Raw genomic sequence first — 115,343 nt, 5'->3', positions numbered from 1 at the left:
TGATAGAAGTGGCGGTCTTCGGTTGCCACCAGCGTGTCCACCAGCAGATCCGGGAAACCGGCACGCGGCACAAACAGGCGCTGCTCGCCGTTCGGCGATTGCAGCATGGTGATCAGGCGTGGATCGAGACGGAAGAAGCCAAAATCACGGCCACTTTCGAGGTTTTTGATCTCGCTCAGGCGATCGTTGCTGAAACTAAGGCGTGCGTGTATTTGTCCCTCTTTACTGTCAGGGAAATCAAACGGACGGCGGATCATCTCAATGCTGTTGGCCTGCACGGTAAATTCACCGGGGCGCGTCATGCGCGTCACTTGGCGATACTGTGTGCCCTCCAGCAGCGCGATCGTCTCTTTTTTGTTATAGGACATGCCCGGCTCAAGACTGACCATGCGCCCATACACCGTGGCCGGCAGCTGCCAGACTTTACCGTCGATACGGCTGCGGATCTGGCCGTCAAGCCAGAAGCCATAGGCCGCCATCGCCATAACGAAAATCAGAAAAAGTTTAATGAACAGGCCTAACCAGCCTCTTTTTTTACGCGCCGGGCGTGCTTTTGCTTTACGTGGCACCGGGGTTATCTCCTCGTCATCCAGGTCATCATCCCGATCGTCATAATCATCATACTGCGGTTCCCTGCGGCGACCTCGCCCCGCTTTGTTACGCGGTGGCTGGGGCTGCTTTCCTTTGCGCCCGATAGGTTCGCGATCGTCAGACATGTGTTTCATTTCTCCAGGGGCTGGCGTCGGCCGGGCCGACTACTCTCTTCTCACAACGGCCTTTGCGGAAGCAGAACCTTCTGAATCATCAGGCTGCTGCGTGATATCCGTCAGAGTTGCGCAAGTTTACGGCGTGGAAAACTTTTTCACCCGCCGTGTGGGTAAGGTATTGGCCGGGTCATCAGGCCACAGATGCTTAGGATAGCGCCCTTTCATCTCTTTCTGTACTTCGCGCCAGGCACCGGCCCAGAATCCGGCCAGATCGCGCGTTATCTGCAGCGGGCGCTGCGCCGGGGACAACAGCTCCAGCACCAGCGCCACGCGCCCCTGTGCGATGCACGGATTTTGCGCCTCACCGTACATCTCCTGCAGGCGTACCGCCAGCGTCGGGGGCTTATCCTGATAATAGTGGATCGGCAAGCGGCTTCCGGTCGGCACAGTGTAATGAGTTGGCAGCGCACTATCCAGCTGCTGACGCTGCGCCCATGTCAGTAATGATAATAATGCGCTGGCGATATCCACCTGGCGCAGCCCTTTTGCATCACGCACGCCACGCATCACCGGCAGCAGCCACTGTTCCAGCGAAGCCAGCAGCGCGCTCTCGTCGGCGGCTGGCCAGTCGCCCTCTGGCAGCCACTGCGCGGCACACAGCAGCCGCAGCCGCAGCTGTTCGGCCTGCGGCGTCCAGTTAAGCACCGATAATCCTCTCTGCCTTACCCAGCGCAGTATCGCCGCGTGCAGCTCGTCTTCGTCAGGTTTCGCCAGCGGCTGTGACCTCAGTACCAGCTGGCCAATTTGCTCACGTCGCCAGGCGCGCAGCGTGCCTTTTTCCTCGTCCCACTCCACCTCGGTTTGCTGCTGTACCAGCGCAGGGCACTGGCGGATCAGCAGGTCGATATCCAACGGCAGCGCTTGCAAAATGCGCGCATCCGGCTGGGCATTGCCCTGTAACAGAGCGGGCGCAATCAGCCATTCATAACGTGTCAGGCCATCTTCGCGATCAAGCACAGCACCGCTGCCGTTAGCCAACTGATAGCGCCCTTCCGCGCCGCGCCGCCGGGCGATGCGGTCAGGAAAGGCAGCGGCCAACAGCGCGGGCAGATGTTCTTCATCCGCCCTGCCGCCGCTGATATTCAGGCGCTGACGAAGCTGGTGCGCACGCCGCTGCCACTGCGGCAATTGGCGCTGGAAACCGTCACGCAAGTCGACCGATCCCCGCACCGGATCCTCCAACATTGCCACCAGCTGCGCCGCCGTGGCGACCGCGTCCGCATTATCTCCGGCGGCAATCAGCAGGGCGGCATAACGCGGCTCGCTGCCGATCGCCGCCATGTTGCGCCCGCTGGCCGTCAGCCTGCCGTCGCTGTCGGTTGCCCCCAGCTGTAAAAGCAGCCGTTGGGCGGCGGCAATGGCGGCTGGCGGCGGCACATCCAGCCAGTTTAGCTGGCTGACATCGTGGCAGCCCCACTGCAACAGATCCAGCCACAGCGCCGAGAGATCGCTGTTAAGTATTTCAGGTTCGCTATGCGCCGCCGCACGCTCCGCCTGTTCTTGCGCCAGCAGGTGCAGGCAGATGCCCGGCTCCAGTCGCCCGGCGCGCCCCGCGCGCTGGGTCATTGAGGCCTGGCTGACGCGCTGGGTTTGCAGGCGGGTGAGTCCGCTGCGCACGTCAAACTGCGCGCTGCGCTCCAGCGCACTGTCCACTACCAGACGGATGCCCTCAATGGTCAGGCTGGTTTCAGCAATGTTGGTTGCCAGCACTACTTTACGCCTCCCCGCCGGAGACGGCAGGATAGCCCGGCGCTGTTCCGCCAGCGACAGCGCGCCATACAGCGGGCAGAGATCGACATCGCTGGCGATCGGTCCGGCCAGCTGGGCCTGCACGCGCTGAATTTCCGCCACGCCGGGCAGAAACAGCAGCAGCGATCCCGGCTCTTCGCGCAGTAGCTGGCTGGTCTGACGAGCCACCGCTTCTTCAAAACGCAGACTGCCGTTCAACGGCAGATAACGGCGTTCAACCGGCCAGCTGCGCCCGGCCGAGGCGATCAGCGGGGCATTGGGCAACCAGGCGCTTAAGCGCGAATTATCCAGCGTCGCCGACATAATCAGCACGCGCAGATCGTCGCGCAGCGCGGTCTGCACGTCGAGCAGCAGGCTCAGCGCCAGGTCGCCCTGCAGGCTGCGCTCGTGGAATTCGTCGAGGATAACCAGTGACACCCCTTCCAGCATCGGGTCCCGCTGCAGCATGCGCGTCAGTATCCCTTCCGTCACCACCTCCAGCCGGGTATTGGCTCCGCTACGGCTTTCGCCGCGCATGCGATAGCCAATGATGCCCCCCGGCTCTTCGCCCAGCTGTTCCGCCAGCCGCTGGGCGACATTGCGCGCCGCCAGCCTGCGCGGTTCCAGCAGCAGAATACGCCCCTTAAAACCGGCCAGTTGCAGGATTTGTAATGGTAGCCAGGTCGATTTACCCGCCCCGGTCGGGGCCGCCAGCAGGATCTGGGGTGAAGATTGCAGCGCGGTTAACAGCTCGGGTAATACGGCGCTGACCGGTAATGAACTCACGTTTTGGCTCCATAACGACATGGTCTTAATCTGCTGCGCATTGTAGCATTGGCGCGTTTGATTTACCGGAGGAGCGGATGGGCGAAGTAAAACGGCTGTTTTTTGGTCTGCAACTGCCGGATGCGTGTAAACAGAGCATTATCCGCTGGCGTGCAGAAACCTTCCCGGCGGAAGCCGGACGCCCGGTGGCGGCCGGTGCGCTACATTTAACGCTGGCATTCCTTGGTGAAGTCAGTGATGAAAAAGCACGGGCGCTGATGCAGCTGGCCGGGCGCATTCAGCAGCCCTCTTTTTCCCTGACGCTGGATGATGCCGGACACTGGCCACGATCCGGCGTGGTCTGGCTGGGGCCGCGCCAGGCGCCGCGCGGGCTGCTGCAGCTGGCACAGTTATTACGCTCACAGGCAGCGCGCAGCGGCTGTGCGCAAACTGCGCAGCCGTTTCATCCCCATGTCACCTTACTGCGCCACGCTACCCAGCCGCTGGCGCTGCCGGCGCGCAACTTCCGCTGGTCGCTGGCCGTAGAGCGTTTTGTGCTGTTTCAGTCGCAGTTCGCCGCCGGGCGTACCCGCTATAAAGAAGTTGCCGCATGGCCACTATTTTAAGGAATGCTTATGGATTTTAGCCCCGCTCTCCGCCCGGCGCGGCTGGTGCAACGCTACAAACGCTTTCTGGCGGACGTGATAACTCCCGAGGGAGAAGCGCTGACCATTCATTGCGCCAACACCGGGGCGATGACCGGATGCGCCACGCCGGGCGATACCGTCTGGTACTCCACTTCGGCCAGCCTGACGCGCAAATATCCGCACAGCTGGGAGCTGACCGAGACGCAAGAGGGCCACTGGATTTGCGTCAATACCCTGCGCGCCAACGCATTGGTACGTGAAGCACTGAACGCCGGGCAGATAGCGGAGCTGGCAGGTTACCAGACGCTGCAGCCTGAAGTGAAATACGGCAGCGAAAACAGCCGGATTGACTTTCTCTTACGGGCAGACAGTCGCCGCAACTGCTATATTGAAGTCAAATCGGTCACGCTGTTGCAGCAGGGTCAGGGCTATTTCCCGGATGCGGTCACCACGCGTGGACAAAAGCATCTGCGCGAACTCAGTCATATCGCCCAGTCAGGCCAGCGAGCGGTGCTGTTTTTCGCCGTGCTGCATTCGGGTATTAACGACGTTTTACCGGCGCATCATATTGACGCGCATTACGCCGAATTGCTGGAACAGGCGCGGCAAAGCGGTGTCGAAGTTGTGTGCTATAAAGCGCAGTTATCCCCGCTGGGGCTAAAGCTGCGGGGCAGCCTGAAAGGGGAGTTGTAAAATGCAGCGCGATTTGCTTTTATACGGCGCTTCTGACTCTGCCGTTTACCGACTGCTTACAACTAAAGGGTGTAGCGGTGGTTTGCAGGTGGACAGCAAGTCGCCAGATACGCTTTTCCTCACATGCCTGTCAAGACACGTTCAGGAATAATTGCTAACCTTGTCCGCTTCTGTTATTTATAGCGGCCTGTTTTTTTCCCCCTAGTGGGATCGATACCCGAGTATTTCGGCGTGCAGCAAAGGGCTTACGCCCCTGCCCCCTGAATAATGAAGGGTGTATAGTGCGTGTTATCCAGGAGACACAACATGCAAGAAGGGCAAAACCGTAAAACATCGTCACTGAGTATTCTCGCCATCGCTGGGGTGGAGCCGTATCAAGAGAAGCCTGGCGAAGAGTATATGAATGAGGCCCAGCTGGAGCACTTCAAGAAAATTCTTGAAGCGTGGCGTAATCAGCTTCGGGATGAAGTCGATCGTACGGTCACACATATGCAGGACGAAGCGGCTAACTTCCCGGATCCGGTCGACCGTGCCGCCCAGGAAGAAGAGTTCAGTCTTGAACTGCGTAACCGCGACCGCGAACGCAAGCTGATTAAGAAGATTGAAAAAACCCTGAAAAAGGTTGAAGACGACGATTTTGGCTACTGTGAATCCTGTGGCGTTGAAATTGGTATCCGTCGTCTTGAAGCGCGTCCTACCGCCGATCTGTGCATCGACTGTAAAACGCTGGCGGAAATCCGCGAAAAACAGATGGCCGGCTAACGGCCTGTAGATTGTGCAGTGAAGCAAGAGACGGCTTCCGTTTGCGCTTCACTGCCCATCTTTTCTCAACATGTCATCATCCTATATTGGGCGTTTCGCCCCATCCCCCTCCGGCGATCTGCATTTTGGCTCCCTGATTGCGGCCTTAGGCAGTTATCTACAGGCGCGCGCGCAGCACGGCGCCTGGCGAGTACGTATCGAAGATATTGACCCGCCGCGTGAAGTGCCCGGTGCGGCAGCGCGTATCCTGCAACAGCTGGAAGACCACGGTCTGCAATGGGACGGCGAAGTACTGTGGCAGTCGCAGCGCCATGAGGCTTACCGCGCAGCGCTTGACCATCTTCAGCAGCAGGGGCTGAGCTACTACTGCACCTGTAGCCGCAGGCGCATTCAGCAATGCGAAGGGCTGTATGACAGCCACTGCCGAAATCTGCACCACGGCTCTGAACATGCCGCTATACGTCTGAAAGTGGACTACCCGGTACTGTCCTTTCACGACAGGCTGCGCGGCTGCATCCAGGCGGAGGCGAAACTGGCGCAGGAAGACTTTATTATTCATCGCCGGGATGGGCTGTTTGCGTACAATCTGGCGGTGGTGGTGGACGATCGCTTTCAGGGCATCACCGAGGTGGTACGCGGCGCGGATTTGATTGAGCCAACGGTGCGGCAAATCACGTTATTTCAGCAGTTTGGCTGGCCTGCCCCGCGCTATTTACATCTGCCGCTGGCGATCAATCACGATGGCAATAAGCTTTCCAAGCAGAATCATGCGCCGCCATTGCCGGCGGGCGATCCGCGTCCGTCACTGGTGCAGGCTCTGCGTTTTCTCGGCCAGACGGTGAACGATGACTGGCGGGATATCACCGTCGCCACGTTGCTAAAACAGGCAACGAGCGGTTGGAAGCAGGCTTATATTCCCAGAAACGATGCCATGCTGACGCATACGGCGACTTCGGCATTCTCAAACGGTTCACTCTGAGCTATGATTAGCCGCTATTTTTATCGATTAGATTTTTTTGTCACTATCGAGGTGTCCCATTTTTACCCGAGTTGCTAATTTTTGCCGGAAAGTCCTCAGTCGCGAAGAAGTGGCTCCCGCTGAGATCGCACAGGTGCGTCAGATGGCGATCGTCCCACGCGACGCTCATAACATCTCGCGCAAGGACATCAGTGAAAATGCCCTCAAGGTGCTGTATCGCCTGAATAAGGCCGGATATGAAGCCTACCTGGTTGGCGGCGGCGTGCGCGATTTGCTGCTGGGTACAAAGCCGAAAGACTTCGATGTGACCACCAATGCCACGCCGGATCAGATGCGTAAGCTGTTCCGCAACTGCCGTCTGGTCGGTCGCCGTTTCCGCCTTGCCCATGTGATGTTTGGCCCGGAAATTATCGAGGTTGCCACCTTCCGTGGGCACCACGAAGCCGAACAGCAGGTGGTTGAAGACCGTAACAGCTCACAGCGTGACCAAAATGGCATGCTGCTGCGCGACAATATTTTTGGCTCGATTGAAGATGATGCGCAGCGCCGCGATCTGACGATTAACAGTCTTTATTACAACGTTGCCGATTTCACGGTGCGTGATTATGTCGGTGGGCTGAGCGATTTGCAGCAGGGCATCATCCGTATGATTGGTGACCCGGAAACCCGCTACCGCGAAGATCCGGTGCGCATGCTACGCGTGGTGCGCTTTGCCGCCAAACTGGATATGAGCATCGCCGCTGAGACCGCTGAACCGATCCCGCGCCTGGCCACCTTGCTGCACGATATCCCCCCGGCGCGCCTGTTCGAAGAGACGCTGAAGCTGCTACAGGCCGGTTATGGGCACAGCACTTATCTTAAGCTGCTGGAATACCAGCTGTTCCAGCCGCTGTTCCCGATTATCACCCGCTGCTTCACCGAACAGGGTGACAGCAATATGGAGCGGATGATCCTGCTGGTACTGAAAAATACCGATACGCGCATCCATAATCAGATGCGCGTTAATCCGGCCTTCCTGTTTGCCGCGATGTTCTGGTATCCCCAGCTGGAAATGGCACAGAAAATTGCTCAGGAGAGCGGCCTCGCCTATTACGACGCCTTCGCGCTGGCGATGAATGAGGTGCTGGATGAAACCTGCCGCTCACTGGCTGTCCCCAAACGTATTACCACGCTGGTGCGCGATATTTGGCAGCTGCAGCTGCGCCTGTCACGCCGCCACGGTAAACGCGCGTGGAAGCTGATGGAACATCCTAAGTTCCGTGCCGCCTACGATCTGCTGGCGCTGCGCGCCGAAGTGGAAAATAACCATGAGTTGCAGCGTCTGACCACCTGGTGGAGCGAGTTCCAGGTTTCCGCACCGCCGCAGCAGAAGACGATGATGAACACCCTCGGGGACGATCCGATTCCGCGCCATCGCACCCGCCGTCCACGCAAACGCGCCCCCGGCAACGCACGTCGCGATAGCAGCAACAGCAATCGCCAGCAATGACCCGCGTTTATCTGGCGCTGGGCAGTAATCTGGCCGACCCGCTGCATCAGGTGCAATCCGCGCTTGATGCGCTGGCGGCTATCCCTGATTGTCAGCTGGTGGCTACCTCTTCTCTGTACCGCACGCCACCTTATGGTCCCCCGGACCAGCCCGATTTCCTCAACGCGGCGGTGGCGCTCGATACCCGGCTTGATGCTGAAACACTGCTCGACCATACCCAACGTATTGAGCGGGAACAGGGGCGCGTACGCAAGGCGCACCGCTGGGGACCACGCACGCTTGACCTTGATATGATGCTGTTCGGCGATCGGACGCTAAACACGCCTCGCCTGACGGTGCCGCATTACGATATGCATAACCGTGCCTTTATGCTGGTGCCGCTGCTGGAGATCGCGCCCGCACTCTGCCTGCCGAACGGCAGGCAGCTGGCTAATATATTGGCTACCCTCGACAGCAGTGCCATTCGCCCCTGGTGAGCAGCTTGTCCATCGGCTATGCACCCCAATTTCATTGCTTTAAAATACGCCAAACAGAAGATTCGTGATGAGGATATAATGAAACCGACTACCGTCTCGACGTTACGCCAGTGGAAGCAGCAGGGGCATAAATTCGCCACCCTCACCGCTTATGATTTCAGCTTTGCCCGCCTGTTTGCCGACGAAGGCATTCAGGTGCTGCTGGTCGGCGACTCGCTGGGCATGGTGGTACAGGGCCAGCAGTCGACGCTGCCGGTGACCGTTGCCGATATTGTTTACCATACCCAGGCGGTGCGCCGTGGGGCGCCCGCAGCGCTGCTGCTCGCCGATCTGCCGTTTATGAGCTACGCCACGCCGGAGCAAACCTTTGACAGCGCGGCGCAGCTGATGCGCGCCGGGGCGAATATGGTCAAACTGGAAGGCGGAAAATGGCTGGCGGAAACGGTTGAACAGCTTACCGAGCGTGCCGTTCCGGTCTGTGGCCATCTTGGCCTGACGCCGCAGTCGGTGAATATCTTTGGTGGTTACAAAGTGCAGGGGCGTGATGCTGAAGCCGCCGATCGCCTGTTGGAGGATGCGCTGGCGCTGGAAGCAGCAGGTATGCAGCTGCTGGTCCTGGAGTGCGTACCGGTGGCGCTGGCGAAACGCGTGACCGAAGCGCTGGCCGTGCCGGTTATCGGCATTGGTGCTGGTAATGCCACCGACGGTCAGATCCTGGTGATGCACGACGCCTTTGGAATTACCGGCGGCCATATTCCTAAGTTTGCCAAAAACTTCCTCGCCGAAACCGGAGACATTCGTGCCGCCGTGCGTCAGTATGTGGCAGAAGTCGAAGCCGGTCGCTACCCGGCTGAACAACACAGCTTTCAGTAACCAAGGAGCAACAGCGTGCTGATAATTGAAACCCTGCCGATGCTGCGCCGTGAAGTGCGGCGCTGGCGCCAGGACGGCAAACGTATTGCGCTGGTCCCTACCATGGGCAACCTGCATGACGGGCATATGACGCTGGTCGATGAAGCGCGTGAGCGTGCGGATATTGTGATCGTGTCGATCTTTGTTAATCCGATGCAGTTTGAACGTGCTGAAGATTTGGCGCACTACCCGCGTACCCTGCAGGAAGACTGCGAGCAGCTGAACCGCCGTGGCGTTGATCTGGTGTTCTCCCCGGCTCCCGCTGATATCTACCCTCACGGGCTGGATGGACAGACCTTCGTTGATGTTCCCGGCCTGTCCACCCTGTTAGAAGGTGCCAGTCGCCCCGGTCATTTTCGCGGCGTATCCACCCTCGTCAGCAAGTTGTTTAACCTGGTGCAGCCGGATCTCGCCTGTTTCGGTGAAAAAGATTACCAGCAGCTGGCGCTGATCCGCAAAATGGTGGCGGATATGGACTACGATATTGAGATTGTCGGCGTGCCCACCGTACGTGCCAAAGATGGCCTGGCGCTCAGTTCGCGCAACGGTTATCTGACGGCGGACGAGCGTAAAATCGCCCCCGGGCTAAGTAACGTGATGCAGCAAATCGCTGAACGGCTCGGTCAGGGAGAGCGCCATATTGAAGAGATGATCGCTAATGCCGAAAGCGCGCTGGCTGAAAAGGGCTTACGGGCCGATGGCTTGGCGATAGTCGATGCCGACACGCTGCTGCCGCTGAATGTCGACAGCCAGCGGGCGGTGATTTTAATGGCGGCATGGCTCGGTAAAGCACGCCTGATTGATAATCAGCAGGTTGATCTCACGCAGTAGACAGCAGCGCCTGTTCAGATAATACTGGCGTCCGTTTTTGAATTGATTGCAGAGTAATGAATGATGAATCGTACTATGTTGCAGGGCAAACTCCACCGGGTGAAAGTCACCCAGGCAGACCTGAATTACGAAGGCTCCTGCGCCATCGACCAGGATTTTCTCGACGCTTGTGGCATCCTGCAATATGAAGCTATCGATATTTATAACGTCAATAACGGCCAGCGCTTCTCTACCTACGCCATCGCCGCTGAACGTGGTTCAAAAATCATCTCGGTGAACGGCGCGGCAGCGCGCTGTGCCTGTGTGGGCGACCTGCTGATTATCTGTTCTTACGTGCAGATGCCGGACGAGCAGGCGCGGGAATGGCAGCCTGAAGTGGCCTATTTCGAAGGTGACAACCAAATGAAGCGCGTGGCGAAGGCGGTACCGGTTCAGGTCGCGTAGTTTAGCGCGGCAGGTTTGCTGCCAGACAGGGGCCGTACGGTGATGCCGTTCGGCCCTTTTTCATATCATCAGGTGCGCAGCCCGCTTCCGCGCTGGATCAAAAACCATACCAGCACATAAAACACCAGGATAAACACCACCAGTACGCCGAGGGTAAACGCCAGCGGCACATCGTTTATTCCAAGAAATCCGTAACGGAAGCCGCTGATCATGTAGACGATCGGGTTCAGCTTCGACACCATCTGCCATACCGGTGGCAGCAGCGTCAGCGAGTAAAACACGCCGCCAAGATAGGTTAGCGGCGTCAACACAAAGGTCGGGATCAGGCTGATATCATCAAAGGTGCGGGCAAACACCGCGTTCAGCAGGCCCGCCAGCGAGAACAGTATCGCCGTCAGCAGCAGCGTGACCGCCACCATCAGCCAGGAGTGAACGTGAAACGGCACGAAAAACAGCGAGATGGCCGTAACCAGTACGCCCACGCAGATCCCACGCGCCACGCCGCCGCCAACATAGCCGGCAATGATCACATGCGTTGGCACCGGAGCCACCAGCAGCTCCTCGATGTTGCGCTGGAATTTGGCGCTGAAAAATGAAGAGACCACGTTGGCATAGGCGTTGGTGATCACCGCCATCATAATCAGGCCCGGCACGATAAACTGCATATAGCTAAAGCCGTGCATTTCACCGATACGTGAACCGATCAGATTGCCAAAAATAATGAAATAGAGCGTCATGGTGATAACCGGCGGCACCAGCGTCTGGATCCAGATACGTGCAAAACGGTCAACCTCTTTACCCCAGATACTCTTCAGGGCCACCCAGTACAAATGTGTCATGCTTTGTCTCCACTGCGACCGTTTACCAGGTCAACGAACAGCTCCTCAAGGCGGTTTGCCTTGTTGCGCATACTTAAAACCTGCACGCCCTGGTGGCTTAACTGGCTGAATACGCTGTTCAACCCCTGCTCGCGCAGCACTTCCACTTCCAGGGTTGAGGTATCGGTCAGGCGATACTGGAAACCTTCCAGCTGCGGCAGCGGGCTTTTCGCCGCTAAATCCAAAATAAAGGTTTCCGATTTCTGCTTAGCCAGCAGCGCCTTCATCGAGGTATTTTCTACTAATTCACCGTGCTGGATGATGCCGATATTGCGGCACAGCATTTCAGCTTCTTCCAGATAGTGCGTGGTCATAATGATGGTGGTTCCTTGCGCATTTAACTGCTGCAGAAAGGTCCACATCGAGCGACGCAGCTCAATATCAACCCCGGCGGTCGGTTCATCCAGGATCAGCAGCTTCGGTTCATGCATCAGGGCGCGGGCGATCATCAGGCGGCGTTTCATGCCGCCCGACAGCATACGCGCTCGCTCGTTACGTTTGCCCCACAGATCCAGCTGCGTCAGGTATTTTTCTGCCCGTTTCAGCGCGACCGTTTTTTCCACGCCGTATAACCCGGCCTGGCTAACCACAATCTGCAATACCGTTTCAAACTGGTTAAAGTTGAACTCCTGCGGCACCAGCCCCAGCTGCCGTTTCGCGTTAACCACGTCCTTTTGCAGGTCATAGCCGAACACCCGCACCTTACCTGCGGTTTTATTCACCAGCGAGCTGATAATGCCAATGGTGGTCGATTTACCCGCGCCGTTGGGGCCGAGCAGAGCATAGAAGTCGCCGGCTTCGACGGCAAGGTCGATGCCCCGTAGCGCCTGAACCCCGCCCTGATAGGTTTTGGTCAGCTTTTCAAGTTCCAGTGCATAAGTCATAAGTTAAAAAGTGCCCTGTTATGTATCCGCGACATTTTCAGCGGCTTTTGCCTTAGCAACGGTGATTGATCTCAATTATTGACTGTAGTCAGTTTATCGGGATTCAGCACCTGCCACTTTTATGCCACTCAAATTATTACCGCTATCGGTTTCTTGTTAGTCGTTTTCAATTACGCTGCGCTGGCCTATATTACTGCCACGCATTTTGAGCTATTGGTCGCCCCCATAATGAAAGACATTAATACCCTTATACGCAACAATCGCCGGTGGTCCAGGCTGCTCAAAGAGGAAGATCCCGGCTTTTTCGAGCGCCTCTCTCTGGCGCAAAAACCCCGTTTTCTCTGGATTGGCTGTTCAGACAGCCGCGTACCCGCCGAGCGTCTGACCGGGCTGGAGCCGGGCGAACTGTTCGTTCACCGCAACGTCGCCAACCTGGTTGTCCACACTGATTTAAACTGCCTTTCAGTGGTGCAGTACGCGGTCGAAGTGCTGGAAGTGGAACACATTATTATCTGCGGTCACTACGGCTGCGGCGGCGTTCAGGCCGCGCTGGAAAACCCGGAATTGGGCCTGATTGACAACTGGCTGCTGCATATCCGCGATCTCTGGTACAAGCATAGCGCGCTGTTGGGAGAACTGCCGCCAGAGAAACGCGTCGATAAGCTGTGTGAAATTAATGTTATTGAGCAAGTCTATAATCTGGGTCACTCCACCATTATGCAGTCAGCTTGGAAGCGTGGTCAGAACGTCAACATTCATGGCTGGGTGTACGGCATTCAGGACGGGTATCTGCGCGACCTGGAAGTCACGGCCACCAACCGCGAAATACTGGAACAGCGTTACCGCCAGGGCATTGCCAATCTGCTCAACGATCCCGATCTCAACCCGTAAGACCGCCGGTTCCCCGGGCGTTTGCCACCGCCGCAGATGATATAACAGGCCGGAAGCTCCGGCCTTGGTTGATTGTGCTGTTGCACAGGCTTGCGGGAATTATTCGTCCAGCAACACCACTTTGCCGACGTACGGCAAATGGCGATAGCGCTGGGCGTAATCAATACCGTAACCGACGACGAATTCGTCAGGGATGGCAAAGCCAACATACTCTACCGGCACAGCCACTTCGCGCCTTGAAGGTTTATCCAGCAGGGTACAAATCGCCATCGATTTCGGTCCGCGCAGGCTAAGGATCTCACGCACTTTGCTCAGCGTATTACCTGAATCAATAATATCCTCAACGATCAGCACATCCTTATCGCGAATATCTTCATCCAAATCTTTGAGGATTTTGACATCGCGGTTGCTGGTGGTGCCATTGCCGTAGCTTGAAGCGGTCATAAAATCGACTTCGTGTGAAACATCAATAGCGCGGCAAAGATCCGCCATAAACATAAACGAGCCACGCAGCAGGCCAACCAGCACCATATCACTGCCGCTGTTGCGGTAATGTTCGCTGATTTGCTTGCCCAGCTCGGTAATTCGGGAGGCGATCTCCGCTTCGGAGATCATAACTTCAACAGTGTGTTTCATAAGTAGCAGTTCGTCGATTGCTCAAGGAAAGCGAGGAAGTTTATCACACTTAGCGGCCTTTACCCCCATCGTTGCGCAACGCAGCAGATCCATGCACCATGACAGACATGCAGACTGCTATATGTAAATTCATCCATATTTCATATCGAAAATTGTTTTAACCTTAGAGTAATTATTCATTTACCGCCGTACCTGGCCACATGTTAGCCTGGCAGCCATAATGATAAAATACCCCGCTATGGCAGGAGATCAGATGTCTTCCTCACATTCAAAAAAAACCCATATTGGCCAGCGCGAACTTCAGCCTGAAACCCAGATGCTGAATTACGGCTATGACCCGGCGTTATCCGAAGGCGCGGTTAAACCGCCGGTATTTCTGACTTCAACTTTCGTATTCAACAGTGCTGAAGAAGGGCGCGATTTCTTTGACTATGTGTCCGGAAGACGTGAACCGCCTGCCGGAGAGGGCAACGGGCTGGTCTATTCGCGTTTTAATCATCCCAACAGCGAAATTGTTGAGGACCGGCTGGCTATCTATGAACGCAGCGAAAGCGCGGCGCTGTTCTCGTCCGGCATGTCCGCTATCGCCACTACGTTATTAACTTTTGTCCGGCCCGGTGACGCCATCCTGCATTCGCAGCCGCTGTACGGGGGTAGCGAGACGCTGCTCGGTAAAACCTTCGGCAACCTCGGCGTTGCCGCCGTCGGCTTTGCCGACGGAATCGATGAAGCTTCAGTGCAGGCTGCGGCAGATAAAGCGCTGGCAAAGGGGCGCGTATCGGCGATCCTGATTGAGTCCCCTGCTAATCCGACCAACAGCCTGGTGGATATCGCCTTAATGAAGCGCGTGGCCGATCGTATTGAACGGCAGCAGCAGCACCGTCCGGTGATCGCCTGCGATAATACCCTGCTCGGCCCGCTATTCTCTCGCCCGCTGGAACACGGCGCGGATATCTCGCTCTACTCGCTGACCAAGTATGTGGGTGGCCACTCGGATCTGATTGCCGGGGCGGCGATGGGCAATCAGGCGTTGATCCGTCAGGTGAAGGCACTGCGCAGCGCTATCGGTACGCAGCTCGACCCGCACTCCAGCTGGATGATTGGACGCTCGCTGGAAACCCTGGCGCTGCGCATGGAGCGCGCTGGCGACAATGCTGCTGCGGTGGCGGAGTTCCTGCGTAGCCATCCTCAGGTCGAACAGATCCACTATCTGCCGTTCCTCTGTCCAGACTCTGCGGCAGGTAAAATTTACAGCGCCCAGTGCAGCGGTGCCGGGTCGACTTTTTCTTTTGATATCTGCGGCGGTCAGGATGCAGCATTCCGCTTCCTCAACGGCCTGCAGCTTTTTAAGCTGGCCGTCAGTCTGGGTGGCACCGAGTCCCTTGCCAGCCACCCCGCCAGCACGACCCATTCGGGGGTAGATGCGGCGGTGCGTGAACGAATTGGTATTAAAGCCTCCACCATTCGTTTGTCGATTGGCATTGAGAATAAGGATGATTTAATCGAGGATCTGCGGCTGGCGCTGAATAAGTAAGGGCGATGGGCAAATCTTTCGTCGTCGGGCGCTACCCTCACCAGCAAAAGTGCAGCAGGCATTAACACGACCGGCAAATCCGGGCTCAGAGACGCCCGGCGGATAGCCATATCCGCCGGGTTGCACGCCAATCGAGTGAAGAAGCTGCATTTATCGCATAGTTTGTCAGGCTTATTTTCTTCAATGGGCCATTTGCTCCTTTAGCGGGCGACTGGCGCATCGTTCGCTTGCGTGTAAGCTGGTGAGTGCATATTTTGGCTCAAGCCTGTTATACCAGACCCTTCTCAATTGAAATTTTCTTTTCCGTTAAAAATTTATTGAGACACGGAAAACCCCTCTCCAGAGAGACTATTTCTGCGTGGGCTTAACAAGAACTTGAGATCCCTGTAGAACGGCCTGCCCAGTAGAAAGAAATGAGAAATATTCTTGCAACCTACTTTAGACAAGGCTGATAATTTATGAGCACTGACTGTTTTTTGACAAATATTTAGCTGCATACTAATTTCATCTTCTTTACCGCCCCTGAAAAGCTCAAGAATAATATTCATTTCCCTGTTTGTCAGGCCACGTTTCTTTGCAAAAGCAGGGCACCACCTGGCAGAATTCCTTCTGATTTTATTTGCAGACAATTCTGAGAAAAATGACAGACTCAACTTCCTGTCAACTTTGCATAAACCGGGATAAAGCATGTCTGTTATGACCTCCTGGAAGATATTTGACGTCAGCATAACCACATCTTCAGGTTTTTTATTTTTTATCATTTTTTCATAAAAAGACGTTTCATTGCTTGGTTTGAAAAAAGCCCATGAGAGCATATCTACTACTACCAGTGCATCTGCACTGACGCTTTCATCCATGAACCTGTCAAACCCCAGAGCTGTTATTGCCAAATTACTCATGCTGGCGGACTTAATGCCTAAATAAAAATAGCGATCGTCCGTTACTAAAACGACCTTTTTTCGCGAAGACAACTTTTGAGTGTAAATATTCATGACTCCCTCTCAAATACCAATTTGTATCATTCCCTTACGACCCATATCAAAACCTAAAAACAGATCAATTTCAATACCATAGATCCAACTCAATCGGGCTGCACAAGTAGGTTGAATCATTCAAATTTAAATTTATGTTAATGTCCCCCCCTGATTTACTGGAAAGGATATCTGTAAATGTTAGGAATTATATCAATACTTATTCTGCTTTTTGTTAGCGTATTTAGTTTAACTTTGCATTTCATTCAAATCAAAAAACGGCAATTGCACTACCGGCGAAGCTACTATCGAAGAAAAAGAAGAAAAAAAAATGGCCAACTCCAAGTGAAAATTCCGGAAATTATTGATCGAAAAAATCTAAAAACAACCTCAACACCGAAATGATGAGCACAAAATATATATAAGATTATTCTTAATGAGTTGTAAAAAAACCGTGAAAAAACCCGCGATAAAAATGCTCAAATTAAGAACTTTAACCGGGGGTTTTTCTTATTTACATTCAGCTGATTTAACTGCCGTGAAACAACCGTCTTAATAATTTCCGCATACAACGGCGGTGAGACTGCACTGCACAGGTAAGGTCAGGCGCACCGATGGAACAGCTGGCGCTGCCAGAGATGCGCCACGGATAACATATTTTCTGCCTGTCAGCATAATGTGCATTTAACGAGAAGCCCGTGGTGCATAGCATACACTCAGGCAAGGGAATGGGTTATTGAATCCTTAATAAGCTGCCTGTGCGGCAGTGAACTGCAAAAACCCCCCGAAATCTGTTCGCGACTTTTTCTAAGCTGCCTGTACGGCAGTGAACGCTGTAGTCCACGCTATTTACCCCCTCTAGCTTTTCTAAGCTGCCTGTACGGCAGTGAACACAGGGCTGGGCGCTGAGGTGGTGCCGGGACTTTTCTAAGCTGCCTGTACGGCAGTGAAGGGTTTATTCCGGGCTTCGCTGTCAGTGATGGTTTTCTAAGCTGCCTGTACGGCAGTGAACAGCACGGCGAGTTTGAGCAGCGGCAGCGCCGATTTCTAAGCTGCCTGTACGGCAGTGAACCGTTAGTAAAGCAGACTAACTCGCTATAAAACAAGTTAAAAACCTAAAATGCGCAGTAAAACCCTTTTTTAAACCGCTATGCTAACGCCACCTGAAATCAACAGGTTAGCGTTAGCCGAAAAAAAAGGGTCAAAACCAGGGGATGGTAGCAGCGGCGCTTAACCCATAGGAACTAAAGCTGCCATCGCTGGGGGCAGATACCAGCGAGCCATGTTCAATAAACAGCCGCCAGGCCTGACCATTAGAACCACTCTTTATCTGCAAAAACGGCAAATTACTGCGCTGCTCGTTGAGTACGCTGATTCGCTCTGCGGCTTCCTGTTCGCTTAGCCAGCCTTTATTTACCGAACGGCGGCGCAGGCGTTCAGCGCTACTTTTCACCTGGACGCGCCGGACGGTGCGCCACGCCGCCCCCTTCGGAACCGGGGCGATATCGCTACAGGCGATATAATCCCTAAGACACTTATTCCAGCCGCTTTGCTGTAGTGCGCTTAAATCATCCAGCGTGCCGTGCAGCCGGATGCGGTCGCCCAGCGTCCGCTTTACATTGGGGAAGCTGATACCGATACGGCCATTCGCCGCCCGCATCAGTACCTGATGCAGATGCATAAATACCTGTGCCAGCAGCACCGCTTCACCGTTCTCCTCATCCACCCGCACGCGAATATCCTGATAATGATCCATAAAGCCCCCTACTCGCTTTTCTCACCGAATACGCCACCACGGATCAAAATAGCCATCACGTAGTGCTGCTGCTCCGTATCCGGTTCTTTATCTTTGGTCACCCAGTTATCCAGCAGGTTATAAAAATCCATTTTCTTTATCGGCTGACGGTAAGCGATGCCCCGGCTGGTCACCGAGCCATAAGGTTCAACGGAGATCGGCCCTTCATCCAGTTCATCCGCGTCCGGATACCAGCTATCGATGGTGCGCAGCGCATTGCCAATTTTCTGCGAGTGGATGGCCGCCGTGCCGTCAATCTGGTAGAGAAGCTTGCTTTTTTTACTGTTGCCATCCAGCACCAGCTCCTGCGAAGGGAAGACCTCCTGACCGTTGCCGAGATACACCCGGGCCTCAACGTTAAACAGCGCAAAGCTGTTACCGCTCAGCCCCTGTTCAATCGCCTGTGCCAGCTCCAGTAAATCTCCCTGTGGCTGACTGAATGCCTGCAGACTGTAGTCATAGCTGTCAAACTGCCAGCATTTTTCGCCGCTGGTCACCTGCACCGCAATTCGCCCGGCACCCAGGCGGTTGCGCCATAAGAAGCGCCCGTTAGCGATGTTTTCAGCGTAGCGCGCGGCCAGCGTGCTGAAGCCGTGCCGGGCAATATAGCCGTCAATCACCGCAGCCAGCGCTGCCTGGTACGCCCTGTCGTTACATACCGCCGGTGTGGCAAGGCCGCTCAGCACCCGCAGGGTAAAGCAGACTTTTAAGCTGTCGCAGTTATAAGGCAGCGCGGCCACATCAACCCTCTGAAGATTCGGTTTTTGGATCTCCGCATCCAGTTTTAGCGGATCGCTGGCGATGGCGTTTTTCAGGCGGTTGGAGATGGTGCCGCGCACCGCTTTCTCCTGAATTTTTATCGGCGTCCAGTTTTGCTCGTCCTGCCATTTGCCAGCCAGCATAATGGCATCAGAGTTAGATAACTTGCGCTCGAAGGCCAGCACGGAGGCGGTTTTAATAGCTGATTTAGCCATGATTATTTCCTTATAAAGTCAAATTAGTTGTAGTTGATGTCATCATCTTCATCGTCGTCAGGATAATCCTGGTCGCACGCTGTTTCTTCGCTGCGGCACAGGTAATACTCGTCCTGATGGTGATAGCGCCACAGCAGATGGCGTAAATCATCAATGCGGTGCAGCCCGCGCCACTCGCCCACGCCGTACACGGCCTCGGTAAAACGAAACGGCGTTTCGTTATCCCGGCTGTTGGCCACCTCTCCCGGCGGACAGAGCGGCGAGATGGCGCGATAGCCGGTCATCAGCGGCACCAGATAGCCGGTGCCGGGTTTCGGCTGGTATTGCCACTGCACGTTGCCGTCCGCTGGCGTGGCCCCGTCATCCGCCTGCATTTTTAAGGCGGCAAAATCAAGCCAGGTATCCAGCATCTCCGCCTGCGGCGGCTGGCTATGATGTGCCGCCAGCAGCGCGGAGCGATCCAGCAAGGCGAAACCGGGCAGCAGGCGGCGCATTATTCTGCGCGTCTCACCGTCATCCTGCGGCCAGCCGCTTATCTGCACCTGGCCGACCGAGGTGACCGTACCGCCAGCCAGCCGGAAACGCTGGCACAGATTAGCCAGCGTTTGCATCAGCTCTGCTGCCCCCTGTTCGCCACCGACAATGCTGCCGTGGCACTCCACCAGCAGCGAAACCGTCATATGCATCCGCCCCTCTTCATTAAAGGCGGCGATTTTTGCTTCTTTGGTCAATGGATTACGGGTGAGGGCAAACCAGTAGTCTTGCCCTGATGTATAGGCATGCACCTGCTGCTGATGGCAAATCACCCCGCAGCCGGACAGGGTGATATTGTGGCTCTGCTGTAGCTTGCGCGATAAGGCATGGGTAAAGCCGAGGAAATGAGTGATGGCCGGAAAGCCCCAGGTCAGGCCGGCAATGGCATTGGCGTTTTCCACCCGCAGATGGCGTAAGACAATCAGCGCGCTCATGACAGATCCTCCGCAAGGTCTTTTTCCAGCTCGCGCAGCCGCTGCTTAAACAGCGGAGCGGTGGAGAAGTGGCGGCGTTCCGTCTCGCCCATATTCAGCTTGTCACTGTGTAAATGACGGCTTAGCCAGTGGCCGAAATCGCGCGCCACTTCGTTTTTCCAGTCGCCGCCCTCACGCTCGAACTGAAATTCCGCATCATCCTGGCTGCGCCACGGGTCAAGCCACAGCTGCTGCGAACGTTTCAGTACGCAGTCAGGATGTGCGCTCCAGCCACGCAGATCCGTCTGGTTTTGCAACCCGGCCACATAGTTAAACAGGATATCGATAATCTCATCGGTCATCGCCAGGCGCTGCTGGCGAATGTCCAGCGTACTGTCCAGCGTTTTGACCCTGCGTAAAAAGTGCTTCAGTCGCTGAATAACCGGCCAGGACTGGCGGGAAAAGTCGTTGGAAAAGTTAAAGATCGATTTGTGCTGTGACGGCGGCTGACTCTGGGTTTGCCACACCGGCGGCGCACAGGGCAATAACCAGACTTTCCCGCCGCGCACGCTGTTTAAATAGGAAATATTCTGCGGCTTGGTGCCGCCAAACTGGGTGATGGCGGTGCCCGGATAAGCAACTACCGGGCCGTCATGCCAGCTTTTCGCCTTCAGGGCGGCTCGCGCCGTTTTGGCTTCTTCACTAAATTTGGCGCTGATAATACGTTGATTCAGGGCATGAGCCAGCGCGGAAGAGAACAGCGGGCTGAGCAGATGATACTGCCCGTCAGCAATGGGAAAGTAGATCTGTTTGGCCAGCTTATGGCTGGCCGGCTGGCGGTCAACCAGCACCTGCTTAAATCCATTGACCCAGCTGGCGCACAGTTCCGGGTTATCGGTCAGCGACTCCAGCGCGGAGTAGTCGCCGCGTTGCAGGCTGGCAATTAATGAGTTCCCTTCCACCTCAGTTTGCAGCAGTTTGGCAACGTCAAGAATTGCCGCGTTTCCAACGACATCAAGCGCCGGTTTTTGCAGGGCTGCGGTGGAGAGATACATTTCATGCTGGACACTGCTGCTGGCAAATATGCTGCTGCCGCGGGCATCGCTATGGGTAAATTTTGCCGCGTGGGTGACCAGGTTGATCTGCCCGGCGCGGCTGGCGGCATCGCTAAGCCAGGCCTGCGGCTGGTACTTTTGCTCCAGCTCGGCACGCTGCTGCTGAAGCTGCTGGCGCAGTACGCTGATTTGATCCTCTGACGCTAACGCGGCCAGTTTTTTCGCGCTCTCTTTATCGAAAGCTTCCAGCTTTGCCGTTTTCCGGGCGGCAATATAGCTGGTGATAAAAGACGCTAAGGTCTCTCGCAGCATATGGTCTCCTTTTATGTGCGGATTAAACTCCAAAATCGCTATAACTTTATGATATTTAAGTTAACGTTAATACTGAGAGAATCAACTCGCGAATTACACGCCAGTATTATGATAGCCAAACCTATAACGACCCAAAGTATATTTCTAAGCAGCGCACCCAAAACTTAACCCCTAAATATAAAATAACTATCCCACAAATATACCTCAGACTGAGACCCAGTGCCACCAGATTTGCTGAATTTTTACGCTCGGGGAATGGGAGCCAGAGATTCTGGCCCGACATGGTTAAAAATCTTGATAGCGGGAAAAGTTATGCTGTACTCTTGCCAGCACTGCTGAACAAGCAGCTTAGAAATAAATTTAAAATATCTATTTTTGCTTTTTCCACTGCCGTACAGGCAGAAATTATTGATTTTTATAGTAAAAACGGCACCCTTACGGATGCCGTTCTCTTTTCTTCAAAGTTTTATTTCTGTTGGCCGATGGGTCTTTAACCAGTCCTGTAGCGCCACATCCATCCGCGTTTGCCAGCCCGCGCCTGATGCTTTAAACGCGCTGATCACCTCTGGCGTATAGCGCACGCTTACCGCAATCTTCGGCTGTGCTTTTTGCGGACGACCGCGCTTTTTCAACGGCGTCAGTTTCAGCTGCGGATCTTCCAGCAGCATGCTGTCTTCATCATCCGCCACGGCGGCATAAATTTTTGCGTCTTCTTCTGCGCTGGGGAAGACGGTTCCCGGCTTAAGTTTCGGCATAACGCTGAATCTCCTTCCTGGTGGCAAGGCGCAAACTGATTATCCGGTAAACCTCTTCATGCTCGGTAAAACAGACGGAAAAAATTCTGTTACCCAGCCGGGCAAGGCCATAGGTTAAACCAATCAACCGGATCTCATCATAAGGCTGCCGATTATCTTCATATACGACCATCTCATCCCAGTCCAGCAAGGCGCTGTCGGCAAGCGAATAGCCGTGCTTACGTCTGTTTTTCACATCCTTGTCAGGATCGTAGCAGATATCCATACATTAATGTACCTACAAAAAAGATAAAGTCAAAGTCTCTGTGACCGGTAGCGCGTAGAGCAAGGCTGGCGATCTACTGCGCCTTAAACACGCCTAATAGCGGATGAAAATGCCATATTTCGTCGTCGCGGCCGCTCCGCAGCATAATTTCACCAAAGCGCAGACTGACCTCCTCCAGCTCCATCGTCAGGCTGTCGGCCAGCTGCTGCCAGACCTGCTGATAGTCCGGGGCAATCCAGGCGCTGATCCCGGCGGCGAACGTCAGGTCGGGATATGTCATCATGCTCTGTTTGCGCCCGGACGGGCCATCGTCAGGCTGCCATATTTCTGGCTGATCACCCTCCTCAGCTATCAGCATAAAGTGCATATCCTCAGGCTGCGACTGACGAAACGGCTTATGCCGCTGCATTTCACCGCACCAGCTGGCCTGTTCGCGCCACCACAACGCGGCGCAGTATGGCAGCGGCTTATCCTGCTTTACCTGCTTGTCCTTCTTGTCCTGCTTTCCCTGCAATTCCACCATCAGCCGTTGGTGTTCCAGATCGGCCAGATTAGTAAAGGGTTGGCGTTTCTTCGCCTCCCGGCGCTGCTGAATACGTGGGATGGCGCTGATTGTCTGATACTGTTCTTTGTCCAGAATCTGCTGTAAATCGTGGCTCGCCAGCATATAGTCTTTGTGCTCAAACCCCGGTTGGCAGTAAGCAGGCTTTTGGCTATCCCGCGCCTTTAATGAGCGAATATTCTGCTGCAACATATGGATATTTTCGCTCTGTGCTTCCTGCTGACGATGGCGCTGTACCCTGCCCGCCAGCTGGATCAGCGAGCGCATCGAGCTGGGTTCGGCAATCGCCCAGTCGTAGTCGTGATCGCGGCCCACTTCCGCTACCGAGGTCGCCAACACCACAAACAGATGATGCTGCTGCGGATGTTGTTCCAGCGCTTCGGCGATCTCCGCCACCTGCCAGATCGCCTCGGGCTGATGGCGGGTTAAGGTGGCATCCAGCCGCTGTTCAAAATGCGAACGCATCGCCAGCGGGTGCTGGCTATGATAAACACAGTAGTGGATATGGGTATCTTCCGCCGCCCCGGTCGCCAGCAGCTGCTGAGCCACCGCCACCAGCGGATTGATATTGGCGAGACGGATCACGCCTGTCGATATCGTCTTGCCCGAAACCGGATGGCGCTGATGGTGAGCATGATGCAGCGTCATCATCGACTGCAAAATCACCTGCGCCATATGGCGGTAAATTGTCCCATCATCACGGGCGGGGGGAGCCACCGGCGCTATCCAGCCACGCCTCAGTACCGGCTGCTTAGCCAGCCAGCTGACCCGCCTCGCAACAAACTCTTGATGCTGTTGCATAAACTCTTGCGGCAGGCGCAGATCCTCTGTAAGCACCGCATTTTCATCAAACCATGCGCAGCAAATATTGCCGTCGACGGGCAGGCCACAGGCGTGCTGGAAAACCTCGCGCCCGCTGCGGTAAGCGTTATACAGCGCCAGCACCAGCGCGGGCGGCAGGGTTGCCGAGGAGAGCAGTACGCGCGAACCCAGCATACCCGCCCAGTTCACCAGTCGGCACAGCGCGTGCTGATCCTCGATATCAAAATCATCCGGTTCGTCGAGCACCAGATCCGAGGTTAGCAGTCTCAGCATTGGCGCTATCTGCTTGCCACCGCGCAGCCCTTCGGTCGCGCCGATTAAATGATCGATAGTAGTAACCAGTACCGGGGCGCTCAGCAGTTTATTTATCCGGGGGCTATCCTTTAGCCAGCGGCTTAAGCGCCCGTCATCAAGGCTGCCTTCGTAGCTGACGTACTGGTTTTCCTCCGGCAGCGGTGCGGCCGACTCGCTACCGGGGACAGGCGGCGTGGGGCTATCTTTAGCCTGCTGATGCAGCTGCGTCACCGCCTGTGAACCCACCAGTACCGCCAGATCGTCCTGTTCCAGCTTCAGCTTTTCACGCAGCGCATCGCCGGTTTGCAGCGTCAGGGTTCGCAAGCCCAGCGCCACCGCAAAGCGACACCCTTTTTGCTCATCGGACAGTGCATACATAATGCGCGCATTGGCAAAGGTTTTACCGCAGCCGGTCGAGGCCATATTGATGCCGAAAAAACCCTGTTGAAAGGCACGATCGCGCAGATTGCAGGTCGCCTGCCAGGCGTTATCCTGCCAGCGGAATGTTGAGTTCTCACTGCGTTTTTTAAATCCCTTATGGCGGGCGATCGCCGGCAGGGTTTTGCGTAAATGCGGCAGGCTGCGCGCCAGCAGCAGGGCATTTTGCGCCACGCCAATGTTATGCTCATCCAGCCGCTGCTTCGGCCTGCCGTTGTCGGTATTGGCATACGGCAGACAGTCCGCGTCCTGCCAGCCCGGCGTGGCCGCTTGCCGAGAGTAAACGTGATCGGCCAGCATTAATGCCAGCCGCGCCATATGGCAGCTGAAGCGCTGATTGATATCGATTTGTGCCAGCCATGCCGGCTGGGCCAGCAGGCGCTGTGCCATCTTACGCGCTTTGCCGCACCAGCGGCCGCTTTGCATCGGCGTTCCCTGCGGGAACTGCCACTGCGCCTGAAGTTCGGCGGGTTTCCAGTCATGATGATGATTGAGGGCATTCCACAGCGCATCCAGCTCCCTGGTCAGCCAGCCATCGCAGTGTTCCAGTTCCGGTGGCAGCCAGGTCATCTGCGGCGGTAAATCATCCTTTTTCGGGTAAACCGGCATACGGTGATGTGAGAGGATCAGCCACGCCACCACGCGAGCTACCGGCGGTAAGGGGTCAAAAGGATTTTTGGTTGGCATCAAACCGTCTTTCTGCAACCCGGCCAGCATCGCCTGCTCATCCTGTGGCCCAATGTCACTAAGGGCGGCGATCCACGCCCGATCGTCACGCCCCGCGACCCAGGCACAGAACAGCCGCAGCGAAACCCACTCATGGCGGTAAGGCTGAAAGCTTTTTACCCCTTTTTTCCCGACAAGCATCTGCTGAAACAGACTGTTGGCCTTACCAAAATCATGAAACAGCCCGGCAATAGCGGCCAGCAGGCTGACAGCCTCCACGCTGTGCCAACTGTTTTCATCAGCGCTTTTCAGCACATCACGCGAGGTGGTATGCGTAGGCACCGCGCCTTGCGCGTTAAAACGGCGCAGGTTGCCAACAATCCACAGCAGTTCGCTCTGACCGTTGCTTTTAATCCAGTGGCAGGCCACGGCGGTATTACGCCGCGCGGTTTTGCGCAGCAGCTTACGCAGCGTCAGCAATCCTTGCTGAGTGATTGCCGTTTGCCAGCTGCGGTCGCCTTTACGTTCGGCAAACTGATCGAGAATACGGCGGCTGTCTTCCAGCGCACGTTTGTTACACTGGGCGATCAATAAAATATTCATTTTCCCACCTGGCTGTACTGTCGGGCGGTGGCTTCCAGCGCGGCAATCATGGTATCCAACGCTTCCGCATTTTGCAGGCTGGTCAGGCAGCGCTGACGGAACTCCTGCTCCTCTTCTCCGGCCATCGCGGCAAGAAAAGCCTGAGGCAAAATCAATGCATCCTTGATCAGGTCAGCCACGTCAAACACCAGCCCACCGCGACGGGTTTTACCATGCAGCACCGCCAGCCCGTGCGGTAAGCCAATCACCCAGCAGGCCACCGCCGCCAGGCCGTAGGCGAGATAATTACCATGATCGAGGAAACGGTTTGCCGCATCAATGCCGCCTCCGCGTTTGGCACGGATAAAATCGCCGTAGCTTACCGCCTGTGCCGCCAGTTTATACAGCGCTTTGGTCATTACCGCTTCAAGTGCCAGCAGATCGGTATTGTTATTACAGCGCGCCAGACCTTGCTCGAATCGGTCGAGGATCCCGGTCAACTGAGGCTCGCTGATGGCAAATTTATGCTCACGCATCATTTTACTGCCCAGCCATGCCTGGCGTATCTGACTGATGCGCACATGCTGAAAGGCGATGGCGGCGCTGAGCCGCTTCTGCTCATCAAACCAGAAGCTGACCCAGTGCTGAAGATATTCCGTGGGGCGGTATTCACTTTGTGAATTCAGCCAAGAGACATCGACCTCAACTTCATTGGCCGCGTACAGCGGAGTTCCGCCGCCGCCGCAAAACCCGACCAGGACCCCGGCGCGGGCAAACTCACGCATCGCCGCCTGGGTTACCGATGTACCGGTACCCAGCATCACCACAGTGGTGTTGGCGATAGGAATATTCCAGTACAGAGACTGTTTACCTTCGTCAGTAACATATTCCACCCGGCCGCCGTTCACCAGCACCCGGCAGTATTGCAGATAATAAATATTGCTACGTTTTGAGTGCAGAATGGTTTTTAAATCGGAGGGCTTAATCATTTCCATATGGCGCTTCCTTGTGAAGCGGTTATTTGCTTCCCGGATATCTGTGAAATGATGATATTGGCTGGAAAGTTACATACCTCTTTGCTTATCTTTCAATACGGTTTTAACGCAACCGCAGGCAGCGAGAACCGTTGCAAATATATTTATAACTGCCTGCACGGCAGTGAAAAATCATTAACTATCAATAATATATATCGCTATTTTCTAAGCTGCTTGTTCAGCAGTAAAATTTCAACCCGTTCATCGTACGCCTGATCTGATGATAGCGCCAGTGGATATTTTTTTCTGATCTGCAATAATTGATATAGCTATGGATGAGGGAATTTATTTTAAAAGAGCCGGTGTGGAGCGTGTTTAACGCTATACGCTGTCTGGCGGTACGGCAGGGAACCTCTACCGGCTCACAGAAAAAAGCACCGGTCTATTTCTAAGCTGGCAGTGCGGCAGTGAACAAGAAAAAGTACCCGGAACCTGACGGTTTCAGTTTCTAGGCTGCCTGTACGGCAGTGAACGCGTTGCAACTGATTTTCCCGGCGCTATCCCGTTTCTAAGCTGCCTGTACGGCAGTGAACTGCTGCCGGTCGAAGAGATGGCAAGACGAATGTTTCTAAGCTGCCTGTGCGGCAGTGAACCATTAATGCAGTGGAAAACGCTGTTCGTTTCCTTTCTAAGCTGCCTGTGCGGCAGTGAACCTGCTTGATAGTTATTTTCTACTCGCCGTAGATTTCTAAGCTGCCTGTGCGGCAGTGAACGGTGCTGATCTCCGGCTTTGAGCCACAACGGGTTTCTAAGCTGCCTGTGCGGCAGTGAACGGCAGTTTCAGCGTTGTCAAAATTTCGTCAATTTTCTAAGCTGCCTGTGCGGCAGTGAACGGTGGGCTGGTGATGTGCGGCAAGCCTGGAACTTTCTAAGCTGCCTGTGCGGCAGTGAACTGGTTTATTGAAAATCATCACGCTGTCCGGCATTTCTAAGCTGCCTGTGCGGCAGTGAACCGAGACTGCAAAGGTAGGGGGGAAGCGGTGATTTTCTAAGCTGCCTGTGCGGCAGTGAACCGTTACTCTACAGCGCTAAACGGCTTACCGCATTCACTTTTTTCCACTTTATTGTGCTTAACCCTTTTTTTTCACCCTGACAACCACGCGATATAAATCAATAGGTTGAGGACGGACGAAAAAAAAGGGTACGCGAGGCGTTAACCATGTTCCGACAATTATCCCGCTGCAGCCACCCACTTTTATTACGCTACGGTAAAACCCAGCATCATCCCGGTATCTTCATGTTCCAGCAGATGGCAGTGCGCCATATAGGCATGCGCCCTGTCTGCCGGGTGATTAAAGCGCACCAGCACCTCGCTGCGCCAGCCCTCAACGCGCACCGTATCTTTCCAGCCGCTACGATGCGCGGCCGGGGGCTTGCCGTTCTCCGACAGGATGCGGAACTGGGTGCCGTGAATATGGAACGGGTGCAGCATCTCATCGCCTTCGCCCGAGATCGTCCACTTCTCATAAACGCCCCGCTTAACCTCAAATGAAGGTTTATCCCTATTAAACGCCATGCCGTTGATCTGATTACCATTGTGGAAATCATACTCTTGTTGCTGAGCGGAACTGCCGTGGTTCATCGTGGCCATCTTTCCGTGATCCATCGAAGACATATCGTGGTTGTTCGCGCCCGCCTTTTTGCCCCCGCCGTGCGCATCCATGCTGATGCCTGCCATCGCCGCATGACCATATTTATCCATTAGCGCCTGCATACCGCGCCTATCCAGCTCCGGGTCCATCATCAGCTGTAGCCAGCGGGTGTTAAGCCCCTGCGAGGATGGCATAGCGGGCAGAGAGGCCAGCTTATCCGGCAGCGTGCCGCTTGCCTGTACCAGCAAGGGTACAAGCGACAGTACCGGCAGCGGCTGGTTGAACGGTTCCAGCGTCATGCCCATTTGCCGCACCGGCAGGGTTTGTAGATCAAACGCTTTACCATCAGTCGTATTCACCAGCACTTCATAACGTTCGCCCGGCATCATCGGCAGCTCGCTGACCTGCACCGGTTCGCCCAGCAGCCCGCCGTCGCTGGCAATCACATACATCGGCCGTTTATCGCTGGTCGTCAGGTTAAGCGAGCGCGCATTGCAGCCGTTCAGCAAACGCAGCCGCAGCCAGCCGCGCGGTACGCCGTGCTGCGGGTAAATCGCCCCGTTAGTCAGCATGGTATCGCCAAACCAGCCTACCGCCGCGCTGATGATATCCAGCTGATAATCGATGCGGCTGCCGTCGGCGCTCAGGCGCTTGTCCTGCAGAACCACCGGGATATCATCGATGCCCCACTGTTTTGGCAGCAGCAGCTTGCCGCTTTCCGGGTCAGCGATCAGCACCAGCCCGGCCAGCCCCTGCGCCACCTGAAAACCGGTGCGACCGTGCTGGTGCGGGTGGAACCAGCAGGTTGCCGCTGGCTGATCGGGGGTGAAGGTAACGCGACGGCTGTGATTTGGCTCAATGCGCGCCTGTGGCCCACCGTCGATGTCGCCCGGCACTTCCAGGCCGTGCCAGTGCACCGTGGTGGCTTCAGGCAGGCGGTTATAAACCGTTATATTGACTTCCTTGCCGCGCTCCAGCTGGAGAGCAGGGCCAGGCAGGTTAGCGTTATATCCCCAGCCGCGCCAGCCGCTGCTGCTGGCCTGAGCCGTCAGACTGATTTCACTGCGCGCATCGGGGGTAAGTAAGGTGGGGATGGGTAATAGCGGGCGCTGCTCTGCCGCCATCAACGCGCGGCTCCATACTGGCAGAGCGCCCGCTGCGCCCAATGCAGCGGAGAGTTTGATAAAATCGCGACGTTGCATCTTCCATTCCTTTTTTCGGCTGGCATCAACTTGCAGCATAAACCCTGCCCCTGCGTGAAGGTCAAGCTTGTCATAAAAGCAGTGAAAACCGACTTCAGGAATATTCTACGGTAAAAGTGGCTGGTGCCCGGCGTGAACTGTGCTAACGTCTGATGATTGCAGACGTATGAGAATAACCATGAAGAAAAGCATCAAGGCTCTGTTGCTGTCAGGGCTGTTTGGCTTCACTTCCACCAGCTTCGCCCTGAGCGAGCCGGAAGCAGAAGATCTGGCTGATTTAACCGCCGTATTTGTTTATTTGAAAAATGATTGTGGCTATCGGGACCTTCCTGACGCCCAGATACGCCGTGCGCTGGTCTTTTTTGCCCAGCAAAATCGTTGGGATTTAACCAATTACAGCAGTTTCAATATGAAAGCATTGGGTGAAGACAGCTACCGTGACCTCAGTGGGATTGCCGTTCCTAACGATACAAAATGCAAATCGTTGGCACGCGACTCGCTGAATCTTCTGGCCTGGGTGAAGTAACTTTTTACCCTCCCCTCCTCCGCAGACAGGTTGACCGTGCAACTACGGTGATTAATAGCTATCATACTGCGCCCATTTTCGTGACGAGGAATGCCCCACTATGGCCGCTAATGAAATGTGGTATGAAACGCTTCATGCCGGATTTGGACAGTATTTTTCTGTCGACAAAGTCGTTTATCGCGAACAGACCGATCATCAGGATCTGATTATATTTGAAAATGCTGCCCTGGGTCGCGTTATGGCGCTGGACGGCGTAGTGCAAACCACCGAACGCGATGAGTTTATTTATCATGAGATGATGACTCACGTTCCCCTGCTGGCCCACGGCAACGCGAAGCGCGTGCTGATTATTGGTGGCGGTGACGGCGCTATGCTGCGCGAAGTGTGCCGCCATAAAAATATCGAACAGATTACTATGGTTGAAATCGATGCGGGCGTGGTGACGTTCTGCAAGCAGTATCTGCCGAACCATAACGCCGGAGCCTACGCGGATGCACGTTTCGAGCTGGTAATAGATGACGGTGTCAACTTCGTTAATCAAACCAGTGATAAGTTTGACGTGATTATCTCTGACTGCACCGATCCGATCGGGCCGGGAGAAAGTCTGTTCACTTCAGAATTTTATCAGGGATGTCGCCGCTGTCTGCATCAGGACGGCATTTTTGTGGCACAAAACGGCGTCTGTTTCCTGCAGCAGGATGAAGCGGTTAACAGCCATCGTAAGCTGAGCCACTATTTTGGCGATGTCAGTTTCTACCAGGCAGCCATTCCGACCTACTACGGCGGGATCATGACCTTTGCCTGGGCAAGCGACAATCCTGCGCTACGCCAGCTGGACACGGCCACACTGACCGCGCGCTTCACTGAAGCAGGCCTGAAGTGCCGTTATTACAATCCGGCAATCCATACTGGCAGCTTTGCCCTGCCGCAATATCTGTTGAATGCGCTGGCAAACTAGCCGGGCATTTTAAGGGGGTGAATGAAATTGCAAAAGCTGAAACTACACGGCTTCAACAACCTGACCAAAAGCCTGAGTTTTTGTATCTACGATATCTGTTACGCGAACACTGAAGCTGAACGCGACGGATATATTGCGTACATTGATGAGCAGTACAATGCTAACCGCCTGACCGAAATCCTCAGTGAAACCTGCTCGATTATCGGTGCTAACGTGCTGAATATTGCACGTCAGGATTATGAACCACAGGGTGCCAGCGTCACTATTCTGGTTAGCGAAGAACCGATCGACCCGCGTGATATTGACACATCGGAGCATCCCGGCCCGCTGCCGAATTCGGTCGTTGCGCATCTGGATAAAAGCCATATCTGCGTACATACCTACCCGGAAAGCCATCCCGAAGGTGGCTTGTGTACCTTCCGCGCGGATATTGAAGTGTCGACCTGTGGCGTGATTTCGCCGTTAAAGGCGCTGAACTACTTAATTCACCAGCTGGAATCGGACATTGTCACCATCGATTATCGCGTACGCGGCTTTACCCGCGATGTGAACGGGGTGAAGCATTTTATCGATCACGAAATCAATTCGATTCAGAACTTCATGTCGGAAGATATGAAGTCAATGTATGACATGATGGATGTGAACGTGTATCAGGAGAATATGTTCCACACCAAGATGATGCTGAAAGAGTTTGACCTTAAACACTACCTGTTTAACACCAAACCCGAAGAGCTTAGCGCACAGGAACATAAACGCATTACCGGCCTGCTGTGGAAAGAAATGCGGGAAATTTACTACGGTCGTAATATCCCGGCTTTTGGTTAACATCATATTACCAGGCGGCCGCCAGGCCGCTTTTGTCTTGATCCCGCCAGCCTGGCGTTCCGTTCAGACACGGCGTAGACGCCCCCGCTAGCGCCCCAATAAAAAAGCCCGGTAAGCGGCAATAACCATTAAAAAGTCTTCTACGCCACAGAATGACAGACTCTCTTCATCGTAGTAGGCCATGCCTTCTTCCATTTCATCCCCTTCAAATCCAAGCTGATTAGCACGGATCATGACTTCTTCTTCATCAAGCAGCAGCGTGTACTCACGTCCGACCCGCTGCCATTGCCGTTCGCTGCCTTTAACCTGCGCTATTGCCGCTTCCACCTCGGCAAGGATTTCTGGGTTGCCACTGACTTCGTCGTTGAACCAGTGGCCGACCGCCTCATGCCCCATCGACATGCGCACCTTCACTGCCCCGGTGATATCAGATAAAAATTCATATTCCATAGCGCTTTCCTTCCGGCCAGTTAACTGCGCACGCTCGAACCATTTTGCGCGTCTGGCGGGTCAATACTGAGCGTTGGCGCGCATTATCGCAGCCTGCTTGTGGAAAAACAGCGCTTTTATTGCAGGCGTAAAAAAACCGGGACTGCGCCCGGCTTTTCAGTATTGACGGAGGATTAAACCGCCGTCTGGAAAATCACCGCATCCGCTTTGTCAGTATATTGCGTTAGCTGGTCGAAATTCAGATAGCGATAGGTATCAACGGCAGTTTTATCTACCTGATCCATAAACGCCTGATACTCAGCTGGCGTAGGCAGTTTACCCAGCAGCGATGCCACCGCTGACAGCTCGGCAGATGCCAGGTAAACATTAGCGCCGGTGCCAAGACGGTTCGGGAAGTTACGCGTTGAGGTCGACACCACGGTCGCACCGTCCGCTACCCGCGCCTGGTTCCCCATGCATAGCGAACAGCCCGGGATTTCAATGCGCGCCCCGCTTTTACCGAACACGCTGTAATAGCCTTCCTCGGTGAGCTGCGCCGCATCCATCTTAGTTGGTGGTGCTACCCATAAACGGGTAGGCAGCTGGCCTTTATGGCTATCCAGCAGCTTACCGGCAGCGCGGAAGTGACCAATGTTGGTCATGCACGAACCGATAAACACCTCGTCAATTTTGGTGCCCTGCACGTCAGACAGCAAGCGCGCATCGTCCGGATCGTTCGGCGCACACAGAATTGGTTCTTTGATCTCTGCCAGATCGATATCGATCACCGCCGCATATTCCGCGTCTGCATCGCCTTCCAGCAGTTGAGGATCGGTCAGCCACTTTTCCATGCCCTGAATGCGGCGCTCAATAGTACGGCGGTCGCCGTACCCTTCAGAGATCATCCACTTCAGCAAGACGATATTCGAGTTGAGATACTCGATAATCGGATCTTTACCCAGCTTGATGGTACAACCAGCGGCAGAGCGCTCTGCGGAGGCATCCGACAGCTCAAAGGCCTGCTCCACTTTCAGGTCCGGCAGCCCTTCGATTTCAAGGATGCGGCCGGAGAAGATATTTTTCTTACCCTTCTTCTCCACGGTCAGCAGACCTGCTTTGATGGCATACAGCGGAATGGCGTGAACCAAATCGCGCAGGGTAATACCCGGCTGCATTTTGCCTTTGAAGCGTACCAGGACCGACTCTGGCATATCCAGCGGCATCACGCCGGTGGCAGCAGCGAAAGCAACCAGACCAGAACCCGCCGGGAAAGAGATACCAATTGGGAAACGGGTGTGGGAATCGCCGCCGGTTCCAACGGTATCCGGCAGCAGCATACGGTTCAGCCAGCTATGGATAATGCCATCGCCCGGGCGCAGCGACACGCCGCCACGGTTCATAATAAAGTCTGGCAAAGTGTGGTGAGTAGTCACATCCACCGGCTTAGGATAGGCAGCAGTATGACAGAAGGACTGCATCACCAGGTCCGCAGAGAAGCCCAGACAGGCCAGGTCCTTCAGTTCATCACGGGTCATTGGGCCGGTGGTGTCCTGAGAACCAACCGACGTCATTTTCGGTTCACAATAAGCGCCGGGGCGGACCCCTTCAACGCCGCATGCGCGGCCCACCATCTTCTGCGCCAGTGAAAAACCACGCGTGCTGGCCGCAACGTCTTTCGCCTGCAGGAACACGTCACTGTGTGGCAGGCCTAAAGATTCGCGCGCTTTGGTGGTCAGGCCACGGCCGATAATCAGTGGAATACGGCCACCGGCGCGCACTTCATCCAGCAGCACTTCCGTTTTCAGCGCGAAGTTAGCCAGCACTTCGCCTGTTTCATGGTTGCGCACTTCACCTTTATAAGGATAGATATCAATCACATCGCCCATATTCAGACGGTCTACGTCCACTTCAATCGGCAGCGCGCCAGCATCTTCCATCGTGTTGAAGAAAATGGGTGCGATCTTGCCGCCCAGGCACACGCCGCCACCCTTTTTATTTGGCACGTTGGGGATATCATCGCCCATAAACCACAGCACCGAGTTGGTGGCCGATTTACGCGAAGAACCGGTGCCAACCACGTCACCGACGTAAGCCAAAGGAAAACCTTTTTCCTGTAGGTGTTCAATCTGTTTGATTGGGCCTACGTTACCTGCATCGTCCGGTTCGATGCCTTCACGGGCATTTTTCAACATTGCCAGCGCGTGCAGTGGAATATCCGGGCGCGACCAGGCATCCGGTGCCGGAGAGAGGTCGTCCGTATTGGTTTCGCCGGTCACTTTAAACACGGTGACGGTGATTTTTTCTGCCAGCTTAGGGCGTTTCAGGAACCACTCGGCGTCAGCCCACGACTGGATAATTTTTTTGGCATGTGGATTGCCCGCTTTCGCTTTATCTTCAACGTCATAGAAGTTGTCAAACATCAGCAGCGTGTGGGAAAGGGACTCAGCAGCAAGCGGAGCCAGCTTTTCGTCGTCAAGCGCGTCAATCAGCGCATGAATATTATAACCGCCCTGCATGGTGCCCAGCAGTTCAACCGCTTGTTCAGGAGTAACCAGAGGAGAAGTCGCTTCACCTTTCGCGACGGCGGCCAGGAAACCGGCTTTGACATACGCCGCTTCGTCAACGCCCGGCGGCACTCGATTAGTTAACAGATCGGACAGAAATTCTTCTTCACCCGCAGGAGGGGCTTTTAGCAGTTCAACCAGCGCGGCCATTTGGGAAGCATCTAATGGTTTAGGAACGATTCCCTGGGCGGCACGCTCGGCAACGTGCTTACGGTATTCTTCTAGCACGACGTTCTCCTCGCTCTCATTGTATTTGGCATACCGGGTTACCTCAGTCGCAGCTTACAGTAAGAACAATCTCATGCATGGGGTGAGGTGCCCGGTTTTGCGGGGGTCAGCATAGCAGGAATTCATCAACTTGTTAATCCGTTTACAAAATAGCAACATCATTTCTGTCATATCTTCAACAAGCTGAAGAAGGATTTATCAGGTTATTTAACCGATTTTTTGAAGAAAACATATAAATTATACTTTTTAATCAATGATAAATTCTTTAATTTTTCACACGCGTATATATATTCTTCGTATCACAATGAGCTAAGTGAATTTAAAATGAGTGACGCATTCACGGTTACCTTGCAAAAATTAAGAATTTACCTGGAAGAACAGAAGCGGTACTGGCGCAAAGATTACTAACGCAAAGATGTTAGCCAGCCAGCACCGTTGATTAACGGACGGCCTTTAGCTGAAAAATAATCCATCGTCAAAACACCCAATTTTCGCACAGTATGTAGAAACCGCACTGAACATTGAAATCTGATACAAACCGGCCGCTATTCACATCAAATTCATCAGAATAAAAAACTCAACATCAAAGAAAAATCACCCACGAAGCCCTGATCGAGTAAATTTTAGTTGTTACTTAATAAAAAAACCTTGTTACATGTATTAAAATGCTAATTATTGATGAGCTAACAGTACGGATACAGAAATAACCATTCCCTGGAACACCGCTTTTAACTATAATTAGCAAACCTTATACTTTTAAAGGGCAGCACAAATGCGCGTGTATTTTGAACCCGAAAATTGTATTTTGAGTAATGATAAAATGAGTATTAAAATAACCCTACAGGAAGGAAGATGCCTGGACTATCTGGTGAAAAATGAAGGTAAATTCATAAGAAGAGAGAAGTTGTTAGAAGAGTGCTGGATTAAACGTGGGGTGACAGTTTCTGATAGCGCAGTCAGGCAGAGCCTTTATCGATTGAGGCGTGCATTCGAAGATGCCGGACTCCCCCCCAGCACGTTAACAACACAGGCGAGAAAAGGGCATATTCTGCAAGAAGGCAGTATCATCTTACTGACCGCCCACGCCAGTCATAACTGTGTTGATATTGAAAGCAGCGTGCCATCCATGAAAAAACAAGGCACATACCGGCATACTCACCTTTATTCTACTGTTACATCTCTGTTACCATTTGCTAAATTCGCCTCCCTCTTTGTTATATTTTTTTTGGCCGGACTCTATACTCGTCAGCAAATCATGATAACAGAAGTTAATTATCATCAGGCGGAAGAAAAAGAGGGCAGATTTTATTTTTATCGTAAAAATCAGGCTCCTTATGAAAGCGCGGCCTCAAAAATTAATTACTGGTTAGACAACAAGCTCGTCAATGCCAGCGATATGAAGTACGTTTATCTGAACAACTCATGGGCTGGAAACACTTCATTTTATCTTTGCAATGAGGAAATCGGTAGCGAAGGTAGTCACTGCACCTCCGTTACTGTCAAAGGGGATTATCATTCATGAGGCGCTGTTACTTCTTTATTGCCGCCGTCATATTATTTTCTTGCGGATGGTTCTTCGCCCCGTGGATAATACTTTCCAATATGGAGGATTGCATTTCTAAAAGCATTATCATTTACGATGAACCTGACCGGTATATTATCAGTCGCAGCACCTGGTTTACCTATCGGGGTGGACAGGAACACAGGTACTCTGCACAAGTATCAATTGGTGGTCCACAGGGAAAAATAGATGAATTTTCTTCAGAAAGAACTATCGAAACTGAACGCCGCTTCAATTACGACTCAATTAATGTCAATACCGTTAAGTCATTCAGAATAGCAGGCATTTTAACCAGCGACCCACGCATGGGGAAATATATCGACCCACCAGCCAAAGAGGGATTTACCGGACAAATACACCTTTTTCGCTACAGAGATAGCTGTATTCTGGCTGGTTTAAAAGGAGGCCCGCTTAGCATCTGTCAATAATACATATTGCGTGGTAACGACCTTCATCGGTTTATCCCCGCATATGCGGGGGAACACATGAGCCGTGCGCCCAATCTGGCCAACCCGCACGGTTTATCCCCGCATACGCGGGGAACACCACGAACCACTCACCAGCAGCGATTGCGACAACGGTTTATCCCCGCATACGCGGGGAACACGAATGCACAGTGGCAGAAGCAGCGCAGATCACCGGTTTATCCCCGCATACGCGGGGAACACATTCCCATTTACTGCGTAGATATTCATTCATATGGTTTATCCCCGCATACGCGGGGAACACATAAGAAAAAGGCACGAGTACTGCTATTGCAGCGGTTTATCCCCGCATACGCGGGGAACACATAACTGGATCGTGGTTGGCCGGGTGGCCATGCGGTTTATCCCCGCATACGCGGGGAACACAATTATTTCCACCGAGTGTCCTTTTACCTGACCGGTTTATCCCCGCATACGCGGGGAACACCAACCTATTACGTCCCCAATATCAACATCCGTCGGTTTATCCCCGCATACGCGGGGAACACGGCAATTGATGCGGGCTGCTGATTCTAGTGGCCGGTTTATCCCCGCATACGCGGGGAACACCCGGTACGGGTCGGCCCCACTCCTACAACCAGGCGGTTTATCCCCGCATACGCGGGGAACACTCCTGCTTTTCGCGGAGGTCGGATATTTTTTCCGGTTTATCCCCGCATACGCGGGGAACACCCTTCAATCTTGTAGCGCATCTGCCAAACTTTCGGTTTATCCCCGCATACGCGGGGAACACACGAAAAAAATGGAGTGGTACTGGTTGACTGTCGGTTTATCCCCGCATACGCGGGGAACACAAAAGGAAAATGCATCGGCAAAGGCATTAAGCCGGTTTATCCCCGCATACGCGGGGAACACTACGGAAAGCCCTCACTCAGAGGGCTGGAAGGCGGTTTATCCCCGCATACGCGGGGAACACTCTAGAACCAACCACTTAAATTATAAAGGTTTTTTCCACCCGCTAAAATCTACCAGATTATCCTGTCTGAAAAAGCACCGTTTTCACCTATCAAACGGGATAAAATGACACCAGCCGCAGACCGTCCAGGTCCACCGGCAGACGCCGATTCTCCCCCAGCGTCTGAAATTCAAAACCCGACTCGCTGTTGGTGGCCCATACCATCGCTACATTGCCCTCCTCGTATAATTGATCCAGCTGCTGCCAAATCATCTCCCTGACGCGGCGCGAAACATCACCCACATACACGCCCGCACGCACTTCCAGCAGCCACACGGCAAGACGTCCCCGCAAGCGGGGAGGAACATTTTCAGTAATCACCACCAGCATACTCATTTTACGAACTCCGGTGCCCTGCATCGCCAAGCGACTGAGGTTCAGGAATGGCAACCGGCTGGGCATCCGGCGGGGGTGGCGGTGGGGGTGGCGGTGGGGGTGGCGGTGGGGATATCTCTCCGGCGGCAAGCACCGTTTCAATCAGTGGAATAAGCTTGCCCAGTATTCTGCCACTGCGGAAAGCATCACGGCAGGCAAGCCTGACTTTCTTTTCTGCATCTGGCGGGCGCGCCGCCGCAATGGCAAAAGCGGCCGGGACCACCGTATCAAATTTGATGATATCGGCAATGTCATAAACAAATGACAGCGGTTTGCCACTGTGAACAAAACCAATAGCGGGTGCATATCCCGCCGCCAGCATTGCCGCTTCCGTTACGCCATAAAGACAGGCGGTCGCCGCGCTAATGCACTGATTGATCATATCTCCTTTATCCCAGTCCTTAATATCGTAACGGCGCCCGTGCCATTCAACGCCGTATTGTTTCGCCAGCAGTGCATAGGTTGCTTTTACGCGCCCTCCTTCAATGCCGCGCAGCTGCTCCACCGATCTGCGCGCCGGAGCCTCTTCGCCAAAACGCAGCGCAAACATCTTACGCACCACCTTCAGGCGCAGATCGCTATCCAGCGCCAGCTTCGCCTGATACAGCAACTTATCAGAGCGTGCGCCCCCCGGCTGACCGGAGGCGTAAAGGCGTACACCCGCCTCGCCGACCCATACCAGCAATGTTCCCACCGTTGCCGCCAGCCTGACGGCCGCATGTGAAACGCGCGTCCCCGGCTCCAGCATAATGCAGGCGATACTACCGACCGGAATATGGGTACGAACGCCGGTTTTGTCGATTAAAACAAACGCCCCGTCCAGCACATCGATTTGCCCGTATTTGAGAAAAACCAGCGAAACACGATCTTTTAGCGGCAGTGGCGTTAAAGGAACAAACGACATAAAACCTCCGGTAACATTCCGTATTGTGCCGCTTAACTTATCCAGGCCGCTCAGGCACGGGCGATGGACAACATCCCGCAGCCCATGCTTTTCGCCGGTCCGATACCGTCAGCCATACATTGATAAAAGTGCGTTTCACTGGTCACCTGGAGTATCCCCTCAAAACAGACCGGCTGTATTTTTCCTGCCACCGCCTGCTTATTGAAGCAGAGCGCTGGCTCTTTGCTCACCGAGGCGCTGTTTAAGACGGCCGCGCCCTCCAGCTTGCGCACCAGCCATTGCATCAACTGGTTATCGTCTATCAGCGGAACGCGACAGCTTTTCACCTCTCCCCGACTGTTTAAACGCCCCCGTTTATCTTTGATGGTTTTCACCGGGTTAGCGCGCAGCCTGAAATGCAGACGCTGGCCGGGTGACAGATTCAGATGCATCACCTTGCTGGCCAGCACCTTTGCCGCCGCGCAATTCTGCGGTAACTGCGGCGATTGCAGCAGTACCCGCTGCCCTGAACCGGCATGGCGGGTTTCAACACGGAACAGAAAGTCGCGCCGATCGGACGGCCGATCGGGAAACAGCTGCCACAGCGCACGATGCATTTGATAGGGGTCTTTTGCCCAACTCCAGGGAACGTCAATCTGGCTTAAGTAGATCATTGTTCCCCCGCGATGGCATACCAGGTTCTGCTGGCAAACTGGCGTGGCAAGTGGATTAAGGGTTCATCACGCATGGTCAGTCGACGTTCGTTACCGCTTATCGCCATTTCACTGTAAATCACCCCTTTACCCGGTGAGGCCTCGCTCAGGGCCTGACCGGGATGTTGCGCCTGCTGCTGCGCGTAAAACAGCGGTTGCGATAAGGGGCAGCTGCGCCGCCCAAGATAAGGGGTGAACACCGGCTTTTGCAGCGCAATTTTCAGCTGTTCCAGGGTGTAGCCCGGTTTATCCGCTGCCGGAGTCCACAGCGCGACGGTAAAAGCGGCATCGTAGAGGTATTCGCGCCAGGTGAGGATAGTGTCATTACTTTTCAGGCTACCATGCTCTTTTCTGGCATCCTGCACGGTGTGAAAGTCAACGCGGCTCACCGTTTGATATGGGCGGTCATCGTCACAGCGCACGGCAAAACGCACGCTGTCTGCCAGCTGCTGCAAGGCGGTGCGATCGCTACGCGGGATCCCGAGGCATGCCCCTAACAGGCCCAGCAGGCCACTGCGCGTGGGGAAGGGGGCGCTGGGACGCGTGGCTTCAAAACCCGGTAGCCCCCACGCCTGCATCGGTCCGCACAAGCGCATAATCAGGTAATCGGTCATTGTTATCCCTCGCCGTGACTGCTCACCCATGTTTTTAATGCTGCCAGCCCCGCCATACGCTGCACGCCGACAGGCATCGCGCTCTCTGCCAGGCTGAACTGCGCAGTGGGGCCATCAATGCCATAACCAGCAGCAACGCGCGCCCAGTAATCATTAAGTGCTGCCACCGAAGGTTGCAGAAAACCGTCCTTTTTCGCCACCACCGGCTGTTCAAAGGCATTTGCCAGCGAAAGCGGGAAGTCAGAGAAATTCACCATCACCAGGTCGGCGGGGTTAAACGCGGCAAAACTGTGCTGTTTGGCACCGGGGATCTCGGTGGCCAGCATATGGACCAGGTGGGCGGCAATAGTGAGCGCCTGCTCACGAGTTGCGCCGCCGAGGTTCTGCTGCAGCTGGCTGAGATTCAGGCTGGCATAACGGTAAAACACCCCGGAGGAAAACTCCTGGGTGCCGAGGTGCGCCGCGCCGGTGGTCTCTTTCAGGTCGTCAACGGCGGTAAACCAGTCGATATCGGCCTCGACGGCGTGGGTGGTGATGGCATGCGCCACGGACATCGCCCCGTCAACGTTACCCACTTCGCTCATCAGGCCGCTGGTTGCCATGCGCCCGCTCAGTGCCACATCTACCGCATTATTTAACGTGGCGCGCAGCGCATTAATTTGCTCTTTCAGCAGCTTTGTCCACTTTTTTTCGTCGAAGTCGGCATACTCCGGCAGGGTTAACTGCTGGCAAAACCAGTCAATTTCATCCATCACCCAGGGTGAAACGGCACCGCCATCAATTTTTTCTGCGCCATCAATGGTTTTGCCACTCAGTAAGCTCAGCGCCTTATCGATAATGTCGGCAGTGTGTTTATCTGCCAGACGGGCATGAACAACATGGCGCAGATCCGCCAGATGAATAGTGCGCATGCTTGAGTCACCGAGGTGCTGCTGATAATAGGCGCTTTTACGCATCGCGCGTTTCAGGCTCTGGCTGGAGATCCTCACGCGCCGCTTGCCGCCAAAAACGGCGTCTTTCTGCATATTCATATCATCGCGGTTCAGGCAGGAGGGGCTGTGGGAAATCAGCACATGGCAATTGATAAAGTTGTTCATTTAGCGTCCTTACGTGATGGCTTGTTAGCGGTAGTTAAAACAAAATCTTCCAGTAATTTACGCCGATCGCTTTGATACCAGCCATACAGCTGCCGGGCGAAAGCGGGCCAGTAAACCTCAGGTTCGGCATGAATAATCAAGCGCCGCAGCTGCACCATATCGTTAGGGTAATCAGCGCGTATCACCTGAAAAATACGCGGCTGGCTGATACCTTTCTCAGCGAATGCGCGGCCAATACTTTGCTGCTTATCTTCGCTGAGCCTGATCTTTCCGGCCGAAAGGCAAAACGCCATCCGCAGCAGGGCGTAACGATGCTGCGGCCAGCCGGAGGGAGCCACCAGCAGATAAAAGGCGGGGATATCCATCAGATCGTCCGGCCGCGTGGCGCGCCTTATTTTTGCCTTACTTCCCGGATCAAGCTCTGACCAGTTTTGATATAACGTCTCGGCGTTAAACGGCTGCTCCATGAAGGTGTTCTCCTTGCGGTTTAAGTTTGGCCAGGCTGCTCATCAGATATCTTCTGGCTTTCGCCAGCGAGCAGATTAATTTCGGATGGTGGGCATAGGGCGCGGTGAGGTCGTTAAACAGCTGCTGGCACAGCTGCTGCTGCTGCGTCTGGAACTGCTCAAGCTGTGGCAGCGGCGATTGATAATCAATCTGCGCCAGTAAATTCAGCACCCGCGCATGGCTTTGCCGGTAATATTGCGGATCGACCTTCTCATGCAGCGCAACGCCAGCCCCCTTGATATCGCTCTCTTTTGCTCCTTCAGCAAAGATCCATAATGCCGTGCGCAGCGCCTTGCGGTATTCCAGCCCGAGGTTAACAATTTCGTTAATCACCGGCATGGCGTGCTGCCAGCCCTGATTAAACTGCAGCACCTCATGGCGGCGCTCAATAATTGAAGCCTGGTTATTACGGTAGCCGCCGATCATCAGGCGCAATGCCCGCCCCCTGCTCAGCATGCGCGCCTGCTCAACCGTGGTCGCCACCCGGCGTCCCTCCTGCTGTTTATTGACCTGTTGCTCGATCAGCAGACGGCCGATCTGCGTCCATGAGGGGGCTGGCGTACTGAACGCCATATAGCGCCACTCCACCTGCCCTTTCTTGATTTGCTGGATCAGCGGAGAGTGCGGATGCAGCCACAGGCCATTGACGGTAAAGTTGAATTTCTCTTTCAGGAAGCTGCGATAACGCTGGCTGGCCATACGCCCACAGGCGCTGCACTGGCCCGCGCCGTCTGGCGGGCTAAGCTCAATATGGGCGGGCTGCCAGAACAGCCCGCGCGCCAGGCCGATACTGCTGCCCGCAATGGCCTGATCTTTTTTTATCGGCTGCTGCCAGGTGAACGGCTGCGCCCGCTGCTCACGCCAGTCAGGGCAGAATTCATCCAGCGTGGTTTCACTCAGCACGTTGAACCAGAGGGTGGTACGCAAACAGTCCCCCTGTACCAGCGTGGTCACCGGGGAGCCGCCGCGCAGGCCGCTCTTAAAGCCGCCGCCGAAACCCGGCGCATTACAGGCCTGGTTAAATAACGCAATCGCCGTACAGCCGCTACACAGCGCCTTGCCCTGGCCGGACTGGTTGACGAAAGCGCCACTGGTTGAACCGGTTAACCCGACCAGCAGCTTATCCATCCCGGTCACCTCTTTCGCCGCCACGCCTCTCACCTGCATAAACGGCTGCTGCGGATGGTTAAGATCGAAAGCCTGTTGCCAACCGGCAACGCCATCGGCAAACTCCCGGGCGCTCAGCGGCTGGCGTATCCGCTGGACCAGCTGCTGCGCGTCAGACGGCATCCACAGCGTTTGTAGCAGGCAGACCAACAGCTGAAAGGTGGCCATTTCCATATCGTCACGCGGCAGTGCCACCAGCCAGCGCCGATCGTCACATAACAGCGTTTGTAGGGTGATTTGCTGGCCTTCGCCGCCGCTCAGCGGGCGCACGGGGATCCAGTCATCGGTCAATAAGTTCATCCTGTCTTCTCCATTCCCTCGTGGTGACTGTAGGTAAAGTGATACTGACCTTTCCCGGTAAATTCGGTTTTTTCATCAACCAAATGCCCTGGCAGCCAGATAATGCCCTGCTCATCCATCGGCTGTAGAAAAGCGCTTTGCCAGCTGTGTGGAACGTTGACCAGGTTCAGTACCAGCGCCTCCGGGCGCGCCAGCTCAGACAGCCGATCCAGTACCTGGCCATCCAGCAGCACCTTGCCGTGTTCGCTGTGGTAATAAGGGATAACCGCCACGCTCATCTCCCCGTCGCGGGTCAATGCCCGCACCGGTTGGTCATTGTCAGAAAACGGCGTGGCGTGCTCTGCCTGTTTTAGCATCAGACGGGCGCTGGCCCGCTTCTCAAACTCTTTCTGTTCCCAGGCCCGATAACCTTCCTGCACCCAGACGGGTTCTGCATCATCGGTTTCGGGGCGGTAGACAGGTTCGATCCACTGCCGCCAGGCGGCCGGAAACGGCAACGGCGTAGCACCCTGTGCTTCAATCAGTTGCTGGGTGCGCCACATCACGCGGGTGTTGCCGTAGATATAGCCGCTACGCCCGTAGCCCTCTGCATCGGGCAACAGCACCGTCAGCAGCGGCTGGCTGAACCCGGCCGGACGCCGGTTGCGCTGATGGCGATGTAAACGCCCACCGCGCTGAAACAGTAAATCCACCGGGCAAAGCTGGGTGATCAACCAGTCGAAATCGACATCCAGCGACTGCTCAACCACCTGGGTGGCGACCAGAATGCGCCCCTGCCGCCGGTTGCCGTGCGGGCCAAAGTACTCCAGCACCTGCTGTTCTTTGGCAATACGGTCAGTGAGGGTAAAACGCGCATGAAACAGCAGCACCTCTGCCTGGCCGTATGCCATCAGCCGCTGCCAGGTTTTCTGCGCAACATCCACCAGATTACAAATCAGGCAAACCTGTGCGCCCGCAGCGGCGGCGTCCACCATCTCTTGCAGCAATAACTCATCAGGTTCGCTCTCGGCCAGATAGCGGTGTTCCAGCAGCAGAGTGGTTTCAGCAGGCAGATGTTCGGGGGTGGCTGACAGGTCAAAATGACGTTGTTGCGTTTGCCCACGCCATGTCACCAGCGGATATTCTGACGATAATTGAGCAGCATTATCAACGGGATAAGTAGCCAGCAGACGTTGCTTAAGGTGTCCAGGCAGCGTGGCGGACAGCAACAGCGCACTCTGACCAGCGGCAGACTGCGCCCGCAGTACCGCTTCCAGCAGGCCATACATGTAGCTGTCATAGGCGTGCACCTCATCCACCAGCAGCACGCTACGCCCAAGACCAAAACCACGGATAAAACGGTGTTTGACCGGCAGCACCGAAATCAGCACCTGATCGACGGTACAGACGCCGATTTGCCCGAGAAATGCGCGTTTACTACCACGGCTCAGCCATTCGCAGCACTGCGCCCAGCCCTCTTCAGCCTGCTGCACGTTAGCCGCGCGCTGCTTCACCGCGCCAAAGACCGGATTAAAGCGCGCATAGCCATGTGCCAGAATAAAGTTAGGCCGCTCAAACAGCTGCGTAGCCAGACGTTCAAGGCGTGAATACATGGCATTGGCCGTGGCCTGAGTGGGCAGGGCAAAAATAATGCTGTCCGCCTGACCGCCTGCCAGCAAGCGCCAGGCATAGGCCAGGGCAGCCTCGGTTTTACCCGAGCCGGTAGGGGCTTCAATTAACGTCAGGCCAGGCTGCTCCGGCAGGCGGTCAACCAGGGTTTGCAGCTGCCGTGGGGCATGCCCTTTTTCCAGCAGCGCAGCCACCCCTGACCAGGGTTTCACCTGCGCCACCAGGCCGCTGCGCTCCAGCACGATGGCCGCATCGCACGCATAGCGCTGGGCGAAATAGTTATCCAGCGATTCAACGGATGACTGGTAGCGGAAGGTCTCCTCACTGCTCCAGGATCCCAGCCAGTCTGATACCGAACAAAAACCGGCCAAAAGAGGAAAAACCGGCGGCGGGTTGTCCTGCAGGCAGAGACCGACAGGCTGCAAAAATAACCTTTCCAGCGCCTGTAGCCACGCCATACGCGCCTGCCTGTCGGCGTCCGCCCTGCCCTGCAAACCCGGAGGGTAATTCATTACTTCATCGGAGAGATCATACTCACGCACCACATAGCCGTGGTGCCCGGCAACCGCTTCCATCCACGGAAACCACGCCTGTTTGCTGTGCGGCGCTTCATCAAGAAATGACAGCAGCGAATCATCTGACGCTGGGTTTTCGCGGAAATCATTACGCAGACACAATACGCCGCCTTTACCGTGATCCCACGGCGGCAGTCTGCCGGAAATATTCAGGCCATCAGGATTGAGGATACGCAGTGCGGCAGGCGCTTTAGCCTGAAAGCGGATATCAAATTTACCGAAATCATGCAGCGCGACAAAAAACAGCACCCAGGCTCTGACCTGGGGAGCCGGGCTTGATTCGGCTGAAAACTGCGATCTCAGGCTGGGGCTGTTATCCCACCAGCGCGCCGCAACGGCGGCAACATCCAGACAGTGCCAGGGGAGTAAATGACAGGCTGTTTCACCCTCGGGGGTAACGGCTATTGCCTTACCCCAGTAGCGATAGTACCCAGGCGGTGAATTCATAAGCTCCCTTTACGACCGTTATATTCCATTAATAAGACAGGCAACCCGTCAGTAGCTGGTACGCGGGTATTGAGCACGTCTCGCCTGGTAACAACTATAGAACAATTCAGAAAAATCTGATGAAAATATCATGCGATTTAAGATGAATGTTGGAGAGGGCTTCGGCGAAAACCACGACATTTAGGGTTATCTACAGCAACGGGGCCGATAAGTGCGGCGATTCGGTAATATGGGCGTTTTACCGTATTCCCGCAGAGGGATTAAGAAACCGCCCATGTATACGTGTATAAATTTGTACTCAATTCCACCACACAGAGGTATACTTTAGCTATGCGATGCCCTCGCAGCGCAAGTGAGAAACCCGCTTTGCTACGTAGCAAAGCCTTCATCAAGGAACAGAGATTGCTGCTCTCACCAGTGGATCTCATTTTAAGTGAGAAAAATATGAATCAGACCATGTCCCAGAAGCTCGCCAGAGACAGTCTTGGAAATGCGCAAAGTTTTGAAGGAGGTATGTACATAACGAAAAACGGAGTAGCAGAGTTATTTATTCAGACCGCAGCAGAACGCCAGGCTGAACTGAGAGAAATCGAGCAGGAAAGAAATATAAATGCCCTTTTTAAGCTGGCCATGATGGCTAAAAAGGAGATCGCAGATGGCAAAGGCATGTCTCCTGAAGACGTTGTAGAGAGGTTACGTGCCGCAAGAAAATAACAGAGAGGTATTGAGTGTCAAAACAGTATTCAATCGCAGTCGCGCCGATGGCGTATCAATGTTTACAAGATATTGAATCATTTAAAAGCGGAAGTATCGGGGCACAACAAGCGGCAAGTTTGGTTGAACGTCTCCTGATGGACTCCATAAAAAACATTAAGGAAGATCCTGAAAGATACCGCTTTAACGCACATCTATCCGATCGCGGATTGATGTTACGTGAAAGACTTGATGTGGAAAGCGAATATCGCTTGCTTTATGATTTCGATGGTGAACATATCGAAATACTGCTTTTCATCAGCATGAAGCAGGACTTTGACAAGCAACTCTACCGCTATAACATACTAAAATGACGCTCAATGCCCGATTATTCCGGCTTTTTTACGCCTTTTTGACGAAATTTGGCATAGTGGACGTTTTACCGAATGCCTGTCATTTAAATTGTGTGTCAATCTGAAATTTCACGCTTCTTCAATGTCGATGGCAGGCGGGTTTGGTGCAGAATGCCGATCGCGGTCACGCCAGCACTCGCCGACACAATGTACAGATGATGACTTTGATAAAGCCAGCTGCGCACCCCTGCCCCTAACCGATCGCTGACATCATCACCAATATCAGGATGATTCGCCAGCATCTGCATGGTAAGGCGCATCCCTTCCAGGTAGACTTTCGCCACCTCCTTATTCCATTGCTGAACAGAATATGCCCTTATTTCCTTCATATCCTCTTTAGCATCATCCGTGAGTGTGAATTTTCCCATTACAGATCCTTCATCAACTCGTCGAACACCGCGTCACCATCGTGAACCTGTCCGGCTTCCATCTGGGCTATGGAGCGGGTCAGCCTGGTTCGTAAAGCCTCCAGCTTCAGCTGTTCAAGCACCGCGTAATCTTCGGCAGGAACGACAACAACCGCAGGACGGCCATTACAGGTGATGCTAACCGGCTCACGCTGCGCTTTGGTCATCAAATCCCCAAACTGCGTTTTCGCCTGATTGGCGGTAAAACTTAACATGGTCTCCTCCTTAATCATGCTATTAGCACAGATCGTGCGATTCGCATTAATCATAGAACGGTAGGGATAAATGTACCAGCGGTTTATCCCCGCTGGCGCGGGGAACACAGCGGCTAATCCCGGCCTGTGTGAAAGCGGGACGGTTTATCCCCGCTCACGCGGGGAACACTAGTAATAGAAGCAAGAAAATTATCATCAAAGCGGTTTATCCCCGCTCACGCGGGGAACACGGCGTTGATGCCGACTTGTTCGTTTCTAACCTCGGTTTATCCCCGCTCACGCGGGGAACACTTGTCGCGAACCGGCGCATTTACTGTTACGTCCGGTTTATCCCCGCTTACGCGGGGAACACAAATAGAGGTAACACCAATGGCTTCAACACGGCGGTTTATACCCGCTTACGCGGGGAACACCGCTTTGTTTGAGATAATAAGCAAGTTCTCCCCGGTTTATCCCCGCTCACGCGGGGAACACGGATGGTGGCCACGGTAACGTTATTCGATACTCGGTTTATTCCCCGCTCACGCGGGGAACACTTCATGCTGTCGCCATGACGTCATTTAACCCGCGGTTTATCCCCGCTCACGCGGGGAACACCCAAATTCCCCGACTCACAAATAAATTTCCGGCGGTTTATCCCCGCTCACGCGGGGAACACATGGTTAGCCTGATAATAATCAGCGTCATAAACGGTTTATCCCCGCTCACGCGGGGAACACTAATGATAGCAAAGCCCCGCACGGACGCGAGGCGGTTTATCCCCGCTCACGCGGGGAACACTCTAAAACTATCTCACTGATCTTAGAAAGTTTTTTACCACTCCATATTTCTACCAACTTTTTCCCACTCTAAAGCGCGCACGGATTCGCGACTTAAAGCAGGGAAAATCGGCTTGATACACGGCCACATATGCGGGGCAAACGGCTGAGTGAACATCTTCAATATAGCGGAAATGGCAGCGTAAAGACGAAAAAAAACCGGTTTGTAAGACCGGGTTGATTCCTGTTCCGCAGCGGTTGGTGGCCGCTTTGCGCAACGGTGCTGCCTGTACCTGCTAACAACCGGTACGCGCCGTGAAGGGTAGCCCAACAGCATTCACCGGCTGCGCGCACGCTCCTTTATCAAGGAGATGCAGGTGATAACGCAGGGAGCAATCCTGCTGACGTTGCAGATACTGCACGTCAGTTTGCTGATTATCGTTACCATTAAGCAACTGACCGGGCGCCCGTAAGGGTTGAAGGAACTTGAAAAAGACAGGGAGTTAACCGCCCCTGCCTTTTTTTCGTTGGCGCTTTCCGGGTTGCAGACTGCGGCGTGATACACTCTCACGCTGTCTGCCAATCCTTAGCGAAAGCCGTAATGAATGCTGATAAACCGATAACCCGACTGGTGCTGTGCGATCGCCCGGCTGAGCATGTGGTGCGCCTGACGCTGAATCGCCCTGCCCGGCGCAATGCCTATAATGCGCAGATGGTTGGCGAGCTGGAGCAGTGGCTGAACTGGTGCGAACGGCAGTCGGCGGTGCGTACGGTTATCCTGACCGCTGGCGGCGAGGCGTTTTGCAGCGGCGCAGATCTGCACGTAGCGTTCTCCCACGGCGGTGAGGGGCTGCGTAACTCCAGCGGCGGCTATCATCCGCTCCAGCATCTGCCACGGCGTAAAATCTGGATTGCGGCGCTCAACGGCCATGCTATGGGCGGCGGGCTGGAGATGGCGCTGGCGTGTGATTTTATCGTCGCCAGCGAGCAGGTGCATATCGCTCTGCCGGAAGTGCGCCACGGACTGCTGCCGCTGGGCGGAGCCATTAGCCAGCTGGCAGCGCTTCTGCCGCCGAATATTGCGCGTGAGCTGCTACTGACCGGAGAAGCGATGGATGCCAGGCGCGCACTGGCGCTGGGCTTATTTAACCAGGTGGTGAATGCAGAACGGCTGGCAGACGCCGCGCTGGCGCTGGCTGAACGCCTCAACCAGGCCGCGCCGCTGGCGGTACAGGCCTGCAATGCCCTGCTGAACCAGGCGCTGGCAGCCGATATCAGCCAGCAGAGCGACAGGGAGTTGCAGCAGTTACAGCGCAGCGAGGATTACCAGGAAAGCCTGCGTGCGTTTGCCGAACGGCGCGCCGCGCAGTGGCAGGGGCGCTGATTTACAGCTGCACGCCCTTAAACAATGCGCTCAGCCCCAGCCCGCCAGCTATTCCCAGCATCGCCAGGCCGTAGCCTTCGCTCTGCCGCTGGCTGACCAGCTGGCTGAACAGCCGCGTCACCATTATCGCCCCGGAAGCGCCGTACGGATGCCCCAAAGCAATAGCGCCCCCCTGCTGGTTGATCCTGTGTTCATCTATACCCAGTGCATCAACCGATGCCAGCACCTGGGCGGCAAAGGCTTCATTGAACTCAATGACCTCAACCCCGTCCAGCGTCAGGCCCGGCTGACGCCGCAGCAGTTTTTCCGTGGCGGGAACCGGGCCGAGGCCAAGTAAATTCGGGTCAACGCCTGCGCTACAGGCATCGGCAAACAGCAGCCCCTGGGTAAATCCGCACTCCCGCGCCCTGCGTCGGCTCATCACCAGCAGCAGCGCAGCCCCGTCATTCAGCGGACAGCAGTTACCCGCCGTCACCGAGCCATCGGCGGCAAATACCGGCGGTAATGCCGCCAGCTGCGCCAGCGAGGTGCCGGGGCGCGGGCACTCGTCATTTTCGACCAGGCAATGGCCCAGGTTAAGCGGGACGATCTCCTCACGGAATGCGCCCTGCTGCGCGGCGGCCAGCGCGCGCTGGTGGCTGCGCAGCGCAAAGCGATCCTGGCGTTCCCGGCTGATGGCGCACTGACGCGCGACGTTTTCCGCGGCGATGCCCATGTCCGGATCGCCGATCTCATCCGGTGAAAAACGTGCACGAGGGTAAAAGCGCGGCATCTGCTTTAGCGTGGCGGGCTTCTCCACCCGCCAGGGCGCGTTGCTGACGCTCTCTACGCCGCCGGCCAGATAGCATTCGCCCGCCCTGGCCTGCACCAGCCGACAGGCGTTAATCACCGCTTCCAGCCCGGAGCCGCACTGCCTGTCCACCGTTACGGCAGGCACGGTCATCGGCACGCCCGCCGCCAGCGCCGCCAGCCGCGCAATATTGCCGCCGCCGCCGGTGGCGTTGCCGATAATCACCTCATCAATCGCCGTCATACCTGCTGGCAGCAGTTTGTTAAACAGCGGGGCCAGCAGCGCCTCCGGCGGCACGCTGGCCAGAGAACCATAAGCCCTGCCGACAGGAGTACGGCGGGCGGCCACAATCACCGGCTGCCGGTCATCCTCAGGCTGATAATTCAGTAAGCTCTGTATAGCTGCCATCTTTGATCCTCTGTTCCAGCTCGGCGCGTTTGATTTTCCCGCCCGACGTTAGCGGCCAGCGTTTAATCTGGTAGTAGTGACGCGGCAGTTTGTATTTTGCCAGCAACGGGCAACTTTGCTGCGGCAGCTGGTGGATAACATCGTCAGCGGCTTCAATCACCGCCACCATTTTTTTCCCCAGATAAGCATCATCGACCGCAATCACCACCGCTTCCGTCACGCCGGGCAGGCTTTTAATCACTGATTCAACTTCAGACAGATAGATATTATTGCCACCGCTGAGGATCATATTTCCCCGGCGGCCGATAATATGCAGGCGCTGCTGCGCGTCGAGATAACCGATATCGGCAACCGTGGCTCCCCACGGCCGTTTTTTGAAGGCGCTGTCGTCATCGCCCCATAAATAGCCGTCGATAATCTGTTCACTGGCCAGCCAGATAGTGCCCGGCTGCCCGGCGGGCAATAATTCACCCTCGTCATTGCGGATGGTGATTTCCGTCGCGGGAAAAGCCTGCCCGACGCTGGCCAGCGATGTGCTGATGTTGTCATCATCGAGGGTGGAGACGGCAACAAAGCCCAGCTCGGAGGCGCCGTAATACTCCTGCATCACCGCCTGCGGGAACAACGCCCTCGCCAGACGCCAGTGATTAAGCTCCAGCTTGGCTCCGGCGCTGAGCAGAGAGCGCAAGCCGGGATAATCTGACTGCGCGGCGGCGGCGGCCAGCCCGGCGATCATCGTCGGCACCACCACCAGGCGCTCAATCTGCTGCTGCGCCAATAGCATCAGCACCGCCTGCGGCTGCCAGCGCGCGGTGCTGTAAAAACAGCCGCCCGCATACAGGGTTTCATTCAGGCAGTAAAGCCCGATACCGTGCGACAGCGGGCCGGGGAACAGCGTTGACGGGGCATGCGCCAGCCGGAAGATCTCCACACCGTTTTCAAAGCTGCAACGCCAGGATCGACGCGAGCGGATAAACGCCTTTGGCAGACGGGTGGTGCCGGAGGTAAAGCCGATCAGAAACGGCGTTGCCGCCTGCATATCCGCGCAGAAAGCGTCATCGTCGGCGACCGGCTGCGCATGCTGCCAGCCATCCAGCGCCAGCCAGCGGATCTCCAGCCGCTGCGCCAGCGCGATCAGCCGGTGATTCTGGCGTTGCAGCAGCAGCAGGTCCGGTTTCAGGCGATTCAATATGTCGCGCAGATTATCTTCCGGCGTCAGCGGATCGATAACCACCGCCGTAAACGGCCGGGCGGTGGCCGCCAGCCAGGCAACGGGAAAGGTGATATCGTTAGCGCTGGCGATCGCCACCACGCCCGTGGCTAACGACAGCCTGCAAAGATGCTGATACAACGCGTTTGAACTTTGCCACAGCTGCAGCCAGCTTAGCGTCTCGCCATCGATATTCAGCGCATCGTCATGGGGCTTTTTTGCCGCATGCCGCTGCACGCGATCCTGTACCGGCATCAGGCGCTGGCCTCAATAAATGGCAGGTGCTGGCGCAACGCGGCACGGGTTTCATCCGGGATCGGGCAGGGTTTATTATCCAGCGGATTAACGCAAACCCAAATGAGTTTTCCTTCGGCACAGAGAGTGCTTTTATCCGCCAGCAACAGTTGGATAGAGAAAATTAAACTGCTGTTGCCCAGTTTTGCGACAGCCACCTGTGGCATCACTTCATCATCCACCGTCAGCGGATGGTGGAACGTTGCCTCACATTTTTTCACATGATAGGCTACGCCAGCGCTCTGCGGGCGGAATAACGGCAGCAGATGGTAGCGACGAAAGGCGTTGACCACCGCATCTTCAAAGTAATCTAAATAGACCGAATTATGCACATGGCCATTTAAATCGATATCGCGCATTGAAATGCGAAACGTTTCGCTGTTGCGCTGCTGCATAAAAAACACCCACCTGTAAACCTAAATACACTGAAGAAAAGATACCATGAAAGCCAGTTTATTCACCAGAGCGATGGTCCGCGAGTTCGGTAATATCGAGGATATCCTGCGGCTTGAGCAGGCCGAACTGCCTGAACTTGCCGACGGCCAGGTGCGGGTAAAAATGTCTTTTGCCACCATCAACCCTTCGGATGTGATTACCCTTTCCGGTGCCTACCGCTCGCGTATTGCCCTGCCTTTTGTACCCGGCTTTGAAGGCGTGGGCAGCATCTGCCAAAGCAACGACCCGGCGCTGGCGGTTGGCCAGCGCGTGCTGCCGGTGGGCAGCATGGGAGCCTGGCAAAACTACAAAGACAGCGCCGCGCGCTGGTGTTTTACCCTGCCCGATTTCGTCAGCGATCGCCAGGCGGCCACCGGCTACGTCAATCCGATGACCGCGCTGCTGATGCTGAGTGAAGCGCTGGAGTTCACGCCCGGTATGCGCATTATGATCAATGCGGCCAATTCAGCTATCGGCAAAATGCTGATCCGCATCGCCAACCATATGGGGCTGGAGCCGGTTGCCATCGTGCGTAAGGCGGAAAACCTCAGGCTGTTTACCGGTTACGCCACCCAAAGTCTGCTGAACAGCAGCGCGCCGGATTATCCTCAGGCGCTGGCCGCCCTGCAACGTAGCGGCGGCGTGGCGGCGATCTTCGACTGTATCGGCGGCGATGAGTCGCTGACGCTGGCCCGGGCGCTGGCTCCCGGCGGGCAGTTTATTCACTATGGCCTGCTGTCGGGTCAGCCGATCCCGCCCGCCTTCTGGCGCAGTCGCCCCGACATTCGTTTTTCCCATTTCCATCTGCGCATGTGGGTACACGGCCACGACAAGGCGGTGGTACAAAGTAAAATCGATGAAGTGATGGCGCTGATCCGTGACGGGGTGATTGCCACAGAGATTGTCGCCGAGTATGCGCTGGCCGGGATTGATAAGGCGGTGGCGGCGGTAAGGTCGGGTGAGCTGAAAGGCAAGATTTTACTGCGGCTGTAAGCACGGACGGAGCGGAAAATCCCGCCCCGCCTGTACGGCGTTATTCCAGCGTTGGCCAGGCGCGCCGCACCGTGCGGACGATAGCCACCACCAGCACCACTTTCAGCAGATCCCCCGGCAGGAAGCCCAGCGAGGCAACGGCCGCCTGCTTCAGGGAGATGCCCGCCACGGCAGCAATCCAGGGAATGCCCATTGAGTAGACCAGTACCAGCCCACCCAGCGCGACAATGAGCAGCTCTTTCACCCACGTCAGGGAATGCAGGCTGCGACGATAAAGCCAGCCAATCAGCAGCGCCGCCAGCGGCCAGGCGAGGATAAAGCCAGCGCCTGGGCCAATAAAGATGCCAAACCCGCCGCGCCCTCCGGCCAGCAGCGGTAGCCCGATGGCCACCAGCAGGTCAAACAGCACCATCGCCAGCGCGCCGCGTTTCGCGCCGGCAATTGCCCCGGCAAACATGCAGCCCATTGACTGGGCGGTGATCGGCACCGCAATCACCGGCAGGTTGAAGGCCGGGAACAGGCCCAGCGCCGCCGTCATGGCGGCAAACAGCGCGATATAGACAATATCTTTGGTGGACATAAATACTCTCTCAGGTTTTACGTTGCGGCTGCGGGTCGTAAGCGCGGGCTTCCAGCGCAGCGGCGATATCATCAGCCATTTTCAGGGTACGCACCATCACCGGCACGGCCACGGCCAGAATGCTGTGATCCAACCCGCGCGCTCTTTGCGCTTCGCGCACCTCAAGCGTAATGGCCGCCAGCACCGGGATAAAGCGTAACGCCAGCGCCAGCGCCAGGCTGATTTTTGCCGGGTTGATGCGCATAAAGCGCAGCCAGAACAGGCCTTTCTCCAGCGCCTCGATCATCGCGCTGGTGCGGGTGGTTAGCGTCACCAGCGCCGCCATCAGCATTAATGCCGCCAGGCGCACTATCACCAGCAGGCCCGACTGCCAGCTCACCATCCACCACTGCACGGCAAACAGCAGTAGCAACAGCCACAACAGCGGCTTGAGTTGCAGCAGCAGGGTACGCCCCGGAATACGCGCCAGCGGATAACACAGCGCAATGACAAACAGTACAGCAACGGCAAATGCCAGCCGGGGAAAAACAAACAGCAGCGTGCCCGTCACCGCCAGCGCGAGGATTTTGATCCCCGGCGGCAGGCGGTGGATGGCTGAATCGCCGGGCTGGTAATCACTTACCGTCATGACATCATCCTGATATAGGCATTCAGCGCCACGGCGGGGATATCATCTGCCACCACCTGCCCGCCTTCAAATACCAGCACGCGGTCAAAATCCTGCAAGAAGTCCAGATCGTGCGATACCACAATGGCGGTTTGATCCAACCCGGCGATGGCTTCGGCAATGCGGCGCTTGTTGCGCAGATCGAGCAGCGTGGTCGGTTCGTCAAACACGATATACTGCGGTTCCATCACCAGCACCCCCGAAATCGCCAGCAGCTGCTTTTGTCCACCGCTTAACAGATGTGCCGGATGCTGACGCAGATCCTGCATATCGTAACGCGCCAGCGCGGCGTCGGTACGCTCGCGGATCGTCGCTTTCGACAGCCCGAGATTCTTCATGCCGAAAGCCAGATCCTCTTCCACCAGCGGAAAAACAATCTGGTTATCCGGGTTCTGAAAAACAAAACCCACTTTACGTCGCACCGCTTTGCCATGCTGGCGGGTATTCAGGCCATCGACCCGCACCTCGCCCTGCTTCGGCAGCAGCAGGCCGTTCAGCAAGCGGGCAAAGGTACTTTTGCCGCAGCCATTGCTGCCGACGATGCCAATACGCTTTTCAGTCAGTTGTAGATTGATGTTGTTGAGTACCTGGCGCTCAGCGAACGCGTGCGATACTCCCTGCAGTTCCAGCATGGAAGCTCCTGAATCAGGCGGGTTGACGCGGGCGCGGCTGACGCCCGATGGTCAGCAGATCGACCACGGCAGCAGGCGACAGCGACATAACAAAATCGACGGCGCGACAGATATCGGCGGTGGACAGCATCTCGTCTGCCTCAAAGCCGCTGCCCTGCGCCATATCGGTATCCACCACGTCCGGGCACAGCGTGGTGACCTTAATCCCCTGCATGCCCAGCTCGCGGGCAATCGAGCGGCTGTAGCCCACCAACGCATGTTTGCTGGCGGCATAGCTGGCAACGCTGCCGTACGGCTGCACGCCGCCGATCGAGGCAAGGTTGAAGATGCGCCCTGCCGCCGATTTCAGCAGCCACGGGGTACACAGCTGGCAAAGGTGATGGATGGCGGTGACGTTGGTCGCCAGCAGCGCGCTGAAGTCTGACAGCGGGGTTTGCGTTGAGCCGGGGCGGAAAATCCCGGCGGCGTTGACAAGCACATCAAGCTGCTGATGCGTTGCCAGCGCCAGCTGTAGCCGCTGCGCCACCGCCGGATGGTCGCAGAGATCCAGCGCCAGCGTCTGCACGCGTGCCGCATCAAGGGTGGCGGCAAAGGATGCCAGCCGCTGCGCATCACGCGCCACTAAAATCAGCTGATAGCCCTGCGCATAAAAATGGCGGGCAAGATGGTGACCGATACCACGGGAGGCACCGGTGATCAGGGCAACTTTTTCGGACACAACGCGCCTTTCAATCGCTATTCAAAGGCGGCAAAGATACGCTATTTTGCCGCAGAAATACAAAACGGCCCCCGCAGGAGCCGTTATTTTCTACACCAATCGCGGGTTATTTCTTTTTCGCTTTCGGGTTTGGCAGGTCGGTAATGCTGCCTTCGAAGATTTCCGCCGCCAGGCCAACCGATTCATGCAGGGTTGGGTGCGCGTGGATGGTCAGCGCGATATCTTCCGCATCACAGCCCATCTCGATAGCCAGACCGATTTCACCCAGCAGCTCGCCGCCGTTGGTGCCGACAATCGCACCGCCGATCACACGATGGGTGTTTTTGTCGAAGATCAGCTTGGTCATGCCGTCTGCACAGTCGGAAGCGATGGCGCGGCCTGAAGCTGCCCACGGGAAGGTGGACGTTTCATAGCTGATGCCTTGCTCTTTCGCTTCTTTCTCGGTCAGACCGACCCAGGCAACTTCCGGCTCGGTGTAGGCGATAGACGGGATCACTTTCGGGTCGAAGTAGTGTTTCTTACCGGAGATCACTTCTGCCGCGACGTGGCCTTCATGCACGCCTTTGTGCGCCAGCATCGGCTGACCAACGATATCGCCGATGGCGAAAATGTGCGGCACGTTGGTACGCATCTGCTTATCAACGCGGATAAAGCCACGGTCGTCGACTTCAACACCGGCTTTGCCCGCGTCCAGACCTTTACCGTTAGGTACGCGACCAATGGCGACCAGCACCGCGTCGTAACGCTGGGGTTCGGACGGCGCTTTTTTGCCTTCCATCGTGACATAGATACCGTCTTCTTTCGCTTCAACGGCGGTCACTTTGGTTTCCAGCATCAGGTTGAACTGCTTAGAAATACGTTTGGTGAACACTTTCACCACGTCTTTGTCCGCAGCCGGGATCACCTGATCAAACATCTCTACCACGTCGATCTGTGAACCCAGCGCATGATAAACGGTAGCCATTTCCAGGCCGATAATGCCGCCGCCCATTACCAGCAGGCGTTCCGGCACTTCTTTCAGCTCCAGCGCATCGGTTGAATCCCAAACGCGCGGATCTTCATGCGGAATAAACGGCAGTTCAATAGGACGCGAACCGGCGGCGATAATCGCATTGTCGAAAGTGATGGTGGTTTTTGAACCCTCTTCTGCGGTCACTTCCAGCGTGTTGGCACCGGTGAATTTACCAAGGCCGTTAACCACGTTGACCTTACGGCCTTTCGCCATACCGGCCAAACCGCCGGTCAGCTGAGAGATGACTTTTTCTTTCCAGCCACGCACTTTATCGATATCAGTCTGCGGCTTGCCGAAGACAATGCCGTGTGCTTCCAACGATTTGGCTTCTTCAATCACTTTGGCAACGTGCAGCAGGGCTTTAGAAGGGATACAGCCAACGTTCAGACAAACACCGCCCAGGGTGCTGTAGCGCTCAACGATAACGGTCTCCAGACCTAAATCCGCTGCACGGAAGGCGGCAGAGTAGCCTGCAGGACCTGCCCCAAGTACCACGACCTGAGTTTTAATTTCTGTACTCATCATGACCTCTTATTTGATAGTCCGGCGGGTCAGACTGATACCCGTCATACCTGAATCTGCATCTGTGTTGGCTGCGTTCGCTCGCCCGAATCACTTACCGGTGTAAGCTCATCGGGACTCGCTCCCTTGCCGCCTTGATGCAGCTCCAGTTATTTTGGGTATATTATTCAACGTCCTTTATCCACCGGGACGCGTTCACCGCAAGAGTTTACAGAATTGTTAATAAACTGCAAACCACGGTGCCACGAATCTTTACAACAAGGCCGGCTTACGCCGGCCTTAATCAATGGTCCTACATCACCAGACGGCGGATGTCGGCCAGGGTGTTATTAATGATGGTAATGAAGCGCGCACCGTCCGCACCGTCGATCACGCGGTGGTCGAAGGAGAGCGAAATCGGCATCATCAGACGCGGCATAAACTCTTTACCATTCCACACCGGCTCCATCGCCGACTTGGAGACGCCAAGGATAGCCACTTCCGGCGCGTTAACGATTGGCGCAAAGTGGGTCGTCCCCAGGCCGCCAATGCTGGAGATGGTGAAGCAGCCGCCCTGCATTTCGCCGGCGGTTAGTTTGCCATCACGCGCTTTTTTCGAGATGGCGGTCAGTTCACGCGACAGCTCAACAATCCCTTTCTTGTTGACGTCTTTAAATACCGGCACCACCAGGCCATTTGGCGTATCAACCGCCACGCCGATGTTGATGTATTTTTTCAGCGTCAGCTTCTGCGCATCTTCAGACAGCGAGCTGTTAAAGCGCGGCATTTGCTCAAGCGCAGCGGCAACGGCTTTCATGATGAACACCACCGGGGTGAACTTCACGTCCAGCTTGCGCTTCTCTGCTTCGGCGTTCTGCTGTTTGCGGAACGCTTCCAGGTCGGTGATATCGGTTTTGTCGAAGTGGGTAACGTGCGGGATCATCACCCAGTTACGGCTCAGGTTGGCACCAGAGATTTTCTGGATGCGGCCCAGCTCCACTTCTTCAACTTCACCAAACTTGCTGTAGTCCACTTTCGGCCACGGCAGCATGCCCGGCATTCCGCCACCGGCAGCCGCCGGTGCTTCGGCGCGTTTCACCGCGTCTTTGACGTAGCTCTGCACGTCTTCTTTCAGAATTCGTGATTTGCGTCCGGTGCCCTTGACCTTCGCCAGGTTAACGCCGAATTCACGCGCCAGACGGCGGATAACCGGCGTGGCGTGCACGTAGGCATCGTTTTCTGCAAATTCAGACTTCGCTTCCGCTTTAGCAGGAGCCGCTGCCGGAGCGGCTTTTTCTTCCTGCTTAGCCGCAGCAGGTGCTGGCGCTTCAGCTTTCGCCGCCGGAGCCGCAGCAGGCGCTGCGCCCTCAACGTCAAAGACCATTACCAGAGAACCGGTGCTGACTTTATCGCCAGCGCTGATTTTGATCTCTTTAACCGTACCGGCGAATGGTGCAGGCACTTCCATTGAGGCTTTGTCGCCCTCAACGGTGAGGATCGACTGTTCCGCTTCAACCTTGTCGCCGACTTTGACCATGATCTCGGTCACTTCAACTTCGTCGCCGCCGATATCCGGTACGTTCACTTCTTTTGCCGCGCTGGCAGCCGCCGGGGCCGCAGCAGCAGCGGCCGGAGCCGCCTCTTGCTTCTCTTCAGCCACTGCCGGTGCAGGCGCATCGCCAGCCGCTTCGAAGATCATAATCAGTTTACCGGTTTCAACCCGGTCGCCGGTGGCGATTTTGATCTCTTTCACCACGCCAGCCTGCGGCGAAGGCACTTCCATTGAGGCTTTGTCGCCTTCAACTACCAGTATCGACTGCTCAACTTCTACCGTGTCGCCAACCTTGACCAGGATCTCGGTGACTTCAACTTCGTCCGCCCCGATATCAGGAACATTAATTTCGATAGCCATTACTCTATTACCTCTTATGCCAGGCGCGGGTTAACTTTATCAGCATCGATATCGAATTTAGCGATAGCTTCTGCTACCACTTTCTTGTCGATTTCGCCACGTTTAGCCAGTTCACCCAGCGCGGCAACCACTACGTAAGATGCGTCCACTTCGAAGTGGTGACGCAGATTTTCACGGCTGTCTGAACGACCGAAACCGTCAGTACCCAGTACGCGATAGTCGCTGGCTGGAATAAAGCTGCGCACCTGCTCGGCAAACAGTTTCATGTAGTCGGTAGACGCCACGGCTGGGGCATCGTTCATCACCTGAGCGATGTACGGCACGCGGGCTTCCTCGGTTGGGTGCAGCATATTCCAGCGCTCGCAGTCCTGACCGTCACGCGCCAGTTCGGTGAACGAGGTCACGCTGTACACGTCAGAACCCACGCCATAGTCTTTCGCCAGAATCTCTGCCGCTTCACGGACGTGACGCAGAATAGAGCCTGAACCCAGCAGCTGTACCTTGCCTTTGCTACCTTCAATCGTGTCCAACTTATAGATACCCTTACGGATACCCTCTTCTGCACCGGCCGGCATAGCAGGCATATGGTAGTTTTCGTTCAGCGTGGTGATGTAGTAGTAAATATTTTCCTGTGCTTCACCGTACATGCGCACCAGGCCGTCATGCATGATGACCGCCACTTCATAGGCGTAAGCCGGGTCGTAAGAGATACAGTTCGGGATAGTCAGCGACTGAATGTGGCTGTGACCATCTTCGTGCTGCAAACCTTCGCCGTTCAGGGTGGTACGACCGGAGGTGCCGCCGACCAGGAAGCCGCGCGCCTGCTGGTCGCCCGCTGCCCAGCACAGATCGCCGATACGCTGGAAGCCAAACATCGAGTAGTAGATATAGAACGGGATCATCGGCAGATTGTTGGTGCTGTAAGACGTTGCCGCCGCCAGCCAGGATGCGCCTGCCCCCAGTTCGTTGATCCCTTCCTGCAGGATCTGACCTTTCTCGTCTTCTTTATAGTAAGCAACCTGCTCACGATCCTGCGGGGTGTACTGCTGGCCGTTCGGGCTGTAAATACCAATCTGGCGGAACAGGCCTTCCATACCGAAGGTACGCGCTTCGTCGGCGATGATTGGCACCAGGCGATCTTTGATCGACGGGTTCTTCAGCATCACGTTCAGGGCGCGCACGAAAGCGATAGTGGTTGAGATCTCTTTGTTCTGCTCATCCAGCAGCTGGCGGAAGTCTTCCAGCGCCGGCATTTCCAGCTTCTCGCTGAATGTCGCTTCACGCGTTGGCAGGTAACCGCCCAGTTTTTCGCGCTGGCCGTGCAGGTAGTTATACTCGTCTGAACCTTTTTCGAAAGTTACGTACGGCAGTTTTTCGATGTTGGCATCGTCAACCGGCACGTTGAAACGATCGCGGATGTAGCGTACGCCATCCATGTTCATTTTCTTCACCTGGTGAGCAATGTTTTTGCCCTCGGCGGTTTCACCCATACCGTAACCTTTCACGGTATGCGCCAGGATCACCACCGGCTTACCTTTGGTGTCCTGCGCTTTTTTCAGCGCGGCATAAATTTTCTTCGGATCGTGACCGCCACGGTTCAGTGACCAAATCTCGTCGTCGGTCATATCCTTCACCAGCTCGGCGGTTTCCGGGTAGCGACCGAAGAAGTGCTCACGAACGTAGGCACCGCTTTTTGATTTGAAGGTCTGGTAGTCACCGTCAACGGTTTCATTCATCAGCTGGATCAGTTTGCCGCTGGTATCTTTACGCAGCAGTTCGTCCCAGCGACCGCCCCAGATCACTTTGATCACTTCCCAACCGGCGCCACCAAAGATGCCGTCCAGTTCGTTGATGATCTTGCCGTTACCGGTGACCGGGCCGTCCAGGCGTTGCAGGTTACAGTTGATGATGAACACCAGGTTATCCAGTTTTTCACGGGTAGCGATGGTGATCGCCCCTTTGGATTCCGGTTCATCCATCTCGCCGTCGCCGAGGAAGGCGTAAACGGTCTGGGCAGAGGTATCTTTCAGGCCACGGTGTTCCAGATATTTCAGGAACTTAGCCTGATAGATCGCCCCCAACGGGCCAAGACCCATAGAAACGGTCGGGAACTGCCAGAAGTCAGGCATCAGTTTAGGGTGCGGATAAGAGGACAAGCCCTTTCCGTGCACTTCCTGACGGAAGTTGTTCAACTGGTCTTCGGTCAGACGGCCTTCAAGGAAGGCACGCGCGTATACGCCCGGAGAGATATGGCCCTGGAAGTAAACCAGATCGCCGCCGTCTTTTTCAGTGCGCGCACGGAAGAAGTGGTTAAAGCACACTTCATACACGGTGGCAGAAGACTGGAAGGAGGACATGTGACCACCCAGTTCCAGGTCTTTTTTCGACGCACGCAGCACGGTCATGATCGCATTCCAGCGGATAGCGGAACGGATACGGCGCTCTAAAGAAGCGTTGCCAGGATATTCCGGCTCCTCTTCAACGGCAATAGAGTTGATGTAGTTACTGGCTCCGGCACCTGCGGCAACTTTAACGCCACCTTTACGTGCTCCGCTCAGTACCTGGTCGATCAGATACTGCGCGCGCTCAACACCTTCTTCACGGATGACCGACTCGATCGCTTCTAACCAGTCGCGAGTTTCCATCGGATCCACGTCATTGTTTAAACGTTCTGACATGGGGGTATTCCTTATCTGTGTCTAATTTCGTTGAATTGTCTGGAACCTGTCTCTCTGCGCTCTGATGCGCGGTAAAGCACAGAGAGACAGGTTCTTCGTTGAACCCTTTCATATTTGCAGCGGCACCGGTGCCGGCCAATCTGAATCGCTTACCCCGGTAAACGTATCCGGATTGACTAGAATACCAGCCGGGTGCAGTGCAAATTATCAGGGATAACATACCTTTATCAGGTATGCGTCGCGTTATATTTACGCGTTAATCCTTACGTTGCTGTAAACGGCGCAGGGAGCGTTCTCTGCGGCTTTGCTCCCGGCTTCTGTCCAGCAATACTTCTTCGATAAACGCCAGATGGCGGTGTGAGGCTTCGCGCGCCTTTTCCGGCTCGCGTGCCACAATCGCCGTGAAAATACTGGCGCGGTGTTCGCTTACCCGCGCCAGCATTTCGCGGCGCGCGTAGAGCATTTCAAAGTTCTGCCTGACGTTCTGTTCCAGCATCGGCCCCATGCTGCGCAGTAAATGCAGCAGCACCACATTATGCGCCGCTTCTGTGACAGCTATTTGATACTGCATCACAGCATTGGCTTCCGCATCAAGATCGCCACTTTGCTGGGCGGTTTGAATCTGCAGATGGCAGTCGCGAATCCGCGCCAGATCTTCGTCAGTGCCGCGCAGCGCGGCGTAATAGGCAGCAATGCCTTCCAGCGCATGCCGCGTTTCCAACAGGTCAAACTGAGATTCAGAATGGCCGGCCAGCAGTTCAACCAGCGGGTCGCTCAGGCTTTTCCACAGACTCTTCTGCACGAAAGTGCCACCGCCCTGACGGCGTAATAGCAACCCCTTGGCTTCCAGACGCTGGATAGCCTCACGCAGCGAAGGACGCGAGACATCAAACTGCAATGCCAGCTCGCGTTCGGGCAGCAGTTTCTCCCCCGGACGCAGCGTGCCCTCCATAATCAGGGACTCAAGCTGTTGCTCTATCACATCAGAGAGCTTTGGTTGGCGGATCTTGCTGTAGGCCATCATCCCTTCTTTATGCGATTAGCCAGAGTAAATTGGTCATACCAATTTCAAAAAGGTGCCAGTAAACTAACAAAGTATTCACCTGATGTCCATATGGTAACCCGTGGAAACCAGACCTGGCTCTCATACCCTGGCGCGCTCAGGCGTAGAATTGACGATGCGCCAGGTGTAAAAAAAATGTTAAACCAGATCGCTTTTTCGAAACCAGCCAGCAAGTTAGTGGAAGAAGTACCGGGGAGTCATAAGAGAATGTTATTCGTCATTTTTGCGAATTTGTGACAAAAGATGAGGGAAGATGAATCTGGTGCAATCGCTTATTTTTCAGGCAAGCTTGCTCATAATAAGTCGAAACCAGGTGCATTAATACGCGCATATCACTATTCTCTGCGCTGGGGTAGCTTCTGCCCCCTATTTCGCTCAAAACACAGCGTAAAGTTTTCGATACAGAATAATGACAACGTCACGCACCTGGTCACAGGAAGGTGACAAACTCTCACCGGGATGAGCTGGCATCGTTACACCATCAGGACGAAAATCACAGTTGATAACTCTGCGGCATAGGGCATGGCAGGGTTTAAAGCCTGACACAGGCACTTATAAGAACGAGGTTTCTATGGAACAACAGCAGGGCGATACGCTGAAGCGCGGCTTAAAAAATCGCCATATTCAGCTGATTGCGTTGGGCGGTGCCGTCGGTACAGGACTTTTTCTCGGTAGCGCATCGGTCATTCAATCCGCGGGTCCCGGCGTCATACTGGGCTATGCCATCGCCGGCTTTATCGCCTTTTTGATTATGCGCCAGCTGGGTGAAATGGTCGTGGAAGAGCCGGTAGCCGGAAGCTTCAGCCACTTTGCCTACAAATACTGGGGTAATTTTGCCGGTTTCACCTCTGGCTGGAACTACTGGGTGCTGTACGTGCTGGTCGCCATGGCTGAACTGACGGCAGTCGGTAAGTATATTCAGTTCTGGTACCCGGAGATCCCCACCTGGATGTCTGCCGCTGCGTTCTTCGTGCTGATTAACGCCATCAATCTGACGAACGTAAAAGTATTTGGTGAAATGGAGTTCTGGTTCGCCATCATTAAAGTGGTGGCGGTCATCGCTATGATCCTGTTTGGCTGCTGGCTGTTGTTTGGTGGTCACGGCGGGCCGCAGGCTACCGTGCGCAACCTGTGGCAGCAGGGCGGCTTCCTGCCTCACGGTTTCACCGGGCTGGTGATGATGATGGCTGCCATTATGTTCTCATTCGGCGGCCTGGAGCTGGTGGGTATTACCGCAGCCGAAGCGGATAACCCGGAAAAGAGCATCCCAAAAGCCACCAACCAGGTGATTTACCGCATCCTGATTTTCTATGTCGGCTCGCTGGCCGTGCTGCTTTCACTGCTGCCGTGGACGCGGGTCACCGCTGATACCAGCCCGTTCGTGCTGATCTTCCACGAGCTGGGTGATACGCTGGTAGCAAACGCCCTTAACGTGGTAATTCTGACCGCTGCGCTATCGGTATATAACAGCTGCGTTTACTGTAATAGCCGCATGCTGTTTGGACTGGCGCAGCAGGGCAACGCGCCCAAAGCGTTGCTGAAAGTGGACCGCCGGGGCGTGCCGGTGGTGTCAATTCTGTTCTCTGCCGTTGCTACCGGCCTCTGTGTACTGCTCAACTACCTGATGCCCGGCGAGGCTTTTGCTCTGTTGATGGCGCTGGTGGTGTCTGCTCTGGTGATCAACTGGGCAATGATTAGCATGGCGCATATGAAATTCCGCCGTACGAAAAATCATCAGGGAGTGCAAACTCGCTTCCCTGCACTGTTCTATCCGTTGGGAAACTGGATCTGTCTGCTGTTTATGGTTGCGATACTGGTATTAATGGCCATCACGCCCGGTATGGCGATTTCCGTCTGGCTGATCCCGGTGTGGGTGCTGATCCTTGCCGTTGGTTACTGGATTAAAACCCGCACGCAGCGCACGTAATCATCAAGCCCGCTTTTCATTCGGCCAGCCACGCTGGCCGAATTGTTATCTGCCTCACATTTAATATCCTCCACGCGTTTAATCCATCTCTGCGACGTTTTGTACCTGCACATTGTGGCCGTTAAGGGTCAATACTCTGCTGTACCAACCACAGCGGGAGAATGATCGATGAATGGCGCTGCACTCACTGTCAAAGAGAAGATTGGCTACGGAATGGGCGATGCCGGGTGCAATATGATCGGCGGTGCCATCATGCTCTTCCTTAACTACTTCTATACCGATGTCTTTGGCCTTGCCCCGGCGCTGGTGGGCGTGCTGTTGCTATCGGTCAGGGTTCTGGATGCAATCACTGACCCGATAATGGGTGCTATTGCCGATCGCACGCGGAGCCGCTGGGGCCGTTTCCGCCCTTGGCTGCTGTGGATCTCCCTGCCCTACGTGCTGTTCAGCGTGATGATGTTTACCACCCCGGACTGGAGCTATGACAACAAGGTTATCTACGCCTTTGTCAGCTATTTCCTGATGTCGCTGACCTACACCGCCATCAATATACCCTACTGCTCGCTGGGCGGTGTCATTACCAACGATCCGGGCGAGCGCGTTTCCTGCCAGTCATACCGCTTCGTGATGGTGGGGATTGCCACGTTGATCCTTTCGCTTTCGCTGCTGCCGATGGCCGGGTGGTTTGGCGGCGCGGACAAAGCGCGCGGTTATCAGATGGCGATGAGCGTGCTGGCGCTGATGGGTCTGTTTATGTTTCTGTTCTGCTTCGCCACGGTGCGCGAGCGTATTCGCCCGGCTGTGCCGGGTCATGATGATTTGAAAGCCGATCTGCGTGACGTGTGGAAAAACGACCAGTGGGTGCGCATTCTGCTGCTGACGCTGTGTAACGTCTGCCCTGGCTTTATTCGCATGGCGGCCACCATGTACTACGTCACCTGGGTAATGCAGCAGTCAACCCAGTTTGCCACGCTGTTTATCAGCCTGGGCGTGGTTGGCATGATGATTGGCAGCACGCTGGCAAAAGTGCTGACCGACCGCTGGTGCAAACTAAAGGTTTTCTTCTGGACCAATATCGCGCTGGCCGCTTTTTCCGGCGGCTTCTACTTCCTCGATCCACAGGCCACCATCCTGATTCTGGTGATGTATTTCCTGCTCAACATCCTGCACCAGATCCCCTCACCGCTGCACTGGTCACTGATGGCTGACGTCGATGACTACGGCGAATGGAAAACCGGCAAGCGCATTACCGGGATCAGTTTTTCCGGCAATCTGTTCTTCCTTAAAGTGGGTCTGGCGGTGGCCGGGGCGATGGTCGGGTTCCTGCTCTCCTGGTACGGCTACGATGCCACAGCGCAACAGCAAAGCCCCTCCGCGCTGAACGGCATTGTGCTGCTGTTTACCGCTATTCCGGCGCTGGGTTACCTGGTTACCGCTGCCGTAGTCAGGCTGCTAAAAGTAGACCGCCAGCTGATGCAGCAAATCCAAATCGACCTGCAACAGCGCCGCGCCAACTATCAGGAACTTAACGATTATCAACACGGCAAAGCGCTGAACGCGCCATCGCAAGGAGAGTTACGATGAACCACTGGCCCAATCCGTTGATCGAACGGCGCGCAGATCCTTTTATCCTACATCATCAGGGCAGCTACTACTTCATCGCCTCAGTACCGGAATACGATCGGCTGGAAATCCGCCGGGCCGCTACCTTGCCGGGGCTGGCACAGGCCGCCGCTGTAGTCATATGGAGAAAACCCGATAGCGGCTTGATGAGCGCGCTAATCTGGGCGCCGGAGTTGCACCGTATTGGCGATCAGTGGGTGATCTATTTTGCCGCTGCCCCATCTCAGGAGATCAAGGACGGCCTGTTCCAGCACCGCATGTTTGCCCTGAGCTGCGACGCTGAAGACCCGCTTGCGGGTGAATGGGTGGAACGCGGGCAGATACACACGCCAATCGACAGCTTTTCGCTGGATGCCACCCATTTTGTGCACCAGGGCAAGAACTGGTATCTGTGGGCTCAGAAAGACCCGGCGATCCCCGGTAACTCCAATCTTTATCTGGCGCCACTGGCCGCCCCCTGGCAAATCAGCGGCCAGCCGGTGATGCTCAGCCGCCCGCAATACGAGTGGGAATGCGCCGGATTCAGCGTCAATGAAGGTCCGGCTGTGATCCGCCACCGGCAGCGGCTGTTTGTCAGCTACTCTGCCAGCGCCACCGATGAGAACTACTGTATGGGGCTGTTATGGATTGATGCAGACGCCGACCCGCTGGTTAGCGCTAACTGGCATAAATCCGCCGCGCCGGTATTTACCAGCAGCTGGGAGAACCGTCAGTACGGCCCAGGCCACAACAGCTTTACCCAAGGGGAGGACGGCGAGGACGTGCTGGTATATCACGCGCGCAGCTATACCGAAATCGACGGCGACCCGCTATATGATCCTGGACGCCATACGCGCATCAAACGCTTTGACTGGGATGCCGACGACATGCCGCAGTTCGGTACACCTCCGGCAGACAGCGGAGCATAAACGGTCAGTATCATTAGTTGCAAAAACCGTTCTGTTGCACAGAAATACGGTTCTGCAAGGTATGTTTCTTATCAACACTGAATTATTATCATACTGATGGAAAAAAGGTAGTTTGACCCGTCAAAAAGCGGGTGTTTCATTCGATAAACACAGTTTGAACGGGAGTTATACGTTTATTTTTCTACCCCTGATGAAATTAATGTTCTTTTTCTAAAAGCCCGGAAAGAAAACTGTTATACGAGCTTAAGACGGGCATTGATCACATCTATTCCTTTTTTAGCCCTGTAAACTCTCTCTTCTCATCTCAGTAACCCACAAAATCAGTACGCTGTAAAAAGTATTATTTCACACAAGCCCTTTTTTATTCGATAGCCGAATTACAGGAAAGATAACTATTTGATAGTAATAATTTTCAGATATTACTGAATATATAATAGGTAATAGTTCTGAGGATTTATCCCAGAAACAGGAAATAAAACATGCCCATACATTCGTTCCATCATAATAATTGCGAATTGACTCATCAAAAAGCGCATGATGATTTTGTTAAAAAACTGGCTAAAAATCCCGGGCAGCACAGCAGAAATATCATTCGACAGGAGTTATCCAATACATTTTTACATTGCCTTTCTCTGGCTACCAGCGTACAAAGCGACATCAATGGCATGACAACCAGCAGCAATGGCAGCGCAACTTCCCTGATTTACCCGTCTGCACATGATTTTACTTGCGCCAGCCAATATGATCCTTCGCAATCAATAGCATTGAACAAAGGCACTCAAAAAACCCAGAATAATCATTGCCCGGATCATCTTTCAAGCGGGCTTGTGCAGGAAGTCTTTCAGGCATTCGATAAATTCACCCGGTTGCAAACAGCAGATCTGTCTTTAAGGGAGCCGGGCGCTAAAACGATAACGCCCTGCCGCCAGTCAGTGACCATAGCCAAAATGGTTGGCAAGGGCATAACCACACTGCTGAACAAGATGAGTGGTTTAGCCTATCAGGCTAGTGATTTTATCTCTTATTATGATCCGCTACGAATTCGGCAGGTAGATGCCTTTTCTTATAACACTAACAATCAGATTCAAGTCGCGTTAAACAGGCGGATAATCAATAATGAAAGCGACATTGAAAATCCAGTACCTGACAAAACACATTATATCTCGGAAAATCAAACAGAACTTCACGAAATTATAGATAAGGGCCGGGAGGCAATAAGTCGATTTTATAGCGGGTATAATAACAAAAACCCAGAACTCAAAGAGCTGGCCACTAAGATTCTAAAAGAAAAAATAAAACAGCAATTCAAACTAGATATTGACCCTGACCATGTTTATTTTATGCAGTTCGATATGAGCATGTATGATGGCGATAAACTGCTTCAGTACGGCCCACCGATAGTAAAAAAAACGCTAACGGAATATCTTTTTACCAACTTTGGTCGTGAAGTTCAGGATTATCTGGTCAATGTGAATGTGGTGAGTGGTATCTACGATATTTCACAGGAACACATCAGGGTGCATGACTCATCCGATGCGATAAAAATAAAACCGACAGATTTTATTCAACTGGTATGGGATATCGATTTCTACAACTATGCGAAAGTAAAGCTGACAGATGACTTCAGCCACAAAAATGAGCATATCAAAAACCATTTTATCTCTTTTATAAACCACCTCGATAGCAGTCAGATTAACAGTGACTCGGCTAAAGATGCGCTAAATGGAGCGGGGATTTTGAAGAATAACAACGTTAGCGTAGTCCTTTTTGATATTAATCAGTACAGTACAGCAAACGCTTTCGTATTCAGAAATCAAGACCGCAACCGGGTGACACTTTATTTCCCTATGAGTGATTTCAAATTCATCTCTTTCAGGGGGGATTTTGAGATGCGCACATGGGTAACCCATGCCTGTGCAACTGAAGAGCACAGGAAAATGCTGGCTTCTCATTTCACCATAGCGAACAGACAGGATGGCCTGTTTTACTGCGGTGTGGATACCTGGCTGAATTCAATTAATCTTGATAATGGTTATGCTGACAGGATTGCTATCCAATCGACTCAAATCCCGGCGGAGCATTTTTTTGAAGTCTTATTTAATAACGTAAAGGATAAAACATTATCTGACCTGGACTCACAGGTAAAATCAGATGCCGAGGTCAGGCGTGACATGTGGGAAGAGATGGCAGATGCATCAAATATTATTCCTAACCCGGTATCACCGTTCTTGTCTCTGGCCATGCATATTGAGCATGCGATAAATGCTGACACCTATCAAGAAAAATTACAGGAATGGCGTAAGATAGAAAATGATGCCGTTAATCTCATCACCTTGGTCGTGCTGGATAAGGCGATAAAATTACCTGATACTGCAGGATATGAGTTTATAGAGGCTGTGGCGAAGGGCGTTGATGACGAAAACATCAGAGAACTTAGCAAAATTCTTCAGGGAAATGATGAATCTCCTGTACCAGAATATCATATTTTCAATCCTCAATCACCGGGGTGGGATTGGTTATTCGATGATAAGAACAGCGCTCCTCTCTCCCCCGGTGGGAATAATGCTCCCGTCAACACTGAGCCGTATTTCGATCCAGCCTCGCCGGAGTGGGAATGGCTTCTTAAAGAGAAAAATGGTATTCCTAAAAAAATAAAGCAGCTGACGAAATTTTTACCACCAAGAACTATCCGACATACTGACAACATAGAATTATTAAATAAAGTTATTTACGACTCTGTTTTTAAAAGCCTTCAGGAAAAACCTTTCGATATTTACTATGGGCTTGAAAATGATAAAACAGACACCCCAGAATATATAAAGCATGCAAGAATAGGAAGCAGAACCGCTTTAAAAGCAGCCCAAAGCCACATTAAGTCGGCAATTAACACATTAAATACAAAAGATCTTGAAGAAAATATAAAATCGTATTTATCTTCTGCTCTTGATACCACGGACCAAAACATAATCACAGAAGCAGCATCCAGACTAAGGTATCAAGTACAAAGAACAGATAATTACCTCACTGAATGTGAAGCAACGGGTTTTAAAAATATAGCATTTGTTTCTACAAAGCAAGTTGTCAACCCAAGAAATAAATTTTTATTTAAAAGTTCAATTACTGATTTGGCGTATCTTAAAAAAATTGAAATGGGTTTTTCCAGCAAGTTTGATCCGTACAGAAGAATATTTTTCATGCTCGATGTCAGCCATGAAATTAGAGTTGAGGGAAACAACATTATTAACAGAAATGATGGTCTTATTAATGGAGTAATAATGCATGAGGGATCCCATATGTCGACTGATACGATGGACATTATTTACAATGAGGATTTTGACAGAATTTTCGATCCGGGGAACCCAAAAGCTCTTCTGGACAAGTTTAATCATTATCTCACCAAAGATATCCTGAAGAAAAATAAAGATTTTGAATTATTCATGCGCATGGTTTATACCCATCTTGGTATCACTATGCCCTATGATGCTGATGTTGCTATCGACATGGTAAAAAATGATCACATGCTAAAAGCAAATCTGCTGATGAATAATGCTGATAATTTTGTTACCTTCGTCAAGTACTTGTCAGCTTTAAGTGATAATGCAAGAAACATCAGATCTACAAAGAAAAGAGATAATGCTGATATTGATGCATATATTACACTCATATTTACCGCAACAAGAGATATTTTTGTAAAGTTTCCTTAGCGTATGCTTTCCGATACAGGAATAAACCTGGCGATATAAATCACGATGAGTTCAGACCACAGCAGAAAAGCATTTAAATGCCGGCCCTTATCACAATTACCCTGCTATTATTTCATGTTAGTCTTCATATTTTTCACATCCGCGCACATTACCGTGCAAACGCTTTTATGCGTAAGCTATTCCTCTGATTTTCACCCGGTTAACTGAGTAAAGCGTATTTATTCACTCACGTCACCAAAGATAACATCTTTTAAACAAAGCATATTCCTCCCTTATAACCCATAACAAAGTACAGGATGTAAAAAATGACAATATCATCTTCTCAGCAAAATATCCGGGAGTATTACGACCATAAAGCACAGCAAGAATCGATTAATAAGATGGCGATAACCCCCGGTAGACATAGCGATAATATATTACGGCAGGACTTATCCAATGTATTTTTACACTTCCTGGCCCGGACTACCTGCGCACAGCAAAGCCACTGTAATTCCCTGACAACCAATAATACAGTTAACCCACCTTCAATCATTTACCCATCACCACATGATCCAATTTGCGTCAGCCAGCATGCCCCTGCTCAGGCAACGAGCTGGAAAAATACTAGTCAAAGCGACATCATCAAAAAAAGAAAAATAAATTATGACATCTGCCCGGATTTAAATCGGCTTGATCGGGAAGTTTGTCAGGCTTTTGATAAACTTACCCGACTGCAAGCAGCAGAGCAGACGCTGAGCAATCCGCCCGCTAAAAATTTATCTCCATCGACCCCGTTCACGACAACAGTAAAAATGGCTGGCGCTAAGATAACAAGCCTGCTGAGTCATATTGCAGGAGTTCTGAATAAGGTGGGCGATTTAATCAATCTTTATGACCCGCTAAGCCCCCCGCTGGCAGAGGCATTTCCCGTAAGTGAAAATAAATACGTTGGCAAAAGTGGCGACGAGAGAAGCATTATTGAAGGAATCGAAGATAAAATATTAAATCTAAAGAACAATTCTGATGATGTTGCGAAAAAAAAAGAAAATGATAATTTTATTCAAGCAGGGCGGGCAGCTTTGATCAGCTACTTCGAAAAATACAGCAATAAATATCCAGATTTGAAAGATATTGCAGCTACTGTTTTACAAGAAAGGATAAGCCAGCAATTCCATTTAAAAATCGATCCGAATAAGAGTTACTTTATCACTTTTATGGAACGCTTTGATAATGGCGTTAACATCACTTATTTCAAACCTTTGACCAAGAAAACGCTCACTGAATGCCTTTTCACTAATTTTGACAGCGACTTCTGGAAATACTACGTGCGGGTAGATGCGGTTAGTGCAATTTATGATATCTCGTACCTGGATAATCATATCACTGATTATGATTTTAAAGACAGGATAAAAATTGATGCCAGTAAGTTTGGCGATCTGGTTTGGAAGATTGATTTTTATAATTATGCTAAACAAAAACTAATCGAACGCTACAATAATAAAGACGCACACATCAAAAATATTTTTATTTCCTTTATAAATCATCTGGACAGCAGCCAGATTGACCATGATTCAGCCACAGACGTGCTCAATGGGGTCGGCTTGTTAAAAGACATTAACGTAACTGCGGCTTTTTTTGATATCAACGGCTACAGTGCGGCAAATGCTTTTATCTTCAAAAATAGTCACAGTGGGCGGATAACGCTATATTTCCCCAAAAGTGATTTTAAGTTTTTCTCTTTCAGGGGCGATTTTGAGATGCGGTCATGGGTAGCCAATACCTGCGCGACTGAAAAGCATCGTGCTATGATAGCTTCTCACTTTACCATCGCAAATAGGAAGAATAATCTATTTTATGATGGTATTGATGCCTGGCTAAATACAATTAATAAGGATAATAGTTACTCTGACCGAGTAGCAATAAAGGCAGTCGGGGTTTCGTCTGACAACTTCTTTACGGATTTTTTCAATAGCGTAAAAAATAAAGCATTATCCGATCTCTGGTCACAAATAAAATCAGATGCAAGGGTGGAGCGTGATATATATGAAGAGATGATAGAAGCATCAAATTTCATTCCTAATCCGGTATCACCCTTCTTAACCCTCGCCATCCATATTGAGCATGCTTTAGATGCTGTCACCTATGATGAGCAAATGCAGGCATGGAGTAAGATAAAAAATGACGCTGTTAGTCTTATTATAATGGTTGTTCTGGACAGGGCAATGGCATTACCTGATACAGAGGGGGATGCGTTTTTTGATTCGGTAAAAGAAAATCTTGATACTTCAGCGCTTAAAGTATTCCATGAGAGAGTTAAAAAAGATGGTGATTTAACCATCAATGATGTCAGGTACATTTATCGGAAGGAACCCGCCGGGGGGTTAACCGCTGAACAAATTGAAAGAATCAAAGCCATAAATGCGTTTTTACCCATAATGAAAGTGCCATTTACCGAAGATTTTCCGGCTTTAAACAGAGATATAGATAACTATATTACTCAGGATCTGCAGGGGCATACATATGATTTATATCACGGTTTACATCAGGATAATATAGTTCCTCCTTTTATAACGCTTGCACGCGTGAAGTACAGAATGGCTTTTAGATCTGCGCAAGAAAATATTGCTCTGGCAATAGCCAGGATAAGTGATGTTTCTTATGAAAATAAAATCAGGGAATATCTTTCTCTCTCTCTTAATACTCAAAATAAAAAAATACTTACTGAAGCGATATTCAGACTTAAAACACAATTATGGCGCACTCGTGATTTTTTGAATGAATCTGAAAGAAACAATTACAATAACATCATTATAGTTTCCACCAGACGGATTACAGATGCGCGCAATCCATTTAATTCCATTAGTATTATTCAAGATCAAAATCATCTCAGAACGATACCACTGGCTTTTACTTTTTTGGAAGATCCTCATTGCAGGATATTTATTATGCTTGACTCTAATGTACAGAATAGCCCCATTGGCAGTCCCATTATGGAGATGAACGTTAACTACCTGGACTCCACTTTCATACATGAAGGCTCCCACCTGGCGCTCGGTTCATTAGATATTTGCTACAATGAAGTACACGAAGAAACTTACTTACCGGGTAATACTCGCGTACTGCGTCAGAAAATAAACAGTGCAATAGATAGCGGAGAAATAAAAAATAATATTTCCTTCAAACGATTTATGAATGCAGCCTATCAGCACGTTGGTATAAACCAGCTCGTTGATGCTGATACAGGGTGGGATATACTCAAAACCACTCCAATGTTAAAGTCAAATATGATAATGGATAACGCTGATAACTTCGTCGCTCATGTTAAATATCTGGCAAACCTGGACCATAATAAAAAGTTTAAAAGAGATACAGATAAAGAAAATAGCGTCGATAGCGATAATTATCGCTATCTGGGGTTAGTATTTATCGCTTCGACAGAACGCCCTGCCAAAAAAGCTTAATTCGGACCGTTCCCATGAGTTCAGTCCGTTGGTTGACATAAAACTTCTGCGCCGGTATTAAACCAGCGTGCCGTAAATCGTCAGTAACGCCACCACGACCACCAGTACCAGGGATACTTTTTTCGCCAGTGCTACCGCCACGCGTGGCGTCTCAACCTTATCCAGGTGCGGATCTCGTTCCAGCGAGAACTGCGCCAGAGTAGTTAACACCTGATACTGCGAGGTATGGCGATCTCCCAGTGAGGCAAACCACGCAGGCAGCGCACGCTCACCATGCCCCAGCAATGCATAGGCAACACCTGCCAGCCGCACCGGAACCCAGTCTATCCAATGCAGAACGGCATCAACTCCAGACTGAGCGCGTGCCAGAGGCTCCGGCATACGTGCCAGCCAACTTTGCCAGGCGCGCAGAAACGCATATCCCACCAGCAGTACCGGCCCCCAGGCGCCGCCGACCACAAACCAGAACAGCGGAGCCAGATAAAAGCGGTAGTTAATCCACAACAGCGCATTTTGTAATTCGCGCAAATATTCACGCTCGTCGCAGTCAACGGGCATGCCGTGGATCAGCGTCAACTCTTCTGCCATCGCGTTATGTGCCGCAGTATCGTTGTGACCGGCGGCTTTCAGATAGGCGTGATAGTGCAAACGTACGGAACCCGCTCCAATACAAAGTAGCCCGACCAGTACCCAAAACAGCAGCTTAGGCACACCAAAAAACAGCCCTTTCAATGCCAGCAAACAGAGCGCCACCAGTCCCATGACCACCAGCAGCATTAGCAAGGTATGCGCCAGAGAAAAATGCTTACGCGATCGGAATAGCGGTATCAGATGGTGATCGAGCTGCCAGTGCTCGCCCAGTTTGAACAAACGTTCCCAGCCGAGAACCAGTAACAGACTAAATAATGTCATTCCTTAACTCCCGTTGTTTGGGTGTGGGATGCCAGAACGGCGCGAAACCGTGTCCAATCGAAAGAGGGTCCGGGATCGGTCTTTCGCTGTGGAGCAATATCGCTATGGCCGGCAATATGCCGGGCGATTGACGGGTAATGCTGAACCAGTAGTTCAGTGACCGCCCGTAACGCCTGATATTGCGCATCGGTATAAGGCAGCGTATCCGTGCCTTCCAGCTCAATACCTATCGAAAAATCATTGCAGACTTCGCGCCCCTGATAGCTGGAAACGCCAGCATGCCAGGCCCGCAGGTGAAACGGAACATATTGCACAATTTCGCCATCACGGCGGATCAAACAGTGTGCAGACACCTGAAGTTGGCAGATCCCGGAAAAATAAGGGTGAGCGTCCGCATCGAGTTGACCGGTAAATAGCGCATCAATCCACGGGCCGCCAAACTCACCGGGCGGCAGACTGATGTTGTGAATGACTAACAGCGAAGGCGCTTCATCATCCGGTCGCTGATTAAAATGCGGCGACGGCACGCGCCGGACGCCCGCGATCCAGCCATCTTGCAGCTGCATACCCTGCTCTCCTGTATTCTGATTGAAACAGGTTAACATGATTTTTTGCTGTTTAATCAAACTTCATTGCCACCACGCTTTGGTTCTCACCTTATCAAGGTACGCCATTCTTAGACAGCCACGGCTCCAGCTGCGCCAGTAAGATTTCACGCAGTCGTGCGGCGGCGGGTCGAATATTCTCTTGTCCCTGGTGCAACACAATTCCCAGTTCAGCCAACTGTGGCAAGCTGGTTTGATGCAGCTTTTATAACCCGGTGGGTAGCTGAAAGTCACAGCTTATTGCCCCCTGGCCTGCCTGCTGTTGGTAAATACGACACGCCAGGGAATACCAGCACCATCAAGGGCGTCAATCGACTGGAACCGCATCAGACAAGGTGCATCGAACAGTAGCAGCGGCAGTGACCCGCCCGGCGTATCATTACGCCTGTTCCGCCCCGGGCAGATTTAGCGCAGCACCGTTACGCTAATAACATCATCGGTGAAAGCCACACGCAAATACCTGGCTGGGATGTGTAACGTTGGCGGCGATTAAACTGACAGTTAAGCCCACAACCGTTCACTGACGACGCCCGTGCCGAGCGCTACCGGGTCGGCCATCTTTCCCTTCCGCATCACATGGTGCTGTAGCACGGGCGCTGGCTGGCAAGGTCGGAATAAACACGTTAGCATGTGCACCTTTGTTACCCTTTATTTCGGAGTTTTATCATGGTACTTCGCCGTTACGATGCGGGCAGCCGCCGTGCCGCCCTGCTCGACCGTATTGAGGATGATATTCCCCCAAGCGTAGAACAAGCGTTGCGTGAAGATTTGGGTGGCGAAATCGACCCGAGCCGTGACATTACTGCCAGCCTGCTGCCCGCCGACACGCGTTCTCATGCGGTGGTGATTACCCGTGAACCCGGCATCTTTTGCGGCAGACGCTGGGTAGAAGAAGTCTTCATTCAGTTGGGTAACAAAACGCAACTCACCTGGTTAGTTGATGATGGCGATGTCATTATTGCCGACCAGCCCCTGTTTGAAGTGACGGGGCCAGCCCCGCTCATCCTTACCGCCGAGCGCACGGCCCTGAACTTCGTGCAGACGCTTTCCGGCGTGGCGACTGAAGTCAGACGTTATGTCGCACTGCTGGAAGGTACCCGCACCCAGCTGCTGGATACGCGCAAAACCGTGCCGGGCCTGCGTAGCGCGCTGAAGTATGCCGTCTTGTGTGGCGGCGGGGCCAATCACCGTCTCGGCCTGTCCGATGCCTTTCTGATTAAAGAGAACCATATTATTGCCTGTGGCTCGATAGCCAAAGCCATAGAAAAAGCGTTCTGGCTGTACCCCGATGTTCCGGTCGAAGTGGAAGTCGAGTCGCTCGAAGAACTTGAGCAGGCGCTACAGGCCGGAGCGGACATAGTTATGCTCGACAACTTCAGCGTGGAACAAATGCGCGATGCCGTTAAGCTGAGCGATAACCGCGCCCTACTGGAAGTCTCCGGCAACGTCACCGACCAAACCCTGCGAATCTTTGCTGAGACCGGCGTGGACTATATTTCCGTAGGCGCTCTGACCAAACATCTACGGGCGCTCGATCTGTCAATGCGCTTCCGTTAACTCGTTTTCCTCTTTTTACTCCAGGCCAGCCGTCAGCGCTGGCCTTTTTACGCGCAGAATGCCGTTTTTGCGTAACGGCTTCAGGCAGCGTGTTTAGCAATGTAACTCAACCGGATACTTTGCGGCCTCCGCCTGAAATCTGCCGTTTGCCGCTGGCATTCGCTCCCTGCCGCGAACTATCGTGCTTAGCTCTTAACCACAAGGAGGTTTGCCATGATCCACCAACGGGGATTCACCCTGATCGAACTGATGATTGTTATCGCTATCATCGCCATTCTTAGCGCTATCGGCCTGCCCGCTTACCAGAGCTATCTGCAAAAGGCCGCATTGACAGATATGCTACAGAGCGCCATGCCGTATAAAACTGCCGTCGAGCTTTGTGCCATTGAGCGTGGTGGCAGCGGCAACTGCAGCGCAGGCAGCAATGGCGTTCCCACCGAACGCACCTCGCGCTATATTTCAGCCCTCAAGGTGAACGCCGGGGTCATTACCCTGACCGGTCAGGAAAGCCTGAAGGGGTTAAGCGTTAAGCTTACGCCACAGTGGGACAATAAGGACGGGCAGTTAAGCTGGCAACGTAGCTGTGCAAGCGAAGCTGCCGCACTGAAGGACGCTTGCCAGGATGTGTTCCGTTTTGATGAGGAGCCGGTGCCATGACACCGGCGACACAACGAGCGGTCGAAGCGATTTGTCTGGCTCATCAGGCGATTATCGTTGAGTTCAACGCACAGCGGCTACATATTGCGGTCGCTGAGACCCCCAGCCATACGCTGATGGCCGAACTGCGTTTTGCCGCCCACTGCCCTATTGAAGTTGAATGCTGGCCGCAAGCAAGGCTGGAGCAGTTTCACCAACGGAAGGAACTTCCGGCTCTGGCAGCAGCAGAGGGTGCGCCGGAGTACAACGGCACAGCAGTAGAAATCATCAACGCTTTACTGGTGCAAGCGTTACAAAAACGTGCATCTGATATTCATATTGAGCCGCAGGAAAGTAGCCTGCGGCTGCGTTTACGTGTCGACGGCGTATTACAGCAATTGCCCCTGGCCGGAGTGGAAAGCAGCACACCGCTGATCGCTCGTCTGAAAATTCTTGCCAGCCTGGATATCTCGGAACGTCGGGTGCCACAGGACGGGCAGTTTTCACTGCTGCTGAATGGTAATACCGAATCATTCCGTCTCTCGACCCTGCCAACACGATTTGGTGAAAAGGCCGTAGTGCGCCTGATGCAAAGCGATAGCCATGCCATTGCGCTGGAAAACCTCGGCATGCCCGGCTCGCTGTTGAAGCGCTACCGCGAAGCACTGGCTCGTCCGCAGGGGATGATCCTGGTCACCGGCCCCACCGGCAGTGGCAAAACCTTTACGCTTTATAGCGGCCTGAGCTGGTTGAATATCGCCACGCGTAACCTGTGTAGCGTGGAGGATCCGGTGGAAATCCCCATGTTGGGGGTCAATCAAACCCAGATCCACGCTAAGTCAGGGCTGGATTTTCACCGCGTGTTACGTGCTCTACTGCGCCAGGATCCCGACGTGATTATGATCGGCGAGATCCGTGATGCTGAAACCGCTGAGATCGCCATAAAAGCAGCGCAGACAGGGCACCTGGTACTTTCAACGTTGCATACCAACTCAACTACCGAAACGCTGGTGCGGCTTGGTCAGATGGGCGTGCCGGGATATTTGCTGGCATCAGCTCTTAAACTGGTCATTGCGCAGCGGCTGGTACGAAAGCTCTGTCCTCACTGCCGGCAACCTGCTACGGCAGTTTCCCATTTTCCTCCCCATATCTGGCCGGGAACCGTGCAAAACTGGCTGGCGGTGGGCTGTGAACGTTGCTTCTCGGGTTTTTATGGCCGTCTTCCTCTGTTTGAACTGCTGCCCATCTCCGCACGACTGCAAAACGCACTGGCAAAATCGGCCCAGCCGGAAGAACTGGCTAAAATTGCACGGCAGCAGGGAATGAACACGCTGTTCGTTGAAGGACTGCATTGCGTTAATCGCGGAGAAACAACGCTGGAGGAGCTAACGCGCGTAGCCGGAGGCAGCGATGGGTGAACGCTATCTGTTCCGCTGGCAGGCTATTGACGATAGTGGGCAACTCCACCATGGATGCAGCTTTGCTGTCAGCCCCGCACAGATAGCAGAAGAGCTGGCCGCACAACACCAGATGCCGCTAAAGATTTCGCGTGGCCGCCGCTACGGCTCTCGCCGCTGGCTATGGCAACAAAAGACTGCATTCTTACGTCAGCTCGCCACATTGCTCAAAGCAGGAATGCCACTGCCCGCATGTTTACAGTTATTGGCTGACGGGCATCCCGAAGCGGGCTGGCAGGCGCTGCTAATCCATCTGCATCAGCGGATCAGCGCCGGGGAGCCTTTTTCACAGGCGTTACGCGAGTGGCCCGATATTTTTCCGCCGCTGATCCCCGCACTGGTCCATATCGGTGAGCTAACCGGGGAGCTGGACGAATGCTGCCTGCAGCTGGCAATACAGCAGGAAAAGCAGCAACTGCTGCGGCAAAAGGTGCAAAAAGCGTTGCGTTACCCGCTGTTTATCATGGCCGTTGCCCTGCTGGTCAGCATCGGCATGCTGGTTTTTGTTCTGCCGGAGTTCGTCGCCATCTATCGCTCGTTTAACGCGCCGCTTCCTGGGTTTACTCAGGCTGTGATTACGTGCTCGCGAATTTTACAGCAACAGGCATTACCACTGTTCGGCGTTATCGTAGCGGCGTGCCTGCTGTGGAAAACGCAGCGCCTTAAATATCCTGCCTGGCAACGCTATGAGCAACGCCTGCTGCTCAGGCTACCGCTGGTGGCCAGGCTCTATCGGGGCAGCCAGTTAAGCCAGATATTTACTACCCTTTCATTGACCCAACGTGCCGGATTGACCCTGTTACACAGCCTGCAAGCGATAGAGCAAACGCTTTCCCCGCTGTTGTGGCGTGAGGCTGTCAGTCAATTGCAACAACATATTGCGGCGGGTTACCCGCTGCACCAGGCGCTGAAGTCGCACCCGCTATTTACTCCTCTGTGTTATCAGTTGGTTAAGGTTGGGGAAGAATCAGGCTCGCTGGATACGTTGCTGGTCAGGCTCGCGGTATGGCATGAACAGCAAACTCATCAACTGGCAGATACGCTGGCAGCAGCGTTGGAACCGCTGATGATGATAGTGATCGGGGGGATTGTTGGTACTCTGGTTGTGGCGATGTATTTGCCCGTGTTCAGACTGGGGGATGCGCTCGGATAGGCACTTATCCCGGCCCGGAATCAGGCAGGGAGAGGTCAGACAACTAATGATTAAACACGCGGTTTTCCTGCTCGTTAACGCGGATAAAGGTGGTACGTTTGGTCAGCTCTTTCAGCCTTTCAACACCCACACAGGTGCAGGCAGACCGCCCAGAATATCGCGCGCGGCCTGTTCCACGGGCCACGCAACGGCAACCGTACGATTTTATCCACTGCCGCACGATATTGCGCAATGCCACCCACATGGCGTTTCATGGCTGATTCAGAACTCATGCCGTAGAACAGCATATACCGTTCGCCATTTTCTTCCACCAGCGTACCCTCACATTCATCATGGGCGGCCAGCATACCGCCCAACATGACAAAATCGGCACCGCCGCCGAAGGCTTTCGCCACATCGCCGGGAGCCGAGCAGCCACCATCGCTGACAATCTGCCCGCCAAGGCGATGCGCCGCATCAGCACACTCAATAACCGCAGAAAGTTGTGAATAGCCGACACCGATTTTAACCCGGGCCGTACAAACAGATCCGGAACCGATGCCGACTTTAACCCTATCAGCACCGGAAAGGATCAGCTCCTCGACCATTTCACCCGTCACTACATTGCCTGCACAGATGGTTTTATCCGGGCAGACTTCGCGTGCTCGCTGCAGGAAGGCCACAAAATGCTCAGAGTAGCCGTTAGCCACATCGATACAGATAAAGTTTAGCATTGGTGACAGCGCAAGGATCGGCTGTAGCCGGGTAAAATCAGCTTCTGAGGTGCCGGTAGATACCATCACATGGCGCAACACCGCTGGCGAGACACGCTCAACAAACGCCCGCAACTGCTCAACGCTATAATATTTATAAACTGCGGTGAGAAGATCAAAAGAGGACAGCGCTTCTGCCATGCCGAAAGTACCAACAGTGTCCATATTGGCCACGATAATCGGTACACCAGACCAGGCGATACCCGAATTTTTGAAGGTAAACTGGCGCTCCAGTTCAACCTGAGAACGGCTTTGCAACGTGGAACGTTTTGGCCGGATAAGAACGTCTTTAAAACCTGGCTTACCTATCTTCTTCGATGCGCATAACAAATTTCCTGGTTGATGGCGTTGAACCGGATACGTTCCCTGTCTGGGTTACGCTTGCGGTCACAGGCAAAGTGCCAGCTCCAGTGACACTATCATACGCGCTAAATACGCGCAGACAAGACTGCGATATTTGCATTGTTTAAGTTACAATTGCCTAAATTTACCTGTAAATTTTTCGTGTGATCTGCGCCACATTATTTGCCTTCATACAGCGAATAATGGGCAGTCAAGGCGGCGAAAGCGGAGAAATATGCACTATATCGTGGCGCTGACCGGTGGCATCGGCAGCGGGAAAAGTACTATTGCTAACCTTTTTGCCGGACTGGGAGTCGATATTATTGATGCCGATGTTATCGCGCGTCAGGTAGTCGAGCCGGGGCAGCCAGCACTGGCTGCAATCCATACGCATTTTGGTGATGAAATACTGATGCCGGATGGCACCTTGAATCGGGCAAGTTTGCGTAACAAAATTTTCAGCTCTGCGGCGGATAAAAGCTGGGTCAATAATCTGTTACATCCTCTTATCCACTGCCGGACGCAGCAGCAGTTAGCATTAGCGCGCTCTGTATGGTGCTTGTGGGTTGTCCCGCTCCTGGTAGAAAACCATTTGCAACATCATGCCGATCGCGTGTTGCTGGTAGATGTAGACCGCGCAACCCAGATAGTCAGAACCACCCAGCGCGATAACATCAGTCGTGAACAGGTTGAACACATACTTGCTGCCCAGGCAACGCGTGAAGCACGTCTGGCCGTGGCAGATGACATTATTGATAACTGCGGGTCACCGGAAACGGTGATTGCGCGCGTTGCCGAACTTAATGAGCGTTACATGGCTCTGGCTGCGGCAACCGATCGGGATTAACGGTATGAGCACAACGGTTCTTTTTGAGCACCCTTTGAATGAGAAAATGCGTACCTGGCTGCGTATCGAGTTTTTATTAAAACAGCTGACTGCCTGCCAGATAATTGTCGATCACCTGGGCGCACTGACATTTTTCCGTAATGCTGCCGAACTGCTGGACGTGTTTGAACGTGGAGAGCTGCGTACCGAGATCCTTAAAGAGCTGGAACGCCAGCAGCAAAAGCTGCTGTCATGGGCCGAGATCCCCGGCGTTGATATGACGCGAATTGATGCGCTCAGAGCTGAACTTAAAAGCTGCGCAGCCTGCTTAATTGCTGCACCGCGCATGGGGCAACTGTTGCGCGAAGAACGCCTTATTAGCCTGGTGCGCCAGCGCTTAAGTATCCCCGGGGGCTGCTGTAGTTTTGATCTTCCCACCCTGCATATCTGGCTGCATATTGAACAAAAGCAGCGTGACCAGCAGGTGGCTGTATGGCTGGAGTCTTTAGCCCCGATTCGTGATGCGCTAACGCTAATCCTTGACCTGATTCGTCAGTCCGGGATATTACGAACCCATACCAGCCTGAATGGATTTTTCCAGGACAATGCCGGAGGTGCAGATTTGTTGCGCTTACAGCTTCATCTTGAGGATGCGTTATATCCTCAGGTCTCCGGCCATAAAAGTCGTTATGCCATCCGTTTCCTGCCGTTGGACAGTGAACGAGGCGAAGTCCCCGCCCGCTTCAATTTTGAGCTGGCCTGTTGTTAAGGTAGATGCCATGAATGAGGTAACCGTCGTTAACTGCCCAACCTGCGGCAAGCAGGTAATCTGGGATAAACTGAGTACCTGGCGCCCGTTTTGCAGTAAACGCTGCCAGCTTATCGACCTGGGGGAATGGGCCGCTGAAGAGAAGCGTATTCCCAGCAGCGGCGATTTCAATGACAGCGATGACTGGAGCGAATAGCTGCTCGATCGCCAGTAAGCAGCCTGAAATAGCGTGGTCGATCAGTTGCCCGCTTTCAGCCTGACAACCATCTCAGCATTCGCAGGTGGAAACTCCGCAGCGTTAAGTTGACTCTGCGCAACCCAACGCTGCGGCTGTCCTTCGCGGCCATAAGGCTCCCCCTGCCAGCGGTCTACGATAAAAAAATGCAGCGTCACGCGGAGATCGGTATAGGTATGATCGACTATATCGTAAGGTTCGGCATTCAGGACTGCGATACCCGTTTCTTCCATTAATTCACGTTTCAGAGCCTGTTCAGGCGTTTCACCCGCTTCAATTTTCCCACCGGGGAACTCCCACATATTCCCCATATAAGCGCTGGCTGAACGCTGAGCTAAAAAAATCTGCTGTTGATTATTGCGGATAATACCTACTGCAACCTGTAAATGTTTCATCGCCGTTCACTCCAGAAAGATCCAAGCCGGATGGCGACAAACAATATCATTGATGCCAGTTGTTGTCTTGGCCCTCTATACACTTTCACCACCCGATCATTGTCAGTGGATTGACGATTTCATCATCACAGCGGACATTGTTAGGCGTTATGGATATTCAGCATCGGCTTGTAGTCACAGCAACCTATCTGTTACGCACCGCAGCAACAGATGGACTCAGTAATATACTGAATATCACACAGATGAGAATTAAAATAAGAAGTCAGATGATTTTTGCCGGTATTTTAACATTACTCATGTCACCACCTTAACCTCATTGATTAAATTTCAGCCACCACAGACAGAAGACTTCCTTATCATTTTATTGGCTAGCATGCATATTATTTCTCTGGTGATGACCTTGCTGCTAATTCAGAAAGAATAAAAACAAAACCTGACGGATTAAAAAAACAGCAACGCCAAGACCTGCACCTTAAATTAGTCGAAAATAATAATTGTCAGATTATGTAAACATGACAACAAAACAAATACTCAATGCTTTTTATAAGGCAGTTTAATATAAATTAAGGCCTTATTACTCGTTAAATAACAAAGCGATAAAGTGATGAAAATCAATAAAATGCCAAATTTTAATGAAAAATTAAACTTATTGTGTGTTGCAAAAAAACTACCTAAACCTCTATGCTTGCCGTCAAGTTATGGTCCTGAACAATCCAGTTAGAGAAAAAGCGACAGGTTATTTGAAGCGTTTTTCATGGGAAATTCTCTCTCCCGAATGGCTGCTAAGTTTTGCAGGTGACGGAGACATCATAAGGAATAAAGAAAATGTTAAGCGTTGAACAATGCGAAAAAATACTCGACATTGAAAACATTCACTACAGCACATTCTTCAATCTGGACTGCCAGATGAACACGCTCGAGATCCCCTGTAAGAAACTGACAATATCTCTTAGCGAAACGCAAAAAAGACTCTTAATTTGCCTGACGCAAAAAATAAACAGCAAACGAGACATTATTAATATTGTTTGGTATGAAAACCATCAATGCGTTCGTGATAATAATTATCACCAGCTGGTATTTCAGCTACGTGCCCTTTTGCAACGTAATCAGCTGCCAACCAATATTCTTATTACCGTCCCTTACTACGGTTTAAAAATCAATGAGCCTCTTTTGAGAAAAATTGAGGCAGATGCAATGAATCACCATCCTGTATCCCACACATCGCAAAATAATGTACCCGATAAAGACAACAAACCATCGCTGAAGCAATGGCTGTTGAATGCAATACGCTAATCGTTTTTATCACAACATAATTTGTGGGCTTTAGCATGAACTTATCGTCTGACTCTGTGCCGATCTCTTATTTAAAGAGAGTGATGTCACCTGCCGCACTCTATTTGCTTAGCGTAATGTTGCCGCTCGCCGCACTGGGTTATGCATTTAAGTTCTCTGCACCACCGCTGTTGCCCCTGCCTGCGGTGCAACAGCCACTTCCTGAACCCGAGCAGGAAAGCGCTCAGGATGGTTATACCCGGCTCTCGGTGCTCTCATTATTTACACCGGCTCCGCGCAAGAAGCCTGCTGTCCAGCAACAGGACGATAGTGATGAGCAAATGTTAAGGGCGCCGGAGAGCACCCTGCCGGTCAAAGTGACCGGTCTGCTGAGCAGTAACATCGACTCACGCTCCATCGCAATTGTGCAACATAACAAGCAGCAACTGACTCTCGGCGTTGGCGACGCCCTGCCTGACACAACCGCAACCATTGTGCGTATCTTTCCGCAACGGGTCATCATTCGTCACCGGGGAAAGTTTGAAGCCTTAACAATGAAGTGATAAAGCCGAATTATATCAAGGACTGCTTATGAAAACGAGATCCCCCCAATACGCGACTAACACCCGGCGGCTGTTAACGCTGCTGCTGATTTGCACGTTATTTTCTTCCCCTCTGCAGGCGGAAGGCTATCAGGCGAGCTTTAAAAATACCGAGATCGACGAGTTTATTAACACCGTAAGTAAAACCCTAAATAAAACTATCATTATCGATCCTACGGTGAAGGGAAAAATTAGCGTACGCAGTTACGAAACCCTTGATGCGCAACAGTATTATCAGTTTTTCCTCAGCGTACTTGAGGTTTACGGCTATACCGCTATCAACATGGATAATGGCGTCCTGAAAATTATCCCTTCAAAAAATGCGAAAGGTGCCGCCGTGCCGTTTGTCACGGGTAGCGCCAGCGCCGCTGGCGATGAAATCATTACCCGGGTGGTGCCACTGCAGTTCGTCACGGCAAAAGACCTGGCCCCCTTATTGCGCCAGCTTAACGATGCCGCAGCAGGCAGCGTCGTCCATTACGACCCCAGTAACGTGTTATTAATGACCGGCAGAGCTGCGGTCATCAGCCAGCTGATGGCCATTGTCGAAAGTATCGATCTGCCGGAAGACACCACGGTGGATACCGTGAAATTGCAGTGGGCTTCGGCCCCTCAGGTCGCTGAGATCCTTAATTTCATAAACGGTGATAGCAAAAAAACAGGCAGCAATAAGCCGTTCGCCAAAGCCGTCGCGGATACGCGCACCAATGCCGTACTGATTACCGGCGACGAGCTGGCACGCCAGCAGCTGGTCGATGCGGCCAGAAATCTGGATGAAGAGAAAGACCGCAGCAGCAACTCCAGGGTGTTTTATCTGAAGCACGCTAAGGCCGAAAATCTGTTAGAGGTGCTGAGCGGCGTAAGCAGCACCATGCAGGATAAATCCGAATCTAAGACGGCCAGCCCTGTCGCGATGACAAAAGACATCGTCGTAAAGGCCGATACCCATACCAACTCACTGATTATCAATGCTCCGCCGGATGTGATGGGCGATCTTGAGGAGATTATTACCCAGCTCGATATCAGTCGTGCTCAGGTTCAGGTAGAAGCGATCATCGTTGAGGTTCAGGACGCCGACGGCCTGGCGCTGGGCGTCCAGTGGTTTAACAAAAACGGCGGTGGAACGCAATTTCCGGCGGCCGATGCTCCGGTCAGTAATCTGATTGGTAGCACCGTTGCCGAAACGCTTAGCAAGGCCAATGGTCTGGCCGCCGGTTTCTATCACGGCAACTGGGCAGGGTTATTTAATGCCCTGCAAACCAACAGTCAGAATAATATCCTGGCAACGCCGAGTATTGTGACGCTGGACAATATGGAAGCAGAGTTTACCGTTGGCCAGGATGTGCCGATCCTGACCGGTTCACAAACCACCAGCGGCGATGGCGTGTTCAATTCGGTCGACCGCAAAAGCGTCGGTATCAAACTGAAAGTCAAGCCGCAAATTAATAAAGGCGACTCGGTGCTGATGGAGATTGAGCAGGAAGTCTCCAGCGTGGCCGAACAAAGTTCGGTTGATCCGCTGGGAGCCACCTTTAATACCCGTCTGGTGAAAAATACGGTTCTGGTTGAAAGCGGAAAAACCGTGGTGGTAGGCGGGCTTCTCGACACCACGCATAATAAAGTGGAGAGCAGCGTCCCGGTGCTCGGCAAAATCCCGTTATTAGGCGCGCTTTTCCGCTATACCACTGATAAACAGAGTAAACGCAACCTGATGCTGTTTATCCGCCCCACCATTATTCGTCAGCAGGATAGCTTTGACCGCACCAGCGACAGCAAGCTGGAGAAATTCCGCGAGAAGCTCGACAACGACGAAGGCGACAAACGCATTGGTAAAGCCATTGATGAAAATCTGTCAATAAAGCAGAGCAACCAGGCGCTGGTGGAAATACAGAATAATATCGCTGATTTTTATCGGAAAAAAGCCTGATGAACCAGCCACTTTTTCCCTTCAGCTGGGTACAGCAGCATAACGTACTGCTGCTACCGGATGGCGAATCCGTGGCGCTGTGCTTCCATTCCGGCAGCAGTATGTCTGCCATTCTGGAAGCACGCCGCCATGCCCCTGAAGCCAGTCTGCAGTTGCTTGCCGAAGACATTTTTCGTCAGAAGATGAGCGATGCCTATCAGCAAAACGCCTCCTCAACGCAGGTGTTTGAAACGCTGGGTAGCGAGTTTGATCTTGATCAGCTGGTGGATGGGCTGCCCGAGGATAACGATTTGCTCGACAGCGACGATGGCGCCCCGGTTATCCGCCTGATCAATGCCATCCTCAGTGAGGCTATCAAAGAAGGGGCATCCGATATTCATATCGAGCCATTTGAGAAGAAGCTGAGCGTACGCTTCCGCATTGACGGCATGCTGCGCACTATCCTGTCCCCTCCGGCACAGCTCAGTCGTTACCTGTTATCGCGTATTAAAGTCATGGCAAAGCTTGATATTGCGGAAAAACGCATCCCGCAAGATGGGCGTATTTCTCTGCGTCTGGGCGGCAGAAATATCGACGTGCGCGTCTCAACCCTGCCTTCGCGTCACGGTGAGCGCATCGTGCTGCGCGTACTGGATAAGAATGGACTGACGCTGAACCTGGCTGATATCGGCATGTCACCGCAGGCGGAGCAGGCGATGAATCGTCTGCTGAAGACGCCGCACGGCATCCTGCTGGTGACCGGGCCAACCGGTTCGGGGAAAAGTACCACGCTGTATGCCGGGCTTAAGCTTATCCACAGCGACGACAAAAATATCATGACCATTGAAGATCCGGTGGAGTACGAACTGGAAGGGATTGGACAGACGCAGGTCAACAGCAAAGTGGATATGACATTCGCCCGTGGTCTGCGCGCCATTCTGCGCCAGGACCCGGATATCGTGATGATTGGTGAGATCCGCGACGGCGAAACCGCGCAGATCGCCGTTCAGGCTTCACTCACCGGGCACCTGGTGCTCTCCACGCTGCATACCAACAGCGCTTTCGGTGCTATTGAGCGCCTGCGCGATATGGGGGTCGAACCCTTTCTGCTCGCCAACTCGCTGATTGGCGTGCTGGCTCAGCGCCTGGTACGCAGGCTGTGTCCCGCCTGCCGTCAACCGGGTGCGGCAACCGCTGTTGAGCTGGCGCATTTTTCCCCCAGCCCGCCATCGGGCATTCAGCTGTGGCGCGCTGTCGGCTGCGAAAAGTGTAATAACAACGGCTATCGTGGGCGTGTCGGCATTTATGAATTGCTGACGATTGATGATGCGCTCCGCCAGGCGATTGGCCAGAACAAGAGCGAAAACGAGCTGAGCCAGCTGGTGAACGCTGACTATTGCTCTTTACAACAGGACGGCCTGCAAAAGGTGCTCACCGGCATGACCACGCTCGAAGAGATCCTTCGCGTCACGCGTGAGGCGCATTGATATGCGTTTCCGCTACCAGGCGCTCAATCAGCGCGGCGTCAAAGTTCAGGGCGAAACCGAAGCCGATACGCCACAGCAGGCACGCCAGCTGCTGCGCGAACAGCAGCTCCAGCCGCTGCGTTTGCAGCCGGTAAAATCAGGTTCCCTGCACGGTGGTGCCTCATCACGCCGTTCGCTGTCAGCCGGCGAACGGGTATTAATGACGCGCCAGCTGGCAACGCTGGTTGGCGCTGCTTTGCCGCTGGAACAGGCGCTGCTGGCGCTGGAAAGGCAGACCACCAAGCCAGCGGGCCGCACCATGCTGCATGCCATCCGTCAGAAGGTGCTGGAAGGTGCCTCACTGGCGGATGCCGTCGGCCTCTACCCCGCCACGTTCCCCCCGCTCTATCAGGCGATGATCGCCGCCGGTGAAGCGTCGGGAAAACTGGATAACGTGCTGGAACAATTAGCCGATTACAGCGAAAAAACGCAGCAGATCAAAAGTAAGCTCACCCAGGCAATGATCTATCCCCTGCTGCTGACGCTGGTGGCCATCAGCGTGATCACCATTTTGCTGACCGCTGTGGTGCCCAGCGTGGTCGAACAGTTCGTGCATATGAAGCAGGCGCTACCGCTTTCCACCCGCCTGCTGATGAGCATCAGCGAGATAACGCGCGCCATCGGCCTGCCGGTGCTGCTGGTTATGCTGCTGGCCGGGTTCATCGCTCGCGTGATGCTGCGCCGCCCGGCACAGCAGTTACGCTGGCATCAGGCCAAGCTGCGGCTGCCGCTCATCGGCCGTATCGTCCTGAATCTCAACCTGGCACGCTATGCGCGCACCCTCAGTATTCTGACCAACAGCGCCGTACCCCTGCTGGAAGGCATGCATATCAGCGCCACCGTGTTAACCAATCTGTTTATACGCCAACAGCTACAGCTCGCCGCCGAAAGGGTACGCGAAGGCACCACCCTGACGCTGGCGCTGGAACAGACACGGCTGCTGTCGCCGATGATGGGCCATATGGTAGCCAGCGGCGAAAGCAGCGGTGAACTGGACAGCATGCTGACCAAAGCAGCCGATATTCAGGACAGCGCCTTTCTCAGCCAGATGACGCTGGCAGTCAGCCTGTTTGAACCCCTGCTGGTGGTGGTGATGGCAGGCGTGGTGCTGTTTATCGTACTGGCCATTTTGCAACCGATTTTACAACTTAACAGTCTGATAGGATAAATCACGATGGAACAATCATCTGCTCGCCGCCGCCAACAGAGCGGCTTCACCCTGCTGGAAATTATGGTGGTGATCGTCATTCTCGGCATTCTTGCCAGCCTGGTGATCCCCAGCCTGATGGGCAATAAGGACCGCGCCGATCGCCAGAAAGCCGTCAGTGACATTATTACCCTGGAAAATTCGCTGGATATGTACCGGCTGGATAACAGCCGCTATCCCACCACCGCACAGGGGCTAAAAGCGCTGGTCACCAAGCCGACGGCAGAGCCGGTGCCGCGTAATTACCGCAGCGACGGCTATGTTCGCCGTTTACCACAGGATCCGTGGGGCAATGATTACCAGCTGGTCAGCCCCGGTCAGCATGGTCCGGTGGATATTTTCTCTGCCGGCCCTGATGGTGCACCGCAGACGGCGGACGACGTGACTAACTGGCAGCCAGATACCGAAGAGCCGTAATGCAGCGCCACGCCGGATTTACCCTGCTGGAGGTGATGCTGGTACTGCTGCTGTTCAGCGGCATTGCGCTGCTGGCCGTGGCGACGCAGCCCGCTGCCAGCACCCGTCCCGAAGCAGAAAAACTGCTGGTGATGATGCGCTGGGCCGCCGGTCAGGCGCAACTTGACGGGGCGGTGGTGCGTTTGCAGTTAACTCCTCACCGCGGTGATCTGGCGCGACTGGCACCGGGAAAAAGTACCAGTGACAGCCTCTTCCCCGGCTATCACTGGCTACCGTTCGAAAACCGGCTGGCACGTTTTCGCCTGCCGGACAACATGTCTTTCACTCTGCGGCAACAGGGAAAAGTGGTGACACTGCCGGCCACGCTGCTGTTTCTGCCCGATGGTGACCAGCCGCCCTTTACCCTGCAACTGAGTGGAACCGATCTCACTGGCAGTGAGATCGATGCGGCAGAGGGCGAGCTGGTGCTACGGGAGTTACCATGAAACAACAGGGAATGACGCTACTGGAAGTGATGGTGTCAATGGCGATACTGGCGATTGCCGGACTGGCATTAATGAAAACCAGCGGGGAGCAGGTACGCAATTTGACCCATCTGGAGCAGAAGCAGTTTGCTCACTGGGTGGCGGACAACCAGCTGGCTCAGCTGTACCTGGAACGGACCTGGCCGGCACAGCAGTGGCAACACGGCAATACCCTGATGACAGAACAGCGTTGGTTCTGGCGCTGGCGTGGTGTCAGCACCAGCGATCCCAGCATCCGTGGACTGGAGATTGAGGTGCGTCTGGATGAGACCAGTCAGCATGCTATCGCCACGCTGCACAGCTGGCAGGTGAAGGAATAATGCACAAACAACATGGTTTTACGCTGATCGAAATGATGCTGGCACTGGCTATCTTTTCGCTGCTCAGCCTGATGGGATATCAGATTCTGCAAGGGGTGATGCGCAACGGTGAGCTGACGCGCCAGCATGTTACGCGGCTGGAAGAGATGCAGCGCCTGTTTTCACTGCTCGATCGTGATATCTCGCAGGCGATGATCCCAGCGTGGGATGCAACGATATCGCTCCCCCGGCCCGGCTTTATCTGCGCGAAGCCCGAAGCCTTGCTTCAGCTGACCCGCCGTAACGGCACCCTGCCCGGTTCACCGTCAGCACGTTCAACTCTGCAAACCATCCGCTGGCGGCTGGTGAATAACGAGCTGATACGGGAAACCGTGGACGACCGCATTATCACCGCCCGTTTCAGGGAGATTGAGCAGGTCACCCTGCGTTACTGGTCTGCGGGAAGGTGGTCACAGCAGTGGTCCGCCACCTTGTCACTGCCGGAGGCAATTGAGGTTAGCCTGAGTATTGCCGATTACGGCAAGCTGACGCGGGTCATCATGTTGAGCGGGGTAAAATAATGCCAGGATTACAACGGGGAATGGCGATGCTGGTGGTTCTGCTGATGATCGCCATTATGGCGCTGCTGGCCACCACCGCTAACCAGTATGGTATGCAGGCGTTTGCGCGCGCAGAGAGTAGCCAGGCATTTCAGCAGAGTAAATGGAACCTGTTGAGCGCTGAACGCTGGTTTACCTCCTCACAAAAGCTGGATAAACCTTATACCCTGGCGCGCCAGCGTCAGTTCGGCGAACAGCTCATCCATTTTGAACTGCTGGACCGCCAGGCGTGCTTTAACCTCAATACCCTGCTGCCACAGCGTATTGCAGAGAAAGAAATCACGGTGCCACCGCCGGTGGCGCATCAGGTTTTCCTGCATATGCTGGGCAATCTGGATATCGCTAAACCGCAGGCAGAAGCGTTGATGCAGCAGATAATTGCCCTCGTCAAACCCGATCCGTTGGTAAATAAATGGCGTCTGTTTGATGAAATCAGTCAGATAAAACAGCTGCCAGCGGTGACGCCCGAACTGTGGCGGCAGATGCAACCGCTGCTGTGCGTCACGCCGGAAACCAGACTGGCGGTCAATATTAACGGTTTGACCCCCCGGCAATTACCCCTGATGCGGGCATTATTTGCTAACACCCTGTCAATGTCGCAGCTCGGTTCTCTGCTGGACTCGCGTCCGCCGCATGGCTGGGCAGATCTCAGCGCATTGACCAAATCCCTCAGTATGACAACTATCGCCCCGGCGATCGCCACGCTACAAAGCGTGCTGGCGACCCGCAGTGATTACTACGAGCTGCTGATGTGGAGCGATCATCCGACAATATTTGCGGCACTGCGCAGTCGAATCCAGAAACAGGATGAACAATACCATGTCACCGCTCGTCTCTATGGATTAAGCGAGTAAATCAGATGGCCAAAAAACCACGAAAAAACAGTGGATTGCTTTGTTTTTATTTTAGCGGGCTGCCGCACAGCAGGCTGCACTGGGAATACCGCAGCGTTGGCGGCGCATACAGCAGCGGCACGGCGGACGACCCGATCCCCGGTGGGAAGAAAGACAGCGTATGGCTGGCCGTGCCCGCCGGGCACTGCCTGTTTTATTGCGTGAGCGGCGGCAAAATGCCGGCAGAGGCGCTGAAATGGCAGCTGGAAGGAACCGCCATCGGCGATGTCGATTCGTTGCACATTACCGTGCTGGCGCGCAGCGCGCAGGACAACCACCTGGTGGCCATCGAACCCGCCAGGCTGCAGGCCGCCATCGACGCAGTCAAACAGTGCGGTTTCACCCCAGACTACGCCTTGCCGGATGTGTTAATACTGCCGGAGGGTCAGGCTTTGCGCCTGGAGGAGCAGTGGCTGGCACGCACCGAACCGTTCAGCGGCGTTAGCGTGGCCATAGCCGACCTGCCGCTGCTTACCGCCCACGACAGCACGCTAAGCGAACGGGTTGAAGAACAGCAAACGCGTCAGCGGTTAACCCAGGAAGCAGGAAAAATCAGCCTGCCTTCACTGCTACACGGTGATTTTGGCCCAACGGTCAGCTGGCGTAACAGCCTGTGCAGCCTGATGGTTGCGCTGATGCTGTCCGGTGGTTGCCTGGCGGCAATGCCGCTTTACCACGGCTGGCAGCTGAACCTGGCCGCCGAACAGGTTAAACAGCAGACGCTGCAACGCTATCAGCGCTACTTTCCGCAAGAGCACCCCGTTAAACCGGCGCAGGCGTTACTTGAGCACATACAGCAACAGGAAACCCATAAGCCCACCGCTGGCCTGCTGGTACTGCTGACTGAATGCTCGGCGCTGCTCGCAAATGTCAAAGAAATTCCGCTGCAAACGCTGGAGTGGGATGCGAAAAAGCAGGAGCTGCGTTTACACTTCGCTGCAGTCATACCGACCGATAACCCGCTGGAGGCACCAGAGGGCTTACAGCTGACCCGACAGGGTGAGCGCAGCATCACTATTGGCAGGAAATCATGAGCGACAAAACTCTTAACTTCTGGCAACGCAGGCAGCCCCGGGAGCGCTGGCTGCTGGTTATCTGCCTGATTAGCGCCATCGCCGCCGGGCTTTATATCGCCAGAGAACAGGCGATGGTCTGGCAACAGCGGGCGGTCAATCATCTGCAACAACGCCAGCTTGAGGCGCAGCAAATACAGCAGCTGGAAAGCCGCATGCAGGCAGTGCTGGCGCGTCAGCCAGAAAAGAATCCTGGTCTTGAGCAACTGAACAGGCTGCTGCCGCCGGGATTGGTTCTGTCACAACCGTCGCCCGATCTCTGGGTGGCTGCCAGGGGGACGGTTGCGCTGGGGTCTTTGCTGAACGCGCTGGTGAAACTGGAGCAGCGCTACGCGCTACAGCCATCGCATTTGCTGCTGGAACAGCAGGGGACTCAGCTGCAACTGATGCATATGGAACTCAATCGTGACCGATAGCGGCTTTTACTGGTTGCTGTTGGCCTTGCTGGGGGCCGCAACCGGAAGCCTGCTTAACGTGGTGACCTGGCGTCTGCCGCTGATGATCGGAGGGGGTGCCCGACCGGGGTTCAACCTGTGGCTACCGGCTTCACACTGCCCGCAATGTAAAACGACGGTGCGCTGGCATGACAATATTCCACTATTGAGCTGGCTGCTGCTGAAGGGGCGCTGCCGTCATTGCTGCCAGCCGGTGTCGCGCCGCTATCCGCTGACCGAGTTCGGCACGCTGCTGTTAACGCTGGCGCTCGGCTGGCTGTTTCCTCCAGGGGGGTTATTGCTGGCGGTGCTGCTGTTTAGCTGGCTGTTACTGGCGCTGGTCTTGATTGATGCCGAACACCAGCTGCTGCCCGATGCGCTGACGCTGCCCCTGCTGTGGCTTGGCCTGTCGGTCAACCTGCTGGAGTGGCTGCCACATCTCACGCTTGCCGCTGCGGTAAGCGGGGCAATAGCGGGTTATTTAAGCCTGGCGCTGCTGGCACAGGGTTATCGTCTGCTGTCGGGTAAGGATGCGCTGGGACTGGGTGATGCCAAACTGCTGGCGGCGCTCGGTGCCTGGCTGGGCTGGCAGCCGCTGCCCCTGCTGCTGCTGCTGGCTTCCGTGAGCGGTATTATCTGGGTGCTGCTGGGCCGTCTGCTGTTCCGGCGGTCGCTCAATGCGCCGCTGCCTTTTGGCCCCTTCCTTGCTGCCGCTGGCCTGCTGCTGTTGATCTCTGCTAACCACTTCGCATTTTTCTGAACCACTGAATCAGGCCCTGTGGCCTGATTCAGTGCGCTAATTCAATATCCCACTGACTTTTGCCCCCTTCCCTGCGGCCATGCGCTGACTGCCAGCGTTCGCCGCTGGCAGCCTGGCCTATTTTTGCACGTACTGAATAAAAGGAACGGCCGCCTGATTCAGCGCAGCGCATTTAGCCGACTGCGACGGCAGATCTGCGTCCAGTGCGCTGATACGTACTGATACCTGCTGTGCCAGCTGCTGGCGGAAGCTGTTATCAATCTGCCATCCGCGCTCTTTTGCCAGCGCCAGCGCCTTAGTCGCTAAGGTCGCATCCTCAGGAATATCATTACGATTGCAGTGCTGCCTTAACCAGCTGGCAGAAGCCACCAGGGAAGAGAGTTGATCCAGCTGGCGGGTCACCGGTACCGTGCCGGGTTTGCCACCCGTCTGGTTTTGGCAACTGACTAAGGTCAACAAGGGGATTAGTAAAACAGGACTCAGGTTTTTAATATTCATAATCATCACATCAGACAGAAGATAAGTCATTATACCTTTGTCAGGATTTGTTGGCGTTTTAATAAGCTGATTTAAGCCTTTTTAAGGAAACAGGTAAATAAGGCATCCTAATAAAATTTTATAAGCTGAGCTTCGCACTGAAAAAAGGGGAAGGGGGTTTTAACGCGCTATAAGAATCATTAAGTACCGCCCCCCTGAATTTACCCCTATTCTTCACTGGCTTAGCTGCGGTTTGCAGTTATAGCAAGAGGTATGGATCGTCCGGCCTCTATTTATAGATATTAGCAAATACGGAATATTTGAAATGATGAAAGTTAACAAACTCGCTCTTGCCATTACCACCTTATTAGTCAGCGGCAGTGTTTTAGCACATGGTTATGTCAGTAACCCACCTTCGCGTGACACCATGTGCAAACTGCAGAAAAACAGCCCTGAAAAATGCGGTGACCAGGTACAATATAATCCTCAATCCGTAGGTGAATCGCATAAAGGCTTCCCTGAACAACTTATGTACCCGCCAGATGGGAAACTTGCCAGTGCCGTTGGTAGTACTGAAGGAATGGCCGCAAAACTTAACCTGCAAACTGCCGATCTGTGGGCCAAAAGTCCAATTAAAGCAGGGGAAAACACGTTCACATGGGAGATTACCGCAGCGCATAAAACCACGAACTTCAACTACTTTATTACCAAGCAGGGCTGGGATGCTAACAAGCCGCTAACGCGTGACTCATTTGAATTAGTGCCGTTCTGTGTGAATGAGATGTCAGGGGCTGCGGCACCATTAGGCCCGGTCAGCCATAACTGCGTAGTCCCTGAACGTACCGGTTATCAGGTGATTTATGCCGTTTGGGAAATCGCTGATACCGACAATACCTTCTACAAAGTTATCGATGTCGACTTTGGAAACGCCGTTCCTTCTGAATTTCCAAAGTCAGTCGGCACAATTAATCCAACCTTAGATCTTAAGGCAGGTGACACCGCGTCGATTCGCGTATTCGAAGACACAGAAAAGACGGGTGCCGGCGTTACCCTGAATATCAACAGCGATGCCGAAGGTAAAAAAGAGGTCTGGGGCAAGGCGTTGGCGGAACTGGTCAACAAAACGTATAAAGACGTGCGTGCCGGTGTACTCAACGCGGATGGCACCGTGGAACCGGCCGCTGGCAGAAACTACCTTTATGCCAAGAAAGAATCCCCAATTTCGGCTATTGAACCGGAGCTTGAAACCGAACAGGTTGCGCCTCTGGAGCTGGAAGTTAACAAACTCAACAAAGAGTACAGGCTGACTGATGGCGCGGTGAAGATCGATATTACGGGAAGCGCAACGCCTGAGTCGAAAGTTACCGCAAGATTTCTCAGTAAAACGCGTAAGCTGAACGAAATCCGGACAGCGACCGTTGGTGCTGATGGTAAATTTAGTCTGTCACTTGAAGGTTCCAAACTGAAAGCGGGCGATTTTGCGGTGGTTGTTACCGCCACGGCTGAGAACGGCGCGGCTCCTGCACAGGATACCCAGAATGTGAAGCTGACCGAAAATGCAGGCGGCGGTAACACTGATGCTGAATTCACTTATCCTGAAAGTATCGACAGCTACGTAGGCGGAACGAAAGTACTGCAGTCCAAAAATGGTAAAGTCTATCAGTGTAAAGAAGGTGCGGTAGCTGGCTGGTGCAAAATTTACGCTAAAAGCGCTAACCACTATGAGCCTGGCGTAGGTTCAGCTTGGGCAGATGCATGGACCGAAGTGGGCGCAGCTAAAAAAGCTCACTAAGTTATCCATCATATTCAACCATCATCTGGCCGCAGTACGGGCCTGAATAAGATGGTCATCCACGCCCTGTCAGCCTGTGCTGGCAGGGCGTTTTTTTATCTGCCTGACAGCCCTGCCTGATCGTCTTCCAGACTTGCCCCACAGGTAACCAGATACTTTCATGTCACACCCCTGATGATATTCAGCACAATAATTTACACCACAGATTGTGGTAAATAATCAAGACATAGAGTGTCGTTGATAATGTTACTCATTTTTCCTGTAAAATCACTTTACCCTCTGCGGTTTGAATATATGTTTTACCCCCTGTATTGATGAACATTTTCCCGTTTATACTTCCTCTGATGACTATTGCTATATCGTTGTATATACATTTTTTATTTTTAGCATCATCAAAACAGGTATAGTCATCTGTAGAGCCATCTCTTGTTCCTTGTGGTAACTTTTCGTAGCCACCAAAATTCATAACCACCACGGTAAAATTATTTTTAGCCTCAAAAATATGATATTCATTTCCCAGATTTTCTTTATTTTTTAACCACCAGTTAAGTTTGCCTTTTTTCGTTATGGGCAAATGCTCAACAAATATAACTGAATGTTCAACCCTGATTATATTGGCTGGTCTGACAACCGTCCAAAGACAATATGCCAGTGTAAGCATCCCGCATAATGGTGCNATTCACTTTTAGAGATCTTCCGGCATACTGATGATGCCCCTGAGGAGATCGCTATGCGTAAAATCCGATTCACCGAGCACCAGATCATCGCCGTACTGAAATCAGTCGAAGCTGGCAGGACCGTCAAAGAGGTATGTCGCGAGGCCGCTATTTCCGAAGCCAGCTACTACAACTGGAAGGCGAAATATGGCGGGATGGAAGCCGCTGATATCAAAAAGATCAAAGCTCTTGAGGACGAGAATCGTCGTCTGAAGCAGATGTTTGCCGATCTGAGTCTGGAATGCCGGGCGCTGAAAGACGTCATCGAAAAAAAGCTTTAAANCCAGCGATAAAGCGTGAGCTCGTCAGCTATCTGACCACGCAGTTTGCGATGAGCATACGCCAGGCATGNAGGACGTTATCGCTGAGCAGGACGGTGTTTCGTTATCAACCGGATACGCGACGTGATGAAGCGGTGATCCAGAGGCTGACTGAGGCGGCTGAACGCTACCCCCGCTACGGATTTAAGAAGCTTTTCCAGGTGCTTCGCAGGCAGGNCCACGTCTGGAACCACAAGCGTGTACACCGGATTTACTGTCTGCTAAAACTGAATTTTCGTCGTAAGGGTAAGCAACGCCTGCCGGTGCGTAATCCGGCTCCGCTGGCAACGCCGGAAGCACTGAACCAAAGCTGGTCGATTGATTTTATGCACGACGCGCTGACATGTGGCCGACGTTTCCGGACTTTCAACGTCGTGGATGATTTTAACCGTGAAGCACTGGCTATCGAAATTGACCTGAATATCCCGGCGCAGCGTGTCGTCCGGGTGCTGGACAGGATAGTGGCAAACCGTGGATATCCGCTGAAGATGCGGATGGATAACGGACCGGAACTGATATCTCTGGCTCTGGCGCAATGGGCCGAAGAGCATGGCGTGATGCTGGAATTTATCAAGCCGGGTAAGCCAACACAGAACGCGTTTATAGAAAGGTTTAACCGAACGTACCGGACCGAAATACTGGATTTTTATCTGTTCAGAACACTGAATGAAGCACGGGAAATAACGGAACGCTGGCTGAATGAATACAACAGTGAGCGGCCTCATGAATCCCTGAATAACCTGACGCCGGAAGAGTATCGGCTGATGGCTGAGAAACCGGAAATCTCAAAAAGTGTGTGGAACTAAAATGGGTGTCTTTACACCAGCACTGATGCTACCAGGACTATTCCAATCCTTTTATAATCAGACATTGTTCTCTCCGGTCAATGTTATTGTGGCTTCGAAATTCGTAAAGAATGGTTTTTGAGCGAGGTTCTGCGCGCGCTGCAGGACAAACCCTATTCTGAAGAAGCTTATCGCGTAGAATTTAGCCTTTGATATGTCTTCTCTGTCTAAGCCGGAATGATCCTGGGCTGTGTATTTATTCCCCTGGAACACTAAACTCTCAATAGATATTTCTGTGCAATTGACATCATGGACAGTAATGCCCATTCCATTAATCCAGTCTTTCCATCGTGTATATCCTGGCAAACGTATGATTTTTTTGCTGGTATAGGTCGATTTGTTTCATGGACTTCTCAGTCGCCATTGCGAGTATCAGGCGGGATAATGCAGGTGGCTCGACGGGCGAAATCCGGCAGATGAGACCGTCAGCGGTGACAGATAAAAAAAGGGACAAGCTATGCTCGTCCCCTCTGCGATGCCGGGCTGGCGTTATTACGCCAGGCGACCGTGACACTGCTTATATTTTTTACCCGAACCGCACGGGCAAGGGTCGTTACGCCCCACTTTACGCTCCCCGCTCTGTTCGGCCAGAGACTGCGCCGCTGCGGTATCGGCATCCACATGGCTCAGCTGCAGCTGCTGCGCCAGTCGGTCGGACTCCTGGCGGCGCTGCTCTTCCATCTGCTCCACTTCTTCCGGCATCCGCACCTGTACCTTGCTTAGCGTGCTGACCACTTCATACTTCAGCGATTCCAGCATCGCGGCAAACATGGCGAATGACTCGCGCTTGTACTCCTGCTTCGGATCTTTCTGCGCGTAGCCACGCAGATGGATGCCCTGACGCAGATAGTCCATTGCGGCCAGGTGCTCTTTCCACAGCGAGTCGAGTGTTTGCAACATCACGCCCTTCTCAAAGCTGCGCATCATTTCAACGCCAACCACCTCTTCTTTGCGCTGATACTGCTCTTGCGCCTGTTGCATGATGCGCTCGCGCAGCGTTTCTTCATGCAGATTGGGTTCTGCAATTAGCCATTCTGTCATCGGCAACGTCAGATCGAAGTCACTGTTCAGACGCTCCTGCAGGCCCGCAATGTCCCACATCTCTTCCATCGACTGCGGTGGAATATAGCTGTCGATGGTGGTTTTGTAGACGTCTTCACGAATGCTGGCGATGGTGTCTGACACGTCGGAAACATCCAGCAGCTCATTACGCTGCGAGTAGATTGCGCGGCGCTGATCGTTTGCCACATCATCGTATTCCAGCAGCTGCTTACGAATGTCAAAGTTGCGGCTTTCCACTTTACGCTGGGCGTTGGCAATCGCTTTGGTCACCCACGGGTGCTCAATCGCTTCGCCTGGCTTCATCCCCAGCTTACGCATCATATTGGTGACGCGATCCGAGGCGAAAATACGCATCAGCGCATCTTCCATCGAAAGATAGAAGCGGGAAGAGCCGTGGTCACCCTGGCGGCCTGAACGGCCACGCAGCTGGTTATCAATACGGCGTGATTCATGGCGTTCAGTACCAATGATATGCAGGCCGCCGGAGGCCAGTACCGCATCGTGACGAATTTTCCACGCGGCTTTAATCGCTTCGATCTGTTCAGCGCTTGCGTCTTCTCCCAACGCAGCAATCTCTGCCTGCCAGCTGCCGCCCAGTACGATATCCGTACCGCGCCCCGCCATGTTGGTGGCGATGGTCACCGCGCCCGGCTGGCCCGCCTGGGAAACAATATCCGCTTCACGCGCGTGGAATTTGGCGTTAAGCACCTCGTGCTTAATACCCGCACGGGTCAGTTCATGCGACACCACTTCAGATTTCTCAATCGAAATGGTTCCTACCAGCACCGGCTGGCCGTTTGCCGTACGCTCACGGATATCTTCGATGATTGCACCGATCTTCTCCATTTCGGTCATATAGACCAGGTCCGACAGGTCTTTTCGCACCATAGGACGGTTAGTCGGGATAACGATAGTGTCCAGCTTGTAAATAGAGCTGAATTCAAAGGCTTCGGTATCCGCCGTACCGGTCATCCCGGCAAGCTTATTATACAGGCGGAAGTAGTTCTGGAAGGTAATGGAGGCCAGCGTCTGGTTCTCATTCTGGATCTCCACGCCCTCTTTTGCTTCCACCGCCTGGTGCAGACCGTCAGACCAGCGGCGTCCCTGCATGGTACGGCCGGTATGTTCGTCAACGATGATCACCTCATCCTCTTTGACGATGTAGTCAACGTCACGGGTAAACAGCACATGGGCGCGCAGTGCGGCGGTCACATGGTGCATCATCATGATGTTGGCCGGGGAATAAAGCGATTCACCCTCGGCCATAATCCCTTCGCTGACCATCAGCTCTTCAACGGCGACCAGCCCGCGCTCGGTGAGATGCACCTGACGCGCTTTTTCATCCACCGAGAAATGGCCTTCTCCCTGGAAGCTGTCGGAATCTTCTTTTTCCTGACGGATCAGGTGAGGAATGATTTTGTTAACCTTGATATACAGCTCTGAGCTGTCTTCGGCCGGTCCGGAGATAATCAGCGGAGTACGCGCTTCATCGATCAGGATGGAGTCAACCTCATCCACCAGCGCATAGTTCAGCTTACGCTGTACGCGATCTTCCGGGCTGAAGGCCATATTATCGCGCAGATAGTCGAAGCCGTACTCATTGTTAGTCCCGTAGGTAATATCTGCCGCATAGGCTTCACGCTTGGCCGGGGCGGGCATGCCCGGCAGGTTGATGCCGATGCTCAGACCGAGGAATTCAAACAGCGGGCGGTTGTTTTCCGCGTCACGCTGGGCCAGATAATCATTGACCGTAACAACGTGAACCCCTTTACCGGACAGCGCATTGAGGTAGGCAGGTAGCGTGGCCGTCAGGGTTTTACCTTCACCGGTGCGCATCTCTGCAATACAACGATCGTTCAGCACCATCCCCCCCAGCAGCTGCACATCGAAGTGACGCATGCCGAATACGCGTTTACTGGCTTCACGCACGGTGGCAAACGCTTCCGGGATCAGGCTTTCCAGCTCTTCGCCTTTCTCCAGACGTGCACGGAATTCAACGGTTTTTGCTTTCAGCTCGTCGTCGGACAGCTTGACGAAATCCGCTTCCATTTTATTGATCTGCTCTACCACTTTGCGCATGCGGCGCAGGGTACGGTCATTGCTGCTACCAAAAACTTTGGTTAATAATTTGATTAACATAGTAAATAATTTCTCTTAGTCACTGCCACAGGCAATAAGCACTTCATATTTGATTTGAAAAGACGCGTCCGTTAACTAAGTACTGGTGACGGCCCGGCGCGAATGCCGCAAACCTGAGCCAGCCACAGGCCAATGTGATGGGGAGTGGAGGTGCTCACCGGGCGCTGTGTGGTATGGCGAATAATTGCCGGCGGCCTGGCTTCGCGCGTCAGCAGCGCATTAAGCGTATCCAGTAGCGCCAGCTTGTGCGCTTCCAGTGGGGCAGTTGCGGCCACCGGTGAAACAGAAGGCGTGAGAGAAAATGACAGATGGCGGATTACCGTGCGGATAGCATGCTGATGCCAGTAGTCCACGCTGCACGAGGAACGTCGGGCGCTATCCTGCAGCATCACCAGGCGGTCAATGCGCGTGGTGGTGCCAATATTCAGGCTTCGTGACGAGGTTTCTGCTAAGGTAGTGCGATCGTGAGCTGACGCCTGGGGCAGACCAAAACTCGCCGCGACCATCCCCAACAGGAGATGCGGCCAGAAATAGCGTCTGCCAAATTGTCGCCAACGATTTAGAATACCGATCACTGTGTTCCGCCGGAGCTTATCTATGCGCGATAGTCGCCCACAATCTATTGAAAGTTTTTTCGATCAGGCTCAGGAACAGAGCGTACTGCAACATGTGCAGCAGCGCGCTATCGCGCTGAACAAACTGAATCGTGCTGTTCAGGGAGCGATCCCCGCACAGCTGCATCCCTGGTGCCGCGTGGCCAATTTCCGCCAGGGGGTTCTGGTGATCGAAACGGCCAACGCCAACTGGTTGATGCGCTTGCGCTATGAGCAGTCCAGTTTGCTGTCAGCTTTACGAGCGCAAATATTACCATCATTGACGTCAATCGACATCAGGATAAATCCATCACTGGCGGCAAAAGGTCAGGAAACTGTGCAAGAAAGCAGCACTCGGTTGGCAGAGAAAGAAAAAGCGCCGTTGAGACAGTTGAGTGAGCAAAGCGCGGAAGCTTTACGCGGAGTCGCGAGCCAAAGTCCGGAAAAACTGAAAAATATTTTAGAACGACTGGCCTCGCTGGCCGGAGAGAGTACCAGTTCAACCAGTCGTAATAAGTAGCTCCGGCTTATGCCAGAACCAGATTAGGTGCTTTGAAGGTCACCGGAAGTGCCGCTTCGTCTTCAAAGGTAGCCCATTCCCACGCTTCCTGCTTAGCCAGAACCGCCTGTAACAGCTTGTTGTTCAGCGCATGGCCAGATTTGTAGGCAGTGAAAGCACCGATGATGTTATGTCCGCACATAAACAGGTCACCGATGGCGTCCAGCATTTTGTGACGAACAAACTCATCTTCAAAACGCAGACCGTCTTCGTTCAACACGCGATAGTCGTCCACCACGATAGCGCAGTCAAAGCTGCCGCCGAGGCACAGGCCACGCGACTGCAGGGCTTCGATGTCGCGCATGAAGCCGAATGTACGGGCGCGGCTAATCTGACGCGCAAAGGCTTCTGCAGAGAAGTCCATGCGGTAGCGCTGCGTGCTGGCGTCAATCGCCGGATGGTTAAAATCAATGGTGAAATCCAGTGAGAAACCATTATGCGGCGAAAACTCGGCCCATTTGTCACCATCTTCAACCCGGACAGGCTGCTTAATGCGGACAAACTTCTTGGCGCTGTTCAGTTCTTCAATGCCGGCATCCATCAACAGATAGATAAAGGGTGCCGCGCTGCCATCCATAATCGGGATTTCAGGCGCGTTCACTTCCACCACGATATTATCGATACCGAGGCTGGCAAGGGCAGCATTGAGGTGCTCGACCGTCGAAATCCGTACGTCATGCTCGTTGACCAGGCAGGTACACAGCATGGTATCACGCACGGATTTCGCATCAGCCGGGAAGTCAACCGGGGGGGTCAGATCGGTGCGGCGATAGATGACCCCGGTATTAGCCGACGCAGGGCGCAGAGTCAGCGTGACCTTTTTGCCGGTATGCAAACCGACGCCGGTCGTCTGAACAATACGTTTTAATGTCCGTTGTTTGATCATCTCGTTATCTCGCAATAATTAGCAATACTGCCGTCAGAATATGCCACTGTCGCGGAAGTATTTTAACACAAAGAGCGAAGAACCCCAATTTCAGGAAATTCTTAGTCTGCCTGCTTGCGCAGGAAGGCCGGAATATCCAGATAATCAGGCTCTTTACTCGGTTGTGTACCCGGTTCGTTAACCACTTTCGCAGCTGGTTTCTGCTCCTGCGGCAGCGGAGACATCCCGTGCTGCTGGTAACGATTACCCATCACCGGCTGAGCAGGCTGCTTGTTGGTCACCAGGGTGATTTCCGGGCGCTTATCCATGCCGATACCGGTAGCCACCACCGTCACGCGCAGCTCATCGTTCATCTCCGGATCCAGAGAGGTACCGATCACCACGGTGGCGTTATCCGAAGCAAATGCACGAATCGTGTTACCCACGGTTTCGAACTCATCAAGACGCAGATCGAAGCCAGCGGTGATGTTAACCAGCACACCACGCGCACCGGAGAGATCGATATCTTCCAGTAGCGGGCTGGAGATGGCCATTTCAGCCGCTTCTTCCGCACGGTCTTCGCCGCAGGCCACGCCAGACCCCATCATCGCGTAGCCCATTTCGGACATCACGGTGCGCACGTCAGCAAAGTCGACGTTCATCAGGCCCGGACGGGTAATCAGTTCGGCGATACCCTGCACAGCCCCTTTCAGCACATCATTCGCCGCGCCGAACGCATCGAGCAGAGAGATGCCGCGACCCAGCACTTTCAGCAGCTTGTCGTTAGGGATAGTGATCAGCGAGTCAACATGTTTGGACAGCTCGGCGATACCCTGTTCAGCAAACGCCATGCGCTTTTTGCCTTCAAAGTTAAACGGTTTAGTCACCACCGCAACGGTCAGGATCCCCAGGTCTTTGGCGACTTCCGCCACCACCGGTGCCGCACCGGTGCCGGTACCGCCGCCCATACCTGCGGCGATAAACACCATATCAGCGCCTTCCAGCGCCTGACGCAGTGCTTCCCGGTCTTCTTCTGCCGAATTACGGCCCACTTCCGGGTTCGCCCCGGCGCCGAGACCTTTAGTGATGCCGTTACCGATTTGGATAGTCTGGCCCACAGCCGTTTTGCGCAACGCCTGAGCATCGGTATTTACCGCGAAGAACTCAACGCCTTCAATACGTTCACGCACCATATGCTCTACAGCGTTACCGCCGCCGCCGCCGACGCCGATGACTTTAATCACCGCGTCATTGGTTAGTTCCATTGGTTCAAACATAATTTCTCTCCGATATGTGCCGTTCGCCTGGAGATCACTAAACATACCTAGCATGATCCCCTTTGGTAAAAATTAAAACTCTTTTCTCAGCCAGCTGTTGATTTTCTTGAACCAATTACCGACCGAGGCTCTTTTTTCAATATCGGCTTCGCCATTAAGGTGAGATTCTTTGCCGTAATGCAGTAAGCCAACCGCCGTTGAGTAATACGGCTCCTGTGCGTAATCCGTCAATCCGGTAATATTTAACGGCTGCCCGATACGCACCTGGGTATGGAATACGCGCTGGGCGCAGGCCGCCAGTCCTTCAATCTGCGCCGCGCCGCCGGTCAGAACGATACCGGCCGCGAGGTGATGTTTAACGCCCTGTTGGCGCAGCTGCTCCTGCAACTGCAGGATCTCATCGTTAACCAGATTGAGCAGCTCGGCGTAGCGCGGTTCAATCACTTCCGCCAAAGTCTGGCGCTGCAGGCTACGCGGAGGCCGCCCGCCCACGCTGGGCACTTCGACATTTTCGTCTTTACCGACGATAGAGCCTAGCGCACAGCCATGACGGACTTTGATCGCTTCCGCATCAGTCGGTGGCGTACCGAAAGCATAGGCGATATCGCTGGTTACGACGTTACCCGCATAGGGGATCACCTTGCTGTGGCGCAGCGCACCGCCGGTATACACCGCCATATCCATGGTGCCACCGCCGACATCCACCACGCAGACGCCCAGCTCGCGCTCATCTTCCGTCAGTACTGCAAAGCTAGATGCCAGACCGGCAAAAATCAATTGATCTACCTTCAGACCACAGCGCTCTACCGCTTTAACGATGTTTTTCGCCATGTCGTTATGGCAGGTAATCAGGTGGACTTTCGCCTGCATACGCACGCCGGATAAGCCGACCGGGTTTTTAATGCCTTCCTGGTAATCGATCGCATATTCCTGCGGGATCACATGGAGGATGCGGTGTTCATCGCGCACGCGAACGGATTTAGCCGTATGTACCACGTTTTCCACATCTTCCTGGGTTACTTCTTCTTCGGAAATAGGAACCATCCCTATTTCGTTCTGGCAACTGATATGTTTACCGGATAATGCAAGGTAAACCGAGGAGATCTGACAGTCCGCCATCAGTTCTGCCTGATCGATGGCGCGCTGTACGCACTTCACCACCGATTCCAGATCGTTGACGCCGCCTTTATCCATACCGCGCGACGGGCAGCTGCCCGCCCCGATGATATTGATCATGCCATCAGGCAGGACTTCGCCTACCAGGGCGGCAACTTTCGCCGTGCCTATCTCGAGTCCAACTACCAGTTTTCTGTCCGTCGACTTGATCATTGTTGTTTAACCTGTGCCTGATTCTGTTGCTGATTACCGTCAGCCGCCGCCACGGGAGCCGTCTTCCATCCTACTGCCGCGCCAGAGTCGTAACGCAGGTCTACATAGGTAACACGTTTATTCTCCGCCTGCGCCTGCTGTTGCAGGGTGGGATATAACGCGATAAAGCGCTGCAGCCGCTTCATATCTTCGTTACGCCCTAACTCCAGACGGGTATCGTCCTCTAACACCAGCTGCCATGAACGCCGTGCGGTCATGGATGCCGCTTTCACTTTCAGTTTACTGGCCGCCAGCACATCGCTCATCTGACGAAAACCGGCTAAAACTTCTGACTCGCTGCCTTCAGGCCCGTGCAACATCGGCATCACCTCTTTGCCGAAATGGCTGGCCGGAACGCTGAACGATTTACCGCCCGCATCGACCATATGCACGTCATTCCAGCGCGCCACCGGAACGTACTCCACCAGATGAATTTTCAATTCGTCCGGCCACTGCTTGCGCACGCTGACCTGCTGAATCCACGACAGGCGCTCAATCTGCTGCTGAATAATATTGACATCCTGCGCCATAAATGTGCCCGGCTCGCCAAGCGATAAAATGGCCTGACGAATGTCATCGTTAGTGGTGAAGTGCTTCTGCCCGGTGACCACCAGCTTCGACAGCGGCTGCCGGGAGGCATCGTTCATCCACTTCAGTACCACCAATCCGCCCGCCAGCATCACGCCAATAACCATCAGCAGAAAGACGATCCCGGCAAGCCGGGAGCCGTTGCTGCGGCCGGTGCGCGCTTTTTCCTGCGCTTCACGCTGACGCACATTCAGAGCTGCCTGAGACATATCAGTCGGCCAGTTCCAGAATGCGTACTACCAGCTGTGAAAAAGTCATGCCGGCCTGTTTCGCCGCCATCGGCACCAGGCTATGGCTGGTCATCCCTGGGGAGGTATTGACCTCCAGCAGGTAAAAGTGTCCATCGGCGCCCATCATCACATCGACACGCCCCCAGCCGCTGCAACCCAAAGCACGCCACGCGGCGATAGTCAGTTCGCGTAATTCTGTTTCCTGGTCGGCGCTCAGTCCTGACGGGCAGAAATATTGGGTCTCGTCAGAAATGTACTTAGCATCATAGTCATAGAATTCACTGCTGGTCTGAATACGGATGGATGGCAGAATGTCTGAGCCAAGCACGCCCACGGTGTATTCGGGGCCGCTAAGAAACGCTTCCACCAGCACTTCGTCGTCATGGCGGAATGCTTCCACCAGCGCAGCCTGCAACTCGGATGTCTGGTTAACGCGTGAGATCCCGACGCTGGAGCCTTCACGGCTGGGTTTGACAAACAGCGGTAATCCCAGGGCGTTGATGCTGGTCATCATCTGCGCATCCAACCCGGCATCCATTTGCACACGGTTCAGCGCAATGAAAGGAGATACCGGCAACCCACAGCCCTGCCACAGATATTTGCTGCGCAGTTTGTCCATGGTGATCGCCGAAGCCATCACGCCGCTGCCGGTATAGGGGATGTCGAGAAGTTCCAGCACGCCCTGCAAGGTGCCATCTTCACCGCCGCGTCCGTGCAGCGCGATAAACGCTTTATCAAAGCCCTCTTCATTCAGGCGCGTCACCGGAAAATCACGAATATCTACCGCATGTGCATCGATTCCGGCTTCCTGTAGCCCCTTCAGGACCGCCGCGCCGGATAACAGCGATACGTCACGCTCTGCGGAGGTTCCACCCAGCAATACCGCTACTTTCTCAGCCATGATGTTCCTCACTATTCGTCTGTAACTGTAACTTAAGTTCTGCCAGGGTGCGGGCAATGCGCCCTACGTTTCCGGCACCCTGCACCAAAATCAGATCGTTGCCGGTTAACTTTGGCAACAGCATTTCCAGTACCGCATCATGGTCAGAGACCAGAATCGGGTCCACTTTGCCACGGCCGCGAATGGTGCGGCACAGCGCGCGGCTGTCCGCGCCCGCTATCGGCGTCTCACCGGCTGAATAGACATCCAGCATCAGCAGCACGTCCACCTGCGACAGCACGTTGGCGAAATCGTCATACAGGTCACGCGTGCGGGTATAGCGGTGCGGCTGGAAAATCATCACCAGATTTTTATCTGGCCAGCCCGCGCGCGCCGCCTTGATGGTGACATCCACTTCCGTTGGGTGATGGCCGTAATCGTCAACCAGCATTGCCGTACCCGCACTGCCATTAGACAGAGCCAGCGGGTATTCGCCGAGGAAGTCAAAGCGCCGTCCGGTTCCCTGGAAGCTCTCCAGCGCGTTGAGAATGTCTTCATCGTCAATATTCTCCTCGGTGGCCACCGCCACCGCTGCGGCCGCATTCAGCGCATTATGGCGTCCCGGCGCGTTGAGCGTAACCTGCATCAGCGGCTTGTCATGACGCACCAGGGTAAAGTGCCCCTGCGCGCCCTGCTGATGGTAATTGTCAACGCGCACGTCGGCATCTTCACTGAAGCCGTAAGTGGTAATCTGACGTCCTACGCGTGGGATCAGATCGCGGATCACCGCATCATCAACACAGAGTACCGCACGCCCGTAAAACGGCAGATTGTGCAAAAAGTTGATAAACGTCTGCTTTAAATTTTCGAAGTCGCCCTGGTAGGTATCCATATGATCGGCTTCGATATTGGTGACAATCGCCACCATCGGCTGCAAATGCAGGAACGACGCGTCGCTCTCATCGGCTTCCGCAATCAGATATCGGCTGCTTCCCAGGCGTGCATGGGTGCCAGCCGCTTTCACCAGGCCACCGTTCACAAAGGTGGGATCGAGTCCACCTTCGGCGTAAATGCTCGACACCATCGCGGTGGTGGTGGTTTTGCCATGCGTACCGGCCACGGCAATACCATGACGGAAGCGCATCAGCTCGGCCAGCATCTCCGCACGGCGGATCACCGGAATACGCGCTTCACGCGCGGCAACCACTTCCGGGTTGTCCTGTGAGACGGCGGTGGACACCACCACCACGCTGGCATCGCTGACATTTTCCGGGCGATGATTAAAATAGATTGTTGCGCCCAGCGCGCTCAGATGCCGGGTGACCGCGTTAGGAGCCAGGTCGGAACCGCTGATCTCATAACCTTCATTGGCTAACACTTCGGCAATACCGCCCATGCCGGCACCACCGATGCCAACGAAATGGATGTGCCGGACGCGACGCATCTCGGGCACGATAGAACGCAGTTTTGCCAGTTGCTGTGGATTCATCTCTTCTGCCTGCCGGTGTGATACCACACCTTTTGTTCCAGGGCGGGCTTCTCCGCCCCACGTAAAGTATCTTTAGCGCGCTGCCTTACTGACTTCAGCAGCAACGCGCTCTGTTGCATCAGGTATGGCCACCGCACGGGCTTTTTCAGCCATCGCCAGCAGCGTGGGACGATCCCAGCCAGCCAGCGTTGCAGCAACCGCATCGACGGTAAACTGCGGCTGTTCGTAAATAACCGCCGCGCCGGCCTGCTCCAGCGGCAGGGCATTCCAGTACTGTTGGCGATCCTTATGCTGGAATGGCACAAAAATCGCCGGCAGACCGGCTGCGGCCACTTCACTGACGGTCAGCGCACCCGCTCGGCACACCACCACATCAGCCCAGGCGTAGGCGCTTGCCATATCGTCGATGAACTCCGACACCCGATGTTGCGTCTGGTTCACCTTGATGTAGTCCGAATTCACCTCATCCAGCGCCCCCTTGCCAACCTGGTGCCACAGGCTAATGCTGTCGCCGAGCTGAGCCGCCACCTGAGGCATGGTTTGGTTCAGCACGCGTGCGCCCTGGCTGCCGCCAATCACCAATACCCTGGTCGGGCCTTCACGCCCGCTCAAACGCTCGGACGGCAACGGTAACGCCAGCACGTCAGTGCGCACCGGGTTGCCAACCACTTGCGCATTGGCAAATGCACCGGGAAACGCCTGCATCACTTTGGTAGCAATTTTCGCCAGCCATTTGTTAGTTAATCCGGCAATGCCGTTTTGTTCATGCAGCACCACCGGAATGCCGCAGCTCCAGGCTGCCAGGCCGCCGGGGCCGGAGACATAACCGCCCATGCCGAGCACCACGTCCGGCTGCCAGGCTTTCATAATGGCTCGCGCCTGACGCCAGGCGTTAAAAATACGCAGCGGAGCCGCCAGTAACGCTTTGATGCCTTTGCCGCGCAGCCCGTTGATGCGGATAAATTCTATGTCGATACCGTGTTTCGGCACTAAATCCGCTTCCATCCGGTCAGCGGTGCCAAGCCAGCGCACCTGCCAGCCCTGCGCCATCAGATGGTGTGCTACCGCCAGCCCGGGGAAAACGTGCCCCCCGGTTCCGCCCGCCATCACCATCAGTCGCTTTCCACTCATCGACTACCCTCGCGTGAACGCCTGGGCTTTTGCCAGACGCGTTTCATAATCTATACGTAACAAAAATACGATGGCGGTCGACATAATAATCAGACTCGACCCACCGTAGCTGATCAGCGGCAGCGTCAGACCTTTGGTCGGTAACATGCCCGCTGCGGCACCGACGTTGACCAGTGCCTGAAAGCTAAACCAGACGCCAATAGAACAGGCAAGAAACCCGGAAAAACGCTGATCCAGCTCCAGTGCGCGTCGGCCAATGGACATCGCCCGAAAAGCGACGAAGAATACCATTAACAAGGCTAAAACCACACCGATATAACCCAGCTCCTCGCCGATAATCGAGAAGATAAAATCGGTATGCGCTTCGGGCAGATACTCCAGCTTTTGCACCGAGTTACCCAGCCCCTGGCCCCATAATTCACCGCGCCCGAAAGCCATCAGCGACTGCGTTAACTGGTAACCACTGCCAAACGGATCTTCCCACGGGTTCCAGAATGAGGTCACGCGGCGCATACGATAGGGTTCAGCCACAATCAGCAGGCAAACGGCGAAAATACCGGAACCGATAATCGCCAGGAATTGCCATAACTTGGCTCCGGCGAGGAACAGCATGGCCAGCGTGGTGACAAACAGTACCACCACCGTTCCCAAATCCGGCTGTGCCAGCAGCAGTACCGCCAGCACCACCATCACGCCCATCGGCTTACAGAACCCCCAGAAGTTGTTGCGCACTTCTTCCACTTTGCGTACCAGGTAGCTGGCGAGATAGCAGAACAGCGACAGCTTGGACAGCTCTGCCGGCTGGATGCGCAGCGGGCCGAGCGCGATCCAACGCGATGCACCGTTAACCGAGCTGCCCACCACCAGCACCACCAGCAGCATCACCACCGTCGCCAGCAGCATGATATTGCTATAACGCTGCCAGAAATCCATCGGGATGCGCAGCGTCACCATCGCCATGCCGAGCGCCAGCAGCAGGTAAAACGCATCACGCTTGGCAAAATAGAACGGGTCGGCGGACAAACGCTGGCCGACCGGCATCGATGCCGATGTGACCATGACAAAACCAATAATTGCCAGACCGAACGTCAGCCACAGCAGCGTACGGTCATACAGCACCATTGAGCTGGCATCACTTTCGCGCGAGCCCATCACCCAGGATTTCAGGCGCTCTGACAGCGCCCCGGCAAGGCTGATACCGGGTATACGCATTAGCCAGCCTCCCGCGCCAGTTGGGCAAACAGATCGCCACGCTGCTCAAAATTTTTGAACTGGTCAAGGCTGGCACAGGCGGGCGACAGCAGCACCAGATCCCCCGGCTGTACCTGTGTGGCAATCTGCTGCACCGCTTCGGCCATCGTCTCCGTCTGCACCGCTACCTCCGGGCGCAATGCCGCCAGTTCAGCACCATCACGACCGAAACAGTAAATCCGGATGCGATCGCCCTGCAGATAACGGGTAAGAGGACTGAAATCCGCCGACTTGCCGTCGCCGCCCAGCAACAGCCACAACATGCCAGCCGGATGCAAACCATTCAGCGCCGCTTCGGTGCTGCCAACGTTAGTGGCTTTGGAATCGTTAATCCAGCGCACGCCGTTATGTTCGTGAACCCGCTGGAAGCGATGCGGTAAGCCGTTAAAGGTGGTTAAGGCTTTCAGGCTGGTGGCGCGCGGCAGGCCAACGGCATCCGCCAGCGCCAGCGCCGCCAGCGCATTGGTATAGTTGTGCTGACCGACCAAGTGCATCTCGTCGGTATTCAGGACTTTTTCTCCCTGCACGCGCAGCCAGGTACTGCCCTGCTGGCGCGTAAGGTGATAATCGCCCACGTCGGCACCAAAGCTCACGCAGCGCGCATCCGCGCCGCGTACCGGCATGGTCATCGCATCATCGGCATTAACCACGCAGACCGTGGCGTTTTCATAGATGCGCAGCTTGGCCGCGCGATATTGCTGCATACCCAGCGGATAGCGATCCATATGATCCTCTGTCACGTTGAGGATGGTCGCCGCCGCCGCGTGCAGGCTGCTGGCGGTTTCCAGCTGGAAGCTTGACAGCTCCAGCACGTAAAGCTGTGCC

104 protein-coding genes, 1 pseudogene and 4 CRISPR repeat arrays (2 of these 109 cut by a window edge) are annotated in these 115,343 nt (G+C 54.0%); of the genes and pseudogenes, 48 read left to right on the top strand and 57 right to left on the bottom strand.

Going from position 1 to position 115,343, the window contains the following annotated elements; translation table 11 throughout:
- A protein-coding gene (gene mrcB, locus EPYR_RS04355; RefSeq protein ID WP_012667203.1) for a bifunctional glycosyl transferase/transpeptidase crosses the window boundary here: on the bottom strand, window positions 1-716 show its 5' portion. The gene continues 1,801 nt to the left of window position 1, outside the view; 716 of the gene's 2,517 nt are visible here — the first part of the coding sequence; the start codon lies at window positions 714-716; its stop codon lies off the left edge, out of view.
- Between the two features lie 126 nt (window positions 717-842).
- A complete protein-coding gene (hrpB, locus tag EPYR_RS04350; protein ID WP_014538628.1) occupies window positions 843-3,281 on the bottom strand; it encodes an ATP-dependent helicase HrpB in 2,439 nt (812 codons plus the stop codon).
- 77 nt (window positions 3,282-3,358) lie between these two features.
- On the opposite strand from hrpB, the gene thpR reads away from it, so the two are divergent.
- The 9 genes from thpR (at window position 3,359) to panD (ending at window position 10,493) form a co-directional block, all read left to right on the top strand.
- Complete coding sequence (gene thpR / locus EPYR_RS04345; RefSeq protein WP_012667201.1) at window positions 3,359-3,886, top strand: RNA 2',3'-cyclic phosphodiesterase; 528 nt, start codon at window positions 3,359-3,361, stop codon at window positions 3,884-3,886.
- 9 nt (window positions 3,887-3,895) lie between these two features.
- A complete protein-coding gene (sfsA, locus tag EPYR_RS04340; RefSeq protein ID WP_012667200.1) occupies window positions 3,896-4,600 on the top strand; it encodes a DNA/RNA nuclease SfsA in 705 nt (234 codons plus the stop codon).
- 306 nt (window positions 4,601-4,906) lie between these two features.
- Window positions 4,907-5,362 carry an RNA polymerase-binding protein DksA gene (dksA, locus tag EPYR_RS04335; RefSeq protein ID WP_012667199.1) on the top strand — a complete coding sequence of 152 codons (456 nt, stop codon included), beginning with the start codon at window positions 4,907-4,909 and terminating at the stop codon, window positions 5,360-5,362.
- A gap of 70 nt (window positions 5,363-5,432) precedes the next feature.
- Window positions 5,433-6,341 (top strand): tRNA glutamyl-Q(34) synthetase GluQRS, encoded by a 909-nt coding sequence (gene gluQRS / locus EPYR_RS04330; protein WP_012667198.1) that lies wholly within the window; start codon window positions 5,433-5,435, stop codon window positions 6,339-6,341.
- 58 nt (window positions 6,342-6,399) lie between these two features.
- Window positions 6,400-7,830: a polynucleotide adenylyltransferase PcnB gene (pcnB, locus tag EPYR_RS04325; RefSeq protein WP_222838327.1), complete on the top strand. Its 1,431-nt coding sequence runs from the start codon at window positions 6,400-6,402 to the stop codon at window positions 7,828-7,830.
- Window positions 7,827-8,306: a 2-amino-4-hydroxy-6-hydroxymethyldihydropteridine diphosphokinase gene (gene folK, locus EPYR_RS04320; RefSeq protein WP_012667196.1), complete on the top strand. Its 480-nt coding sequence runs from the start codon at window positions 7,827-7,829 to the stop codon at window positions 8,304-8,306. The genes pcnB and folK overlap by 4 nt, the downstream gene beginning before the upstream one ends.
- Before the next feature lie 78 nt (window positions 8,307-8,384).
- On the top strand, window positions 8,385-9,179 hold the full coding sequence (gene panB / locus EPYR_RS04315; RefSeq protein WP_012667195.1) for a 3-methyl-2-oxobutanoate hydroxymethyltransferase: 795 nt from the start codon (window positions 8,385-8,387) through the stop codon (window positions 9,177-9,179).
- A gap of 15 nt (window positions 9,180-9,194) precedes the next feature.
- Window positions 9,195-10,049, top strand: a complete 855-nt coding sequence (panC, locus tag EPYR_RS04310; RefSeq protein ID WP_012667194.1) for a pantoate--beta-alanine ligase — start codon at window positions 9,195-9,197, stop codon at window positions 10,047-10,049.
- A 63-nt stretch (window positions 10,050-10,112) separates the two neighbouring features.
- On the top strand, window positions 10,113-10,493 hold the full coding sequence (gene panD, locus EPYR_RS04305; RefSeq protein WP_012667193.1) for an aspartate 1-decarboxylase: 381 nt from the start codon (window positions 10,113-10,115) through the stop codon (window positions 10,491-10,493).
- A gap of 68 nt (window positions 10,494-10,561) precedes the next feature.
- Here the strand turns inward: panD and EPYR_RS04300 are convergent, their stop codons facing one another.
- The gene (locus tag EPYR_RS04300; protein ID WP_012667192.1) at window positions 10,562-11,332 is read right to left on the bottom strand and encodes an ABC transporter permease; all 771 of its coding nucleotides are present in this window, start codon (window positions 11,330-11,332) and stop codon (window positions 10,562-10,564) included.
- A complete protein-coding gene (locus EPYR_RS04295; protein ID WP_012667191.1) occupies window positions 11,329-12,255 on the bottom strand; it encodes an ABC transporter ATP-binding protein in 927 nt (308 codons plus the stop codon). Before EPYR_RS04295 ends, EPYR_RS04300 begins: the two co-directional genes overlap by 4 nt.
- Before the next feature lie 228 nt (window positions 12,256-12,483).
- Between EPYR_RS04295 and can the strand changes: the two genes are divergently transcribed.
- Window positions 12,484-13,146 carry a carbonate dehydratase gene (gene can, locus EPYR_RS04290; RefSeq protein WP_041474092.1) on the top strand — a complete coding sequence of 221 codons (663 nt, stop codon included), beginning with the start codon at window positions 12,484-12,486 and terminating at the stop codon, window positions 13,144-13,146.
- A gap of 99 nt (window positions 13,147-13,245) precedes the next feature.
- On the opposite strand, the gene hpt is transcribed toward can, so the two are convergent.
- Window positions 13,246-13,782 carry a hypoxanthine phosphoribosyltransferase gene (gene hpt / locus EPYR_RS04285; RefSeq protein WP_012667189.1) on the bottom strand — a complete coding sequence of 179 codons (537 nt, stop codon included), beginning with the start codon at window positions 13,780-13,782 and terminating at the stop codon, window positions 13,246-13,248.
- Window positions 13,783-14,035: 253 nt separating this feature from the next.
- On the opposite strand from hpt, the gene EPYR_RS04280 reads away from it, so the two are divergent.
- On the top strand, window positions 14,036-15,316 hold the full coding sequence (locus EPYR_RS04280) for a cystathionine gamma-synthase family protein (protein WP_012667188.1): 1,281 nt from the start codon (window positions 14,036-14,038) through the stop codon (window positions 15,314-15,316).
- Between the two features lie 314 nt (window positions 15,317-15,630).
- On the opposite strand, the gene EPYR_RS04275 is transcribed toward EPYR_RS04280, so the two are convergent.
- From EPYR_RS04275 to cueO, 10 genes are all read right to left on the bottom strand, one after another.
- Window positions 15,631-16,308, bottom strand: a complete 678-nt coding sequence (locus tag EPYR_RS04275) for a helix-turn-helix domain-containing protein (protein ID WP_012667187.1) — start codon at window positions 16,306-16,308, stop codon at window positions 15,631-15,633.
- 723 nt (window positions 16,309-17,031) lie between these two features.
- Window positions 17,032-17,359: direct repeats of the CRISPR family, unit length 28 nt; unit sequence TTTCTAAGCTGCCTGTACGGCAGTGAAC.
- Window positions 17,360-17,488: 129 nt separating this feature from the next.
- A complete protein-coding gene (gene cas6f / locus EPYR_RS04270; RefSeq protein ID WP_012667186.1) occupies window positions 17,489-18,043 on the bottom strand; it encodes a type I-F CRISPR-associated endoribonuclease Cas6/Csy4 in 555 nt (184 codons plus the stop codon).
- Between the two features lie 8 nt (window positions 18,044-18,051).
- Window positions 18,052-19,056, bottom strand: a complete 1,005-nt coding sequence (csy3, locus tag EPYR_RS04265) for a type I-F CRISPR-associated protein Csy3 (protein WP_012667185.1) — start codon at window positions 19,054-19,056, stop codon at window positions 18,052-18,054.
- Between the two features lie 23 nt (window positions 19,057-19,079).
- Entirely contained in the window at window positions 19,080-20,024 is a 945-nt protein-coding gene (gene csy2 / locus EPYR_RS04260; RefSeq protein WP_012667184.1) for a type I-F CRISPR-associated protein Csy2, read from the bottom strand.
- Window positions 20,021-21,370 (bottom strand): type I-F CRISPR-associated protein Csy1, encoded by a 1,350-nt coding sequence (csy1, locus tag EPYR_RS04255; protein WP_012667183.1) that lies wholly within the window; start codon window positions 21,368-21,370, stop codon window positions 20,021-20,023. Before csy1 ends, csy2 begins: the two co-directional genes overlap by 4 nt.
- A gap of 458 nt (window positions 21,371-21,828) precedes the next feature.
- On the bottom strand, window positions 21,829-22,125 hold the full coding sequence (locus EPYR_RS04250; RefSeq protein ID WP_012667182.1) for a BrnA antitoxin family protein: 297 nt from the start codon (window positions 22,123-22,125) through the stop codon (window positions 21,829-21,831).
- Window positions 22,112-22,390 carry a BrnT family toxin gene (locus EPYR_RS04245; RefSeq protein WP_012667181.1) on the bottom strand — a complete coding sequence of 93 codons (279 nt, stop codon included), beginning with the start codon at window positions 22,388-22,390 and terminating at the stop codon, window positions 22,112-22,114. The genes EPYR_RS04250 and EPYR_RS04245 overlap by 14 nt, the downstream gene beginning before the upstream one ends.
- Before the next feature lie 73 nt (window positions 22,391-22,463).
- The gene (gene cas3f, locus EPYR_RS04240; protein ID WP_012667180.1) at window positions 22,464-25,775 is read right to left on the bottom strand and encodes a type I-F CRISPR-associated helicase Cas3f; all 3,312 of its coding nucleotides are present in this window, start codon (window positions 25,773-25,775) and stop codon (window positions 22,464-22,466) included.
- The gene (gene cas1f, locus EPYR_RS04235; protein ID WP_012667179.1) at window positions 25,772-26,749 is read right to left on the bottom strand and encodes a type I-F CRISPR-associated endonuclease Cas1f; all 978 of its coding nucleotides are present in this window, start codon (window positions 26,747-26,749) and stop codon (window positions 25,772-25,774) included. Before cas1f ends, cas3f begins: the two co-directional genes overlap by 4 nt.
- 424 nt (window positions 26,750-27,173) lie before the next feature.
- A CRISPR array of direct repeats spans window positions 27,174-27,801; the repeat unit is 28 nt; unit sequence TTTCTAAGCTGCCTGTGCGGCAGTGAAC.
- Between the two features lie 185 nt (window positions 27,802-27,986).
- Window positions 27,987-29,582, bottom strand: a complete 1,596-nt coding sequence (gene cueO / locus EPYR_RS04225) for a multicopper oxidase CueO (RefSeq protein ID WP_012667177.1) — start codon at window positions 29,580-29,582, stop codon at window positions 27,987-27,989.
- Between the two features lie 178 nt (window positions 29,583-29,760).
- Between cueO and EPYR_RS04220 the strand changes: the two genes are divergently transcribed.
- The 3 genes from EPYR_RS04220 (at window position 29,761) to speD (ending at window position 31,891) form a co-directional block, all read left to right on the top strand.
- On the top strand, window positions 29,761-30,108 hold the full coding sequence (locus tag EPYR_RS04220) for a YacC family pilotin-like protein (protein ID WP_012667176.1): 348 nt from the start codon (window positions 29,761-29,763) through the stop codon (window positions 30,106-30,108).
- Between the two features lie 100 nt (window positions 30,109-30,208).
- Window positions 30,209-31,066: a polyamine aminopropyltransferase gene (gene speE / locus EPYR_RS04215; RefSeq protein WP_012667175.1), complete on the top strand. Its 858-nt coding sequence runs from the start codon at window positions 30,209-30,211 to the stop codon at window positions 31,064-31,066.
- A gap of 21 nt (window positions 31,067-31,087) precedes the next feature.
- A complete protein-coding gene (speD, locus tag EPYR_RS04210; RefSeq protein ID WP_012667174.1) occupies window positions 31,088-31,891 on the top strand; it encodes an adenosylmethionine decarboxylase in 804 nt (267 codons plus the stop codon).
- An 87-nt stretch (window positions 31,892-31,978) separates the two neighbouring features.
- Here speD and yacL read toward each other — a convergent pair whose 3' ends face one another.
- Together yacL and acnB are read right to left on the bottom strand one after the other, a co-directional pair.
- Window positions 31,979-32,341, bottom strand: a complete 363-nt coding sequence (yacL, locus tag EPYR_RS04205; RefSeq protein WP_012667173.1) for a protein YacL — start codon at window positions 32,339-32,341, stop codon at window positions 31,979-31,981.
- Window positions 32,342-32,514: 173 nt separating this feature from the next.
- Complete coding sequence (gene acnB, locus EPYR_RS04200; RefSeq protein ID WP_012667172.1) at window positions 32,515-35,112, bottom strand: bifunctional aconitate hydratase 2/2-methylisocitrate dehydratase; 2,598 nt, start codon at window positions 35,110-35,112, stop codon at window positions 32,515-32,517.
- 772 nt (window positions 35,113-35,884) lie between these two features.
- On the opposite strand from acnB, the gene EPYR_RS04195 reads away from it, so the two are divergent.
- Window positions 35,885-36,634, top strand: a complete 750-nt coding sequence (locus EPYR_RS04195; protein ID WP_012667170.1) for a winged helix-turn-helix domain-containing protein — start codon at window positions 35,885-35,887, stop codon at window positions 36,632-36,634.
- Window positions 36,631-37,101: a hypothetical protein gene (locus EPYR_RS04190; protein ID WP_012667169.1), complete on the top strand. Its 471-nt coding sequence runs from the start codon at window positions 36,631-36,633 to the stop codon at window positions 37,099-37,101. Before EPYR_RS04195 ends, EPYR_RS04190 begins: the two co-directional genes overlap by 4 nt.
- Window positions 37,102-37,128: 27 nt before the next feature.
- Window positions 37,129-38,074: a CRISPR direct-repeat array (repeat unit 29 nt; unit sequence CGGTTTATCCCCGCATACGCGGGGAACAC).
- A 90-nt stretch (window positions 38,075-38,164) separates the two neighbouring features.
- Here EPYR_RS04190 and cas2e read toward each other — a convergent pair.
- The 8 genes from cas2e to cas3 are packed head-to-tail and all read right to left on the bottom strand — an operon-like array spanning window position 38,165 to window position 46,399.
- Window positions 38,165-38,449 carry a type I-E CRISPR-associated endoribonuclease Cas2e gene (gene cas2e, locus EPYR_RS04185; protein ID WP_012667168.1) on the bottom strand — a complete coding sequence of 95 codons (285 nt, stop codon included), beginning with the start codon at window positions 38,447-38,449 and terminating at the stop codon, window positions 38,165-38,167.
- Between the two features lies 1 nt (window position 38,450).
- Window positions 38,451-39,392 carry a type I-E CRISPR-associated endonuclease Cas1e gene (gene cas1e / locus EPYR_RS04180; RefSeq protein ID WP_012667167.1) on the bottom strand — a complete coding sequence of 314 codons (942 nt, stop codon included), beginning with the start codon at window positions 39,390-39,392 and terminating at the stop codon, window positions 38,451-38,453.
- A 50-nt stretch (window positions 39,393-39,442) separates the two neighbouring features.
- The gene (cas6e, locus tag EPYR_RS04175) at window positions 39,443-40,045 is read right to left on the bottom strand and encodes a type I-E CRISPR-associated protein Cas6/Cse3/CasE (RefSeq protein ID WP_012667166.1); all 603 of its coding nucleotides are present in this window, start codon (window positions 40,043-40,045) and stop codon (window positions 39,443-39,445) included.
- Window positions 40,042-40,698, bottom strand: a complete 657-nt coding sequence (cas5e, locus tag EPYR_RS04170; RefSeq protein ID WP_012667165.1) for a type I-E CRISPR-associated protein Cas5/CasD — start codon at window positions 40,696-40,698, stop codon at window positions 40,042-40,044. Before cas5e ends, cas6e begins: the two co-directional genes overlap by 4 nt.
- A 2-nt stretch (window positions 40,699-40,700) precedes the next feature.
- A complete protein-coding gene (gene cas7e, locus EPYR_RS04165; protein WP_012667164.1) occupies window positions 40,701-41,795 on the bottom strand; it encodes a type I-E CRISPR-associated protein Cas7/Cse4/CasC in 1,095 nt (364 codons plus the stop codon).
- Window positions 41,792-42,262: a type I-E CRISPR-associated protein Cse2/CasB gene (gene casB, locus EPYR_RS04160; protein WP_014538617.1), complete on the bottom strand. Its 471-nt coding sequence runs from the start codon at window positions 42,260-42,262 to the stop codon at window positions 41,792-41,794. Before casB ends, cas7e begins: the two co-directional genes overlap by 4 nt.
- A complete protein-coding gene (gene casA / locus EPYR_RS04155) occupies window positions 42,246-43,769 on the bottom strand; it encodes a type I-E CRISPR-associated protein Cse1/CasA (protein WP_012667162.1) in 1,524 nt (507 codons plus the stop codon). Before casA ends, casB begins: the two co-directional genes overlap by 17 nt.
- Complete coding sequence (gene cas3, locus EPYR_RS04150; protein WP_012667161.1) at window positions 43,766-46,399, bottom strand: CRISPR-associated helicase/endonuclease Cas3; 2,634 nt, start codon at window positions 46,397-46,399, stop codon at window positions 43,766-43,768. The genes casA and cas3 overlap by 4 nt, the downstream gene beginning before the upstream one ends.
- A gap of 444 nt (window positions 46,400-46,843) precedes the next feature.
- Between cas3 and EPYR_RS04145 the strand changes: the two genes are divergently transcribed.
- Window positions 46,844-47,113 carry a hypothetical protein gene (locus tag EPYR_RS04145; protein WP_041474091.1) on the top strand — a complete coding sequence of 90 codons (270 nt, stop codon included), beginning with the start codon at window positions 46,844-46,846 and terminating at the stop codon, window positions 47,111-47,113.
- A 14-nt stretch (window positions 47,114-47,127) separates the two neighbouring features.
- Window positions 47,128-47,466 (top strand): type II toxin-antitoxin system RelE/ParE family toxin, encoded by a 339-nt coding sequence (locus tag EPYR_RS04140; RefSeq protein ID WP_014538615.1) that lies wholly within the window; start codon window positions 47,128-47,130, stop codon window positions 47,464-47,466.
- A 95-nt stretch (window positions 47,467-47,561) separates the two neighbouring features.
- On the opposite strand, the gene EPYR_RS04135 is transcribed toward EPYR_RS04140, so the two are convergent.
- Window positions 47,562-47,873 carry a type II toxin-antitoxin system RelE/ParE family toxin gene (locus EPYR_RS04135; RefSeq protein ID WP_012667158.1) on the bottom strand — a complete coding sequence of 104 codons (312 nt, stop codon included), beginning with the start codon at window positions 47,871-47,873 and terminating at the stop codon, window positions 47,562-47,564.
- Window positions 47,873-48,127 (bottom strand): type II toxin-antitoxin system Phd/YefM family antitoxin, encoded by a 255-nt coding sequence (locus EPYR_RS04130; protein WP_012667157.1) that lies wholly within the window; start codon window positions 48,125-48,127, stop codon window positions 47,873-47,875. Before EPYR_RS04130 ends, EPYR_RS04135 begins: the two co-directional genes overlap by 1 nt.
- Before the next feature lie 79 nt (window positions 48,128-48,206).
- Window positions 48,207-48,907: direct repeats of the CRISPR family, unit length 29 nt; unit sequence CGGTTTATCCCCGCTCACGCGGGGAACAC.
- A gap of 579 nt (window positions 48,908-49,486) precedes the next feature.
- On the opposite strand from EPYR_RS04130, the gene EPYR_RS04125 reads away from it, so the two are divergent.
- Window positions 49,487-50,269: an enoyl-CoA hydratase/isomerase family protein gene (locus EPYR_RS04125; RefSeq protein WP_014538612.1), complete on the top strand. Its 783-nt coding sequence runs from the start codon at window positions 49,487-49,489 to the stop codon at window positions 50,267-50,269.
- A gap of 1 nt (window position 50,270) precedes the next feature.
- On the opposite strand, the gene EPYR_RS04120 is transcribed toward EPYR_RS04125, so the two are convergent.
- From EPYR_RS04120 to EPYR_RS04110, 3 genes are read right to left on the bottom strand one after another with little or no spacing between them, the layout of a single operon-like run.
- Window positions 50,271-51,467, bottom strand: coding sequence for a thiolase family protein (locus tag EPYR_RS04120; protein ID WP_014538611.1), 1,197 nt, complete (start codon window positions 51,465-51,467; stop codon window positions 50,271-50,273).
- The gene (locus EPYR_RS04115) at window positions 51,430-52,932 is read right to left on the bottom strand and encodes a class I adenylate-forming enzyme family protein (RefSeq protein WP_012667154.1); all 1,503 of its coding nucleotides are present in this window, start codon (window positions 52,930-52,932) and stop codon (window positions 51,430-51,432) included. The genes EPYR_RS04120 and EPYR_RS04115 overlap by 38 nt, the downstream gene beginning before the upstream one ends.
- Entirely contained in the window at window positions 52,932-53,366 is a 435-nt protein-coding gene (locus EPYR_RS04110) for an acyl-CoA thioesterase (RefSeq protein ID WP_012667153.1), read from the bottom strand. The genes EPYR_RS04115 and EPYR_RS04110 overlap by 1 nt, the downstream gene beginning before the upstream one ends.
- Window positions 53,367-53,412: 46 nt before the next feature.
- Between EPYR_RS04110 and EPYR_RS04105 the strand changes: the two genes are divergently transcribed.
- Complete coding sequence (locus tag EPYR_RS04105; protein WP_012667152.1) at window positions 53,413-54,399, top strand: zinc-dependent alcohol dehydrogenase family protein; 987 nt, start codon at window positions 53,413-53,415, stop codon at window positions 54,397-54,399.
- A 40-nt stretch (window positions 54,400-54,439) separates the two neighbouring features.
- Here the strand turns inward: EPYR_RS04105 and EPYR_RS04100 are convergent, their stop codons facing one another.
- The 8 genes from EPYR_RS04100 to pdhR all read right to left on the bottom strand — a co-directional run bounded on the left by EPYR_RS04100 (window position 54,440) and on the right by pdhR (window position 64,120).
- Complete coding sequence (locus tag EPYR_RS04100; protein WP_014538610.1) at window positions 54,440-55,051, bottom strand: biotin transporter BioY; 612 nt, start codon at window positions 55,049-55,051, stop codon at window positions 54,440-54,442.
- Window positions 54,990-55,607 (bottom strand): energy-coupling factor transporter transmembrane component T family protein, encoded by a 618-nt coding sequence (locus EPYR_RS04095; RefSeq protein ID WP_012667150.1) that lies wholly within the window; start codon window positions 55,605-55,607, stop codon window positions 54,990-54,992. The genes EPYR_RS04100 and EPYR_RS04095 overlap by 62 nt, the downstream gene beginning before the upstream one ends.
- Window positions 55,604-56,278: an energy-coupling factor ABC transporter ATP-binding protein gene (locus EPYR_RS04090; protein WP_012667149.1), complete on the bottom strand. Its 675-nt coding sequence runs from the start codon at window positions 56,276-56,278 to the stop codon at window positions 55,604-55,606. The genes EPYR_RS04095 and EPYR_RS04090 overlap by 4 nt, the downstream gene beginning before the upstream one ends.
- Before the next feature lie 13 nt (window positions 56,279-56,291).
- On the bottom strand, window positions 56,292-56,996 hold the full coding sequence (locus tag EPYR_RS04085) for an SDR family NAD(P)-dependent oxidoreductase (RefSeq protein WP_012667148.1): 705 nt from the start codon (window positions 56,994-56,996) through the stop codon (window positions 56,292-56,294).
- 106 nt (window positions 56,997-57,102) lie between these two features.
- Window positions 57,103-58,530: a dihydrolipoyl dehydrogenase gene (gene lpdA / locus EPYR_RS04080; protein WP_012667147.1), complete on the bottom strand. Its 1,428-nt coding sequence runs from the start codon at window positions 58,528-58,530 to the stop codon at window positions 57,103-57,105.
- A gap of 292 nt (window positions 58,531-58,822) precedes the next feature.
- Window positions 58,823-60,421, bottom strand: coding sequence for a pyruvate dehydrogenase complex dihydrolipoyllysine-residue acetyltransferase (aceF, locus tag EPYR_RS04075; protein ID WP_012667146.1), 1,599 nt, complete (start codon window positions 60,419-60,421; stop codon window positions 58,823-58,825).
- A gap of 14 nt (window positions 60,422-60,435) precedes the next feature.
- Entirely contained in the window at window positions 60,436-63,099 is a 2,664-nt protein-coding gene (gene aceE, locus EPYR_RS04070) for a pyruvate dehydrogenase (acetyl-transferring), homodimeric type (protein ID WP_012667145.1), read from the bottom strand.
- A 256-nt stretch (window positions 63,100-63,355) separates the two neighbouring features.
- Entirely contained in the window at window positions 63,356-64,120 is a 765-nt protein-coding gene (pdhR, locus tag EPYR_RS04065) for a pyruvate dehydrogenase complex transcriptional repressor PdhR (protein WP_012667143.1), read from the bottom strand.
- A 613-nt stretch (window positions 64,121-64,733) separates the two neighbouring features.
- Here pdhR and aroP point away from each other — a divergent pair.
- The 5 genes from aroP to EPYR_RS04040 all read left to right on the top strand — a co-directional run bounded on the left by aroP (window position 64,734) and on the right by EPYR_RS04040 (window position 75,764).
- Entirely contained in the window at window positions 64,734-66,089 is a 1,356-nt protein-coding gene (gene aroP / locus EPYR_RS04060; RefSeq protein ID WP_012667142.1) for an aromatic amino acid transporter AroP, read from the top strand.
- Between the two features lie 168 nt (window positions 66,090-66,257).
- The gene (locus EPYR_RS04055) at window positions 66,258-67,673 is read left to right on the top strand and encodes a glycoside-pentoside-hexuronide (GPH):cation symporter (RefSeq protein WP_012667141.1); all 1,416 of its coding nucleotides are present in this window, start codon (window positions 66,258-66,260) and stop codon (window positions 67,671-67,673) included.
- Entirely contained in the window at window positions 67,670-68,620 is a 951-nt protein-coding gene (locus EPYR_RS04050) for a glycoside hydrolase family 43 protein (RefSeq protein ID WP_012667140.1), read from the top strand. Before EPYR_RS04055 ends, EPYR_RS04050 begins: the two co-directional genes overlap by 4 nt.
- Window positions 68,621-69,099: 479 nt before the next feature.
- Complete coding sequence (locus tag EPYR_RS04045) at window positions 69,100-72,324, top strand: dermonecrotic toxin domain-containing protein (protein ID WP_012667139.1); 3,225 nt, start codon at window positions 69,100-69,102, stop codon at window positions 72,322-72,324.
- Between the two features lie 305 nt (window positions 72,325-72,629).
- Window positions 72,630-75,764, top strand: a complete 3,135-nt coding sequence (locus EPYR_RS04040) for a dermonecrotic toxin domain-containing protein (RefSeq protein WP_012667138.1) — start codon at window positions 72,630-72,632, stop codon at window positions 75,762-75,764.
- Between the two features lie 57 nt (window positions 75,765-75,821).
- Here EPYR_RS04040 and ampE read toward each other — a convergent pair whose 3' ends face one another.
- The 3 genes from ampE to EPYR_RS21330 form a co-directional block, all read right to left on the bottom strand.
- Complete coding sequence (ampE, locus tag EPYR_RS04035) at window positions 75,822-76,676, bottom strand: beta-lactamase regulator AmpE (protein ID WP_012667137.1); 855 nt, start codon at window positions 76,674-76,676, stop codon at window positions 75,822-75,824.
- Entirely contained in the window at window positions 76,673-77,242 is a 570-nt protein-coding gene (gene ampD / locus EPYR_RS04030) for a 1,6-anhydro-N-acetylmuramyl-L-alanine amidase AmpD (RefSeq protein WP_012667136.1), read from the bottom strand. The genes ampE and ampD overlap by 4 nt, the downstream gene beginning before the upstream one ends.
- Window positions 77,243-77,336: 94 nt before the next feature.
- Window positions 77,337-77,459 (bottom strand): hypothetical protein, encoded by a 123-nt coding sequence (locus EPYR_RS21330; RefSeq protein ID WP_259817719.1) that lies wholly within the window; start codon window positions 77,457-77,459, stop codon window positions 77,337-77,339.
- 488 nt (window positions 77,460-77,947) lie between these two features.
- On the opposite strand from EPYR_RS21330, the gene nadC reads away from it, so the two are divergent.
- From nadC to hofC, 4 genes are all read left to right on the top strand, one after another.
- Window positions 77,948-78,838: a carboxylating nicotinate-nucleotide diphosphorylase gene (gene nadC / locus EPYR_RS04025; protein ID WP_012667135.1), complete on the top strand. Its 891-nt coding sequence runs from the start codon at window positions 77,948-77,950 to the stop codon at window positions 78,836-78,838.
- Between the two features lie 213 nt (window positions 78,839-79,051).
- A complete protein-coding gene (gene ppdD, locus EPYR_RS04020; protein ID WP_012667134.1) occupies window positions 79,052-79,495 on the top strand; it encodes a prepilin peptidase-dependent pilin in 444 nt (147 codons plus the stop codon).
- Window positions 79,492-80,892 (top strand): type II secretion system protein GspE, encoded by a 1,401-nt coding sequence (gspE, locus tag EPYR_RS04015; protein WP_012667133.1) that lies wholly within the window; start codon window positions 79,492-79,494, stop codon window positions 80,890-80,892. The genes ppdD and gspE (EPYR_RS04015) overlap by 4 nt, the downstream gene beginning before the upstream one ends.
- Complete coding sequence (hofC, locus tag EPYR_RS04010) at window positions 80,885-82,084, top strand: protein transport protein HofC (RefSeq protein ID WP_012667132.1); 1,200 nt, start codon at window positions 80,885-80,887, stop codon at window positions 82,082-82,084. The genes gspE (EPYR_RS04015) and hofC overlap by 8 nt, the downstream gene beginning before the upstream one ends.
- A 43-nt stretch (window positions 82,085-82,127) precedes the next feature.
- Here the strand turns inward: hofC and EPYR_RS04005 are convergent.
- A pseudogene (locus EPYR_RS04005) lies at window positions 82,128-83,161 on the bottom strand (GMP reductase).
- A gap of 252 nt (window positions 83,162-83,413) precedes the next feature.
- On the opposite strand from EPYR_RS04005, the gene coaE reads away from it, so the two are divergent.
- The 3 genes from coaE to yacG are packed head-to-tail and all read left to right on the top strand — an operon-like array spanning window position 83,414 to window position 84,969.
- Window positions 83,414-84,025 carry a dephospho-CoA kinase gene (gene coaE / locus EPYR_RS04000; RefSeq protein ID WP_012667130.1) on the top strand — a complete coding sequence of 204 codons (612 nt, stop codon included), beginning with the start codon at window positions 83,414-83,416 and terminating at the stop codon, window positions 84,023-84,025.
- Between the two features lie 4 nt (window positions 84,026-84,029).
- The gene (gene zapD / locus EPYR_RS03995) at window positions 84,030-84,773 is read left to right on the top strand and encodes a cell division protein ZapD (protein ID WP_012667129.1); all 744 of its coding nucleotides are present in this window, start codon (window positions 84,030-84,032) and stop codon (window positions 84,771-84,773) included.
- Between the two features lie 10 nt (window positions 84,774-84,783).
- Entirely contained in the window at window positions 84,784-84,969 is a 186-nt protein-coding gene (yacG, locus tag EPYR_RS03990; protein WP_012667128.1) for a DNA gyrase inhibitor YacG, read from the top strand.
- Between the two features lie 41 nt (window positions 84,970-85,010).
- Here yacG and mutT read toward each other — a convergent pair whose 3' ends face one another.
- Window positions 85,011-85,403, bottom strand: coding sequence for an 8-oxo-dGTP diphosphatase MutT (gene mutT, locus EPYR_RS03985; RefSeq protein ID WP_012667127.1), 393 nt, complete (start codon window positions 85,401-85,403; stop codon window positions 85,011-85,013).
- An 825-nt stretch (window positions 85,404-86,228) separates the two neighbouring features.
- On the opposite strand from mutT, the gene EPYR_RS03980 reads away from it, so the two are divergent.
- From EPYR_RS03980 to EPYR_RS03920, 13 genes are read left to right on the top strand one after another with little or no spacing between them, the layout of a single operon-like run.
- Window positions 86,229-86,696, top strand: a complete 468-nt coding sequence (locus tag EPYR_RS03980) for a winged helix-turn-helix domain-containing protein (protein WP_012667126.1) — start codon at window positions 86,229-86,231, stop codon at window positions 86,694-86,696.
- Window positions 86,697-86,731: 35 nt separating this feature from the next.
- A complete protein-coding gene (locus EPYR_RS03975; protein ID WP_012667125.1) occupies window positions 86,732-87,238 on the top strand; it encodes a type II secretion system protein N in 507 nt (168 codons plus the stop codon).
- A gap of 28 nt (window positions 87,239-87,266) precedes the next feature.
- On the top strand, window positions 87,267-89,204 hold the full coding sequence (gene gspD / locus EPYR_RS03970) for a type II secretion system secretin GspD (protein WP_012667124.1): 1,938 nt from the start codon (window positions 87,267-87,269) through the stop codon (window positions 89,202-89,204).
- Window positions 89,204-90,670 carry a type II secretion system ATPase GspE gene (gene gspE / locus EPYR_RS03965; protein WP_012667123.1) on the top strand — a complete coding sequence of 489 codons (1,467 nt, stop codon included), beginning with the start codon at window positions 89,204-89,206 and terminating at the stop codon, window positions 90,668-90,670. The genes gspD and gspE (EPYR_RS03965) overlap by 1 nt, the downstream gene beginning before the upstream one ends.
- Window position 90,671: 1 nt before the next feature.
- Window positions 90,672-91,877: a type II secretion system inner membrane protein GspF gene (gspF, locus tag EPYR_RS03960; RefSeq protein ID WP_012667122.1), complete on the top strand. Its 1,206-nt coding sequence runs from the start codon at window positions 90,672-90,674 to the stop codon at window positions 91,875-91,877.
- Between the two features lie 6 nt (window positions 91,878-91,883).
- Window positions 91,884-92,333, top strand: coding sequence for a type II secretion system major pseudopilin GspG (gene gspG, locus EPYR_RS03955; RefSeq protein ID WP_012667121.1), 450 nt, complete (start codon window positions 91,884-91,886; stop codon window positions 92,331-92,333).
- Complete coding sequence (locus EPYR_RS03950; RefSeq protein ID WP_012667120.1) at window positions 92,333-92,818, top strand: prepilin-type N-terminal cleavage/methylation domain-containing protein; 486 nt, start codon at window positions 92,333-92,335, stop codon at window positions 92,816-92,818. The genes gspG and EPYR_RS03950 overlap by 1 nt, the downstream gene beginning before the upstream one ends.
- On the top strand, window positions 92,815-93,177 hold the full coding sequence (gene gspI, locus EPYR_RS03945; RefSeq protein WP_012667119.1) for a type II secretion system minor pseudopilin GspI: 363 nt from the start codon (window positions 92,815-92,817) through the stop codon (window positions 93,175-93,177). Before EPYR_RS03950 ends, gspI begins: the two co-directional genes overlap by 4 nt.
- Window positions 93,177-93,737 (top strand): type II secretion system minor pseudopilin GspJ, encoded by a 561-nt coding sequence (gspJ, locus tag EPYR_RS03940; protein ID WP_012667118.1) that lies wholly within the window; start codon window positions 93,177-93,179, stop codon window positions 93,735-93,737. Before gspI ends, gspJ begins: the two co-directional genes overlap by 1 nt.
- Window positions 93,737-94,630, top strand: a complete 894-nt coding sequence (gene gspK, locus EPYR_RS03935) for a type II secretion system minor pseudopilin GspK (protein ID WP_012667117.1) — start codon at window positions 93,737-93,739, stop codon at window positions 94,628-94,630. The genes gspJ and gspK overlap by 1 nt, the downstream gene beginning before the upstream one ends.
- 5 nt (window positions 94,631-94,635) lie before the next feature.
- Window positions 94,636-95,703, top strand: a complete 1,068-nt coding sequence (gspL, locus tag EPYR_RS03930) for a type II secretion system protein GspL (RefSeq protein ID WP_012667116.1) — start codon at window positions 94,636-94,638, stop codon at window positions 95,701-95,703.
- Complete coding sequence (locus EPYR_RS03925) at window positions 95,700-96,158, top strand: hypothetical protein (RefSeq protein ID WP_012667115.1); 459 nt, start codon at window positions 95,700-95,702, stop codon at window positions 96,156-96,158. Before gspL ends, EPYR_RS03925 begins: the two co-directional genes overlap by 4 nt.
- On the top strand, window positions 96,148-96,936 hold the full coding sequence (locus EPYR_RS03920; protein ID WP_012667114.1) for a prepilin peptidase: 789 nt from the start codon (window positions 96,148-96,150) through the stop codon (window positions 96,934-96,936). Before EPYR_RS03925 ends, EPYR_RS03920 begins: the two co-directional genes overlap by 11 nt.
- Window positions 96,937-97,053: 117 nt before the next feature.
- Here the strand turns inward: EPYR_RS03920 and gspS are convergent, their stop codons facing one another.
- Window positions 97,054-97,434 (bottom strand): type II secretion system pilot lipoprotein GspS, encoded by a 381-nt coding sequence (gene gspS, locus EPYR_RS03915; RefSeq protein ID WP_014538605.1) that lies wholly within the window; start codon window positions 97,432-97,434, stop codon window positions 97,054-97,056.
- Between the two features lie 304 nt (window positions 97,435-97,738).
- On the opposite strand from gspS, the gene gbpA reads away from it, so the two are divergent.
- Window positions 97,739-99,205: an N-acetylglucosamine-binding protein GbpA gene (gene gbpA / locus EPYR_RS03910; protein ID WP_014538604.1), complete on the top strand. Its 1,467-nt coding sequence runs from the start codon at window positions 97,739-97,741 to the stop codon at window positions 99,203-99,205.
- A gap of 250 nt (window positions 99,206-99,455) precedes the next feature.
- On the opposite strand, the gene EPYR_RS03905 is transcribed toward gbpA, so the two are convergent.
- On the bottom strand, window positions 99,456-99,866 hold the full coding sequence (locus EPYR_RS03905) for a DUF943 family protein (RefSeq protein ID WP_014538603.1): 411 nt from the start codon (window positions 99,864-99,866) through the stop codon (window positions 99,456-99,458).
- A 69-nt stretch (window positions 99,867-99,935) separates the two neighbouring features.
- Between EPYR_RS03905 and EPYR_RS03895 the strand changes: the two genes are divergently transcribed.
- A protein-coding gene (locus EPYR_RS03895) for an IS3 family transposase (protein ID WP_148217825.1) occupies window positions 99,936-101,047 on the top strand; the annotation gives its coding sequence in 2 pieces (ribosomal slippage) (window positions 99,936-100,197 and window positions 100,197-101,047; 1,113 coding nt in all).
- Window positions 101,048-101,104: 57 nt separating this feature from the next.
- Here the strand turns inward: EPYR_RS03895 and EPYR_RS03890 are convergent.
- The 3 genes from EPYR_RS03890 to secM form a co-directional block, all read right to left on the bottom strand.
- Window positions 101,105-101,392 (bottom strand): DUF3289 family protein, encoded by a 288-nt coding sequence (locus tag EPYR_RS03890; RefSeq protein ID WP_226060703.1) that lies wholly within the window; start codon window positions 101,390-101,392, stop codon window positions 101,105-101,107.
- Window positions 101,393-101,578: 186 nt separating this feature from the next.
- Entirely contained in the window at window positions 101,579-104,287 is a 2,709-nt protein-coding gene (gene secA / locus EPYR_RS03885) for a preprotein translocase subunit SecA (protein WP_012667107.1), read from the bottom strand.
- A gap of 71 nt (window positions 104,288-104,358) precedes the next feature.
- Window positions 104,359-104,862, bottom strand: a complete 504-nt coding sequence (gene secM, locus EPYR_RS03880) for a secA translation cis-regulator SecM (RefSeq protein WP_012667106.1) — start codon at window positions 104,860-104,862, stop codon at window positions 104,359-104,361.
- Between the two features lie 22 nt (window positions 104,863-104,884).
- Here secM and EPYR_RS03875 point away from each other — a divergent pair, with 22 nt between their 5' ends.
- The gene (locus EPYR_RS03875; RefSeq protein ID WP_012667105.1) at window positions 104,885-105,400 is read left to right on the top strand and encodes a DUF721 domain-containing protein; all 516 of its coding nucleotides are present in this window, start codon (window positions 104,885-104,887) and stop codon (window positions 105,398-105,400) included.
- A gap of 7 nt (window positions 105,401-105,407) precedes the next feature.
- Here the strand turns inward: EPYR_RS03875 and lpxC are convergent, their stop codons facing one another.
- The 9 genes from lpxC to murD form a co-directional block, all read right to left on the bottom strand.
- Window positions 105,408-106,325, bottom strand: a complete 918-nt coding sequence (lpxC, locus tag EPYR_RS03870) for a UDP-3-O-acyl-N-acetylglucosamine deacetylase (RefSeq protein ID WP_012667104.1) — start codon at window positions 106,323-106,325, stop codon at window positions 105,408-105,410.
- A 101-nt stretch (window positions 106,326-106,426) separates the two neighbouring features.
- Entirely contained in the window at window positions 106,427-107,581 is a 1,155-nt protein-coding gene (ftsZ, locus tag EPYR_RS03865) for a cell division protein FtsZ (RefSeq protein WP_012667103.1), read from the bottom strand.
- Window positions 107,582-107,653: 72 nt separating this feature from the next.
- Window positions 107,654-108,910 carry a cell division protein FtsA gene (ftsA, locus tag EPYR_RS03860; protein ID WP_012667102.1) on the bottom strand — a complete coding sequence of 419 codons (1,257 nt, stop codon included), beginning with the start codon at window positions 108,908-108,910 and terminating at the stop codon, window positions 107,654-107,656.
- Complete coding sequence (gene ftsQ, locus EPYR_RS03855; protein WP_012667101.1) at window positions 108,907-109,746, bottom strand: cell division protein FtsQ; 840 nt, start codon at window positions 109,744-109,746, stop codon at window positions 108,907-108,909. The genes ftsA and ftsQ overlap by 4 nt, the downstream gene beginning before the upstream one ends.
- Window position 109,747: 1 nt before the next feature.
- Entirely contained in the window at window positions 109,748-110,668 is a 921-nt protein-coding gene (locus EPYR_RS03850; RefSeq protein WP_012667100.1) for a D-alanine--D-alanine ligase, read from the bottom strand.
- The gene (murC, locus tag EPYR_RS03845) at window positions 110,661-112,136 is read right to left on the bottom strand and encodes a UDP-N-acetylmuramate--L-alanine ligase (protein ID WP_012667099.1); all 1,476 of its coding nucleotides are present in this window, start codon (window positions 112,134-112,136) and stop codon (window positions 110,661-110,663) included. Before murC ends, EPYR_RS03850 begins: the two co-directional genes overlap by 8 nt.
- 72 nt (window positions 112,137-112,208) lie before the next feature.
- Window positions 112,209-113,267: an undecaprenyldiphospho-muramoylpentapeptide beta-N-acetylglucosaminyltransferase gene (murG, locus tag EPYR_RS03840; RefSeq protein ID WP_012667098.1), complete on the bottom strand. Its 1,059-nt coding sequence runs from the start codon at window positions 113,265-113,267 to the stop codon at window positions 112,209-112,211.
- A gap of 3 nt (window positions 113,268-113,270) precedes the next feature.
- Window positions 113,271-114,479 carry a cell division protein FtsW gene (gene ftsW / locus EPYR_RS03835; RefSeq protein WP_012667097.1) on the bottom strand — a complete coding sequence of 403 codons (1,209 nt, stop codon included), beginning with the start codon at window positions 114,477-114,479 and terminating at the stop codon, window positions 113,271-113,273.
- On the bottom strand, window positions 114,479-115,343 hold the 3' portion of the coding sequence (gene murD / locus EPYR_RS03830; protein ID WP_012667096.1) for a UDP-N-acetylmuramoyl-L-alanine--D-glutamate ligase. The gene runs 452 nt beyond the window's last position; the window shows 865 of its 1,317 coding nt (coding positions 453-1,317); its start codon lies off the right edge, out of view; its stop codon occupies window positions 114,479-114,481. The genes ftsW and murD overlap by 1 nt, the downstream gene beginning before the upstream one ends.

The sequence above is a fragment of the Erwinia pyrifoliae DSM 12163 genome, from assembly GCF_000026985.1.
GTDB classification, from domain to species: domain Bacteria; phylum Pseudomonadota; class Gammaproteobacteria; order Enterobacterales; family Enterobacteriaceae; genus Erwinia; species Erwinia pyrifoliae.
Note: the sequence above shows the minus strand (reverse complement) of the source record. Positions and strands in the feature narration are given on the sequence as shown.

Bases quoted from the DNA above. Each gene is read 5' to 3' on its own strand.
- ftsQ (WP_012667101.1), bottom strand. From the start codon at position 109,746: ATGTCTCAGGCAGCTCTGAATGTGCGTCAGCGTGAAGCGCAGGAAAAA.
- gspE (WP_012667123.1), top strand. From the start codon at position 89,204: ATGAACCAGCCACTTTTTCCCTTCAGCTGGGTACAGCAGCATAACGTA.
- gspS (WP_014538605.1), bottom strand. From the start codon at position 97,434: ATGAATATTAAAAACCTGAGTCCTGTTTTACTAATCCCCTTGTTGACC.
- lpxC (WP_012667104.1), bottom strand. From the start codon at position 106,325: ATGATCAAACAACGGACATTAAAACGTATTGTTCAGACGACCGGCGTC.
- EPYR_RS04090 (WP_012667149.1), bottom strand. From the start codon at position 56,278: ATGCTGGAACTGCAGGGAGTATCGCACGCGTTCGCTGAGCGCCAGGTA.
- folK (WP_012667196.1), top strand. From the start codon at position 7,827: ATGACCCGCGTTTATCTGGCGCTGGGCAGTAATCTGGCCGACCCGCTG.
- cas1e (WP_012667167.1), bottom strand. From the start codon at position 39,392: ATGTCGTTTGTTCCTTTAACGCCACTGCCGCTAAAAGATCGTGTTTCG.
- gspI (WP_012667119.1), top strand. From the start codon at position 92,815: ATGAAACAACAGGGAATGACGCTACTGGAAGTGATGGTGTCAATGGCG.
- EPYR_RS04045 (WP_012667139.1), top strand. From the start codon at position 69,100: ATGCCCATACATTCGTTCCATCATAATAATTGCGAATTGACTCATCAA.
- gluQRS (WP_012667198.1), top strand. From the start codon at position 5,433: ATGTCATCATCCTATATTGGGCGTTTCGCCCCATCCCCCTCCGGCGAT.
- EPYR_RS04120 (WP_014538611.1), bottom strand. From the start codon at position 51,467: ATGGCAGCTATACAGAGCTTACTGAATTATCAGCCTGAGGATGACCGG.
- EPYR_RS04300 (WP_012667192.1), bottom strand. From the start codon at position 11,332: ATGACACATTTGTACTGGGTGGCCCTGAAGAGTATCTGGGGTAAAGAG.
- mutT (WP_012667127.1), bottom strand. From the start codon at position 85,403: ATGAAACATTTACAGGTTGCAGTAGGTATTATCCGCAATAATCAACAG.
- ampD (WP_012667136.1), bottom strand. From the start codon at position 77,242: ATGCAGCTGCAAGATGGCTGGATCGCGGGCGTCCGGCGCGTGCCGTCG.
- ftsW (WP_012667097.1), bottom strand. From the start codon at position 114,479: ATGCGTATACCCGGTATCAGCCTTGCCGGGGCGCTGTCAGAGCGCCTG.
- EPYR_RS04130 (WP_012667157.1), bottom strand. From the start codon at position 48,127: ATGTTAAGTTTTACCGCCAATCAGGCGAAAACGCAGTTTGGGGATTTG.
- ftsZ (WP_012667103.1), bottom strand. From the start codon at position 107,581: ATGTTTGAACCAATGGAACTAACCAATGACGCGGTGATTAAAGTCATC.
- cas5e (WP_012667165.1), bottom strand. From the start codon at position 40,698: ATGACCGATTACCTGATTATGCGCTTGTGCGGACCGATGCAGGCGTGG.
- csy3 (WP_012667185.1), bottom strand. From the start codon at position 19,056: ATGGCTAAATCAGCTATTAAAACCGCCTCCGTGCTGGCCTTCGAGCGC.
- aroP (WP_012667142.1), top strand. From the start codon at position 64,734: ATGGAACAACAGCAGGGCGATACGCTGAAGCGCGGCTTAAAAAATCGC.
- EPYR_RS03850 (WP_012667100.1), bottom strand. From the start codon at position 110,668: ATGGCTGAGAAAGTAGCGGTATTGCTGGGTGGAACCTCCGCAGAGCGT.
- ampE (WP_012667137.1), bottom strand. From the start codon at position 76,676: ATGACATTATTTAGTCTGTTACTGGTTCTCGGCTGGGAACGTTTGTTC.
- casA (WP_012667162.1), bottom strand. From the start codon at position 43,769: ATGAACTTATTGACCGATGACTGGATCCCCGTGCGCCCGCTGAGCGGC.
- EPYR_RS04095 (WP_012667150.1), bottom strand. From the start codon at position 55,607: ATGACGGTAAGTGATTACCAGCCCGGCGATTCAGCCATCCACCGCCTG.
- EPYR_RS04115 (WP_012667154.1), bottom strand. From the start codon at position 52,932: ATGCCGGTACAGGATCGCGTGCAGCGGCATGCGGCAAAAAAGCCCCAT.
- EPYR_RS04050 (WP_012667140.1), top strand. From the start codon at position 67,670: ATGAACCACTGGCCCAATCCGTTGATCGAACGGCGCGCAGATCCTTTT.
- EPYR_RS04110 (WP_012667153.1), bottom strand. From the start codon at position 53,366: ATGCAGCAGCGCAACAGCGAAACGTTTCGCATTTCAATGCGCGATATC.
- EPYR_RS04245 (WP_012667181.1), bottom strand. From the start codon at position 22,390: ATGGATATCTGCTACGATCCTGACAAGGATGTGAAAAACAGACGTAAG.
- nadC (WP_012667135.1), top strand. From the start codon at position 77,948: ATGGTACTTCGCCGTTACGATGCGGGCAGCCGCCGTGCCGCCCTGCTC.
- panB (WP_012667195.1), top strand. From the start codon at position 8,385: ATGAAACCGACTACCGTCTCGACGTTACGCCAGTGGAAGCAGCAGGGG.
- ppdD (WP_012667134.1), top strand. From the start codon at position 79,052: ATGATCCACCAACGGGGATTCACCCTGATCGAACTGATGATTGTTATC.
- ftsA (WP_012667102.1), bottom strand. From the start codon at position 108,910: ATGATCAAGTCGACGGACAGAAAACTGGTAGTTGGACTCGAGATAGGC.
- csy1 (WP_012667183.1), bottom strand. From the start codon at position 21,370: ATGCTGCGAGAGACCTTAGCGTCTTTTATCACCAGCTATATTGCCGCC.
- lpdA (WP_012667147.1), bottom strand. From the start codon at position 58,530: ATGAGTACAGAAATTAAAACTCAGGTCGTGGTACTTGGGGCAGGTCCT.
- EPYR_RS04190 (WP_012667169.1), top strand. From the start codon at position 36,631: ATGAGGCGCTGTTACTTCTTTATTGCCGCCGTCATATTATTTTCTTGC.
- dksA (WP_012667199.1), top strand. From the start codon at position 4,907: ATGCAAGAAGGGCAAAACCGTAAAACATCGTCACTGAGTATTCTCGCC.
- hpt (WP_012667189.1), bottom strand. From the start codon at position 13,782: ATGAAACACACTGTTGAAGTTATGATCTCCGAAGCGGAGATCGCCTCC.
- csy2 (WP_012667184.1), bottom strand. From the start codon at position 20,024: ATGAGCGCGCTGATTGTCTTACGCCATCTGCGGGTGGAAAACGCCAAT.
- EPYR_RS04280 (WP_012667188.1), top strand. From the start codon at position 14,036: ATGTCTTCCTCACATTCAAAAAAAACCCATATTGGCCAGCGCGAACTT.
- gbpA (WP_014538604.1), top strand. From the start codon at position 97,739: ATGATGAAAGTTAACAAACTCGCTCTTGCCATTACCACCTTATTAGTC.
- EPYR_RS04250 (WP_012667182.1), bottom strand. From the start codon at position 22,125: ATGCCGAAACTTAAGCCGGGAACCGTCTTCCCCAGCGCAGAAGAAGAC.
- cas7e (WP_012667164.1), bottom strand. From the start codon at position 41,795: ATGAACAACTTTATCAATTGCCATGTGCTGATTTCCCACAGCCCCTCC.
- can (WP_041474092.1), top strand. From the start codon at position 12,484: ATGAAAGACATTAATACCCTTATACGCAACAATCGCCGGTGGTCCAGG.
- panD (WP_012667193.1), top strand. From the start codon at position 10,113: ATGAATCGTACTATGTTGCAGGGCAAACTCCACCGGGTGAAAGTCACC.
- EPYR_RS04220 (WP_012667176.1), top strand. From the start codon at position 29,761: ATGAAGAAAAGCATCAAGGCTCTGTTGCTGTCAGGGCTGTTTGGCTTC.
- EPYR_RS04145 (WP_041474091.1), top strand. From the start codon at position 46,844: ATGAATCAGACCATGTCCCAGAAGCTCGCCAGAGACAGTCTTGGAAAT.
- zapD (WP_012667129.1), top strand. From the start codon at position 84,030: ATGAGCACAACGGTTCTTTTTGAGCACCCTTTGAATGAGAAAATGCGT.
- speD (WP_012667174.1), top strand. From the start codon at position 31,088: ATGAAATTGCAAAAGCTGAAACTACACGGCTTCAACAACCTGACCAAA.
- murC (WP_012667099.1), bottom strand. From the start codon at position 112,136: ATGAATCCACAGCAACTGGCAAAACTGCGTTCTATCGTGCCCGAGATG.
- EPYR_RS03875 (WP_012667105.1), top strand. From the start codon at position 104,885: ATGCGCGATAGTCGCCCACAATCTATTGAAAGTTTTTTCGATCAGGCT.
- gspE (WP_012667133.1), top strand. From the start codon at position 79,492: ATGACACCGGCGACACAACGAGCGGTCGAAGCGATTTGTCTGGCTCAT.
- pdhR (WP_012667143.1), bottom strand. From the start codon at position 64,120: ATGGCCTACAGCAAGATCCGCCAACCAAAGCTCTCTGATGTGATAGAG.
- gspG (WP_012667121.1), top strand. From the start codon at position 91,884: ATGGAACAATCATCTGCTCGCCGCCGCCAACAGAGCGGCTTCACCCTG.
- EPYR_RS04105 (WP_012667152.1), top strand. From the start codon at position 53,413: ATGAAAGCCAGTTTATTCACCAGAGCGATGGTCCGCGAGTTCGGTAAT.
- speE (WP_012667175.1), top strand. From the start codon at position 30,209: ATGGCCGCTAATGAAATGTGGTATGAAACGCTTCATGCCGGATTTGGA.
- cas3 (WP_012667161.1), bottom strand. From the start codon at position 46,399: ATGAATTCACCGCCTGGGTACTATCGCTACTGGGGTAAGGCAATAGCC.
- hofC (WP_012667132.1), top strand. From the start codon at position 80,885: ATGGGTGAACGCTATCTGTTCCGCTGGCAGGCTATTGACGATAGTGGG.
- gspK (WP_012667117.1), top strand. From the start codon at position 93,737: ATGCCAGGATTACAACGGGGAATGGCGATGCTGGTGGTTCTGCTGATG.
- gspF (WP_012667122.1), top strand. From the start codon at position 90,672: ATGCGTTTCCGCTACCAGGCGCTCAATCAGCGCGGCGTCAAAGTTCAG.
- cas3f (WP_012667180.1), bottom strand. From the start codon at position 25,775: ATGAATATTTTATTGATCGCCCAGTGTAACAAACGTGCGCTGGAAGAC.
- cas6f (WP_012667186.1), bottom strand. From the start codon at position 18,043: ATGGATCATTATCAGGATATTCGCGTGCGGGTGGATGAGGAGAACGGT.
- coaE (WP_012667130.1), top strand. From the start codon at position 83,414: ATGCACTATATCGTGGCGCTGACCGGTGGCATCGGCAGCGGGAAAAGT.
- EPYR_RS03925 (WP_012667115.1), top strand. From the start codon at position 95,700: ATGAGCGACAAAACTCTTAACTTCTGGCAACGCAGGCAGCCCCGGGAG.
- gspL (WP_012667116.1), top strand. From the start codon at position 94,636: ATGGCCAAAAAACCACGAAAAAACAGTGGATTGCTTTGTTTTTATTTT.
- EPYR_RS04135 (WP_012667158.1), bottom strand. From the start codon at position 47,873: ATGGGAAAATTCACACTCACGGATGATGCTAAAGAGGATATGAAGGAA.
- EPYR_RS03905 (WP_014538603.1), bottom strand. From the start codon at position 99,866: ATGCTTACACTGGCATATTGTCTTTGGACGGTTGTCAGACCAGCCAAT.
- cas2e (WP_012667168.1), bottom strand. From the start codon at position 38,449: ATGAGTATGCTGGTGGTGATTACTGAAAATGTTCCTCCCCGCTTGCGG.
- EPYR_RS04100 (WP_014538610.1), bottom strand. From the start codon at position 55,051: ATGATATCGCCGCTGCGCTGGAAGCCCGCGCTTACGACCCGCAGCCGC.
- EPYR_RS03980 (WP_012667126.1), top strand. From the start codon at position 86,229: ATGTTAAGCGTTGAACAATGCGAAAAAATACTCGACATTGAAAACATT.
- yacG (WP_012667128.1), top strand. From the start codon at position 84,784: ATGAATGAGGTAACCGTCGTTAACTGCCCAACCTGCGGCAAGCAGGTA.
- EPYR_RS04295 (WP_012667191.1), bottom strand. From the start codon at position 12,255: ATGACTTATGCACTGGAACTTGAAAAGCTGACCAAAACCTATCAGGGC.
- EPYR_RS04125 (WP_014538612.1), top strand. From the start codon at position 49,487: ATGAATGCTGATAAACCGATAACCCGACTGGTGCTGTGCGATCGCCCG.
- yacL (WP_012667173.1), bottom strand. From the start codon at position 32,341: ATGGAATATGAATTTTTATCTGATATCACCGGGGCAGTGAAGGTGCGC.
- cas1f (WP_012667179.1), bottom strand. From the start codon at position 26,749: ATGGAAATGATTAAGCCCTCCGATTTAAAAACCATTCTGCACTCAAAA.
- cas6e (WP_012667166.1), bottom strand. From the start codon at position 40,045: ATGATCTACTTAAGCCAGATTGACGTTCCCTGGAGTTGGGCAAAAGAC.
- thpR (WP_012667201.1), top strand. From the start codon at position 3,359: ATGGGCGAAGTAAAACGGCTGTTTTTTGGTCTGCAACTGCCGGATGCG.
- sfsA (WP_012667200.1), top strand. From the start codon at position 3,896: ATGGATTTTAGCCCCGCTCTCCGCCCGGCGCGGCTGGTGCAACGCTAC.
- casB (WP_014538617.1), bottom strand. From the start codon at position 42,262: ATGGAGCAGCCGTTTAACGCCGAGACGTTATATCAAAACTGGTCAGAG.
- secA (WP_012667107.1), bottom strand. From the start codon at position 104,287: ATGTTAATCAAATTATTAACCAAAGTTTTTGGTAGCAGCAATGACCGT.
- aceF (WP_012667146.1), bottom strand. From the start codon at position 60,421: ATGGCTATCGAAATTAATGTTCCTGATATCGGGGCGGACGAAGTTGAA.
- EPYR_RS04275 (WP_012667187.1), bottom strand. From the start codon at position 16,308: ATGAATATTTACACTCAAAAGTTGTCTTCGCGAAAAAAGGTCGTTTTA.
- aceE (WP_012667145.1), bottom strand. From the start codon at position 63,099: ATGTCAGAACGTTTAAACAATGACGTGGATCCGATGGAAACTCGCGAC.
- EPYR_RS04040 (WP_012667138.1), top strand. From the start codon at position 72,630: ATGACAATATCATCTTCTCAGCAAAATATCCGGGAGTATTACGACCAT.
- cueO (WP_012667177.1), bottom strand. From the start codon at position 29,582: ATGCAACGTCGCGATTTTATCAAACTCTCCGCTGCATTGGGCGCAGCG.
- EPYR_RS03950 (WP_012667120.1), top strand. From the start codon at position 92,333: ATGCAGCGCCACGCCGGATTTACCCTGCTGGAGGTGATGCTGGTACTG.
- murG (WP_012667098.1), bottom strand. From the start codon at position 113,267: ATGAGTGGAAAGCGACTGATGGTGATGGCGGGCGGAACCGGGGGGCAC.
- EPYR_RS03975 (WP_012667125.1), top strand. From the start codon at position 86,732: ATGAACTTATCGTCTGACTCTGTGCCGATCTCTTATTTAAAGAGAGTG.
- gspJ (WP_012667118.1), top strand. From the start codon at position 93,177: ATGCACAAACAACATGGTTTTACGCTGATCGAAATGATGCTGGCACTG.
- EPYR_RS04055 (WP_012667141.1), top strand. From the start codon at position 66,258: ATGAATGGCGCTGCACTCACTGTCAAAGAGAAGATTGGCTACGGAATG.
- gspD (WP_012667124.1), top strand. From the start codon at position 87,267: ATGAAAACGAGATCCCCCCAATACGCGACTAACACCCGGCGGCTGTTA.
- EPYR_RS04195 (WP_012667170.1), top strand. From the start codon at position 35,885: ATGCGCGTGTATTTTGAACCCGAAAATTGTATTTTGAGTAATGATAAA.